This is a genomic window from Halocatena marina (assembly GCF_023276375.1).
In the GTDB taxonomy this organism is placed as follows: domain Archaea; phylum Halobacteriota; class Halobacteria; order Halobacteriales; family Haloarculaceae; genus Halocatena; species Halocatena marina.
On sequence record NZ_JALLPK010000001.1, the window covers coordinates 1 to 114,248 of the forward strand.

Genomic DNA, 114,248 nt, shown 5'->3' on the forward strand with positions numbered 1-114,248 from the left:
TGACTCGATGTCTTTCTTGTTCTCGAAGCCAAGCCGTTCTTCCACTTTCGTTTCGATCGGCAACCCGTGCATGTCGTACCCGGGGCGGTCGGTCACGTCGTAGCCACACATCCGCAGATACCGGACGTACGCGTCTTTCAGCGACTTGTTCCACGTCGTCCCCATGTGCGCTGCGCCCGACGTGTACGGAGGCCCATCCACGAAGAAAAACGACTCTTCGCCCGCTCGATGCTGTTTCGTCTGATCGTAGGCATCGACTGCCTGCCAGTACTCGTGGACACGATCCTCAACTGCGTGAGGATCGTATTGGTCCGCCGTCTCGGCGAACAGCTCCGATGACAGATTCAACTGTGAATCTGGATCAGTGTCCAAATCGTCGTCGATATCGCTCATAGTCGCTCTACTGACCGCCGGGTGTAAAGGCGAATCGGTCAGGCAGTCGAAGCTGTCGGTAACACTGTCGGACGAATACACCGTACTGATCTTCACACCGCCTGAAAACCGGGAACAACAGCAGAACTTGGTAATCTCCCTTTTCAGCTTAATCGCAAGGCCGAGCCTCCTTCCTCAATGAGTGCCGAGTTAACCGATATCCGCGAGCGGCTTCCACAGGCGACGTGGCACCACGTGTGGGCGTTCCGGCGACTGTTCGAGTACGTCGAATACAAGGCTCTGGAATGCGGCGTCCAAGCGAAGCAGGTTGCACCGAATCACACGTCCCAACGCTGTTCGCGGCTGGACTGTGGATTCACCCACGAACGCAACCGCGACGGCGAACACTTCCACTGCCAGAAGTGCGGCTACGAGGTCAATGCAGACTACAACGCGGTCGCCAGATCACATCTGGCGGGCAGCCAGAACGCTCGCGTTCTGGCCACAGCGAAAAATATCGGGCTCCGGTACGCCCGGAAGCGGACACACAGACTCCGTTCCTCGCCCAAGCCGGGGAGCGGAGACGTGCTCACAAATCGAAGATTTGTGGCATGCTACTGAACTCGTTCAGTGAGCACACCAGTAGACGTGCGTGTGAATGGTGGGACGGTGAACGGCGAGAGTCACCGGCAGATTGCGGGGACTGATTGCCGGAAGTCCACATCAAAGCCCCACCCTCAGGGAGCGAGCGGGGGATCCCGCGAGCGAGCAGGGTGAGGTAGTTTACTCGCTTTGTTCTTCGAGCTGTCTCTCGATTCGATGGAGAGACGAAGCAATCTCCCGCAGCCTGTATCGTATTTTGTACAAGAGGTAGATGATTTGAAACACGAAGTACAAAGCGATGGCTGCCAAGCCAAGGGTTGCTTGTAACGGTACGAAATAACTCAAATGAATATTCGCCGTAATGGTGGGGCCAATCATACAACCCTAATTAACGCTATAAAATGTTATTCTTTCCATCTGAATTCATGTTCGAACTGGTGATTCAGCCTCATCGAAGTGCGGCCACGTCATGTGAGAGATCTGTCTCGTCGTAATTCGACAGTACGCCACGCTCGTTCGCCTCGTGCAGTATCTCGGAGAGGGTCACACCAGCGAGTTCGGCCGCTCCGCGCATTCCAATCTCGCCCTTCTGATAGCGCTGGAGGGCGATCCGAATGAGTTCTCCGCGGGCACCACGACGAATGGCTCGTCGAATGCTCTCACTTCGACTACCGTCTTGGACTGTCGTGAGCCGATCGATTAGATCGAGCTCGTCCTCTGTCATTCGGGTCGTAACGTTCTTCATAGCGAACACAATGTCTCATCATCGTATTTCAACACTCGCTCATCCAGTTACCCGAGACAGCACGCAGCCGACAAACTCACAGCACGGTGTCGAGTAGTCAGTTCATGGCCGAGTTCCCCAATCCCGATTCGAAAAACGCGATCGCAGAGTCGTGTACGCGCTGTTCGGCGCTCGTCGAATCGCGCGAGTGCATCTCGTGGGGTGTTGGACCGAACAATGCGGACCTCGTGGTGGTCGGGGAAGCTCCCGGTGCGGGAACCCCCGACGCCGAGCAGTGGCAGGGCGGTAACTGGACTGGGATGGCCTACACGACTCGCCATTCTGGACGGAAGATCCGGGATATGATGGCCGAAATCGGCTATTCTGGGGTGTATTACACGAACGCGGTCAAGTGTTTCCCGAGCGACGGCGCGGGATCGAACCGCGAGCCGACAAGCGAAGAGCGCACGAACTGCCGCTCTCATCTCGTTCGGGAGATCAAACAGATCCGTCCGCAGTGTGTCATTACGACCGGAAAGCACGCAACGCAGGCGTTGCTCGCCGTCGAGGAGAAAACGATCGACGGATTCCTCGACACGATCCTTGAACCGATTACGTGCCCAAAGCTCGCTGTTCCTGTCCTCCCGATTCTCCACCCATCGTACCAAGCGGTGTGGCTCTTCCGATTGGGATTCACTCGTGAATCGTATCTCGACGCGATACGGGATGCAATCGAAGCAGCCGAATCGTCGTGAAAAGCGTAAAAACCGAACGACCATCCAAGGTCACAGTTATACGAGGAGATCTCCGCCATCGACACGAATCACGGTTCCCGTCGTATGCGGATTCGTTATAGCAAATAGGATCGCATCGGCGATGTCATCTGGATTTCCAATCCGCTTTGCTGGCAGGGAATCGGCCAGTGACTGTTGTGTGTCTTCAGTCACTCCGAGCGCATCGATCCGACCGGGACTGACCGCGTTCACCCGGACCGGTCCGATCTCGACCGCGAGATATTTTGTCAGTGTTTCGATAGCCGCGTTCGCCATCCCTTTGGCGAAGAATTGGACCGAGGGTTTCGTCGCGGTGTTTCCCGAAACAAATGTGATCGAGCTCCCCTCACCGAGATGTTTTGCGCTGTACTTTGCGGCGTAGTACGACTCCCAGAACGCCACCGCAAACACGTCACGAAGTGCTTCGGTGTCGGTCTCCACCGGTCCACCTGTCGGGACGTGCTTTGTGGTACAAACCAGGTGATCGAACGCACCGATCTCGTCGAAGAACGCCTCAACCGCCGCCTCGTCCGTGCTGTCGAGGTCGTACGTCTCGATCTGCTCTCGATCGGTGGCAACTGATTCGGTCTCATCATCTGAAACACCCCAATTGGTGCTGGCAGTGTTGTCGGTGTCGCTGCTCTCTCTCTCGTCTCTGGTCGCGTGTTTTTCGTCCTCTGTTCGTTCGTCTCTCGGTTCGATCGACGGCTGTCTGCCCGGTCGTTTCGTGAGGACTGCCTGCCCTCCGTGATCGGCTACCGCCTGTGCAGTAGTAATACCGACCGCAGAATCGCCGATAACAATGATCCGCTCATCTGTCAGCGTGATCTCGGCTGCGGCGTCCATGTCGTCATCTATCGAGCGGGAGGCTACTGGGTATTCTGGTAGCTATCGGATACTAATTGTGTTTTAATTGAACAAATGTGTAATAAAAATTCGGATAAATAAATTATAATGGGTAATTCAGATAGTGTGTGATGGCTCGCTATTCACAGAGAGAAGGATCACTCTCCTTCGGACTGACCGAGAAACCGCGTTGCAGACCGCCAAAAGAGGTCTTCGTACACCTCGTTCGGGAGATCACGTTCGAGGAGGAGCTCTCTTTCTGCTCGGTAGCTGTGCGGAATGTTCGGATAATCAGAGCCGTACATGATCGACCCAGAGAGATCTTCGAACACGGCATTGGAGATCGTCGCCGGGTCGAAATCGATGTACTCACCGATGGCACTCGACATGACAAAACTGGTGTCGAGGAACGCGTTGTCGTGTTCGCGGACGAGATCGATGTACGCCTCGTGCTCGAACGTCCCCATGTGGGCACAGGAGGCACGAATCTCGGGGTATGACGCGAGGAACTGCGCGAACTGATCCACACCGACGTGTGGGTTACCTTCGTATATCGGGGCGGTTCCCGCGTGGAATACGATCGGGCGGTCGTACTCCGCAGCCAGTTCGAACGCGGGATCGAGCCGTGGATCGGTCGGTCCACATTTTTGTACAGGACACTGGAATTTCAGCCCCCGTGCACCAGCTTCGAAAGCGCGTTCGACGACGCTTGCCACGCTATCGTCAGCGTGGACTGTAGCGAACGGGACGGCCATCTCGGAGTTCGTGGATCGATCGAGGACCCACTCGTTGAGATCGTCTGCCATGCCGGGTTTGTGGGCGTATGGAAGCGCGAAGTAGCGCTCGATACCCGCCGTTTCGAGCGTCTCTTCGATCTCATCCTGTACAGTTGGATGCGGGAACCGCCAGCCTGCCTGTTCGGTGAGCGCGCGACGGATCGCCCGCAACAATCTTTCCGGAAGCAAATGGACGTGTGCGTCAGTTACTGAGACGAACGTCGTCATCGTCGATTAGTCGTCCGCGCTACAGACCAACACCGGCCGCTGCGTGCTGAGGATGATGCCCTGTGTGACGCTCCCGAAGATGACCTTTCCCGTTGGCGTACGCTTTTTCCCCGACACGCAGATCCGGTTCGCATCGACCTGCTCTGCTTTTTCGAGGATGGCTGTCGTCGGATCACCAACCGTTTCGTCGAGATCGACAGCGATCCCAGCGTCCGTGAGGATGTCACGCGCCAGCGTCGCAGCTGTGATCTCTTGGACGGACGTTTCGTCGTTTTCAGTGAACACGTGGAGGATCGTTGTGTGGATGTTCGCTGCGCTTTCGGGCTGGTCGGCGATAGTTTCGGCCTGTGCCCGCGCCCGCGCTTCATCTCCATCCACTGTCAGGAGGTACTCGTACATCGTCCGTATATGCGGTGGGCGTGCGGATAGTACTGCCGCCCAAATTGCACAGTTGTCTGTCACGGCAGCTGATCGGGAAAGCTTCTTGCAGTGGGCGGTAGATGAGCCGGTATGAGCGAGGACTGCATTTTCTGTCGTATCGTCGCCGGTGAGATCCCCAGTCGAACAGTTTACGAAGACGACACAGTGTTCGCGTTTCTCGATGCGAACCCACTCGCACCTGGACACACACTCGTCATCCCGAAGGCCCACCACGAACGGCTGAATGATCTTCCCGCAGATCTCGCACACGACGTTCTCGACCGACTCTACCAACTCGTCCCGCAGGTCGAACGCGCGGTCGATGCGGACGGGACGACCGTCGCGTTCAACAATGGTCCCGCCGCAGGGCAGGAAGTCCAACACGTTCACGGCCACATCGTTCCCCGATTCGAAAACGACGGCGGCGGACCGATCCACGCTATCGCTGGCCAACAACCCGATTTGGACGACAACGAACTCGACGAGATCGCAGAACGGATCGCCCAGTCGGAGTAACAGTTCGTCAGTCAGAGGCCAGAATGACGGATGATTCTGCAGACGAGTTTCTCGCCTTGCTCGACGAGCTTCGGATCATGGCAAAGGTCGGTCTCCGGTACGCGGATGATCCGTACGATACGGAGCGATACGAACGGATATTAGAACTAGTCAGTGAGTGGTACGGTCGATCGGTCGATATGCCCACTAGGGAGGTTCGGGATCGATTTGCCGATGAACTCGGATACGTCACGCCGAAAGTAAGCGGTGATGCCGCCATCTTTGACGACGATGGTCGAATTCTCTTGCAGTTGCGCGCGGACGATGAAACGTGGTGTCTTCCGGGTGGATACACCGAACCGAACGAATCGCCGCGCGAAACCGCAGTTCGAGAAACACGCGAAGAGACTGGACTCACTGTCGAGCCGGTCGATCTGATCGGAATTTACACGCGAGCCCCCGGCGAGTACGGCCCGCACGGGCTGGTGGTACACGTCTACCTGTGTGCTGTCAACGGTGGCGACCTCGAAGTGTCTCACGAGGGACGAGACGTTCGTTATTGGCCTATCGACGAGGTGCCCGTCTGGCACAACCACCATCACGCCCAATGCGCCGGGGATGCGCGAGAACTGTGGGACGAGATGGCGAACCGATGAACGTCGTCACAATCGTCGAACCGGTCGGATATACGTCTCCGGCCTCGTAGACAGCGACACGTGAACATGGTTGGGAAAGTTTCTGCAACAGATTTAGAACGGCTGGTCTTTACGAGACTCGGCAGCGCGGATCCGGCGGTGATTCAGGGCCCCGAATACGGTGAAGACACGGCGGCGATTCAGGTGGGCGAGGAGACGCTGGTCGTCAACTCCGACCCGATTTCGCTCGCGGTCGACCGCGTCGGCACGCTGGGTGTGATGGTCGCGTGCAACGACGTTGCGGCGTCTGGCGGCACCCCTCGCTGGCTGACGAACGTCTGCATTCTTCCGGAGGACGGCGAACGGACACTCGATCGGATCACACACCAGATCGACGAGGCCGCGACTGAACTGGGCGTGCAGGTCGTCGGTGGTCACGCAGAGTACTCTGCAGAGCTGTCCCGTCCGCTGCTGTCGATGACGTGTATTGGAACGACAGACCGGTACGTTCCCACCTCGGGAGCTGCTCCCGGTGATCTCATTCTCCTCACTGGTGAGGCCGGAATCGAGGGAACCGCTATTCTGGCCTCAGATTTCCACGAAGAACTCGACGGACAGGTCGAAGAACGCGTTCTCTCGAACGCGACGGACCTCTTCGAGAAAATAAGCATCCTCGATGCGGCGTCGGTTCTCACGTCACACGCGACAGCGATGCACGACCCGACCGAAGGCGGCGTCCTCGCTGGTCTCGTCGAGCTGGCCGTCTCATCGTCCGTCGAATTCGCCGTCGAACGGGGCGCTATTCCTGTTCGGCCAGAAACCAAAACGCTCTGTGCCGCCATGGAAGTCGATCCCCTCAGGATCTTTGGCTCGGGCGCACTCCTCGCTACGATCCCTGAAGCCGAGCGGGAGGCGGCGCTCGCGGCGCTCGCTGACAACGGAATTCCTGCGACCGTTATCGGCCGAGTGAACGCTGCTCCTGACGACGATGGACGCGTCCTTCTCGATGAGGAGACACTCGCTTCTCCCGTCGAAGACGACCTCTACGACCTCTGGGAGTGAGATTCGACGAGACGAGCGGCGCGACGCATATCCGCCGTCGAATTATATATGGTTCAGAAGAGAAATAAATAAATTCAGATATATTTTAGTATGTTGCGAATTGAGTGCGCGCATGCAGAAAAAAGGCGTCATTGTTGGTATTCTCATTGGGATCGTGATTGTGACCGGACCGATGGGAGCGCTGGCGACGATAGATAAACTGAACGGACCAGGGACTCCCGAGGTGACCGTAGAGCGCATCAACAGCACACACGCGGCCGTTTCGTGGACGACAAAGGAGCCGGCGCACGGACATCTGGATACGTATGTTCAGTTTCGGTGCAATGATTCGTGGTATGGAGTCGACCACATCAACGATTCGTCGTTATCGCGTACCCATCTCGTCGTCGCGCCAATTTACGAGCTGAATAGCTCGCAGGTGAACCAGACGATAGCGAATGCTTCCGAGAACGATTCGATCAAACAGTACGAGGGAGAATCGCCCAGCCGGTACGAAGTAGTCGCGTCTGCGTACTTAGATGGATCTGGGGCATACAAGACGATCGTCGAACGGAACCTCAGTCAGGCCTGCCAGTAGCACCTTTGAAAGGACGTTTTTCGTGGGATATTGTCTCGAACAGCTAAAATCGAACGACCCCGAACACGTGGAGAGTAAAATGGAGATAGTGTTTTCACCCCATCACACCTACGGCTGTGCATGACGGTCACTCACGATGACGTTACGTTTGATTGGTTAGGATACGCCACGCTCCGAATCGAGACACCTGATGGATTCGTTGCGTATCTCGACCCCGGACGGTACGGCGTTCTCACCGGGGAGTGGATACCCGACACTGACGATATCGCACATCCTCCCGGGACCGATTACGATCTCAAAGACGGCGACCTCGTCTGCGTGACGCACAACCACCACTACGACGCCGACGGAATCCAGCGTGTTGCACACGAAGACGCGACTGTCGTCATCTACGACGGAGTCGATGCGGGCAGTATCGACCGCGATGTGCTCGCAGTTGATGAACTCCCCCACGATGTGACCCGAATCGAAACCGACGAACAGCTGGATCTAGACAGTGGAAGCGTTCGGGCGGTTCCAGCCTACAACGACCCCGAGGGACCCCACACCAACGCTGATGGATCGCCGTTCCACCCCGAAGGGTTCGGGTGTGGCTATCTTCTCACACTCGACGGACGATCCATCTTCTGGCCGGGAGACAGCGATGTTCTTGATGAATACGAGAATCTTGGCGTTTCGACGTCCACATCCGAATCGACGTCGCTCTCTGTGTTTGTGCCACCGATCGGAGGGAGTTTCACGATGGACCGGCGCGAGGCTGCCGATCTCGCAGCTCGGTTCGACCCGGACCTCGTGCTCCCGATTCACTACAATACGTTCGATGCGCTCGAAACAGATTCGAGTGCGTTCGCCGCAGATGTTGCACGTCGGGGCATCCCCGTCGTGCTGGATGAAGCGTAGCGCTACAACACGCCCATATCAGACAGTCGTTCAGGTAGGTATGTGTCCGTGACGAAATCGAGACCGCGCGATGCGAGCGCCTGCTGCTCTGCCTTTTTCTCGATGTCGAGTTGGCGTTCGATCTGTTCGATCCAGTAATCCGACTGAAAACGTGGATCGTCGAGTTCGCTCTGGAGTGCGTTCACATCGGACTTCGAAAGCGGATCCGTCGGGAGATCGTACTCGACAATATCGGTCGGTTGGATACCGATGAACTGTGCCTGCGGTGTCGCCAGATACTCAGAGAGATGCGCACTCTTAATACTCCCGTAGGCGACCGAGGCGAAGATCCGGTACGACCACGGGTCGCCGTCAGTAAAGACCACTACGGGTAAATCGAGTTCGTCGCGGAGGCGGCGAGTGATTCGTCGCGTCGCACGAGCAGGCTGGCCCTTGAGATGGACGACGATGGTGTTGAACGCTTCGTCGAATCCATTCTCGACGAGCCGATCGCGCATTCCGCCGGTCTCGACACAAAGGACGAAATCGGCGCTGTGATCGAGGAATTCGATCGTATCTGGATTGTTCGGAATCTGATAGCCCCCTGCGCCAACGTCTTCCTGACAGTGAATATCGCGTTCGCCGCGGCGCGTCTGTTCTCGGAGGTGGAGTGGTCCCATCAGCGTCGCACCGGACTCTTCTGGCCGCATATGGAAGTCCTCACGCGTAACGTCCGAGACAATTTCGAGGTCCTCGATGAGCTGGTTCGACTCGTCTTGATCCGAGAATTGGGCCGCATCGAGATCCCACGACTCGCTCAAGTAGTACAACTCACGCAGGGTCGACGAACGATCCTGGTCCAGTTGCTGTGCGAGAAAGTCGATGACGTAGATTGCTTTGAGGAGCTTCTTCGCGCCGGAAACGTTGTTGGCAGAGCGCGTCGAGTGTCGATCACCGTAGACCCACACACCGTGCTCTTCGTCGTATTCGATGTTCGATTTCGTTCGAGTGGGAATCTGCATCGAAGGAACGTCCCCGGAAGCGAACTGGTCGTAGAACTCGGCCGCGAGATCGAGAAGTCGGTCGCGGGCATCAGCGTCGGAATCTGTATTCGTACTCATGATGATTAGGCGTTAAGCGAGAGTTTCTCGGCTTCGATTCCTTCGACAGAAATGTCGAATGAGGCGTCCCCGTTCACGTCGTACAGTAAGGCAGCTTCTTCGCCGCTTCCAACGCTTGGGGCCCACTTGACGAACCACTCTCCATCCATCTCGACGACGGTCGCACCTTCGACGTCACCGGGATCGACGCTCACGATATCGGTTAGGTTGAGGTCTGCAACACGATCACTGTGGTTCGTTACGGCGAGTCGAACACCTCCGTTCTCGACGGTTCGCTCGATGAGGACGTTGTTCATGATCCGTGCAAGTGAGTCTTCGACAGCGAGTGGATCACGGTCGGTCATCTCTGTGAGCTTATCGGCCATCGCCGGGAGGATGTCGGCGATAACGTTCCGTTTGCGCTGGCGTCGTTCGAGTGAGCGGCGCTTTTTGAGATAGCGCTTGAGATCGCGCGCTGCCTCTCGGAGCGCGAGTTCGATCTCGTTTTCGATGGCGGGGACGTTTGCGATGGCGTCTTTCGACTCACTCGTAAACGGAACGTTCGTCGAGGCGACGTGCATCATCACGACGGCAGGCCCGTTCGGCATCCCGGTTCCGCCGGGTTGATCGAGCCCGTAGTTCCGCCAGTTGATCTCTTGGATCACATCGGATGTGGCACAGGCTCCGCGCTGATAGACCAGTGGGACTCGATTAGCAAAGCGGAGCATATCAATTCGGCCGTCGGCGGACAGCTCGCCCCCGTAGGCGATACCTGCCTCGACAATGAATGGGTCACCACCATGGACCTCTGCATCCCGCGTCGCCGCAGCGTAGAAATCGGCGTCGAACTCCTTTCGCAGTCCTTCTTCAACCAGCTCGTTCGTGATCGGAGCGAGACAGTCTGTTGGTGGCGCGAGAATGTCTGTTTCACGCATTGCCTCCAGTAGTTCGCTTGCGATATCTCGATCCGTACTGACTTTGCGCACTGCCGGAGGGTCGTCCGGAACGGTCCGACAGGTCGACCAGATGGCCTCTGTTACGTTGTTCTGTGCCGTCTCTCCGAACGTTTCACCATCACGCTCTTTCGTCTGTTCGGCTGCACGGTTGACGTACTCCGACAGCATCTCTCGCGTGATTCGGTGCCGTTCTACAGTGTCGAGCTTTGTAGTGATACGGCGAGCCATTCCCTCGATCGCCGCCATTCCTTTGCGGCTCGTCGTGGCGTCGTCAATGAGCTGAGCGAGATCAGCCGCACAGTTTTCTGTAATCGTATCCCATACAGCTACGACAGTGTTTTTCTGAACCGTCTTGCCGAACGTCACCCCCGAGTCGGCTTTCATCTGTTCTCCAGTCTCTGCTACGATCTCGATGAGTTCGTGATGGGCGATACGATCACGCTCTGTGACGGCCTCAGCAACCCGTGTTGCAAATGTGGCGGTCGCATCTGCGCTCTTGTTCGCCACCGCATCTGTGACGACTGTCTCGATATCCAGCTCCTCGACGACGAGTGCGCCGTTTGTCTTTTCGGATACACCTTCGCGTCCAGTTTCTTGTTCGCCTTCACGAGCGTGGCGCTGTGCGTGTAGCGGTTGCCACGATAGCTCTCTCCCGAAGTGACGATCTCGGAAGGCATCGGTGACGGAGGCTGCTGTCTTCTGGCCGACCCGCGTGAACTCGGCTTGTAGAAATCCTGAAATTGAGTATGAATCCGTCTCTCCGAGCATTTTGATGAGGGATCCAAGCTCAACGCCGTGTGGGTGGGGCCGGATCTCTTCCGTTTCAGCCGGAAGCTGATCGGTCACTCGCTCGAACTTCAGCTGTTCTCGTGGCTCCTTGAACTCGATGCGAGCGTGGGGGTTGACAACCGCCGTGTGCTTGATGTAATCGTGTAGCTGCTGGCGGGCGCGCATATTCGCTTCCATCTCCAGTTCGATCCGCGTCCCGTGCGGACGCTCCCACGTGGTCGTCGTCTCGACCGAAATCTCCGGTTCGTTCGTGTCTGTATCGATAATGAGTTCGAAGTACTCAGCCGCAGCATCTCGTTCGGTCCGAGACGTGATCATCGCGGGCTTTCCGCTCGTGAGTTGTGAGTAGAGAACAGCAGCCGAAATCCCAATACCCTGCTGTCCGCGCTTCTGTTCACGAACGTGAAACCGAGAGCCGTACAGCAATTTACCGAACACCTTTGGAATTTGCTCTTTCGTGATGCCCGGGCCATTGTCTTCAACGACGAGGCGGTAGTAATCGCCCTCTTCTGTGATTTCGATATAAAGATCTGGAAGAATACCCGCCTCCTCGGTCGCATCGAGCGCGTTGTCTACTGCTTCTTTGACAGCTGTGACCAGTCCCCTGGCACCGCTGTCAAAGCCAAGCATATGCTTGTTTTTCTCGAAAAATTCGGCAATGGAGATAGATCGTTGGCTCTCTGCCAACTCCTCGGCGACGCTCTCACGCCCGCCGAGCTCCGATTGGTACGATGTCATGGTATTCGGCCGTACTGCACCCTCGGTTAAAACTGCCGCGGCACCAGAGTGAAAGTGAAGGTGTGTCACAGTTGTATATCGCAACCGTCCGGTTATGGTCTGCATACAATCATATACTCAAACACATTTTCTCGCGCGCGTGCGAGGGTTTTATGCGTGAAACGCTGTTAGCAGTGGTAAGCAGTTTATGTCGCAGAATTCAGAATACGGGGCAGCCAATATTCAGGTTCTCGAAGGGCTCGAGGCCGTCAGGAAACGCCCCGCGATGTATATCGGGTCGACCGATTCTCGTGGACTCCATCATCTTGTCTACGAAGTCGTCGACAACGCGATCGACGAAGCGCTCGCTGGGTACTGTGACACGATCGAAGTCACAATACACGACGATGGCTCTGTCACCGTTACAGACGACGGTCGGGGCATCCCAGTCGACGAACATCCGGAGTACGAACGTCCGGCACTCGAAGTGATCATGACCGTCCTGCACGCTGGCGGTAAATTCGATAATAAATCCTATCAGGTGTCGGGTGGGCTTCACGGCGTCGGCGTGAGCGTTGTCAATGCACTCTCGAAATGGCTCGAAGTCGAGGTCAAATACGACGGCGGTGTCTGGGAGCATCGCTTCGACCACGGCGAACCCGAGGTAGAGTCCTTTGAGCGGATCCGTGATCTCGAACCGGGCGAAGAAACCGGCTCGGAGATTAGGTTTTGGCCCGATGACGAAATTTTCGAGACCGTTGAGTTCGTCTATTCGACGCTCGAAAACCGACTTCGTGAACTCGCATTTCTCAACCCCGGCGTCGAAATCACCATCCATAGCGAACCGGATGACCGAGAAGAGACGTTCACCTACGAAGGGGGCATTCGTGAGTTCGTCACATACCTCAACGAGACACGAACAGTGCTCCACGAGGATATCATCTACTTTGAAACCGAAGAACAAGATATCCAAGTCGAGGTTGCGATACAGGCGACCGACGGCGTCCAAGGGTCGATCCACGCGTTCGCGAACAACATCAACACCCGAGAGGGAGGTACCCATCTCACTGGCTTCAAAACGGCGCTTACGCGCGTCGTCAACGACTACGCCAATTCGAATGGGCACGTGGACAGCATCGACGGCAACCTCAAAGGTGAAGATATCCGCGAAGGGTTGACTGCGGTCATCTCGGTCAAACACCCCGATCCACAGTTCGAAGGACAGACGAAGACGAAACTCGGCAACAGCGAGGTCAGAGGAATCGTCGAAAGTGCCGTCCACGAGGAGTTCGGGACGTATCTCGAAGAACACCCGAAAACGGCGTCGTCGATCGTCTCCAAAGCGCTTGAAGCGGCAAAGGCGCGCCTCGCCGCGAAAAAGGCAGAGGAGCTCACACGACGGAAAAGCGCGCTCGAAACGACATCTCTCCCGGGCAAACTAGCGGATTGCCAGACGCGTGACCCATCGAAGGCAGAGCTGTTCGTCGTCGAGGGTGATTCCGCAGGTGGAAGCGCAAAACAGGCCCGCAATCCGGAGTTTCAGGCTATCCTCCCCCTGTTCGGGAAGATCCTCAATGCTGAGAAACACCGACTCGATCGTGTTCTCGAAAACGAGAAGATCCGTAGCCTCATTACCGCCATCGGTACCGGGATCGGAGAAGAGTTCGATATTGATGAAGCGCGGTATCAGAAAATCATCATCATGAGTGACGCTGATGTCGATGGAGCGCACATCCGTACGCTCTATCTCACGTTCCTCTATCGTCACATGACGCCGTTGCTCGAAGCAGGATACGTGTACGCTGCCCAACCGCCACTGTACCGAATCCGGTATAACGGTGAGACACACGATGCGATGACTGAGAAAGAGCGCGAGCGGATCATCGAAGACGTTTGTGGTGGTAATCCGGATCAGGTTCAGCGTTTCAAGGGACTCGGCGAGATGAATCCCAAGCAGCTGTGGAAAACGACGATGAATCCCGAGAATCGAATTCTCAAACAGATCACTATCGAGGACGCTGCCGCAGCAGACCGGATGTTCTCCGTGTTGATGGGTGATTCAGTCGGACCGAGAAAGCAGTTCATCAAGGAACATTCGAACGACGCCGAATGGGTCGACATCTGATTCGGTACCGTTCGATCGAGTACACTATACTAACTACATGACGACATTATTCAATCCACATCGATGCGTTTCGACGCCGGACTGGCAGACGACTAGCGGTGATTCTCTCGGTATGGGGGGCCGTGATCGATGAGTTCTGACCTTCCTGACAATCCACCGGTTGCCGATGCAGACCGCGTCAAATCGGTTCGCGTCGAGGAGGAGATGGAACAGAGCTACATCGACTACGCGATGAGCGTCATCGTCGGTCGCGCGCTCCCCGACGTCCGCGACGGTCTCAAACCCGTTCAAAAGCGGATTCTGTACGCAATGCACGAGGCGGGCGTGAGTTCGAACGCGGCCCACCGAAAGTCATCGAACATCGTCGGTGACACGATGGGGAAATATCACCCCCACGGCGATGATTCGATCTATGATGCGCTCGCCCGGATGGCACAGGAGTTCTCGCTGCGGTACCCGCTCGTCGATGGGCAGGGTAACTTCGGCTCGGTCGATGGTGATCCACCGGCAGCAATGCGGTATACAGAAGCCCGGATGAGTTCGCTTGCTGAGGAGTTGCTGACGGACATCGAGCAAGACACCGTCGACTTCGGGTCGAACTACGACGACCGACTCACGGAGCCGGCGGTGCTCCCCGCTGCACTCCCGAATCTTCTGTTAAACGGCTCCTCAGGGATCGCCGTCGGGATGAGCACGAACATCCCGCCCCACAATCTCGGAGAAGTCGTCGACAGCGTCATCCATCTCATCGACAACCCGGACTGTGCGATCGCCGATCTCATGGACTACGTGAAGGGTCCCGACTTCCCGACGGGTGCGAACATCGTCGGTCGAGCCGGGATCTACGACGCGTACACGACAGGTCGCGGGAAGCTCCGGGTCCGCGCCGAAATGGAAATCGAAGAAGACGAAGAACGGATCATCGTCACAGAACTCCCTTATCACGAGAACAAGGCGCGACGCATCGAGCGCATCGCAGACGACGTGAACGAGGGAACCATACAAGGTATCAGAGATCTTCGGGACGAATCCGACCGCGAGGGGATCCGCATCGTCATCGAACTCAAACGTGGTGCGAATCCCGATCTCGTTAAGAATCAGTTGCTGAAACACCATCTCGAACGAACCTTCAGCATCATCACCCTCGCACTCGTGGACGGCCAACCACGAATCCTGAACCTGAAGGAACTGCTTGAGGAGTTCCTCGATCACCGCTGTGAGGTCGTCCGTCGCCGGACCCAACACGAGTTGGACAACGCTCAGGAACGGGCGCACGTTCTCGAAGGGCGACTGTTGGCCCTCGATAACGTCGACAACGTGGTCGAACTGATCCGCGATGCCGATGATCGCTCGGCGGCAAAAGAAGATCTTCAGGACGAGTTCGGTTTCACCGAGCGCCAAGCGAATCACATCGTTCGAATGCAACTCGGGAGCCTCACATCGCTGGAAACGGTGGAGATTGAGGACGAGTACGAGACACTCACCGAAGAGATCGAGCGTCTCCAAACGATTCTCGGTGATCGAAGCGAGCTGCTTGGTGTCATCAAATCAGAGCTACACGAGCTCAAAACACGCTACAACGACGACCGCCGGACGAGTATTATCGAAGACGTCGGAACGGTCACTCACGAGGATCTGATTCCCGAAGAAGAGTCTGTCGTCGTGTTGACCGAATCGAACTACGTGAAACGAATGCCACTGTCAACGTTCGATGCTCAACACCGGGGCGGAAAAGGAATCATCGGAACAGGACTGAAAGACGGCGACCGAGTGAGTGCCGTTTTCCAAGCCAACTCTCACGATTACCTCCTCTGCTTTTCCAACAAGGGGCAGGTCTACCAACTGAAGACCTACAACCTCCCGGAAATGAGTCGGACGGCGCGTGGCAAGTCGGCGGTAAACGTCCTCGAACTCGACGCTGATGAGGACGTTACGGCTATCGTCAATACCGACGAGTTCAACGGCGATGAATCTCTGACGATGGTTACCCGAGGTGGGTACGTCAAACGTACCCCATCGGATGCGTTCAACAACATCCTTTCAACGGGAATCCGAGCAGTCAAACTCGAAGAGGGAGACGAACTCGTCGACGTGACCGTCACTAACGGCACGAAAGACGTGATCATCGGTACCGAATACGGTCGGGCAATTCGGTTCGACGAGAAAGAAGCTCGATCGATGGGTCGGAGCGCACGGGGCGTCAACGGTATCAAACTCTGCGAGGGCGACCGAGTTGCGGGTCTGGTCGCCGTCAGCGATGATGATGAAAGCGCGCTATTGACCGTCACGAGAAATGGCTACGGAAAGCGCACGCCAATCGAAGAGTACCGTTCGCAGTCTCGGTACGGCAAGGGACTCGTCGACATCAAGACGACTGAGCGAAATGGGCCTGTGGTCGCGCTTGAAGCCGTCCGAGAACACGATGATCTCATCTTGATGAGCGAAAATGGACAGATCATGCGAACTCACGCGAGTGAAATATCGTCGCAAGGACGAAACACGATGGGTGTTCGCGTGATGTGCCCGGACGATGACGACTGTGTTGCGAGCGTTGACGTTATTCCTCTTGATTGACGCCAGGGACTGACCTCACGACGTGTCACGGTGTGATATCATACAGTTTGGGTTAGTGTCATAACATAGTCTATTTCAGTGTGCCACTGATCTTAATTTCAGTAGTCGACTCAACGTCTCTCAGTATACGATTACTGTTTATTGACTAAGACTCGACTTCCGCTTGAGCGTTCTTCTTCCCACTCGACGTACTCATGATCTCTCATCATTTCATATGACTGTATCTATATAATTGTAGATGATATATTATGATTAAATTATACATAACTGAATTGTCTTGTGGAATCTCGATTCACGCCTCTGCAAATATTTTTAGAATCAATATAGATAGGAAATATTGAGGGGTGTGAAATAAATTAGTATTGGGTGTATCAATGAAACAGAACCGGCGTTACGTTCATTGCATCTGATCACATAGCTTGATACGGATGAGGCGAGATTATTTCACGCTCGATGTCACCACGGGAGACGAAACGAAGCCCCAAATCACCGTTAGCTTTGACGGGCCAGCGAAGTCGTTTGAGGATCGACTGACTGACGAGGCTGGTATGACGCTCGACACCGAACAATTGGATGTCACGTACCGACTTCACGATGATGCACTGACTGTAGGGGGATCAGGAGTTCTCGCTGTTACAAATCGCATCACCGGAGATTTCGTCCTCGAATGTAACGCTGATGCTGGTATGATTGATCAGCTCGTCAGCGCTGCTCGGGAGAACGATGACAACAATGCCGATGGCCGCTATCAGTTCAGCGTCACGGTCAACGATCACGAGATGCTTTCGTGCGATCGGGACATTTTCCTCGTCTACAACACCGAGGGTGACCTTCTCCGCCAACACAGTCTCATCCCCAGTGGCGTCGAACTATGACGTCCATCTTTTAAGTACGCACAGTACATTCCGTGTGACCGTCCCACTCCCACCAAGTTCCGACTATACTCGAACATACTCATCTGAAGCTTGCAAATACGGCAGTGAACGGTGGTAAGAGGGGCGCTCAGCCACAATTTCGTCGTCAGCGACGATAGTGTGCAGTGATAACTCTCTACTGTGATGGTGGGGTGATCTCTTGCAATGAACGTAAGTATCGGCCATTCTGATAGCCCGTATGGGCCTGTTCGGAACCGCGGGAATCCGGGGCGACGCCCGTAGGAGCGTCACACCAGCATTGGCGCTTGCCGTCGGTCGTGCCATCGGATTGGACGCGGAGGAGGTTGTCGTCGGTCGGGATGGACGTGAAACAGGGACGGCGCTCGCTGGTGCTATCGAGGCAGGGGTAACGAGTGGCGGTGCACGGGTGTTGCGCGCCGAACAACTCCCCACGCCAGCACTCGCGTATGCCTCCCGCGACCGCCACGGCGTGATGCTCACCGCGAGCCACAATCCACCGCAGGACAATGGAATCAAACTGTTTGCCAACGGTGAGGAGTTCGACGCCGAGACCGAAGCGCGGATCGAAGGACGAGTCGAGCGCGGTACGGAACCAGCGCCGTGGGATGATTGGGGGACGACCGAACGCGTCGAGCTGCTCTCTGTCTACCGATCAGCGGTCGTCGAGTACGCCCGTGCATTCGCAGCTGGTGCTGATTCTGCGTCCGATCTCGATGGACTCTCCGTCGTTGTCGACTGTGCCAACGGAATGGCATCGCTTGCAACGCCCCAAGTACTGCGCGAACTCGGCGCACACGTCGTCGCGTTGAATGCGAACGTCGATGGCCACTTCCCCGGTCGGCCAAGCAAACCCACCCCATCGACGCTGTCTGACCTCCGCGCATTCGTCGACGACCACGACGACCCTGTCGTGGGAATCGGACACGACGGCGACGCAGATAGAATCGTTATCGTCGACGGCGATGGGGAGGTCGTCCACGAAGACACCGTGCTTGCTATTCTTGCAGAACACTACGTGCGTGCGAGCGATGAGGACGATCCAGTGGTCGTGACAACGCCGAACGCCTCCGGACGCATCGACGAGCGCGTCAAAGAGGCTGGTGGTCGTGTCGAACGAACTCGTCTTGGCTACCTCCACGACGGTATCAAAACAGTACAGAGTGAGGGCGGGACGGTTGTCTTTGCTGGCGAACCGTGGAAGCATATTCACCCTGCGTTTGGCCCATGGATCGATGGGGTCGCAAGCGCTGCGGTCCTCTCTGTGCTCGTTGCCAATGCCGAAGAGGAACCAGTCGATCCACAGGCCGAAAGCGAACGCGATGGACTCGCTGCTCTTCGCCATCCTGTCACCGAACGACCGTACCGAAAAGAGAGCATCGAATGTCCTGACGAATGCAAGCCGATGGTGCTAAAGCGGGTCCAGGAAGTACTCCCACGACGATTCCCCAACGCAGTGGTCGATACCGAGTACGGCGTCCGTCTCGACTTCGATGACGGATCATGGACACTCATCCGTCCGAGTGGAACGGAGCCATACGTCCGCGTGTACGCAGAAAGTGCGACTGTCGATGAACTAGTTTCAGCAGTCACTGATACCGTAGAACAGGCTGTGACTGATGCTGACGGATGTCTGCGGACGGATGGCCAAGGACCGTCAAAGCGATGATTTTATCATTATAAAGTTGCGAAGGGAACATAGTGTTCCATAGTCATGAACAGACGTACCTTTCTGAAGGCAGTCGGGGTCACGGGAATCGCAGGACTCGCGGGGTGTACTGGTGGTCCGACAGAGGACGGTAACGGTGGTGGAACCAACGGCACCACCGAGGGGACCAGCGGTGAGAATGGGTCGACGAACGTCGCAATGGTGTATGCAACCGGTGGCCTCGGTGACGGGTCGTTCAACGATCAGGCACGTGAGGGTCTGGAGAAGGCAAAGCAGGAACTGAACGTTACATCCGAACATTCGCAACCGGAGGAAGTGTCTGACTTCGGACAGATACAGCGACAGTACGCACAATCGACATCTCCAAACTACGATTTGGTCTCCTGTATCGGTGCTCTTCAACAGGACGCGTTATCGGATAACGCATCGCAGTTCCCAGAACAGAAGTTCTTAATCGTCGATCAGATGGTCGATGCAAAGAATGTCGAAAGCTATCAGTTCCGAGAGGAGGAAGGGTCGTTTCAGGTCGGTCATCTTGCGGGGCTACTCACGACAACGAAGCTCTCGGCAGGGAAGGCTTCGACCAACGACGCAACGACGGTCGGATTCATCGGCGGCGAAAAAATTCCTCTCATCAAGAAGTTCGAAGCTGGCTACAAGGCTGGTGTCAAGCACGCGGGCAAGGATATCAACGTCATCACTAACTACGTGGGGTCGTTCAACGACGTCGCGCGCGGAAAGGAGACAGCATTGAGCCAGTACAACGGGGGTGCAGACATCATATACCACGCGTCGGGGAATACCGGAACCGGCGTCTTCAAAGCTGCAAAGGAGGTCAACCGATACGCCATCGGTGTTGACAGCGACCAATCGAAAACGAAGTCGAGCTACGCTGATTACATCCTCGCAAGTATGGTCAAACACGTCGACATCGCTGTCCACGATTCCATCAAACACGTTGTCGACGGGTCGTTCGAGGGAGGCTCGACGACGACACTCGGTCTGAAACAAGGTGGCGTCGAAACAGTGTACGGTAAGACGCTCGGTTCGGAGATTCCGGACGATGTCAAATCGAAGCTCGATGCATCGAAAAAGAAAATCACTTCAGGATCGATTACCGTCCCGACGAAACCGTCGGACGTATAATTTGGTCAATATTTAATAGCTCGATTATTATGAATCTTCGTCAACGGCCGATCGACAGATGACAACAGCCGTTCATCTCGACAGGATCACGAAACGCTTTCCAGGAGTTATCGCGAACGACGACGTTACCCTGAACGTCGAACGGGGGACCGTCCATGCGCTTCTCGGGGAGAATGGTGCAGGGAAGACGACTCTCATGAACGTTCTCTACGGATTGTACGAACCCTCAGCGGGTCGTATTGTCATTGATGAAACAGAGCGTTCATTCGGCTCTCCACGAGACGCCATCGATGCCGGGATCGGGATGATCCACCAGCATTTCATGCTCGTCGATCCCATGACTATCACGGAAAACGTGACTCTTGGTGCCGAACCACGAAAGTGGGGCGGGCTGGCGATCGATCGTGAGCAGGCACGCCAAGATGTTCTCGATCTCTGTGACCGATTCGGTCTCACGGTCGATCCGGACGACCGGATTGAGGAGGTGAGCGTCGGTGTCCAACAACGCGCAGAAATTCTGAAAGCGCTCTATCGTGGTACCGAGATACTCATCCTCGATGAACCGACGGCGGTGTTGACACCGCAGGAGGTCGATGAACTATTCTCTGTGTTTGATGAACTGACAGAACAGGGAAAGACGATCATTTTTATCACACACAAACTCGGCGAAGCGATGCACGCAGCCGATGAGATCACCGTTCTTCGAGACGGGCAGAACGTCGGTACCGTCGGGGCCGATGAGACCAGCCGCGAGGACCTCGCCGAAATGATGGTCGGTCGGGAGGTGTTGCTGGAGGTCACAGCGCCATCGAACGACCCCGGTGATGTCGTTCTTGCCGTTGATGATCTTACGGTTGACGACGAACGCGGCGTCGAAGCCGTCTCTGACGTTTCATTTTCAGTCCGTGGCGGTGAGGTGTTCGGGATCGCGGGCGTCGATGGGAACGGTCAGGCGGAGTTAATCGAAGCAATTACCGGACTTCGTCATCCCCAGTCCGGAACCGTCGCGTTCGACGGCCAAGAGATCACGCACGAATCACGCCGCGACCGGATTGAACGCGGGATGGCCTATATTCCCGAGGACAGACATGAACGAGGGTTGGTCATGGACTTTGATCTCGTTGCTAACGGACTGCTCGGGAGTCAACACAGCGAACCGTTCGCCAGCGGTGGTCGGATCGACTGGGCACAGACCCGTGAGCACGCGGAGACGATAATCGATGCATACGATGTGCGGCCGCCTGTTCCGGAGGCGGGGGCGACGTCGCTCTCTGGTGGCAACCAGCAGAAGTTTATCGTTGGCCGCGAGTTCGCTCGTGATCCATCGCTCGTCGTTGCGACACATCCAACTCGGGGTGTCGATATCGGCTCGACCGAATTCATCCACGATCAACTGCTTGAACTCCGTTCACAAGGCGTCGCGGTGCTTCTCGTCTCCTCGAAATTGGAGGAGGTACAGGGCCTGTCCGATCGACTGGCGGTGATGTACGGGGGCGAGATCATGGATACTGTCGATCCAGCGACTGTCACCGAAGAGGAGATCGGACTGCTGATGGCGGGCGAACAGCCCGATTCGACCCAGAGTTCTACTGCGGTCACTGCGGATGGTGATGGGAAATGAGCGAACGTGACGGTCAAAACGGTGATGGAAACGAGAACGAGAACGAGAACGAGAGTGAGAGTGAGAGCGAACAAAGTAATCTGGACGAAAATACGAACACGAACGGAGTGAGTGACGAAACGGGATCTGGAGAACGAGGACGGATCCAGAGCGTCCTTGAGCGTCTTGCCCGATCCTCTGCTGTAGAGCGGTTGTCGATTAGTCTCGCTGCGCTCGTTCTCTCGATGCTCGTCGGGACGGTTCTCATTCTCGCTTCGGGACGGATGACAACGTGTACAACAGCAGCCGCGACGTACTTTGGCGTCGGTTTCTGTTACGATCCGGTTATGGTGTACGATCGGCTGTTCTTCGGTGCACTCGGCGATCCGATGAACCCGCTCTTTCGTCCGTTTCAGGGAGAGTTCGCCGCTCCCTTCCGTCGTGGCTGGAGTCCGTTCAACCCGGCGATGGCAATCACGCTCCGTGAGACGACGGTTCTCGTGTTCACCGGATTGTCGGTTGCGCTTGCGTTCCGTGCTGGAGTGTTCAACATCGGAACACAAGGGCAGCTCATTGCCGGTGCACTCGCAAGCGCACTTGGTGTGCTTGCTGTCGTTCCGTTTGTCCCGTCGGGGATCGTCGGAACGTTTGTCCTCGTCCCCATCGGGCTGTTCATCGGCGCGTTGTTCGGTGGATTATACGGTGCAATTCCCGGAATTCTCAAAGCCTACGCCGACGCGAACGAGGTGATTACGACGATTATGCTCAATTTCGTTGCAGCACAGATTGCGTTTTATCTCGTTTCTGTTCATTTCAACAAACCGAATAGCTCGGTCATCGAGACGGCGGATCTCCCCGCGTTTGCACTCATCCCGTCGGTGGTGTTCGATCCGCGAACGAGCTTCTCGCTGATTGCATTCGCTATTGCACTCGTGTTCGCGGTTGGGATCTATTATCTACTGGAACAGACTTCGTTCGGATACGATCTCCGAACGAGCGGTCTGCAACCCGATGCCGCTGAGTACGCTGGTGTCGATACCCGGCGCACGATCGTTAGGAGTCTGACGCTCTCAGGGGCGCTCGGTGGCCTCGGCGGCGCGATGTACGTTCTAATGATTCTCGGGAACTTCCAAGACGGGATTCCAGCGTACGGATTCGATGGTATTACGGTGGCCATTCTCGCTGGTAACAACCCAATTGGGGTGTTGTTTGCCGCGCCGCTGTTCGGCATCATCAAGAGCGGTTCGATCGTTATCGATACCTCGACATCGGTGCCACCGCAGCTCATCGGCGTCCTCCGTGGACTGATCATTCTCTTCGTCGCTATGCCAGAGTTCTTCCGACTGTTCGGCAGGCGGATCTTTTCGATCGATGAACCACGTCCCGCCGCAACCGATGGAGGGCAGATCGATGAGTGATCTGTTGTCGTCGCTTCAAATCGGTTCGGGACGACGACGCATCGCTGGCCTCATCGCTGTCGGAGTAGCTGTTATCGTCGTCGCCGGAATCGTCTTTCCCGATTCCATCGCTGGTATTCTCCTCTCGATCGTCACGAGTAAGAGCGCGCTGAGTTCGACATTACGATTGTCAGTACCGATCGCATTCGCCGCGCTCGGTGGTATCTTCGCCGAAAAGAGCGGTATCATCAATATCGGGATCGAAGGGCACCTGATCATTGCTGCGTTCGTGGCGATCTATGGGACGAACCTCACCGGGAGTATCTGGCTTGGTTTTGTTGCTGGCGTTCTTGCGAGTACACTCCTCGCAGGACTGTTTGCAGTCATCTGTATCGAATTTCGCGCCGATCAGATCATCGCTGGACTCGCCGTCTGGCTCGTCGCACTCGGTCTCGCGCCGTTTCTCTCGACGGTCATCTACGGGAGCGTTAACGTCGATGGTTCGGGGAGTTTTGGGCGGTTCACGATTCCAGTACTGTCCGAAATCCCGTTCTTCGGTGCGCTATTCAGCGCTACGTTCCCGGTGTATCTGTTGTTCATCGCGGTTGCGCTCTCGTGGTACGTCCTCAATCGGACGTCGTTCGGTCGGTGGGTGAACGCGAGCGGTGAGAACCCCGAGGCGCTCGCCACCGTTGGCGTGAGCGTCAGACGGGTTCGCTATGTGAGTGTTCTCCTCTCTGGCGTGCTCGCTGGAATGGGGGGTGCGAGTTTCTCTATCGGTCTCTCTCAGTTCGTCGGCAACGGCCAGACGATGATCGGTGGCCGAGGATTCATCGCTATCGTCGCGTATCTGTTCGGCAACTATAATCCGGTCGGTGCGTTCTTCTCGACGACGCTGTTCGCCGGTCTCCAAGCACTCCAAATCCGACTCCAATCCGTCCCGGGCTATGCTGTTCCCGACTCGCTCATCCAGACGATCCCCTATATTACCGTCATCGTTGTGCTCGCGTTCGTCGGCCGAACCCGAATCCCCAGCGCAGCAGGCGAACATTACGACTCTGGAGAGGACTGATTTGGTGTCTCTATGATTCGGTCATCCACGCGGGGGACACAGACAGGGTATTGTTGAATTGCCAACCACACATCCGACGGCTACTTTACTCAATCGGCCATTTCACAGCAGTATGGACGATTCCCATTCTGATCCCGACTCTGACGATGATGGAGACGAGCACGATCTCATCGAGCAGGCCCGTTCTGCGCTTGCGGCAGCGTACGTTCCGTACTCCGAGTATCGGGTCGGTGCAGCACTCGAAACCACTGATGGGACCGTTTTCACGGGTTGTAACATTGAGGTTGCTAACTACTCGAACTCGTTGCACGCCGAAGAGGTGGCCATCTCTGAGGCAGTCGCGAGCGGCCACCGCGAGTTCGTTCGGATTGCAGTCTCGTCGAGTGCACGCGACGGTGTCACCCCGTGTGGGATGTGTCGACAGACACTTGCTGAATTCTGTGATGACGACCTTCTCGTGCTCTGTGACGACGGCGATCACGTGAATGAATACACGCTTGGCGAGCTACTGCCGGAGACGATTTCACGCGGGATGCTCGAAGCGGCATCCGAGTAACGCGAACGGCTGCTCTGTCGAAGGCAGACAACAGAGTATTTGACCAGCGATGGATAGACGAGACGTATGACTGACGAGACGGAGACAGAGTACCACATCGAAGTCGGACCGAACGACGTTGCCGAAACCGTTCTACTGCCGGGCGACACAGAGCGTGTTGAGAAAATCATCGACACCTGGGACGAGGCCGAAGAGGTGGCGAACCACCGCGAGTACCGTACCGTCACCGGCACGTACGACGACGTACCCATCTCGGTCACGTCGACAGGAATCGGTAGTCCTTCTGCTGCGATTGCCGTCGAGGAACTCGCAGCCGTCGGCTGCGATACGTTCATTCGAGTCGGTTCCTGCGGGGCCATCCAACCGGATATCGAGATCGGTGATCTCGTCATCACGAGCGGTGGTGTGAGATTGGAAGGAACCAGCGCAGCCTACGTTCGAGACTCGTATCCTGCTGTTGCCGACTACGAGGTCGTTACTGCGCTCGTCGCGGCCGCCGAACGACTCGAATACGATTATCACGTCGGATTGACTGCGAGCACCGATAGTTTCTATGCTGGACAGGGACGCGAGGGATTCGGCGGCTATCAATCGCCGGATGGGCAAGCGCTCTACGAGGAGTTGCTGAACGCCAACGTGAAGAACTTCGAGATGGAGGCAAGCGCCATCTGCACGCTCGGAAACGTCTACGGTCTTCGTGCAGGAGCGGTTTGCACGGTCTACGCTAACCGAACGACCGACGAATTCCGCGTTGAAGGCCAATCACGGGCTGCGAAAACGGCTTCCCTCGCAGTTGCGCTCCTTAATCAGATGGACGAAGTCAAACAAAACGCAGGCGCGGATCGCTGGCACGCGGGGCTCAGTATCGATTCTATCTGATCACCACATCGGAATCGTCTGATCAGACGATCCAGCAGCTTCTGTCGAAGAGTGATGGTCGCTACTGTTCGGGATACCTACTGTTGAGGTATCTCGATGAGGAAATCACAACTTATCCACCAAGAAGCTAACCATCATATTTCTATAAATATTTATAATTGTATATAATTGAAAATTATTAAGATATTCACTCGGTGAAAATTTTCACTAGTTAATTACACTTCCTCTGGGACCAATAGTCATACTACTAAGAGGCAACCCATGCAAATGGCCCAATCAATCAACGGCGCATCCACTGTGATATCGACCGTGATAGGTCTTGATATGGGCTGGTGTGTGGTAATTCAGTCTGTCTCTTAGTAATAGGTGAATAAAATGAAACAAGATAAACAAGACGTCCCAGTCAGAGTTGATACACCCGACGCAATTGCCCGCCAGCAGATGGGTTTCGGTGACGCAAGCGAGTACGGAGAACTCAGTGGAGAATACTTTACGCTCGCTGCCGGGACAGATATCACACCGCTCTTAGAGGGTCTTGAGAATGATCTCTGTCAGTGCCCACACTGGGGGTACGTCCTAGAAGGGACGCTCACCGCCAGCTATTCTGATGGAAGCGAAGAAGTGACTGAAACCGGCGATCTCTTCTACTGGCCGCCGGGTCATACGGTCAAAGCGAACGACAACGCTGAGATCATCATGTTCAGCCCGCAGGACGAGCACGCTGCAGTCATCGAACATATGCTGGAAAAAATGAGCGAGAGTGCGTAATGGGATTGTCCACCGCAACACCACCGGATCAGGATCAGAACCAGGAGCTGGTTACGAAGGTTGCGTGTCCTCACTGTGAGCAACTGGTGACCGCCTCGATACCGGATCGGGAAGTCGACCCGACAGTGAGTTCATACGTCGCTGCATTCGGCGACCACAGCATCGTCCACTGTCCAAACGGGCACAAATTTTGGGTATATTATTGCTGAGCTCCGGTGTCTTCTCTCCTGTCGATATTTTTTGTCCAGACGAAGAACTTTATACTGCGTATGAGAAGACATAACATGGATTCCGCGATTCAGGCGATCGAGTTCCTGGCGCGGTCAGAACACCGTGTCATGACGTTGGAAGCCCTCTCCGAAAAACGACACGATCGGCGTGATCTGTGTGCTACAACGGGGGCTTCAGACCCAACGATTGGACGCGTTGTTCGAGATTTCGAGAACCGCTCGTGGATTATGCGCGATGGTCCACACTACGAGCTCACGCCATTGGGCGAGTTTGTGACTGATCGGTTCTTCGAACTGCGCGAGGGAATGGAAACGGGTGAAACACTTCGTGAGGTCTGGCAATGGCTGCCTCAAGAGATGGATGAGTTCACCGTCGAATACTTCGAGGACGCTGTCGTTGCGTATCCCGGTCCGAACTATCCGTATACGCCTGTTGAGCGTGTCACTCACCTCCTTGAATCGACTGAATCCATTCGTGGGCTTGGAACAACGGTCTACAAGTCGGGAAACCTTGAGGTGTTTTGCCGGCGGGTGATCGAGGGGATGGAGATGGAGTATATCTACTCACTTCCAATCCTCAAAGCAATCGTCGACTGGAATCCTGATCTCATAGCCCAAGCCTTCGAGTGTGACAACTGCACCGTCTTTCTGCACGACGCTCTTCCAGACGACAATCGATGTGGACTCAATATTATGGACGACTGTATCGGTATCTGTGGACACGATCCCGAAACTGCCCAACTTGAGGCTGTGATCGACACTGCCACTCCCGAGGCCCGCGAATGGGCCGAAACTGTGTATGAGGAGTGTCGGAAGGAAGCACGACCATTCGAGGCTCAGGAACTGGGTGTTGCTGGTTCAAACTCATGTGAGAGTCCCCTCCGCGTCGAGTCTCAGTAGCTACTATCTGAAGCTGGAGTTGATCGGTGTCGACTAGTTTAGGATGAGTCTAGTCCCGTGCTTTGGCATTTTTCACTTCTTCTGAGCCACTACGACCAGCCGCTCAGAATTCTCATCGTAGTCGTCTTTCTCGAAATTCCCGTAGACATCGACGGTATCGAATCCGACGCTTCGTAGCAGTTCAGACAGCTCGAACGCAGAATACAATCGGTGTGAGACGGTAAACTCTCGAACTTCGCCATCATCGACGATAATCCACCGATTGTCGACCCAGCTCCAATCGTCACTGATCTCGTGTTCTTCGAGCATGTATGCCCCGTCGCGTTCCTCCCACGTTCGCTCCTCAAATATTCTGGCGAGAATCTCCTTACTCGCGAGACTCATGACGAGCGTTCCACCCGGTTTCAGGGATTCGTAAAACTGCAGTGCCGTGCGCTCATCGTCGTCCCGTTGCTCGAAATAGCCGAATGAGGTGTATAGATTGAGTATCGCATCGAATGACTCTGGCCGTTGGAACGTCCGCATGTCCTCGTGAACGAACTCGACTGAAACTTCCTCGTCTCGTGCGCGTTCTTTTGCCTTCGCCAGAAACGGAGCGGTGGCATCGACTCCCGTCACGCAAAAGCCACGCTTTGCGAGTTCGACAGCGTGCCGTCCGATGCCACACGGTACGTCCGCTATCTGCGCATCTGCTGTGAGATCGAGTAACGAAAGCAGTTGTTCGATCTGCTCAGGTGCCTGCTCAATTGTTTCTGGTGGGAAAACAAAGTCCTGCACTGTCTCCCAAAACGCCTCATCTTCGTGCCACACCGGCTGATCCATATTCCATGGTACTCCTCATTTGATATATTGGTGATGATTGTACAGACGTCTCTGTTGGACTAAGACAATTTGAAATATATGAATATTGACAGTGTGTGGGCTGACTCGGCCAGCAATTCACTCAGATGCTAACCTTCTCGAAATCAGAACGCGATTGGTGGACGGATTTTCCGAATGATACAGATAAGACAATAATTTGACCGTTTGAATCTTTATAGTCTCGTCTCTGTTCTTATTTGTATGGATGTGGATACTAATATTGAGAAGGAGCCTGATGGCGGAGGAACCATTGGAATTAATCAGCGAGAACTCTACATCGTCGTCCGAACCGCTGTCAAGGACGCGTTGATGGACGTACTGGGTACTGTCTTGCTCCTCGGATTTGCGCTTCTATTCGTATCAATTGGTGCCCAACGTCTTTTTGATGCGTCGTCCACCGGTGGATCCGCTCTTGGCGGTAGTATCGTCATTCTTGGCTTTGTACTAGCTGGAGCAGCGCTCGATCTGATCCCATCGATCCGTGCATTAACCCAGTGATCTAGTAATCAGTATTTTTGACCCCTCAAAGTCGGTCATCATCGATCGGATCACGAAGAAATAACATCAAACGGCAACGCCGCCAGACGCGGTGCCGACTGTGCGTATATATCCGCGTCGGAGGGTACGTTTGCAGGATTCGAATTAGCTCACTCGAAGGGAGTCACTATCGCGGCTCGTTCACATATCGGGCCACGCTTTCGCGGCGCGGCCGAGTCCGGTGATACTGTTGATCCAGCGAGTAGCAATGACTTTCTTCAGCGTTTCAGCCGCTCGGCCACCGAACGTGTCCATGGGCACACCAACAACGTTGTGCGCGACAGCTGCATCTCCAATGGAGATCAGCGTTCCTTTGTCTTCGTAGGTCCACGACGTGAGCGGTTGGTTGCGCATCGACCGTCGAATGTTCTCTCCGATGACTTCGGCTGCTTGCCACGCTGCTTGTGCGGTCGGTGGCGCGGGATCGCCGCCGGTCTGATCAATGAGTGCCGTATCGCCGAGAGCGAACACCCGATCGTCGCTCGTTTGGAACGTCGAGGAAGCGTGGAGCCGGTGGCTCCGGTCATCTTTCCCGAGATCGATATCTTCTGTACAGTCTTGGCCGGTGATCCCGCCAGTCCAGATCAGTATGTCGTAATCAAGTTCCGTGTCATCGCCGATGTACACGGTATCCTCGTCAACGGAGGTGATGAACTCGCCCGTCATGATCTCGATGCCACGCTCATTAAGCATCTTCGTGAGCTTGCCTTGTACCTCGGGGTCTCCCGGTGGGAAGACGTTATCCAACCCTTCGACGAGGTGGATGTCGAGTGGTGCGCGGTACTGTTTGCGGAACTCAGCGATCTCTCCCGCACTCTGGATTCCCGAAAGTCCGGCCCCACCGACAACAATCTTTGCGGGGTCAGTACGAGAGGCTTCCCTTGCAGCTGATTTAATCTCGTCGTGGATCGACAGCGCGTCGTCAAGGTTCTTCAGCGTGTACGAGTGCTCTTTTAGCCCATCGATACCGAAAAACGCAGTCCGTGACCCGATGGCGACAACACAGTAATCGTAGTCGACTGACTGACCATCCTCAAGGTGAACCGTCCGCTCATCACAGTCGAGACCAGTCACTGTTCCTTGCACGAACCGCGTACTTGGCTTCTTAATCTCGTTAACTGGAATCGAGACCTTCTCGCTGACCTCCGGGTTGCGGATACAGCGATGTACTTCGTGCAATACGAGATGGTGATCGACGTTCGAGATCCACGTAATATCCGCCCGATTGCCAACCTCTTGCTCCAAACTCTTGATAGCACCCGCACCGCCATACCCAGAGCCGAGGATGACAACGTTCTCTGTCATGTAACGAGATCCGATTTCCTGCGATACAAAGGCTTTGGAACGCCTTTCTGCGTTCATCCTGTGAACATGGCACTCACTGATGGCCTAAGTCCCTTGAACAGAGCCGACGACTCCAGTATGAACGCTGATTGGTGCAGAAAAATTGTGGGAGGGATATCAATAGAACTCCCCGGACCGATCGATCAGTGCCATCGATTGGCGTTTCGAGATGATGACCGATCCCAAAGCGCGAGAGACGGTCGTTGTCGTTAGCTCAGTGGTCTAGTGGTCTGGAGCCTCAACTGGCGCTTCCATCATCGTTGTCGAGATGATGAGTACGTTGTCTGTCTCGTCTTTGCCGTCTACGACGCCTTCGATTTGGAGTTTCGATCGAGGAGTCGGTCCAACGATGATTTCGTCACCGTCGTGGAAGTTTTTGATCGAGCCGTGAAGACGAACCTCTGCTCGACACAGATCTGGATGGTGGACGCTCGTGAGATCGATTTCCTGCACGTTTGCGTCCTCGATGTGTTCGCCGTTGTGCGTCAGTGGTACGTTCGCTGGTTCGTCAAGGTCCTGAACGCCAAGGGCTTCGTAGGCGTTAGCGGTCGGTTTATAGCCACCTTTTGGTCCGGGAACGCCTTCGACGAGTTGAAGCGCTTTGAGGCTCTGCATTTGATTTCGGATTGTTCCCGGATTTCGGTCGACGCCGTTGGCGATGTCTTCGCCTTTTACGGCCCGTTCACTCTGACTGTACAGGTTAATCAGCTCTCGAAGGATGTCCTTCTGACTGGTCGTGAGCTCGATTGACGACATGCTGGATCCTTTGATACGGCCTCTGATAAGTCTCGCGGTGAGCTTTCTCCATTCTCTGTGTGCGTGCGCGATCGATTTGCGTTGTACTCAATATTGACGAATTCGAATAAAATCATAGACAGTACGAACAGTTCAGGCCATGGATATTACGACAATGAAGGGGGATTGAAACAATGGTCCGGTTCGATTGATACCGGTATACCTCGGATACGATACGAAACGTTTGAACCACGAAGGGACAACGCGTTCTCTTGACCGGTGGTGCAGGATTCATCGGATCGAATCGGCGTACAGCGAAACACCATTCGATGGCTGCGTCCACGACAGGCTCGCTGACAGCACGACGATGATCGAAGCAATCGGCTGAAAGCCACAGATCAGCTTCGACGAGGGTATTCAGCGAGTCTGTAAACCGTACGTGAGTTACCAACGACGCATGGAGAGCAAAAAGAGAGCAGACTAGGAAATAGAGAGATCGAGTTTGCTATAGTACCACCGGGGATAGCGTGAGCCATGCCACGATCGATTCGTGTTATTGGTGTTCCGATGGATCTCGGAGCAGACCGACGAGGAGTTGACATGGGGCCGTCAGCCATTCGGTATGCAGGACTGGCTGATGCGTTCGATGCGCTTGATTACGGTGCCACCGACATTGGTGATCTGGACGTTGTTCACCCCGAACTCGGTGACCCAGACAGTATTGAACCGTCGACAGGGCGAGCGAAATACCTCGCCGAAGTGCGCGAGCTGTGTGTTCAGTTAGAAGAGACCGTTGCCGAGACACTCGCTGATGGCACATTTCCGCTCGTGCTTGGCGGCGATCATTCGATCGCCATCGGTTCTGTTCGCGGGAGTGCGCGCGACGGTGACATTGGCGTCGTGTGGTTCGACGCTCACGGTGATTTCAACACCCCAGCGACGACTCCGAGTGGGAATGTTCACGGGATGCCCCTCGCTGCTCTCCTCGGTCGCGGAGCGTTCTCCGACGTTGACTGGACAACTGCGCCAATCAATCCAGAAAACATCGCACTCGTCGGGGTTCGAAGCCTCGATGCAAGCGAACGCAAAGCACTGCGCGACAGCGACGTCACGGTGTTCACCATGAGCGATATCGACGAACGGGGTGCGACTGCCGTCACCGAGGAAGCACTGTCCATCGCAAACGCTGCCGATGGCGTCCACGTTAGCCTTGATCTCGACTGGCTCGATCCACAGGAAGCCCCCGGCGTCGGTACCCCTGTCCGTGGTGGTGTCACCTACCGCGAGGCCCACGCCGCTATGGAGGTCATCGCGGACGCGAATCTCCGCTCGCTCGAACTCGTCGAAGTGAATCCCATCCTCGATCAACACAACCAGACCGCAGAACTCGCGGTCGAACTCACCGCAAGCGCGCTCGGAAAACGGATTCTGTGACTATCGTCCTACTGCGATGTCGTTCTCGTTGAGTTGCGCTTGTCGTCTGATTCTGTCTGATTCATGGCGTTAGTTCGTTTGCGAGCCGTATCGACCCACGATGGTCGTGGGATAGTCGCTGAATGAATATCGTTGTACGAAGTGGAGAGATGTATCCGCTGTGTCGTCACGTTCGGCCCCGAGAGTGTCGTATTCATGTGGTGTTCGTGAACGAGCCCATTTGAATCGACGAGAAGCCATTGGGTTGCGTTATTCTGGTTGTCGGATGATGAAACGGCGTACTCCGAAGAAACCGGCCCCTCGATCCGGTAGTAGGTCGAGCCGTTTCGATCGTGGGGGGTCACTTGTGCTTCGACATCAGTGAGCGTGTTTTCGATCATCCATCCCCTGCTCCACTGGAACGAATCGACGGGACTTGGCGGGTTCGCCCGATAAGTCGTCGTATTGTTGGCGAATATCTGCCGCTGATACCAGTGATCAGCCGTGTACCATTGTTCGTACGTGACCATTCTCGTTTCACTATCGTCCCTGAACGACGGTGAAAAATTGGTGCGAGAGTATATTTTGAACTGAGGTGAAGAGACGCTCTCAACGATTGTTTCACTCGAAATCCATTCTCTCACGGTACCGTTGGGATAGCGATACGTTCGATTCGTTTGAATCGTGAACGTCGTCGAGTTGAGCGCGCGGGCGTGGGCGTGTGCCAACGTGCTCGCATCAACCCCGACGGGAAACACGCCCGGTGCAAGCTGTCCGCTCGAGGTCTCTATTGTCGAATCGGTCGGTACGTCCGCCGGAGTAATCGTTGAATTGTCCGATGATCCAGCGGGGAGACCGTTACAGCCAGCGAGAACGACTGCGAGGAGTACCACGAAGCGGAGGGCCAATCGAGACATCTTTCCGATTATGAACGGACTGGATATTTAATCGTTCATATTTCCTGTTTGATGAATTGTTCAGAGACGTGAATCCGCACACTCATCACAGTTCACCCGTATGATCGGTCATGAGCCGTCGGGACGTGCGCGAGACCTACGATCGTATCGCGGAACACTTCGCTCAGACCCGGGCGTACGCGTGGCCCGATGTCGAACAGTTCATCGAGAGTGAATCTGATCGGTCGGTCGCGCTCGATCTCGGCTGTGGGAACGGGCGTCACGCCCAACTGCTCGCAGAACGAGCCGAAACAGTCGTCTGTGCCGATTTGAGTCGACATGTGCTCGAAGAAGCCCGTGATCGCACCGAACGTCAGGCTGCTCTGGTGCAAGCCGATGCGGCCGAACTCCCCATTCGATCGGAGCGCGTCGATCTCGCGGTCTACATCGCAACGATTCATCACCTTCCATCGCGCGCGTTACGGAGACAGAGCCTCGACGAACTCAGCCGCGTGCTTACACCGACCGGTCGAGCCCTCGTGAGCGCGTGGAGCACCGAACACCGCACGTTCGATGCGACAGACGGATTCGACACGACAGTCGACTGGACGCTCCCCGACGGCGAAATCGTCGAACGATTCTACCACATCTACGATCCAGACGAGTTCGAGGCAGACGTTCGTGACAGCGCACTCACTGTCGAAGAGGTGTTCGTCAGCGAAGGGAACTGCTATGCCGTCGTCGAAACGAACAACCAGTAGGAAGCCAACGCACTGGCTGGTCTGACGACTGTCGATGATCATACTTATTAGTGGCCGCCTCCTCAGTCGCAGACACAGCCAGCGTGAATCGATCTACGCGTTGATGGACTCACGATTCACGACTCGAAACGCGTGGATGCGATGAAAGCGTTGCCGGAAAGCACCGGTGGTCTAGCGGCAGGACATGGGCCTTCCAAGCCCATAGCCCGGGTTCAACTCCCGGTCGGTGCATACCCATACACCTTCTCCGCACACATTCAGTTTTAGTAATATAGACAGACGGAGCGTACGTACTGTACAAAGACGATTCGTCAGTCGTCGGCCACACTCGGTTGTACTTCTGGGGCCGGTTCGACGTGATACATCGCTACGAACGTGAGCGTGGCGACCACGATGAATCCCGCCGCGGTGAGAAACGCGACAGAAACGCTCGTCGCGTCCCAGATGACGCCGACGGTAACCGGACCGAGAACTTGCCCGATTTTCCACGCAATTGAACGCAGAGAGAGGCTCCCGGCGACTGCATCGAAGTGCTCGCCTTCCTCGACGAACAGCGCCATGCTGGCTGGGAGCCGGATACTATCGGCGATTCCGCAGATACCGTATGCCACGAAGAGAACGAAAAACGCCGGCACGAGGGTGATGCTGGAGGTGCCTTCCGGAAGTGCGAACGGGACGAGTGCAGCCGGGGCAATTGAAACGGGATCGGCAATGAGGTCAGCGTAGCCAGCAAGCGGAATCATCGCCGTCCCGAGCGCGTAGATGAGCGCCCCGCTAATGACGAAGTAGTGTTTGTGCCCAACCCGATCCGTGTAGCCGCCAACGATCCCCTGCGTCAGTGCCTTCGTGAGTTTTCCACCAGCGAGAATACCGCCAACGAGGACTGGTGCCATTCCAAACGCCGTCCGGGCGTAGATCGGGACGAAAATGATGATCGCCATCTTTCCGAACGAGAGGCCGAGGCGAAAGACGACGAGTGCGCGGATTGCCGACCGGTCGAGAAGTTTCCGAAACGTCTCTAAGCCGGTTGCCTGTTCGGGGTCTTTCTTCCCTCCGGGGTTATCGCGGATGAACAAGAACGCCCCAACGGTAGCGAGGAGCGTGATTGCGGTCAGGACGGCGTAGGTCTCCTGAAAGCCATATACCGTGAGGAGCATCCCACCGATGACATCGCCCGCAAGCGAGGAGAACGCCCCTACCTGATTGTACGTCCCGAGCCACTGCCCTCGCTCATCATCCGGAGAGACGCTTCCGACGACTGCCGATCCAGTAATCCAGAGGATGCTCGCACCGAATCCCTGAAAAACGCGTATAAGGAGGACATCTGCGACTGATCCGACCTGCCCGTAGCCAATGAACACGAGGACATTGATTAACAACCCGACGACGAGCACCCGTTTTGCGTTGTGGGTGTCTATGTATCGCCCAAGTGGAAGAACGATGACGAGCTGTGCGATCGCGATCGACGTCCCAAACAATCCCTCAACGCTGCTCGTCGTACCGAACTGATCGGCGTACAGCGCGAGTGCGATGAGGATCGTTGAGTACGCCTGCGCACGGGCGAACGCAGTTCCCGATAACGCGAGGAACTCACGATTTCTGAGCAGTGATAGTGAGCCGCGAGACACAACACACGAAATTTCGATAGAGATCCCTTTAAACCCGTCAATTCCGGAAAGAATGGAGGTGACCATCAAATGAATGCGATCGACGCACAGCCCGTCCTTGCCACCATTTTATGTCATAGCTTTCCTGTATCATCCGCGTGCTCGAGATGTATCTCAGTTTTTATCTTTATCGGTTGTCACGTGGATGAACGCGCATATTCACTCGTCCTGGGTCGAGCAGCACGGATGGTGATGGATCGATGGATTCGGTTACGCGATCGAGTTTGGCACGCTGTGTAAGCGTCGCGAGTGCGAGTTTCAGTTCAGTCATCGCAAACCGCATCCCAATGCAGTGGCGCGGTCCACCGCCGAACGGGAGATATGCGTATTCAGGACGACTGGTGGTCTCTGTCCAGCGCTCGGGAGTGAACGAATTGGGATCGTCCCACCAGCGTGGATCTCGTTGGACATCGTACGTTGCAAGCTGCAGCGTCGCATCGGAAGAGATTCGATACCCACCGAGTGTGGTTTGCTGGCGCGGCTGACGATAAATGATGTAAACAGGAGGATAGAGCCTGAGCGTCTCTTTGATGACGTGTTCGGTATAGTCGAGCGAGTCAAGGTCGGTGGCTGTCGGACGGGAGCTACCGCATACCGCGTTCAGTTCCCGTTCGAGGCGCCTCCGAGTAGCCGGGTGATCCGAGAGCAGCCAGAGCGCGTACGTGAGTGCGAGTGCTGTCGTCTCGTGACCGGCGAATAAGAAGGTGACGAGCTGATCTCGTACCATCGACTTGTCCATCGCATCCCCAAAATCGGTATCCAACAGTACTGCCAAAAGGTCGTCGTGCGCATCAGGCCTATCGTCTCGTTCAGCAATCAACGTCTCGATAAGCTCGTCTAGATCAGCCATCGCGCGATCGAATCGTCGCTCGGTTGGCGTCCGTGGTGCCCACTCCGGGATCAGTGTCATTGCTCCGGTAATGTCCACTCGATCTGCGATAGCATCGACAGCGTTTCGAACGACGGTACCGCGGCGGTGTCCATCGAGATCGATATTGAACACAGTGGACGCAAGAATTGAGAGCGTGAGTTTCGAGCACGCTTTTCGAAGGTCGATCGTACCTTCCTTCTCCCACGAGTCCGCGGTGGCTGCGGTTTCAGCCACGATTGTATCTGCGTACGTTCGGATGCGGTTGGGGGTGAACACAGGTTGGAGGCCAGAGCGCTGGCGCTGCCACTGCTCTCCTTCGGCGAACGCGATACCGTTTGAGGCGAACACGTCCCCAAACTCCATTTCGATCTGTCCCTTCCAGAAGACATCGTTGCGCGAAACCAGAACCGACTCGATCAGTTCCGGATCGTAGACGACGACAAACGTTCTCCCAATCGCGTTGTACGCGACAACATCACCGTATTCGTGAAGTGATGCTGAAAATTCTAAACCGTCTCGAAGAAAGGCAATCGTATTACCGACCACCGGAAGGACCTTCGGGCCGGGCGGGTGCGTGCCATTCGATCGGTCACTCGCTTTTCTCTCCTCACAACGCCTCCCGTCCCCTTCATCGGTCCACTCCGTCGTGCAGTCTGTCGTATCGTTCATCAATCGTGCATTGACGATGATAGCCCGTCGGTATTGCCGCGAAACACTGAACTTTTTTAAGTAAAAACAGTCGTACTGTGCGATCGATCGACCTCGTTCTGGGACTTCCCGAATCGATGCAACTGCCCGTGCCAGCGTCCGTATCGACAGCTGCGGTGGTACGCGAGGAGCTGCTTTCGTGGCAGATTCACGAGGAAACCGATGTAGTTTGCTTTCTGTCGCTCGTTATCGGTGAAATGGATCCCATCCAGACGGCGGTCGACGATCTCGACGTTGTCCATCGGTCCGACTTCACTGTCGTCGATGACGATACGTTCTACATCTACGCCGAGATGGATGTTCGCGCGGTCGACCGGAGGCTCTGGTCTGCTATCGATCGTCGTGCAATCCTCGTCCCTCCTATCGTTTACACAGACGATGGAACGCTTCAGCTAACGATCCTTGGTGACGAGGAGGCACTCAGTCGGACTATGAATCGCGTTCCAGACGAGATCACGGTGAATGTCACGCGTGTCGGCGAACATCGCCACTCGATTGCATCGCTTGCAGGTCGACTCACTCATCGTCAGTTCGAGGCTCTAACAGTTGCGCGTGATCTTGGCTATTATGAAGTACCGCGCAAGACTGCCCTCAGTGACGTTGCATCGGAGCTCGACTGCTCAGAAAGTGCCGCCTCGACACTGCTCCGGAAAGGAGAGCGAACGCTCGTAAACGCTGCTCTGGGCAACTGATAGTCCCACAATGCCATCAGGTCACACTCACAGTCACCAAACGAAGTGGACGAGTATCCACGCGAATCCGATCGCCACGCCGGCTCCAGTGAGATTCCCAACGGCATTGAGCACTGCGTGGGTTCGATCATCTGACTCCCAGAGACGTATCGTCTCGTACGAAAACGAGGAAAACGTCGTGAACGACCCACACGCGCCGGTTCCGAGGAGCAACAACAGTTGCTCGCTCGCACTGGTCAATGTGAGGATCGCCAGCACGAAGCTCCCGACGACGTTCACGATGAGCGTTCCAGCAGGAAATCTCTCGGTATCGATCCATTCACTGACGGCATACCGCAAGAGTGCACCGAGTGCACCGCCAGTTCCCACGATGTGTGCGGGTTCGATCGTCGTCACGCTACTGCACCTCAACTATCCGTGCGAATTCTCGTCCGAGGAGGACAGCACCGAATCCGAGGGCGTAGTTAGCGAGGACGTTGGCGAGCATCAAAATCGGTGCAGAAACGAGTGCTGTCTGGAGTGCGAACGTGCTGTATGTGGTAAACGAAGAGAGAAATCCTGTCGCGGCGACCCAGTGCGTCTTGCTCGATAGGAGCCCGCTGTACATCGCTTCGTACAGAATGAATCCGAGCACGAAACTACCGACTGCGTTGGCAACGAGCGTTCCCGGTGGCCCCGGTAGTAACCCCGCGACGAAATATCGCAAATTCGATCCCGCGAATCCACCAATTCCGACGAGTACAACGGGTTCCAGCCGAATCAAAAAATGCTCATCTGACATGTATGGAGAGAACCATCAATAGATGTCTTCGGAGATTGGACGAGACAGTCTCTGTCACTCGTATGAGTCGTCTAGCTTACGTATTGATATGTGCACTGAAATCAATCGACGACGTACGCAGTACGCTCTTGACAGTTCGCATTCGGAATTTCTGTTGAATAATACTGACCATGCCGTAGCAAGCTCCCCGGTGGCTTGTGACTGTCTCCGAATATTCGAGCATCGAGCTTCGAGCTGTAGGTTATTTCACCACAGACTGCAGTTACAGTTCGATACGTTCGAGAAGCGCGTCTTCGCGGGTATTCATGGCGATAATTCGAATGTATTCTTCGATACGTGATTCATTAAGCTTCGCTTTCAGGAGCTCGTCTACCTGATAGACGCCAGCAGCGTCGGTCATCGTGATCTCGACGAGGACAGGATACTCGTCTCCTTCGAGGAGCGCCACTTGTGCGATAGCTTGACTCGAAAGGGTATCGATGCCACGGCCGCCCTGATTATAGGGCATACGCGATCGGCCACGTTCCATGTCAAGCGCATCGGCGACTCGCAAGACGCCTGCTTCGACGGTGAGCGGTTGTTCTTCGGTATGGTGACAGAGGATCGCGTGCAGAATTTCGCCTTTCATTCGGACGAGTTCAGGGATTTCGTAAAACTCACCCAACACACGATCGAGAATATCGGCAGCAAGCGGGATGGAGTAGTATGGATGTCTATCGCGGTGGACGACGTGTCCGATGTCGTGGAGCACAGCAGCGAGCGCGATGATAACCGCTTCGTCGGCCTCGTCGAGATCATGCTGTCTCGCGCCGTTGAACTCGACGCCGCCCGCTTTCAGGAGATCGTACAGACAGAGCGCACGATTGCGGACGATGCTGATATGCTTTTTTCCGTGGTCGTTGTATCCCTTTCGAGTGACTGGGTTGACGTTCTGCGCTTCGAGGTAGGCCGATATCTCTTCGTCGTCGTCGACGTAATCGAGTATCGCGTTCACTCGTTTATCGGGGAACGAGTGGTCCGCGTCCGGGTCGTACGTACGGCCACCGTTGTCCCGCAGGTCGGCTTCCATACTCCGTCTGCGGTCGCCAGCGCGAAAAAAATTCGTTTTCACCAACTGATATCTAGTGATCGAAGTGTCTTCGATCAGTGACTTAAGCCGCCTGTGCAGCCTCTGCGACTTCGTCGTAGTCGGGTTCGACACCAGGGTCGTCGCTGACCCACTTGTAGGTGACCTCACCGTCTGTATCGATTACGAAGACAGACCGCTTGGCCACGTTGTATACGCCGAGCTGTTCGAAGTCCATCGAAACGTCGTATTGGTCGATTAGCTCGCTGTTCGAGTCACTGACGAGATCGAAGTTTAGACCGAGTTCGTCTCGGAAGGCGTTCTGTGCAAACGGCGAGTCAACGCTTACCCCGTATACGCGCACGCCAGCGTCGGTGAATTCATCGAGCCGGTCGTCGAAGGCGGACATCTCGTGGGAACAAACGCTCGTGAACGCCCCAGGGAAAAACGCGAGAACGACAGGTCCGTCTTCGAGTGCGTCAGAGAGGGTAAACGAGTCGACATCTCCGTTTGCGAGCGGTGCAGTGAAATCAGGTGCAGTGTCGCCAGAGTCAGGCATCGCGCTTGGCTACAGGTGATGGAGGTAAATATCTCTAGCAGATCTACTTGGCGCGCAACCGGAAACCCAACTCCGCCGAGCAAAAGGCCTATAGTCTGGAGTTCATAACCCTCTGGTAGAGATGCCAACCAGCTTCGTACCCCTGTTCCCGGGCCTCCCCGGTGGGCCGGAAATGATCGTTATCCTGCTCATTGTGGTCCTGCTGTTCGGAGCAAACAAGCTTCCGAAACTGGCACGCTCCAGCGGGCAAGCCATGGGAGAGTTCAAGAAAGGACGTGAAGAAATCGAGGAGGAACTCAGCGAGATTCGAGATGATTCGGTCGGTGACAGCGGCGATTCGTTCGAACAGAGCGAGTTCGAGCAGAATCAGCCCCAGCATTCACAGGGCCAAAACCAACCGCCGAATCAGAACCAGCCGCCAAATCAAAATCAAAACCAAAACCAGGGACGTCGTCCACAGAACGAACCCCAACGATCTCAGAATCAGCGCCAGCAATCGGGTGGCAATGATTGGGGTTCCCCCGCGACGAGTAGAGAACGCGACCGACGATAGCGTATTACGCTGCGCGGTGAACTAATCGTCCTTGGCTACAAAGTGTGCCCACCGAGACGGGGTGCTCTCGCTTTCGATAAATGATGAACAGACTACACTTATCGTCAACAGGGTGCACGTCTATTCGTAACCGTTTTTCTTCTCCCAGCGAATTTCTTGCCGGGGCGTGTGGCCTAGTGGACAGGGCGAGAGGTTCCTAACCTCTAGATCGCGGGTTCGAATCCCGTCACGCCCGCTTTCGCTATCGTCGTTAATTTTCATAATATATCGACAAATGACGAACATAATTTCGTCAAAAACTTATAGTAGACGAACCATTCGACCGTCATGGTTGGTGTCGGCATCGACGCGATCGAAATTCATACTGGTAAGTTGTGTCTTGATCTTGGAGAAACGTTTGCTCCAGAGATGGGTGATGACCCGGATAAGTATCGGAAGGGTCTCGGATTGTATACGAGTTCATTCCCGGACTCGTACGAAGACATCGTTACGATGGGAGCAAACGCGGCCCATCGATTGATGAAACGAACGGGCCGCACGCCGGCCGATATCGGGCGGATTGATGTTGCAACAGAAAGCGCATTCGACAATTCAAAGCCAGTCTCGACGTATATTGCAGGCTGCTTAGAGCAAGTTTTCGAGACGACGTTCCACCACGCTAACAAAGGTGAGCGGAAGTTCGCCTGCATTGCAGGAACACAGAGCCTCGATGATGCGTACAACTGGATTCGTGCGGGTCGTCACCGTGGTCGGTCGGCGCTCGTCATCGCAACGGACACGGCTCTCTATGCTCGTGGTGACGCGGGAGAAGCGACACAAGGTGCTGGAGCCGTGGCGATGCTCATCAGTGAAGACCCATCGCTCGTCGAACTGAGCCCTGAACAGGGATACGGAAGCGCTGACGAAACGGATTTCTTGAAGCCGAATCAGCAGTTCCCGAGTGTGGACGGAAAACGCAGCGTGCAGGTGTATCTCTCCCGAATGCGGGAAGCGCTTCAGGATTATGAGTCTGTCGCGGGTGACACTCACCCGGACGATTTCGCCTTTATCCCCTTCCACACCCCGTTCCCGGGGATGGTCAGGAAAGCCGGGCTGTTGGGATACCGGCACGTGATTCGTGACACCGGTGTCGAAGAGGAACTCGCCGCCGAGATTGGCCGTCAGCCCCGGCCAGAGGCGTTCGATGACGACCAAACGTATCTGGACGCTGTGAGCGAATACACAGACGCGCTGAAGGAGACAACGCGCTATCAGGAGTGGTACGAACAAGTAATCGAACCGACGCTCAATATATCGCGATACGTCGGCAACTGGTACACTGGATCGGTTCACGTCGCGCGTGCAAGCGCACTCAAACACGCACTCGAACAGGACCGCGAGCTGACCGGAGACCGTCTGCTTGTTGCATCATACGGAAGTGGCGCACAGGCGGAGATCCACACGGAAACCGTTCAGGATGGGTGGAAGGAGGAAATCGCTGCGTTCGACATCGATGAACATCTCGATGCACGCCACGACATCACCTTCGAAGAGTACGAGCGTATTCACGACATCCACAATCACGACATCAAATCCGAGGATGTCGAAGAGTTCACGACACCGTCAGATGAGTTTGTCTTCGACGGCTGGGGTCGGATGGGAGAGCGAAAGTACAAATTCGTCTAATTGTAAAATTAAAGTCATATAAGCAGATTAGCCCTCCAATGATAGGATGGGTCAGCGAATCGTAGCGGTAGTTCAGAGACCGTGATTCACGGCCAACTTCCAGCCTGCTCGAACGCGCTTGCGACACGTTCGATAGCGACGACGTAAGCAGCGGTTCGGAAGGTTGGAAGATCTCTGTCCTCGTATGCAGAGACGAGGCTGTCGAACGCTTCAGTGATGACTCGTTCAAGTTCGTTGTTGACACGCTCTTCGGTCCAGTAGAAGCGCTGGCGGTTTTGTACCCACTCGAAGTATGAGACAGTAACGCCACCAGCGTTGGTGAGAATATCCGGAAGGACCACGACGTCTCGCTCCGAGAGGAGATCGTCCGCATCGGGGGTGATCGGACCGTTCGCTGCCTCTGCGATCACATCTGCTTGCACGTCGAGGGCGATCTCGGCGTCGATCGCGTTTTCGAGCGCCGCAGGCACGAGGAGATCGACATCGAGCGTCAGTAGCTCCTCGTTCGTGATCTCTTCGGTTGCTCCCTCGTAATCCGTGACTGATCCGGTCTTGTATTTACGGTCCTTAGCTGCGTCTGCATCGATCCCATCCGGATTGTAGATGGCACCACTGGAATCAGACACGGCGACGATAGTCGCGCCGAGTTCGTCCTGCAGGAGTTGGGCGGCAATCGATCCCGCGTTGCCGTACCCCTGCACGGCGACGGTTGCTCCGTTCATCTCTCGATCCAGATACGAAAACGCCTCACGGGCCGTGAGCATTGTCGAACGACCAGTCGCCTCGACACGTCCTGCACTACCACCGCTATCGAGGGCTTTCCCGGTAATAACGCCCGGTTCGGTCGTGTTTTCGAGCGTCTCGTACGTGTTTTTGATCCAGTTCATCTCTCGCTGGCCGGTGTTCACGTCCGGTGCCGGTATGTCGCGGTCTTCACCGATGAAAGGACGGAGTTCCTTTGCAAACGAACGCGTGATACGCTCTAACTCCGCTGTGGAATACTCCTGTGGATCGATGACGATTCCACCTTTCCCACCGCCGTACGGAATGTCTACGACCGCACATTTGTAAACCATCCATCCCGAGAGTGCTTTCACTTCGTCCCGGGATACGTTCGGGTGATAGCGGATACCACCCTTGTACGGTCCTCGATCACCATTGAACTGCGATCGAAATGCCTTGAACACTTCTAGCCGACCGTCGTCCATCTCGACTGTCAGGTTCGCCTCTAGAACGCGCTCAGGATGCTTCAGACGCTCAAAAACCCCGTTGGGAACGTCCATGTCATCCATGTACGCCGACGCGAGGTCTAATTGCTCTTGGAGACTCGAAAAGGGATTCGCCTCTGCAGGCATATTCTCACGTGGGTAAGTCAGATGTTAAGCGTGTCGGAGGTCACAAACTCTGGTACCAATAGTTACATGATTTAGCGAACGTTAACATGGTAATGCACAACATCCTTGGTACACTATATCATAATATTATTCACCAGTGATTTACTCGTAGTCGATGCGTTCGAGGATGTTCTTTGCGCGAGAAATAAGCGGCGCATCGATCATTTCATCATCGACACGAAAGACACCGCCATCGTGTTCGTCACGTGCAGCGAGTACTCGCCGCGCCCACTCGATCTGCTCGTCAGTCGGCGTGAACGCGTCGTTTATCACCGGAACCTGTTCCGGATGGATCGCCATCTTCCCATCGTAGCCGAGATCACGGGCGAAGGCGGTCTCATCAGCGAGTCGATCGGTGTCTCCGATATCAGTAAAGACAGTATCGATAGCGTCCACACCGGCTGCACTCGCCGCGAGAACGACGTGCTCGCGGGCGTAGAGGACTTCTGTTCCGTCCTCCGTTCGATTCGCACCGATGTCTGCCGAGAGATCTTCTGCGCCGAACGCGATCGCAGTCGTTGCGGAGGCAGCGGCGATCTCTTCGGCGTGGAGCACGCCAGCAGCAGTCTCACAGAGCGCGAGTACAGGAACATCAACATCTCGTTCTGTGAGAAGCGCCGAGAAGTCGTTCACGTCCGCAGCGGATTCGGTCTTCGGGAGCATTGTGCTGTCGAGACGGGCCGAGTCGTCAGCGAGAAACGCGAGATCATCGTGTCCAGCCACGCGCACACAAACCTCACAGTCTGGATCGAACGCTGGATCGGTCAGTACCTCGGCAACTGCTTCCCGGCCAGCCTGTTTATTCGTCGGCGCAACGGCGTCTTCGAGATCGAACACCACAACGTCAGCGCCCGTTCGAGGTGCCTTCCGCATGAGTGTTGGCTGATCACCCGGAGAGAACAGCACGCTTCGTCGCGGTCGCGGTCGTGATCGAGGTTGCGATGACGTTCCTGCCATGATACCGCTATATCGTGGGAGTGTCTTGAATCCCGCCGGGAAGATATCGAGAAGAGTGGACTCTGGCGATTCGAAAGACGCGAGCTCGTGCACGCGATCTACAAACGAGAGCGTGCGTGTACTGTTGGACGAGTAGACGTCCGAAAATACACCATCCGGAGGGACGGTGTGGAAATGATAGCAGCGCGGTATACGAGTGCCCGATCGCTCAGTGTTTAGTGCTCGCCTTGGAACGATCGTATATGGACGAGCGAATCCACGAGCATGCTCGTATTCTGGTCGAGTGGAGCGCCTGCATCGAATCTGGTGACAACGTTGTGATGGTCGTCGATGAGGGCGCCCACGAGCTCGCGGTTGCAGTTGCCGACCGACTGGGCGAACGGAATGCGAATCTCCTAACGCTGTACGCATCAGGAGAGATCAAGCGTGCGTACCTGCGAGGACACCGCGGGACCGAGTTCGAAACCGATCCAGACCACGAGCGAGCGCTGTACGAGAACGCAGATAGTGTGCTGTCGCTGCGCGGCGGACGTAACGCGAGCGCAACAGCGGACGTTTCAGGCGAGACCCGACAAGCATACAGCACGGCCATGCAGGACATTCGAGAGGCGCGACTCACAACAGACTGGGTTTCGACGATCCATCCCACGAGGGCGCTCGCCCAGCAGGCCGGAATGGCCTTCGAGGAGTATCAGGACTTTGTCTACGATGCGATCATTAGAGACTGGGAGTCTCTCGCAGTCGAGATGCAGCGACTGAAGGAACTCCTCGATGCGGGAAGTGAGGTTCGAATCAGGAAGACAGCAACGACGAACGCAGAACCTGAGACGGATATTACCATGGCTATCGAGGACCGTACCGCTGTGAACAGCGCTGCCTCCGTACGATATGATTCTCACAATCTTCCATCGGGAGAGGTGTTCACCGCACCAACAGACACCGACGGAACGGTGCTGTTCGACGTGCCGATGACGTATCAGGGAAAGCGCCTGCGAAATGTCTGCCTCACGTTCGAGAACGGGTCAGTTGTCGAGTACTCTGCGGACACAAACGAAGACGTGCTGGAAGATATCCTCACGACTGACGACGGGGCAAAACGACTCGGTGAGCTCGGCATCGGTATGAATCGCGGCATCGATCGATTTACGGACAATATCCTCTTCGACGAAAAAATGGGTAATACCATCCATCTGGCGGTTGGTCGTGCCTATCAGTCCTGTCTTCCAGCGGATGAATCAGGGAATCAGAGTGCTGTCCACGTCGATCTGATCACAGACATGAGTGAAGATGCTACTGTCGAAATCGATGGGGAAGTGGTACAACGAAACGGCGCATTCCGGTGGGAAGATGGATTCGAGGCATCTCGTGGTTCGTGAGTTCCCCACGATACATTCGAGGCCTATTCGAGATTGATATTCGCTGACGAATCGTCGCGCTCGAATGTGATTTCGAGAATACTGTTGTTGAACGTGGCTTTGGCGGAGTGTTCGTCGACGTGGACAGGGAGGCGGAGTTGCTCTTCGTACTCTCGGTGGTCGGTTGCCGCACTGATCGTGAGCGATTTTCCATCGCACTTGATGTCAATGGCACTCTTTTCGACCCCAGGAAGGTCTGCAACGACGAATACACGATCGTCGTCTTGTTGAGTGGTGATATGAACATCGTTCCCAAAGCCGGAGTCACCACTCTGTACCCGCATCTCGAAGTTGTCTCCCATCATCTCGTCCATCATCCGACTGAGTTCACTGAATATGTCGTCGAACGGATCCCGGTCATCCCGGTCGCGCGAGCCCATGAGTTAAACTCATGCTCTATTTGATCAAAAGCCTTCTGAAGGCGTCATCACGAACACAATTATTGATTGTTATATATGTATGTTGACGAACCAGTAGACATTCTGAACGATTTGGGCGGTGAACAGGGCTTATTTCCGATCGATGGGGGAGACGGTTTCAGTACGTTTTTGACTGCCGACCGATTCACAGCAGATATGGCCGAGTTTCAGGTTGATGTCGCCGATCCAGAGGACGGCATGACCCATCAGTTCGAAATCGAAGGACAGTCAGCGAATCGATTCATCGGGCGCGAGATTGGTGATGAAGTCGCAGTTGATTCGCTCGGGCTTGACGGATATTCTGTCGAGGTCACAGGCGGATCAGACAACGCCGGACGTCCGATGCGTCCGGACGTTGCTGGGTCGAGTTTGAAGTCCGTTCTGCTCACGGGCGGTGTCGGATTCAAGCCGACGAATGATGGTGAGCGAAAGCGTGTAACGGTGCGCGGTCGAGAGATCGGTTCCGAGACCCGCCAGATCAACGCGAAGGTCGTCGGACGGGGCAGTCAGTCGATTTCTGAACTGCTCGAGCAGGACTAAGATAGCTGTGGCCGACCGCATCCCTCACGATCATCCGACGGTCGAATCTGTCCGCGCGACGCTCGATCGTGTGGGTCGGATGGACCAGCCGAAGCTCGTCCTTCCCAACGATCCGGAGCTATTTCCCGAAACAATCGTCCACTTCGTTTTGGACGGGCAACAGTACCACGCTCGTATCAATCGGAAGTACCACGACACACCAGAGATCCGTAGCGTGCGCGATAACGCCAGACTCGCCCGAGCGGGTGAAGGCGAAGGTGAAGACACAAGTGTAAACCGCCTTCACGAGTGGTTCGAGACGAACGATCTCGAATTTGGCCGGTCCGTCCACGTCGACGTCGTCGAACCGAACCATCTCTATGGGGTTCGATTACCGGGAGAACGAGCGGTGTACACCGATATCCCGAAACCAAACAGCTCTCTCTCCGATATCGCGAACAATCTCGAATAGAATCGACACGAATTGTACTGTATCGAATCAGATCAAACCAAATCAAAGTAGATTTGATCGGTTTGATCGGATTGAGTAGGGCGACTTTTCTGTTCTCGGCAGGTACGTTTCGTATGGATTCACAACGCCGGGAATTCCTTTCGTGTGAGCGCCCTGAGGACGTGCTCATCTATTTGAGTGAGTCATCGGTCTCGAATCTCGATTCCCTCGCAGATCACGGCGAACCCGTAAGCGATGGTCTTGTGCTCGTGCTCGCTGGTGATCGTGGTCGTAGCGTCTTCGAGCGTGCGGTTGGGGTCCAGCCGATGACGTTTGCGGGAGCAGCGATGGACACGGAGGGGACGATTTCGACAGACTGCACTAGTGGTGACTGTCCGAGCAAGCATCCTGATGAACCTGATTCGGAACATCAGGTCCGTTTTCTCCTCGCGTTTGCTGAAGAGCAGAATGATGAAGTTGGTGGGATCTACGGTGATGGTGACGTTATCCACGCGTACGCTGCCTGTACCTGCAACACAACGTATTCAGATCGGTGGGTACTCGATGAGTAATCACTGTCACCGTCATCATTATCGTCCAGCGAAGCGCTCCTCACTCCGGGGTTTCGGCTGGTAGTGATCGGAACGAGTCGAGGATAACCTGTTTTGTGGTCGCGCCTCGAGTTGTCCAGTGGTGGGCGTAATCGAGCATGTCATCGTAGATGTTCGGTTTGCATCCCGATGCTTTCGGATGACCGCCGCCACCGACTCCTGCGGCGACTTCGTGACACCGCTTGAATGTCTCTGTTCCACGGATGCTTGCGCTTCCACTCGGTTTGACGATGACAGCAGCGTCGGCTCCCTTTTCGCGCAGCATTTCTGCGACTTCGTTTTGCGAGCATCGGCCGTATGTGAACCCGACAGTGATTTCCCTACTTTCGTCGGTCGTGGTGGAGTTGTCTTCTGCTGCTTCGGTCTCTGTTGCAGTCCGTATCTCGATATCTCGCATTTCGGCGCGCTCGACAGCTTGCTCGATGAGCCGCTGCTTTTCGATCCGTCGTTCTTTGATGTACGACTGTACGGGTTCGGGGAGATCAGCGCCGTGTACACGGACGGTCGCAACGTATGTTTCGGGGGCGACCCAGTTGGCGAAGTCAGCGAGATCGCCGCTCCGTGAATCGTCACGTATCCAGAGGTCGTGATCGCGCGTTACTGCTGCGAGCTCTTCGAATCGCGGATCGAATGGGTGATCGAGACCCCGCAGTGCAACATCGGTCGAGCATTCCTCATCGGAATCACCGACAATGAGTTCGACATCAGCCTCGCGCACCCGGCGTTCGTACTCTTTGCCCCACTGGTGGTGATCGAACCAGTAGACATCCGAGGCGTGCGCAACGAGATCTGGGAGCGGTTCGATGTCACTGTCGCGGTCCGGACAGAGATCACAGAGATAGACGGTGACGCCTTCGGGGGCGTACTCGGTCACTCGTTGTTGGGCGTCAGTGAGGCTGTGTGGCTTGGCGGGTACGAGTGCAACGTCCCCATCTGGGATGTCGATTGTCTCGGTGGGGTCGATCGCTGGTGGAGCGATGTCGTCGTGTGCCTCGCGGATGAGCGCGGCGCACCCAAGCCCGTCGGCATCGCTGTCAGCGATAACGACCGTTTCAGCTCGTGCGAGAGCGCTTACCTGCTCTGGACTCGGTCCAGAATCACCGTCGTCGGGGATGAAAAATCCCGTGCCTGGGAGGATCGACTTTCGCGCAAGCGGAAGCCGGTCGTCGTCAATGAGCGACTCGTTCATACGAACGTCTGGAGGTGCGGCTCAAAGAAGGTCTTGGTTGCTACCCGTCGACTGCTCCGTCGGGGTCACGGCTCGTACTGAGCCGATACACCGTAAAAACAGGGCTTGAACGCGGATATGCGAGACTCCACAACGCTGCCAATATGAAACTTGTCCGCTTTCACGGTTCTGTGACGATCGCGGCGACATCGGTTCGCAACCAGAACAGGTGACTATAATCTGAGCGCCATCTCAAGCTCGAAGCTTTCTGTCTTGCTCGACTCGAATCCGACCTTTCGATACAGCGCTCGCGCGGCGGTGTTCCAGCGCTCGACGGTGAGCCAAACCAGTTCGACGCCCCGACGCTGACCGGCACCGAGAAGCGCGGTAATGAGTTTCGTCCCAATCCCCGATTCTTGATATTCGTCCAACACGAAAATAGCGAGCTCGTATTCGTCTTCACCGTCTGAAACGAGCATCGCGTGACCAACAAGCCGGTCGTTCGTTTGAGCAGTGACATTGACAGTATCGTCGGTCAAGATACTGTCGAGCCAGTCGCGGATTTGGACTTCGTTCGTCGGGGGAATGCCCTGTGCTCGGTCCTGTGGATCGAACGCGAGATACATCTCGACGAAGGTATCGACATCGTCGTCAGTGTACTCGCTGACCTCGATAGTACGACCAGAACGATCTTCAAACGTTTTTGGTGGTGGCTCGAACGACCCGGCTGGTTCAGAGGGGTACACGCGTGTCATCGTACCAGTGTCACCGTCATTGGTGCGTTCAGGAGGACGAACTCTGCAACATCATTTAGTTGTATCTTTCCGAGTGGACTCGTTTTTCCACCGTCGATGATGATCTGATCGAAGTTTTTGCGTTCGGCGAAATCGACGAGCTGACTCCCTGCGTGCCCCGTGAGCGAACGCACCTTGGCATCGGACGAGAGCTCAGAGAGACATCCACGAACGTCCTGTTCGAGACGATCGATTGGAGGACCATCCTCGTATTCGACGACAGCGACAGTGAGATCGTTCTCAGTTGCTTTGGCACGCTTGTCCGCCGCTTCAAGTACTGCGAGTGCTCTGTCGCTCCGATCGACCCCAACAAGTAGTTTCATAGATAGCGGTCGATCGCCCAAACCAAAAGCCTCTCGGCGATACTCTTTTTCACCGCCGAAACACAGTGGGGATATGGCCGACGATTCCGTAGGCGGGGGCTTCTCGTCCACTCCCCCTGAAACCGAGGAAATCGACGAAGAGGAGCACCAAACCCCCGAATCAACGACCAACCAAACCACGTTCGATAGCGATACTGATGATGACGTAGATGGTGATGACGTTGGTAACGCTATGGATGATGACATCGATAGCGACGTGGATGATAATGATGTTGACGGTAATACCGGTCGTTCATCTGATCAGGATGAGGGCGATGAGTCGTCTGGGGAGCATTCGGCGTCGACGAGTGACGTTCCGGACGACGTCCGCCAGTACGACCGGTTCAAGAAAATCGATGGGACTCGTTACGAGCGGGCCAATCAGTTCTTACGTGATCGTACGTACATCACGGCCCGTGAGTGGGCACTCGCACGGTTGTGTGCTGATTTCCGTACTGAGACTGGTGTCGAAATGACGAAAATCGGGAACAACCTCCCAGACCTCGTTCCGTTCATGGAGGATACCTACTCTCCACAGGCTGTCAATCAGGCCAGAGCGGCGTTCGAGGAAAAGATCCGCACAGCGGGGGCAACGTTCCTCTACGGCGCGATGTGTGACTTCTTCACCGCCGAAGAGCTCGATGACATTATGTACGAATCGACCGAGGTTGCGAAGTTCTTATTGGAGATTGAGGGTGTCGACATCTCGGTCGAAACTGAACTCGAAGCTGAAGAGCGCGTATCGAATGTGATGCGTGAAGTACGCAAAGCAAGCGCTGAGCTTCGTGAGGAAGAACTCGAAGAGCAGAACGATTCGTAAAAATCACGTCGCGCTTTCAGTTTGAACCGGGATGTTCCGGGAAGAATGAAACAGGGTCGTCGTGACTGATCGTGATCGCACGCTCGTTCGAAAGGGTCCGTATGATTGTATCGAGCTGATTCGTCTGCTCGACTTGTTTGCGGAGTTCGATTGTGTTCTCACTGCTGTAATAGAGTGGGTAACAGACAGCAATTTCGTTGTCACTATCGAAGATGACCGCGAGAGCGAAGATGAATCCGTCCTGTTCGGCACGATATATCTCGGTATCGTTGAGCGTGGCATTGGAGATAGCCGCCTCTAGCTGGTCGAATTCGTCATCAGGAACGAGCACGTCGAAGCCATACTGTTCTTCATCGAGTACTGCTACATCGCCCGGGTGGAGTTCGACGACATCCCAGCCAGCCTCACGGTACTCGGCTGCCGTTATCTCCATATCCTCTATAACTTCCTCCCAGTAGCCGACTACCTGCTGGAACGGATTCGAATCCATACCCCGCTCTCACTTCCCGAGACAAATATGAGTTATCTTCCCAATCACAATATTCCTATGAGTTATTAGGTGGAAGGATCATAAACCGGAGGACGCGGTGACGACAACAGCCAACGAAGCATACGAAACCATCTTTCAGCGGTGATGGGGAACTACAAATCGACTGCACTATGTCTGTTTGAGGATACCGAGATGTGAATACACTGTACTCTGTTCGCACTAACAGTCTTGCAATACTGCGGCCGAAGAAGCAGATTTTGAGTGAATCATGCTTGCATTTATCTGATCCGATTGGGGTAGCGTGAATTAATTACATATATGAATTTTTTCCTAAAGGGATTTATTGCCGCATCTCCAATAAAGGAGTATGGGTATTCGATCAAACGTCCTACGGGCTGCTGTGGTGGTGATAATCGTCCTTGTAACGCTCGGAACGGTGGGTGTCGTTGCGGGAGATGGGACGGAACATTCAAGTACGGATTCGGAGGTCAAGCAGATCGGCTCACAAGAGATCGAGATCTCCGATGTACACGTGACTGTGAGTGATGTGCATCTCAGCGGCTCCGATCTCCCGTCTGTCCACATCGAAGAACGGACGTACACGGTTCATGACGCTTCGATGGTGATCGACGGTCTCACGATCACGCATAACGGACAAACGTACGAGGTTTGCTCAATATCGATCGTCATGGACGATGTCTCTGTGACGGTTGAGGATGTGCACGTCGACTAAACGCTGGCTGTTATTACGTCAGCCACCTTCTGAACCCAAGGAATTAAATAACTTGAAGTGACAGTTAGCCACAGAGCTGACTGATGACCCTTTCATTCTGCTACTGAGTTGATTGCCAGCCACATCCGCGTGTGGGGTTGTCAGCTTGGACTGTTGTCGTATTGGTACTTAGTCATCGATTAGTGAGACCTATGTCACGATCAACATTCATCAACTGCGACCGCCTCGATCTCAAGCCAGCCGAGGAAGACGATATTGAATTTCTTCAAGACGGGGTGAATCATCCAAAGATACGCCGATACATCAGCGTGTTCAGAACGCCGTACAACGAAGAACAGTACCGAGAGGAGCTCTGGTCGAAAGAGAACGACGACCCGTCGCTTCTTGTCATCCCCAACGAAGGCGAATTTGCTGGAGAACCAGTCGGGACAGTAGCGCTGTCTCCTATTATCGAACGAGACGGCTATGCGAACTTCGGTGTTTGGTTCCATCCGAAGGCGTGGGGTAAGGGATACGCTCTCGAAGCGAGCGCCTACCTCATCGAATACGGATTTCAGGACCTCCGGCTACATCGAATGTCGGCAGTCACGATGGCACCGAACGAGGCCTCTAAACGGCTTTGTGAACGGCTCGGATTCGTTCACGAAGGAACTGCCCGCGAATCCCAGTACGCCACCGGAACGTACGTTGACGTCGAGCGATACGGATTATTGATCGACGAATGGGACGGTCCCAGTGAGGTGCTCGGAATAGAATCGTAGTGTAAAGCGGCTTCAACGGCCGACAGTCTCTGAATGTTTTGAGTGGTCTGCGTGGCTTTCGAATCGAAACGCTCGGTGAACTTGCTGTTGGATAACGTGAAGAGGGGTTTTGTCGATGGCTGTCTTAAATTGTGTTGTGCTCGCCGAGAAATTCAGTCAGCGTCGGTTGCTCGTCGGTTTTTCAGGCAAGTGTCATGCGGGACTTCGCAGTAGAGGAGGCTGATGAACCAGTGTCTATTCATGTTGATCTCGATCTCGTTGCACTCGTCGCAGCCATTGTTGGACTCGGTGTCATAGCTCAGTTTCTCGCCACGAAGTATCGTGTTCCCAGCGTGCTGTTTCTTATCGTTGCGGGCGTCGCTATTGGTCCCGAAGGACTCGGTATCATCACGACCGACACGTTCGGTGGAACGCTCTCGACCATCGTCGGAGTGAGCGTCGCTATCATCATTTTCGATGGAACGTTTCGATTCGAATTTGAGTCTGTCCGCAACGCTCCACGGGCCGTCGGATGGCTGATTACAATCGGCGCAGCGCTGACGTTTTTCGGGACCGCCCTGACAGTTCGGTTCCTGTTGGGGTCGGATTGGGACATTGCCTTTCTCGTCGCTGCATTACTGATCGCAACCGGTCCAACGGTTATTACACCGATTTTCGCGGTCGTGTCTGTCCGCGAGGAAATTGCAACAACCCTCGAAATGGAAGGGATTGTCAATGACGTCACTGCATCGATTCTCGCTATTGTCCTATTCAAAGCGATGACTGTTCAGGAACTCTCACCAGAAGGATTTATTTTCCTGTTCGTAGAACGCCTCGGACTTGGAATTATCATTGGCCTCGTGGTCGCGAGCGTTATCTGGTATTTCCTTACACATGTCAAACTCCCGGCTCAGGAAGCGCCACAGACAGCTCGGTTATTCACGCTGGCAGGAGCGATCGTCGCGTTCGCAATCGCGGATTCAGTGTTTTCGGAAGCAGGTATTGTGGCTGCAGCTATTGCGGGATTCGCTCTCGGGAACCTCAATCTCCCTCATCAAGAGAGTATTGGACAATTCAAGCAAGACGTGACGCTGCTCGTTCTCTCGTTCGTTTTCATTACACTCGCAGCGTTGCTCGAATTCTCGGAACTCCTCGCGCTCGGCGTCGCTGGACTCGCGGTCGTTGCGGTTTTGATGTTTCTCCTCCGTCCGCTGGTCGTCTTCCTCTCGACAACCAGTGGCGAGTTCTCCATCCGTGAACGGCTGTTCATCAGTTTCGTCAGTCCTCGCGGGATTATTCCTGCGTCGGTCGCTACTCTGTTTGCTATCCGACTCCAAACGGGTCCTCCCCCGACGGATTCGTCAGGTGCTGATATCTTGCTCGGCACCGTCTTTCTCGTTATTCTGGTGACGGTTGTTGTTGAGGCCGGCTTTGCGAGACAAATAGCCGCCGCACTCGGGGTCACTCAAACGGAGGAGTGATAGTGTACTCTGTTTTCGAGTGTGTCGGATGCGTCCATGGTGGGGCGAGTATCGTATGGATCAATCTACGGTGAAATGACATAGAAAGCGTATCGAGGAGACATTTTTGATGGGAATATCTCTGATAGAGGTGCCAACAACGGGGTAATCACCATACATATCCCTGCGCTTTTCCGCTGGCCATCTTTCGGTTCAGTATCCTCACCCAATCGTATGGCAATCAGGAAAGGTCACGGCGTAGGCATCGACTGTCCATATCAAATAATCGTCGTGTATTGAGAGCTGTGCTGAATACATAGTGTGAGTCAGTCACGACGCGAGGAACGCGTGGTAATAATGAGAACGTCATGTATCGTGGATATTATGAGAGGTCTGGCAATTGTTCGACGCGTGCATTCCAGAAGGCTTCGTCTTCATACTCTGGATACGTCGCTCGGTATCCCAAAAGACGACCGATCGGACTGAATACCGTTGCCAGCACGTTCTGTACGACTGGTGGTGGCGACGTGAAGACCGTATCGTCACCCATCTCGTCTGCCATCACCATCGCTTGTAAGAACGAGGGCCGGCCCGACTCTGTGAGTTTTCCGTCGTGTGCGAGGCCAAACAGCAGGGCGATAACATCTCCCAACCGACCCGCTGGACGGGCCTCGATGATGCAGGACGCGTACGACTCTGACTCGTTTCGGAACGCGTGTGGTGTCCCTGTCTCTACGGTCACGCTCTCGCCAGCAGTGAGTGTCCGAGATTCGCCCGGCAGTTGGATGACGAACTCGCCTTCGACGACTTCGAACGTCTCATCGTAGTTCGGGTGGACGTGTTCTGCTGGCCCGTCTGCCCCAGGTGGGAAAATTCCCAGTCCCCGTGTGTATGCACCGTCGGTTTCCTCTGGAGTCACGAGACCCGCTCCGTACTCGCCTAACTGTGGATTCGAGAACAGCGGCGTGGTCGCCGTTGCCAGCAACTCCACTGTTGGGCTGTCTTTCGGGAAGGTCAATCCATCGTCGATCGGCTCTCCGTCCACGAGCGTGCGTCCAAAGGTTACTGTCTCTGCCGTAGAATTCATCTCCAATTTGGTCGTAGAACCCATACGAATTGGTGTGTGATATTTGATAATAAACGTTTGGAGAACTCTTCTTCTTCGACTCCGTAGCCCAACTGTGCATTGTTCAGGCGTTCGGTGCAGGTGAGCAGGATCTTCATGAGACAGTCAAGCTACTCCGACCGGAACTCAAGAAGTGCGATGAACAGAACGAGGAGGTCCTGTATACTGGTGCTGCGAAGACGCTTATCGAGTATCAACAGAAGCTCAGCTATACTGCCCTGTACTCACGTCGTCACCGAAGTTCTCTGGCATAAAAGTCTCCGTCTTGGGAAGGATACATGAACGAGATGTCGCGTCTGTCTTGATCTATTCAAATAATTATTTCAGCTCATCGGGTGTCTCAGCCACGGTATAATTAAGTTCCACGCTGATATAAGTTACAGATAATGACAGAGCGTCGGATTTCATACCACGATCTCGAAGACGGTATTGCAACATTAAAGGTGTTTGAAGATAGTAATTTTCAGGGATATTTACACTGGAATGTGGAAGAACTACCAGACGAGGCAGAACCCGGAGATCAATACCGACCGGAATTCGAGGACGGTGAACTCGTCGCACTACAGTATGACAAAGAACTCACAGACCAGAAATGGGAGGATTTTGAAGAGTCGCGTGAGTGGCTCGAAGAGATGAGAGATAAGTAGGGATGGCCGGTGAGCCGTTGGCTAATGGACGACGAGAGATCTACACACTGAATGTCGGGCAGGCAGACGCACATGCAATTATCACTGAAGACGGGACGCTCAATCTGATCGATGCCGATACAACAGACGTCGGCGATGAACTCGATACCATCGTAGACAGACGGACAACGCCCGAGACGGAGACAGGAAAAATCCCGGTCGAAACGTTTGCTGTTACGCATCTTCATTACGACCATTCAGATGGTATTGAGACATTGTATGATCACGGCTATGAGATACAGCACGTCATCGAGCCTGACGAAAAGCGGTATGCAATACGTGATCGAGAGACCGGAAAACCACCCAGAGGCGTGAAAGCGACTGTCAACGATGCATATGCTCGTGGGTTGAAAAAACACGATATTGAGAGCATTACACAGGTCTCAGAAGGCGAATCCCTCTCACCGGGCTGGGTCGGTCAGGTCGTTGCTCCACCCAATGACCCGGGAGAACTCGAATTCACCAGCCCTGCAACCGGACGGAAGAATACACTCAAAGCGACTGGAGCCAACGCAAACAGCCTCGCCTTCAAAACGGAGGGTGAGCAGTCGGTGTTGTTTATGGGCGATGTCGAGGACACCGGCGGACTCAACGGCGAAAGTCAGGTGATGCACCAGCACGACAGCGAGGAAAGCGATGTGAATCTCGATGCTGATATTCTCGTGCTCGCCCACCACGGCTCGAACAACGCGACTAGTGGTGAGTTTCTCGATCGAGTCGATCCAGATATAACCGTAATTTCGAGTGGTCTACACAATAAGCACACGAGCGAGAACCAGCACGACGCCCATCCCCACGATGCGACTCTCAAGCGACTGCACGACCAAGAGATCGATGTCTACTGGACGCCGGGTCACGGAACACTCCGGACCGACCTAGACACAGAGGCGACCCGGCCAAAACCAACGACCGATCTCGAAACGACGAGCGCCGCTGATGTGGCCGCGCTGAAGTACTACTGCCGAGAACACGACGTCTCGCCGGAACAGATCGTGGCACTCACCCCAGACCACTTGCCTGAAGAAACGCCCGCGTGGGTAGCCGACGCCGCACCGATGATGGTCGAGTCGACCGAGGAGGTCGTGGACGAAGCGATTGCGAACGGCGAATCCGTTGAGGATCTCCGACAGACGCTCGATCCAACGCCAGACGCGCACGATCAGCTCAAGAAGAGCGTACAAGCCGATCGAGACGAACACGTGACGACCAGAGCAGACGTGAACCGGAACCGGGAGGCGTTTTTCAGCGCCAAACGGGCAGAAGATGCCTACAAGCGGCTCCCACTGCACACGCGGCTCCGGGCGAACCTTCCAAACCGATTCGGGGGGATCGAGCACCCGCTAGCAGACGTTCCTTCACCCGACGAGGTCGATGGGCCCCGCAAGGTCGAGGAGGTCCCACGAGCCGTTCAACATTCCCCCGCAGCCAAAAAACGTGACAAGAGAGGAATCGTCATCGACAAACAGCTCTTAGCGGCCGAAGACGCCGCTGACGAGGCCGTGGACACCGCCGAAACGAGTGAAACGTTGTGTCACCGCCTCCGAGACACCCCTGGCGCACACCAAGACTTCCTCTATGCGATCGACACTCCCGACGCACATACCAAGCACAAACCCGAAGAAGATCTCTCCGAATCACTGGAACAGACGAACCAGCGAGAACGAACGCAGAAACGAGATGTCTCACTGGGACTCTGATGTGTAGCGTCGATGGGGAGATCGTCCGCTTGTCAGAGAAGCATCGTCGATGGTTGCACGACACAAGACACCGACGGCTCGTTGCGTTATGTCTATATTAGAATACAATCCTTATTCTCCAGATTTGAACTTCTGGCGAGCGGTGCTCGCGGGAACGGGACAGCTCACCTTCGGTCGAGTACAGAGACTACTCAAATACAACGTCGCGTAAAACTCGAATGCCGCCTCCCGGATTTGAACCGGGGACAGCTCGATCTTCAGTCGAGTGCTCTCCCAGTCTGAGCTAAGGCGGCTCATTCAGAGCAACGACGAGCACTTGAAAAAGGGTTTCGAAATTGTCGGGCCAGATCGGCAGACGAAGATGGATTGAACTCGATCGAATCAGGAATGAAACAAAAATAATGGGTCCGGGCGGAGTCGAACCACCGATCTCGTCCTTGTAAGGGACGCGTCATAAACCACTAGACCACGGACCCGTATCCCTACACACATTCTCGATCCGAATAACACTTTTCGTTCGCCACGCGGCTGAAATGCCCTGCCCTACCGTACCTTTTTCCTCGCTCAACGGAGCATCGAACACGCGAGTCATCCTCCAGCAACGCCTCCCGGTCCGGGACATCTTAGTTGGTCCTCATCCAAGAAGGAGGTGAATGGTCTCTCGACGCGTCACGAGCGCCATTGGAGTGGTGCTCGTCGGGATGCTCATCGTGCTTGTACTCGTCGCAACTGGGTTTGTTGCGGTACCAGCTCCTGCTGAGGACAAGTACGAGCGCACCAGCGTAACGATTTACGACGAAAATGAGACGCAACTCGGTCACGTTGACGCTCGAATCGCCGACACCCAGTGGAAGCGCTATACAGGACTGAGCAACACCACACAGCTGCCAAAAAACGAAGGCATGCTGTTTACGTACGACGCGCCCGGGGACCACACCTACGTCATGCGCGGAATGGACTTCGGAATCGATATCGTTTACATCGGGGCAGACGGGCGTATCACGAAAATACACCACGCACCCGAACCACCCGAGGACGCGGATGGAAATGAGTACCAATATCCCGGCCACGGACAGTACGTGCTGGAAGTGAATCACAACTGGACAACAAGACACGGTATCGAAGCGGGTGACCGGGTCGTCATCGAGGGGCAACACTGATGGGCGACGCGAACAGCCTCGCACAACTGGATGGCTGGCATTCAGAAGGATACGCCGCCCGCGTTCACTACGAAGGCGAGAACGAACGCTATAGCATCGAATTCTACGAGGCGAGAGAGTCCATTCTCTACTGGAAAGTCAACGAGGGCAACGCCGCTGTTCCCGTTCCACGGGAGGCAGTCCCCGACCCACTGCGCGAGCGAATTCGACGAGATCTCGCACAAGTCGGTATCAATCCCGAGAACGAGACACGATTGCTGTAGCACGCGTTAGTGTGAAGACTTCATTCCTCACACGACCAGGCGAGATTCCTTCGAAATCTACAGCGAGAACTTAGTCTGAACAAGTACTATCGCTCAAAAACAAAACGTACAGATCATGCTCTCGTGGTGAGGACTCTGTGGAATACGAAACACAGACTCTCCGTATACGGCCCGAATTTCCCTGCTTAGCCTATCGAGTGCTACTAGTTCACAATCCTTACCAAGTCTTTTGCTGGATGCACTTGTCGATGCAACAATGGACTATTCCGCCGACGAAGACGACCCGTTCGAGGAGCAACGGGAAAAGGCTGAGAATCCGATGCGACGGCTGTTCTTGGAGTACGGGAGCCGGAACAAACCCGCGTTCGTTGGTGGACTCGTTTCCAGCATTGTCGCTCGGGTGCTTGATCTGCTTCCGCCTCTGTTACTCGGGCTCGCGGTCGATTCTATCTTCTCTAATAAAAAGGCGTTCGGACTCTGGATCGTGCCACACGAGTGGTTACCGACGACGAAGTCCGACCAACTCGTGCTACTGACGAGCATTATCGCCGTCGCATTCTTCGGCGGGGCGGCTTTCCACTGGATGCGCAACTGGGGATGGAACTCGTTTGCCCAACACATCCAACACGATCTCCGCACGGACACCTACGACAAAATGCAGCGGCTGAACATGGATTTCTTCGCCGATAAACAGACCGGTGAGCTGATGTCCGTCCTCTCGAACGACGTGAATCGTCTCGAGAATTTTCTCAACGACGGGATGAACTCCATGTTCAGACTACTGGTGATGGTCGTCGGAATCGCAGTCATCCTGTTTTCTAAAAATTGGCAACTCGCGCTCATCGCGCTGTTGCCCGTGCCACTCATCGCTCTGTTCACCTACAAGTTCGTCCAAACGATCCAACCAAAGTACGCAGCAGTTCGTTCCTCAGTCGGTCGGGTCAACTCTCGACTGGAAAATAATTTAGGAGGAATTCAGGTCATCAAAACCTCGCATACCGAAGGGTACGAATCCGACCGCGTCGATGGCGTCTCACAAACGTATCTCGACGCGAACTGGGACGCCATCGAGACGCGTATCAAGTTTTTCCCTGGTCTCCGCGTAATTGCCGGAATTGGATTTGTTCTCACGTTCGTGGTCGGCGGATTCTGGGTGTTCACATACCAAGCGACAGGTGCTGCCCCCGGTCCGTTCACCGGTGAACTCACCGCCGGTGACTTCGTCATATTCATCCTCTTTACCCAACGGTTCATCTGGCCGATGGCACAGTTCGGTCAGATAATCAACATGTACCAGCGCGCGTACGCGTCGGCTGCACGCATCTTCGGATTGATGGACGAACCGAACCAGATTCAGGAAGCGCAGGCTGCAGACGAGTTAGTCGTGACTGAAGACCGCGTCGAGTACGACGACGTGACGTTCGGGTACGACGAGGAGGAGATCATCACGGACGTCTCGTTCACCGTCGAGGGTGGCGAGACGGTTGCGCTCGTCGGACCAACGGGTGCCGGTAAATCGACCGTGCTGAAACTTCTACTCCGGATGTACGACGTTGATGCTGGTGCGATCCGAATCGATGGGCAAGATATCCGTGATGTGACCATCGAGAGTCTTCGTCAACGCATTGGATACGTCAGTCAGGACACGTTCCTGTTCTACGGATCGGTCCGCGAGAACATTTCGTATGGAACGTTCGACGCGAGCGACGAAGAGATCACTGAGGCCGCCAAAGCCGCAGAGGCACACGATTTCATCATGAACCTTCCGGACGGCTACGACACGATGGTCGGTGAACGCGGTGTCAAGCTGTCGGGCGGACAGCGCCAGCGGCTCTCCATCGCGCGGGCGGTTCTCAAAGACCCCGCTATTCTCGTACTCGATGAAGCGACCAGCGATGTCGACACCGAAACCGAGATGCTCATCCAGCGCAGTCTCGACCGGCTCACCGCCGACCGGACGACGTTCGCCATCGCGCATCGCCTCTCGACGATCAAAGACGCCGATCAGATCATTGTCCTCGAAGGTGGCTCCATCGTTGAGCATGGCCCACACGAGGAACTCATCGAAAATGATGGGCTTTATGCGCATCTTTGGGGCGTTCAGGCGGGTGAGATCGACGAACTGCCACAGGAATTCATCGATCGAGCAGCCAACCGACAGGCCCGCACTGGCGCAGACGACTAATTCACGCTCGATTCACCGGTTGGGGTGCTCACTCGGTTGGAAAAATGAACGCACCGATGATTCAAGACGCTGAGATCCGTTTGCCGGATATGCACCTCTCGGAGATCCCGTGGACCGATGTCGCTGCCGAAACAGAATCCGACATGGAGACGGATATGGCGCTTCTTCCCGTTGGATCGACGGAACAACACGGACCGCACGCGCCGCTCGGGACAGACGCACTCATTGCGTCGGGAATCGCCGCTGTCGGTGCAGACCGCTACGACGGCGATGTGGTCGTTGGGCCGACGATTCCGGTCGGGGTCGCAGAAGAACATCGTCAGTTCACTGGGACACTGTGGGTAACCGAAGAAACGTTCCGTCGGTACGTCCGTGAGACCATCCAGAGTCTCACACACCACGGTTTCAACCGCGTCGTGGTCGTCAACGGTCATGGTGGAAATGTTGCTGCCCTTCGTGAGTGTTGTGCGACGATCACTCGTCACGACGCTGCCTTTGTGGCGCCATTTACGTGGTTCAACGCAGTTTCAGACGAGATGGGACACGGCGGAGCGCTCGAAACAGCGCTCGTTCGTCACCTCCACCCGGATCTTATTCGTGAAGACAGAGTTGAGGATGCCAGTGCCGGTGCTGTTGACCGATGGGGAGTCTGGCAGTCGGGGACGAATCTCGCGTACGACTCTGCCGAGTTCACCGAAAATGGCGTTGTCGGCGATCCGTCCGAAGGAGACGCTGCATACGGTGAAGAGCTGCTTGAGGAAATTACGACGGCTCTCGTCGATCTGTTAGAAACCGTTGCTGCGCGCAATCTTACCCAGCCAGAGCACCGGTGAGTGCTGTATAAAACGCACAACGGAAGGGTCTGCGCTCACGCTCCTGCTGTGATCGCACGCACAATAAGTGGACGAGAATGTCGAGTGATGAACGCAACCGACAGAGGAATCTCGACTGTCTATAAATTGCTCTTTTCGAAGACGTGTCTTCAACCCAACTCTTTGACGTATTCGTATCCACGAGTATCGATCCGATCATCGTAGAACCCACCAGTTCGTCTGTACCCCGTGGTATCAGTATTCACACGACAGTACCGTGGTTCACTTCACGGCACGTTACAGTCGATGCTACTCCTCTGTGTCCTCCTCGTCCTCGTCCTTTTGTTCGATCGAGTCGAGCATACCTCGGAGCTCTGGAACTGTGCTTGCGAGATCGCCCACTTGTTCGTGAGCGGTTGAGATATCGTCCATGATCTCTTCGAGTTCTTCGATCTTTTCTCGCAGATCGTCGGCGTCTTCGAAGGCGTCCGCTCGTTCGCCCATCGTATACCACTTTTTGGCGTCTCGGAGGTGTTCTGCGGCATCGCCTGTATCGAGCACGGAATGGAGGGAATTGAGGACTCCGAGGGTGTTTTCAGCCTCGGCGGTCCAGATATCATCGGCTTCCGGGAGTGCTTCTCGGGCCGTTTCGAGGCTCGACTCTACGTCGGTGCGGATCTCGTTCGCTGCCTCTCCAAAGAGTTCGTCGTCATCGAGGGCCGTCTGGCTCATGGCGTGTGATTCTTCGTCATGGGGTATAAATACCCGCCCAAAACTGAAAGTGAAATCTGCACCGCGCGTCGGTCGAACCTCCTCATTCGCACGTGACACACCCAACTGTGCTCATCTCAGATCCTCCCCGTTCACTACCACTACTCACCGACGATATCGACGACGCGCATGAGAGGGTAGCCGTCTTCCATCGCCATCTCGGCATGGACAATGCAGTCTTCGTACTCGATCCGCATGACAACATCCATGTACTCTCCTGTGAGTTCGGTGTACCCCCGTGTTGTTTCGAGCTCGTCGGTGTGGATATCGACTGAAACTTCCTCACAGTACGGCTGGTTCTCGATTGTCTCCTCAATAGCAGTTTCGAGACTCGCGGCACTCTTCGGACTGACTGGAGCACCGGCGAACTGATGATACAGTGCACCGAATTTCACTCCTGCTTCGAAACAGGCCGTTTCGCGGTCTGTCGGGTCCATATCTGTGATATCACGTTCCCGCAATTAAATGCCGCCCGATTCGGCTCAATCCTAGACCATGTCGAACCGTATCTCGCAACGGGTTTACGGCTCAAGCCCCAACTATCAGATATGGATTACGAATCGAGCCTCGATAGAGCCATGGATGCAGTGCCAGATATCCAATCGGACGGCAAGCGTCTCGAAGTGCCGGATGCCACGGCACAGAAAGACGGTGCATTCACACGCTTAACGAATCTTGAGGATATTGCTGATACTATCTCCCGAACCCCGGACCATCTCCACCGATTTATCCAGCGTGATCTCGGAACGAACGGAAAGCTCACAGACGGTGTCGGGCGGTACAACGGGACGTTCTCCGGTACGGATTTCGATGCGGCCACCGATGCGTACGTCGAAGCGTACGTCCTCTGTGCGGAGTGTGGACTGCCCGATACTCGACTCGTGACTGAAGACGGAACACCGATGCTCAGGTGTGATGCTTGTGGTGCGTTCCGTCCCGTCTCAAAGCGCCGCCGCGGCACCCAACAGACCAAACAGCGTGATGCGATCGAAGAGGGTCAAACCTACACGCTCGAAATCGTCAGTACGGGCCGCAAGGGCGACGGTGTTGCCGAACGGGGTGGATATACGGTTTTCGTCCCCGGTGCGGCGGAGGGCGACGTCGTTGAGGCATACATCGAAAACGTCTCTGGCTCGCTGGCGTTTGCTCGGCTCGTGACAAACTAATCCAACGCAGTGCTCTCTTCCGTTCGCTGTTCTTGCTATCTTCAGCGGATATCTTCTGTGCGAACTCTCACCTCAGTAGATACATCTAGATGATCTTGTGCGTTCTCCTACTGCGTTTGACATCATCATACGACCCAAATGGTCTGGAGCTTTGTCCAAACCGCACGATTATTACTCCCCTCGCTCTTTTCGACTCGTGAATGGTCACGTCGGTGCTGCTCACAGGTGCCGCAGGTCGCGTTGGAAGCGCTATCCTCGGCGGACTCGGTCAAGACTATGATTGGCGGTTGATAGATCGCGAGCCACCGACAGGTAAAGACAACCATCAGTCTGATCACGAGTACGTTGTCGCCGATATCACCGACAAGGATGCCATCCGCGAGGCGATGGAAGACGTCGATGTCGTCATTCACCTCGCTGGTGATCCACGTCCTGAGGCAGGATGGGATAGTGTCATCACGAACAACATCGACGGGACTCACACTGTTTTCGAGGCAGCCATCGATGCTGGGGTTGAGAAGGTTATCTTTGCGTCCTCGAATCACGTTGTTGGCCACTACGAAACCGAGCGCAAGCCCGATATATACCGCACGAGCAGCGATTTCCAACTCGATGGAACAGAACTCCCTCGGCCATCGAATCGATACGGCATTAGCAAAGCCACCGGTGAGATCATCGGACGGTTCTTCCACGATGAGTACGATATCGGCGTTGTCTGTCTCCGCATCGGCAATCTCACAAAGGATCATCCACCAATCGATTACGAGCGCGGGCAGGCAATGTGGCTCTCTTATCGGGACTGTGCCCACTTGTTCGACTGTTGTATTACCTCCGATGTCGATTACGAAATCATCTACGGCATCTCGGACAACGACCGAAAGTACTACTCGATCGACCGTGCTCACGAGGTGCTTGGCTACGATCCGCAGGACAACTCCGCTGATTACACCGATTGAATCACTTTGCTGAGTGTTGCTATCCACTGATCGAACAGCACGACACTCGGTAGCGCTCTTTGTGTGAAACAATCCATTTCGTGCTCGGTCGTTTTGCGACCGTTTGAGAAGCTGCCCTGATTGGTTCGCCGAGTGACGCTGTCAAGCTGATTCGGGTGGCTCATCCTGAAACGCGATGACGGCATCGCGGAACGTATCAGGAATACGGGTCGGTGTTCCGGTATCATCGACTGCAACGTGGGTCACGTGACCTTCGACGAGCACAGTGTCGTCCATCGAGCGCCTCGCCTGATAGTCGAACGTTATGCTGGAGTGGCCGATTGATTCAACGCGGAGTGAATTGACGATCACATTTTCGAAGAACGCTGGTGAGCGATAATCGAGATCGACGTGTGCGACGTGAATATCCCACTCGTTCTCGATCAGCGTTGTGTAGTCATAGCCAATCTCCCGCAGAAATGCGGACGTTGCTTCGTCTTGGTAGGTGACGTACTCGCCGTAGAACACGACACCTTGCTGGTCAGTCTCGGCGAATCGAACGCGATTCTCATACACCTCGTGCATTGACAACAGATCAGCGTGCCGCGGTCTTTAACGCAGCTAAAAATATTGTGACAGTGCCTCGAACTAGTTGTCCGAATCCGTTTCGAATAGTCCCTCGACATCTGATTCTTTGTGATTGCGGCGTCCAATGTGTTCTGATAACCGTTGGCGAACAATTCCACGCTCTCCACGCACGAAGTCGATTAGCAACGTGACGAACGGGCTTGTTACCTTTTCTGCTGCGAGATCGGCTGTCGCGTACTCGATTGCTCGTTCGATCTGATCCTCATTGTAGTCGTATTCTGCTGCGAGGACGCGTGCGGCGATCGCCACCGACTCGAATGGGAGTTCATCGACGATGACCGGCTCACCGTCCAGTACTATCCGGATCGGTCGTCGACGCTCGATGACCTCTGGATCACGACCGAGAACGACGAGATAATCACGAATGGATTCGAGTGCAACGCCGTGACGGGCCGCACCGAGATCGGCTAGATATCTGTGCGCACTCGTTGCGAGTCCTGTGGTGCCCGCCCAGTTTCGTTGATCAGCATGGTAGACGGCAGCGGTGAACTGAATCAAGCCCTGTAGAAGATCACGATCGGGCCCGTCGTCCATCTCAAGCCACAGTTCTTCCCACGCATCGTGTGCAGCGTGGTACTCACCGGCGTTGTAGATTGCAGCGCCCGCTCGGAGATGTGCGGCCAGATCCATCTCCGCTGTCTCTCTCCCAGTCTTGTCCATATGATCTGTTCTTCCCGAGTGGTCAAAACGCCGGCGGCAACCGTACTGTGGACCCGTAGTCAGCAGTGTTATCCCTTCTGTCCACACACTGTTGATCATGCCTCTGGAGTTCTATGAGGACCTTTCGATTGGTGATACGCGAGAGTTCGGTGGATATACGGTCGAAAAAGAGGAACTCGTTTCGTTCGCCGAGCAGTACGATCCGCAACCGTTCCACGTAGACGAAGACGCTGCAGAGCAGTCGATGTTCGGTGGACTCATTGCCAGTGGCTGGCACACCGCTGCGGTCACGATGCGTATGCTCGTCGAAAATGTCATCCGCGATTCGAGTGCAACAGGTGCAATCGGAGTCGATGATCTGCGTTGGAGACAGCCCGTCCGTCCCGATGATACGCTCTCTGTGAAGACCGAAGTGGTAGATAAAGAACCGTGGGACGATAATCTCGGACTCGTTCACTCCCGCACCACCGTCTACAATCAGGACGAGACTGAGGTCATGTCTATGATTGGATTAGTGCTCTATCAAATGCGAGACAGCAGTTCTGCACCCGAAAACTGAGTAGGGAATGTTCAGCGGCTCTAAAGCGCAATCGTGTAGTTCGGCGACCATCGGTAACAATTATTGATGTCTGTTTGAACTGTTTTGGAACATACCCGGCAAACTAAAGAGGGATGGTCGAAAAAGGAAACTGAGGGCCCTTAGCTTAGCCTGGTCAAAGCGATCCGCTCATAACGGATTGATCGCTGGTTCAAATCCGGCAGGGCCCATGAAAACAGCGGTCAAAGTGACCGGACATCAACTGTATACCCACGACAGAACTCACGGTGCAGTCGAGACGAAACGCGAACGACAACAAAAATACAAAAACACTCAATCGTACGAGCGCTCGTATTCGATTGCAATCAGTTGCCTACGCCCGAACATATCGGGTTCGCGGCTGATTGTCATCGACAAAGTAGACGGCTATTTTGACTCGGCCGTCAACGATGTGCTCATACGGTATGAGTCCAAAACGAGACCGAATGAGCCGACGACGAGGTCCACGAGGACGGGGACGCGAACGAAGGCGTGAAAGCACGAATGACCGCAGTCAGCGAGTATTGCAGGTTGCACTCATCGCTGCAGGCATCCTCTTTCTCCTGGTTGGAGCTATCATCACCGCCGGAGGAGGGGGAGCACTAGATCTATTTGGCGCATCCCAATCAGATGAGACTAACAGCGACACTGATGAGCCTGCAACGAGCGGAAACCAGCAATCATCAACGTCGGAACCGACTTCGTCGGAGACTGACACACCGACGCCGACAGCGACGCCGACCACGACGCCAACGGCAACACCAACAACGACCACGACAGCGACGCCAACGGCAACACCAACAACAACGGCGACGCCAACATCGACAGCGACGAGGACAGCAGCATCCGGTGGTCTGCGGATCACAGAAAAGACCGATGAGAACGGAAACGGCTACGTTTCCGACTTCAATCTTGAGGTCAACGCGGACACCAGTTCCGCGAACAAACCGTACTTCATTGTCAAGATCAATGGCGAGGTGTACGGCTATTCCAATGAACTCAGGAACACTGCCAATGGTGTCTTCACGATCACTCTCGACGGATCGAAGTTCGAAAAGTATGGTCGCGGACCGCTTCAAGTGTCCGTCGAACTCGCAGAAAAGGATACGGATGGAACAATCAACTCGTGGACTACGACCGTGAACTACGAGCCGGAGTAAGCATATCACATCACAATGAATGAGAAATAATTCCACGACCGTGTCACCTCACTCATTTGATTGTTCGATTCATCCGATCATTTAATTCCCTCGTCCTCGGCCTCCGTCGAAATCCCGAGTTACATTCTACATTAAACCAGCGAAGAAGACTAAGAAATATAAACAATTGTTGATTTGTGTTGATTTGGTATCGATGCTATTGGACGCGACGGTAGCGCTATATACATCCAATACTAACACGGTAAATAAGGATGTTCGACCGGATTCGAGAGGACATAGAGACCGCATTTGCGAGAGACCCGGCAGCCAAGAGCGTTCCCGAGGTTCTCCTCTGCTATCCTGGGCTGCACGCGATCTGGCTCTACCGTATTGCGCACGCTCTTTGGGAAGAGGACTTCTTGCTCGCCGGACGATTCCTCTCACACGTGGCGCGATTTCTCACCGGCGTCGAGATCCACCCTGGTGCCGAGATCGGCGACCGATTTTTCATCGATCACGGTGCTGGCGTCGTGATCGGTGAAACAGCAGAGATCGGCGACGACGTAATGTTATATCATGGTGTCACGCTGGGTGGTGATTCTATCGAACCAGAGAAACGCCATCCGACGCTCAAAGACGACGTGACTATCGGCGCGAATGCGACGCTTCTCGGACCGATCACGATCGGGCGGAAATCAAGTGTCGGATCTGGATCGGTCGTCCTCGAATCCGTTCCCCCGAACTGCACCGTCGTCGGTGTCCCCGCAGAACTCGTCGGCGATTGTGGAACAGACTACCTCGCAGAAGTGAGAGAGGATTTCGGGGAGTAACACTGGCTGATTGTCGGACGGTCTGAGATTATATCCAAACCAAATCCTGCTCTGAGGCAGTTCAGCGCTCTTGATGTGTTATGACCGTTTCTCTCTCTGGGTTGATTGTCACGAGACGTCCTATCGGAAGCGGTGCGATGGGTGTTGTGTGTCCCCAGTCGAGACCGAGAACAACAGGGGCATCGGGATTGTATCGTTCGACTTGTTCGGTGATCGCTTTACGAACACGCTCTCGGTAGGCTTCTCGCGTTTCGAGCGGTGGTTCTTCGAGGAAACTCCGTCCAGGGATACGGCCAACCAGCACGGCTGCAAAGCGCTCGAGCAGTCCCCGTTCACCGAGGCACATGAGCGTTGCTGCGACGTCCACTGGGCTCGGGAGATTTTCTGCAGTTTCGATGGCGAGCACCGCACCGTCGAGCTCGTCCGGTGAAGGGAGATACCGATCGGTTGCGCAGTGCCACTCCACGATGGTTCGGTTGCCACCCCAGAGACGGCCTGTGACGGACCGATCGCTACCTTCCCACCGCCATCCGGGGTTCGATTCGTACGCTGGAGTAAAATCGAGTGCCGCTGGATCGTCCCAATCTGCCGGCTCGTCCGTCCATTCTGGTGCCGGTTCGAACGCGCCAATGACATCCTCGAAGAACGCCCGTCGACAGTAACGCTCCGTGTACGCTGGCAGTTCGCCGGGAACAGCGAGCTCGTTCATCAACTGCGCACCGTTGTACGAGACAATCCCACAGTTCCAGAGGACGAGCGAGAGATTTGAGTTGTCACTCATTCCGTAGAATCGTGTTGGGTGTTCACAGAAGACTGTTGAGTCGAGATAGTCGAGTACTTGTAGCTGATCCCATCCACCGATCGTTGCGAAGATCCCCGTTATCTCGGGATCTTCGAATGCCGAGTGAATGTCCACAGCACGCGCTCGTGGATTGTCGGCGAGAAACGCATCGCTCTGGCGAGCCGTCGGATACACGATGGGGTTGAGGTCGAACACCGTTCGGAGCCGATCGAGAGCGAGTTCAAGAACGTGAGGTGCATTCCGTGCTCCGCCACTCGATGGTGCGATAACTGCGACACTATCACCAGGCGTCATGGCAGGAGGTGTGCAGAACGACATAGCTACGGTTAGGAGTCACTATGTTGAGAAAAGCGTTGTCGACGAGAGAAGCATCATAACGTATATCATGATCGCTCGTTCTGTTTGTGTTATTCCTCGCTCAGTGAGGTTGTAGATGTAGACCGCGGTGTGGATTGTGCGTTATCGCGTCGACAGTTCTCTATTTCGCGCCGCCCCCTGAATCAGCGTCTCTGCGATATTGCCACCATATTCTGACGTTCGTCGCACGCTGTCGAGGAGGAGACCAAGTAGATACCGATCGGGAATTTCGCTGTCGTACAGCCGTCGGTCGAGTTGGTCGAGGTCATCCCCCAAGTTATCGCGGTCATCGAGTGCTCGATAGGCCATCTCGATGTCCGTTCCGCCAAGAAGAACGCTCGATGCGTCTTTGACTGTGGCGCGCGCCTCGCGCGCAACGGCACCGATCTCCTCCATGATCGACTGTGGTGGATCATCGAGTCGAGATGAGATGGTCGCTATCTTCTCTGCGTGATCTGCAACACGTTCGAGCTGTCGTGCAATCGTATAGTAATCAGCAATCGTCGGACGGTCAATACCGAGTTGATCGATCTCCTGAAGGTCGGACAACGCCCGTTGATAGTGGCGACTCACCATACCGAACAGTCGATCGACTTCGTCGTCACGCTCACAGACGCGGGCAGCGAGCTCTTCATCATCCTCAATCACGGCGGTCACGGCCCGTTCGTGCATCGCAAGCGTGATGCGCTGAAGCTGGATCACCGTCTGGCGAATGGAGACATCGTTGGTGTTGAGCAAACTCTGGAGCGTGATCACATCATCTGATTCCGAGACGATTTCGAGACCAACGAGACCGCTCGCTGCCATCGTGACTGCGTTGCGCTGTGACACCTCGAACCCACCAACCGCGGTGAGCGTGAACGAGTCAAAACCCGCAGCGTAGAACGCTCGGACGGTACGAGAGATATCGTCCTCGTCGAGATGATCGACGCTGACGCGAGACTCGCGCTTGCCGTTTTGCGTGGGACTCGGACGCACCAACAGCGAGCCGTCGCTGTGCGGGTAGAGATACATCCGTGCTCCCGATTCGAGACCATGCTCTTTTGCCCACTGTTTTGGCAGCGACACCGTAAACGTCGATCCACCCGTCAGCTGAATTTTGCGTGTTTCCATTATTGGGAGTTGTATTCTGCACGTCGGATCACAGAGGGATCGCCACTCTGGTGTCCGTGCTGCTTTTGAGTGTTGTTCTGTCTCACAGTTAGCCGAATTTACCGGTGATGTAGTCTTCGACACGCTGGCTTTCGGGATTCTCGAAGATCTTTTGGGTACTATCAAATTCGACGAGCTCTCCCCCCGTGAGGAAGACGGCGGTCTTATCGGAGATGCGAGCGGCTTGCTGCATGTTGTGAGTGACAATCACCACAGTGTACTCTTCGGCTAAATTGTCGATTAGGTCCTCGATCTTCGAGGTCGCAACGGGATCGAGCGCACTCGCGGGCTCATCCATCAAGAGCACCTCGGGATCTGGGGCAATAGCGCGAGCAATACAGAGACGCTGTTGTTGTCCACCGGAAAGCTCGAGTCCGGATTCGTCCAATCGATCGGAGACTTCATCCCACAGCGCCGCACGTTTGAGTGACTGCTCGACGATCTTATCGTAGTCGCCGTTTTTGTCCTGTATCTCCAAACCGTACGCGACATTGTCGTAGATGCTTTTCGGAAACGGATTTGGTTTCTGAAAGACCATCCCGACACGTCGGCGCAATGCGACGGGATCGATGTTGTCATCGTATACGTTCACTCCCTGAAGATGGAGCTGTCCTTCGATTCGGCAGGTATCGATGAGATCGTTCATTCGGTTAATACACCGAAGAAACGTCGATTTGCCACAACCGGATGGCCCGATCATCGCTGTGACACGATGTTTGGGAATCTCCATCGTGATGTCGTTGAGCGCCTGATCGTCGTCGTACCAAACGTTGATGTTCTCCGTCCGGATGATTGGTGTGGCTTGCATGGTTGCCCCTGCGTCATCGACACCGTCTCTGACATCTGTCTCGATCAACCTCTCGTCGTTCGCGTCACCCGTATTCGATACGAGCTCTTGTTCTAATTCTTCGTTAGTCATCTTTTAATTTTCTCTCTGGTATCTATTTCGAAGGAGAATTGCGATAGAATTCATCGCCAGAAGAACGGCGACGAGCACGACTACTCCGGCGGGAACAGCCTTTTGATAGAACGGTTCACTGGCGAAATAGCTCGCCCACGCGTACACTTGGAGCGGCATTGCGCTCACCTTCGAGGATAGTTCGGTCGGGAGGCTGAACACGACGTTCGGTGCGCCGATCATGATCAACGGCGCGGTTTCACCAATGGCTCTCCCGAGTGCGAGGATCGTTCCCGTGAGGATGCCGGGAAACGCACGCGGCAGCACGACGTTCCGAACGGTTTGTCCGCGGGTTGCGCCCATTCCGTAGGATGCTTGGCGCATCTCGTTGGGAACCGACCGGATCGCTTCTCGCGCCGAAATGATGATGATCGGGAGAATCAGAAGCGATAGAGTCGCCCCACCGATCAGCACTGTCCCTGGTGGCTGGCCGAGATAGGTGACGAAGATACCGAGTCCAAGCAGTCCATAAACGACTGATGGCACGCCTGCGAGATTAGAGATATTGACATCGATAATGCGGGTGAAACGGTTGTCGGGGGCGTACTCTTCGAGGTAGATGGCAGCACCGACTCCGAGCGGGAACGAGAGCACGACGACGGTGACCATCAGCAGGATCGATCCGCCAATCGCCTGGTACAGTCCTGCGTCTTCTGCTGTGCCGCTGTGCGGGCTGGTGAGGAACTGCCAGTCGACCCACGATTGTGGTCCGGCAAAGCCCGCGAATTCGACGACGAACGCACCGAGCAGCACGCCACCGAAGATTACAGCCGTCAGCAAGAGTCCGATTCGATCCTGTGGGCGAGTGATTGCAGAACCGACGACGTACGCACCGATCGGGACGACCGCCACTGACGCTAACACCGTCGCTGGAAGCGGATCGATTCCGATCTGTGGACCGATGAATGCCGCCACGATGACCGCTCCAAGCGCAAGCCCTCCAGCAACCAGTTTCGTACGCTCCTCTCCAATCTGAACAGCGTATCGTTCGACGATTACAGCGACTGCAAGGCCAAGCGTCAGTGTGATCATCAGCCAGTCGGTGAAGACGAGCGGAAACTCCTGAACGAATGTAGCAATGCTCGGAATTACTTGTGAGATACCGAGTTCAGAGCCGACCGGACCGGGAAGACCGAACAGTGAGAAATAAAACAGGCCTGCCGTCATCCCGAGTCGAGTGAGGAATGGCACACGTCGGTCGAACCGTTCAATGCCGATGACGAGCGCAGTGGGGACAGCGATCGCAATACTGTAGGCAAACCACATCAGCGGTGGGACGATATCGATGAAAATCATCGCAAATCCGCTGGCGAACATGAGCGCAACAACAAACAGTCCGACGACGGTCGCACCGAACTTGAACGCGTCCACGTTCCGCCAGTAAAGATAGCTCCCGACGATTATCGTCGGGAGAACGAACGTCACAAAGAATGTAAGAAGCCAACCGGAATCGGCTGTCGTCGGTTGAATCGCGTCGTTTAGGACGTAGATGAGTAGAATTGTCAGTACAACGAGACCGAATAGCGTCGCGGCAAGTAGCACGTACCGGAAAATGGTACCGACCGTCCGACTGACGTGACCGAACCCGTCTGCGTACCCGGAGTCGACGTCAGTGTCCGTGTTGGTGTCCATCGACATCTCAGTACTCCTCCCTGTAGTGTCGTGCGATGAGATCGCTGACGATGTTCATTGTGAGTGTAATGACAAACAACGTGAGACCGATTGCGAAGAGACTCCGATACGCCAAACCACCACCAGTCGTATCTCCCGTCAGTAAGCTCACCATTGCGGCTGTCATCGGTAGCGCTCCTTCGAGATAAGACGCCGGATCAAGCGGATTGAGATAGTTCGCCTGCGCGCCCGCGGCGATGGTCACGGCCATCGTCTCGCCGATCGCACGAGAGAGTGCAAGAATAAAGGATGAGAAGATTCCAGAGAGTGCGGCTGGTACGACGATTCCCGTCGAGACGTCGAATTTCGTCGCGCCCATTCCGTAGCCAGCCTGCCGGAGTTCGTCAGGAACCGCCGACATCGCATCCTCACTGATCGAAGCGACCATCGGGATGATCATGATACCGACAACGATGCTTGCTGATAGCAGATTGAACGTACCGATGTCGGGGAAGACGATCTCTAGTGCGGGTGTGATGTAGATGACCGCAAAGAATCCGTAGACGACCGTCGGAATGCCAGCGAGAACCTCAAGAGCAGGTTTCAGTACTGCCCGCAACTGCGGGCGTGCGTATTCACTCAAGTAGATTGCTGTCGCCACACCGAGTGGCATTGCGATGGCTGCCGAGCCGATCGTTATCATCAGCGTTGCCGAGACGAGGGTAAGCACGCCGAACTGTTCGTTGTTAATTATCCATTCCTTTCCTGTGAGAAAATCGACAATTGAGGCGGTCGGTCCTTCGACGCCCAGTAGTGGGGCCGTTAGTTCGAAAAACTTCGCCGCCTCGGTAACGAGGAGGACGATAATACTGAGCGTCGTCAGAATCGACAGTGATGCACAGAGAAAGAAAAACGACCGCATTAGGAGCTCAGAAGCGGAATTTTCCGTGTTCCTCGTCAGATCTGTCTGTATATCGCTTCCATTCATGTCAAATCACGGTCGTTCCGCTTGGTTTTGAAATAACTAACCATTCTACGTTTCCGACTGGCTCAACCCTGTTTGGCTTCGCTGATGGCTGATTCGAGCTTTTTCATCTGCTCTTCCTGCTGGCTGCTGTCGAGGGGAACGTATCCAACCTCGTCGGCAACGATCTTCTTGTTAGTCGCGTTCTCGATCCAGAACTTAGCGAATTCGGCGACGTGCTCCTCCGCCAGCGACTCCTTCGATGGGTAGGTGAACAGCGGACGGGAAAGTGGCGTGTACTTGCCGGATTTTGCTGTTTCAAGTGACGGATCGACACAGCCGTTGCCGTCGTCGATACCCAGTGCTTTCACCGCGTCTTTGTTCTCGCTGTAGTACGCGAATCCGAGGTACCCAATTGCGTTCTTCGAGCCTTTCACGCCCTGGATGATCTGGCGGTCTTGCTCGGTCGCTGAGTAGTCCTGACGGTGACCGGGACCTTCTTCGCCGAGAATTGCCTCGATGAAGTAGTCGTACGTACCTGATGCGTCGGTTGGGCCGTACAGTTCGAGGTCTTCATCAGGCCAATCGGAGTTGATATCCTTCCAGGTCTTTGGCTTGGTTTCGGCCGACCAGATCTTTTTGAGCTGCTCGACAGTGAGGCAGTCGACCCAATTGGCTTCTTTGTTAACGACGACAGTCAGCGCGTCCGTTGCAACGTTTAGCTCAACTGGATTGACGTTGTTGCCTTGGCAGTTCGACGTCTCTTCTTCCTTGATCGGTCGAGAAGCGTTGTTGAAATCGGTCCGTCCTGGACAAAAGTGATTCTCGAAGCCACCACCGGATCCAGTTGACTGGATGTTGATCTTGACCTGCGAGTGCTCCTTTTTGAACCGCTCGCCCATCGCAGTCGCGAGTGGGAATACGGTCGAACTTCCAGCGATGTCGATCGTACCCGACAGCTGGCCGCTACTTCCGCCTTCAGTGGTGCTTTCTCCACTACCGCTATCCATGTCGTCGGTGGAGTCTCCGCTGCCTTTTGTTTCAGTGCTATTACTACCGCTGTTATCATTATTAAGACAGCCTGCAACGAGAACAGTTCCGGCAGCTCCGGATGCAAGTAGAAACTCTCTTCTCGATGGGGTGTCGTGGATGTCAGGTACGCCTGTCATCAATTATGATCATTACAACGATGGTAAAGTAGCTATATATGTCTGATATGTCTATCAATATTTAGCTACGTACAGATAATTTCGATGGAGAGTACAATGTATTAGTACATACTACATATAGAGCGTATGTACGGCTCAGTAGCGGTATGGATTGAACTATCTGTGGCTTGCGCGAAAATCGAGCGTGTGACTGTCTAACGAAATAGATGTCGTTGGGTATCTTCTTGGGTTCGTATGGTGAATCACAGCCTCGAACAGGTCCAGTGGTCCGTCATCGAATACATTCTCTGGGCGCTTCTTTCAGTGTGCTCCCTCAGAGCACTTGTTGGTCGTCAGCACAGATTTCAGAGCCACTTCCATATGGAGCCATCAGCGTAACCAAACAAGATCAGTCAGTAATCAGTAGTCAGTAGTGAAGCACACTGTAGGGTGCTGTGTCTGTATTGTGATCTATTCCTATATAATGTGATTGAGAATCAGTCAGACAGAGACTATCAGCCGTTGAACCAGAGTGGCTCGGGTGTCTCCATTCGTCCCTACTTGTCTCACCCTATCCTCTATCGGTCCATTTGAGCAGTAGTAGCGTTGCTTCGAAGAGGACCACCATCGAGCCGGCAACGATGATCGGGGCCATTCCGGTCGGGTCGGGGTTGGTGACGAAGGCAAGGCCAAGGAAGCCACCCCAGAAGTACAGTCGGCGGTCGGTGAGCCATTCTCTGCTTGTGACACCCATCATAACGCCGAGCATAATGAACAGCGGTATTTGGAAGATGAGCGCGAAAAAGCCCATCAGGAGGAGCATCAATCCGAAGGTGTCTGATAGTCCGAATGCGATTTCGGCGGCTCCCTGTGAATAGCCGAGGAAATAGATGAAGATGAGTGGGAGGACGACCAGAAAGGCGAACGCGACACCGAGTCCTGCGAGTATGAGGCTCGTCGGAATTGCTGCAATGTAGTAGCGTCGCTCTCGTGGGTAAAGCCCTGGCCGCATGAACAGATACGTTTCATAGACAAACACTGGGAGCGCGATAACGAATCCAGCGAGCGTTGCGACCTTCAAGCGCGCAAGCACGAGCGCGAGCGGACGATACACTCGTGGACGAACGACGCCTGCACTTGCTGTATCGAGAATCGAATACCAGATGAAGTTGATGAGCCGATCGGCAAACGGGAAGGCAATGGCACTCACAATAGCCATCACCACGACGACGACCAGCACCCGACGGACCATCTCTTCGATGTGGTCGCTGAGGGGCATTTCTTGATCCTCAGTCGGCCCGCTCGGGACGAGTGCATCGTCATTACTCGTCGGTTTTGGCACGTCAGTTTCGGTCTTCTTCGGCGTGAGTGTGCCCCCGTCGGATTTTGTCGGGGTGTGTGCCTCATTCGATCTATACGATCCTCCCGCTCCCGAAGCTGAGGTCGCCGATTTGTCGGAGTTCGAATGATCAGTTGAAGCTCCCGCGGTCGTCGGCGCTGGATCGGGTGCAGGTTCAGGCTCGGACTGAGAGCTCTCCTGTTTGTTGGTGTCCGTCTTCGAATCAGACGACGGATCTTGTTTCCATGGAACGTCGGATCCAGGTCCCCATTGAGTCTCGTTTTTCGAACTCTGCTTACTCGAAGACGGTTCGTTCGTTGTCTTCGAACTGCTCGATCCAGTGGACCGATTTCGTCGACTGGACGGTTTGTTAGAGCTACTTGATCCAGTGGATCGATTTTTGTGACTGGACGGTTTGTTAGAGCTACTTGATCCAGTGGATCGATTTTTGTGACTGGACGGTTTGTTAGAGCTGCTCGATCCAGTGGACCGATTTTTGTGACTGGATGGTTTGTTAGAGCTGCTCGATCCAGTGGACCGATTTTTGTGACTGGATGGTTTGTTAGAGCTGCTCGATCCAGTGGACCGATTTTTGTGACTGGATGGTTTGTTAGAGCCACTTGATCCAGTGGACCGATTTCGTCGACTGGACGGTTTATTTGAGCTGCTCGATCCAGTGGACCGATTTTTGTGACTGGATGGTTTGTTAGAGCCACTTGATCCAGTGGACCGATTTCGTCGACTGGACGGTTTATTTGAGCTACTCGTTCCAGTGGATCGATTTTTGTGACTGGATGGTTTGTTAGAGCCACTTGATCCAGTGGACCGATTTCGTCGACTGGACGGTTTATTTGAGCTACTCGTTCCAGTGGATCGGTCACGCCGACTGGACGGTTTATTTGAGCTACTTGATCCAGTGGATCGATTTTTGTGACTGGACGGTTTATCGGAGCTGCTCGATCCAGTGGATCGGTCACGCCGACTGGATGGTTTGTTAGAGCTACTTGATCCAGTGGATCGGTCACGCCGACTGGATGGTTTGTTAGAGCTGCTCGATCCAGTGGACCGATTTCGTCGACTGGACGGTTTATCGGAGCTGCTCGATCCGGTCGATCGGTCACGACGACTAGATGGTTTGTTTGAACCAGTTGAGTCAGCAGTGCTTTCTCTGGAAGTGCCCGAATTTGGAGTATGTCCCCGTTTGCTTGAGCGGTTGCGGTCGGTCCGTCTGTTTGTCCCTTGGGTGCTTCGATTCTTCGGATCTGGATTGCCACGGGGACCGCCGCTCACACCATTTTCTTCATCCTCTTCGGAAAAGACGAAATCTTCCTCGGACTCATCGGGGAAAACGAAATCACCATCTTCGGAATCTTCTTCGTCAGATGGGGTCTGCCACGACTCATCCGAGTCCGGTGGCTGACCATACGGCCTGCGTCCGTCGTCTTCACCCATTACGGTACTCTCATATCCCATCGATTGTAAGCCTTCTCACCCGATACCACAACGACAATTCACTTTTCTTTGGTTGATGGTCTTCCTCTGCTTATTCACATTACAATTATTGAATATCGATGGATAACAGCGCTTGCTGGCTGTATTCCGGCCAATTTGATCCATCTGTTAGGTGGCATAACGATTGATAGATACTGTGTTGCGGATGGATTAGTCAGATTTCAATTTGTTTATAGATAGATATAAACAAACTCACGGACGGTGAAACCTTGCGATCTATCCGAATTAGCAACTCATATGGTCAGTTAATAATATCAGAAATAGTTGGCACCCATGTTAGTTTAACGAAATGTTCAGCAAGTGTTTACCGCTCACGATGTATCGTCGTAGACTGCTATAGAGAACGTCGGTACGAGTGAATCCATATCGGAATCGTCCATAGATATCAACAGAGTGGTCTTGGATCCAGACCCATCTCATCAAGCGTCTGGGCGTACTCCTCGTAGGCTGTTTCGATGATACTGATGGCTGCGGCCTCGGCTTGGTGTTTTTCCGTATCTGTTTCACAAACGGTTTCGAGTAGCATTGCACCGTCCATCACGGCTGCATCAGTCTCTGCACGAATGGTACGGAACAGATCCGCCGTCGATTCGTCTGCCTCGTTGATGAAGAAGTTGATTGTCTGGAGGAGCGTACGCGAACTCACTAATGGCCGTCCCACCATGCCCGCCGCGACGCGCTCTTGTGTCGTTTCGAGCGCGCGAAGCTCCCGATGTACAGCGTCGGCTTCTGGATCTGGGTGGTTGTTCAAATACTCCGACTCCTCGCTATCAATGTTTTTGAGTCGAGTGATGATCCGTTCTGCGTGATCATCTTCCTGTGATGCGGTCCGCTCGAACGCCGCACGCGCGTTCTCGTCTGATTCATCGACAACCCACGCTTCGAACGTCGCTTTTGCACGCTGTTCGACCAGTATTGCTTCTTTAAGCACGCGAGTGGTTTCGAGTTCGGCATCCGTCGTGGCGATGAGTGCTTTCTCGCTCCCGAGGCGCTCGAGTTCCGTTGCACACGCCGAATTTACCTGCTCTACGAACGCATCGGCATCCATACTCCATCAAATACCTCTGAAAAGAAATACGCCACGGTGGTTATAGGAGTCGCATTGCGTACTCTGTAACATGGATCAAGAAAAACCTGACTCGGACTCTGACGCTGCTTCTTCGTCTGATTCGGGGTCTCTTGTTGGATCGATCACCGCCGAGGAACTTCGGCAATGGCTCGATACTGATGAGCCAACGTTGCTCGATATTCGCAATCGTGATGAGGTCGAAGCGTGGCGAATCGAGGGCGCGGATCGAACCGAAATCCCCTATATGCGGTTTCTCAGTGCCTCAGTGACTAATTCTGTCGAGGAGCTTGCTGCTGACATCGATCAGCCAGTCGTAGTCGTCTGTCCACGTGGAGAAGAAAGTGCATCTGTCGTCGAGATGCTGCATCAAGTAGGGATTGAAGCCGTGAACCTCACTGGTGGAATGCACAGTTGGGCACAACTCTACGAGGGATTCACACTCGACACAGAGCCAGTCCTGATCCAGTACGACCGGCCGTCAAGTGGCTGTCTATCGTATCTCCTCGTGAGCGACGGTGAAGCAGCCGTTATCGACCCACTACGAGCGTTCGTCGATCGGTATCGAGCCGACGCTGCTGAACATGGTGGAACTCTCGTCTCTGCTATTGATACACACCTCCACGCTGACCACATCAGCGGGCTCTCCCTGCTGGCCGAACAGAGCGAAAGCGTCGAACCGATCGTCTCCACGAAAACAGCGATGCGGGGCGTCGAGCGTGTATCGACAGTTGATGCTGGAGAACCCATCACCGTCGGAACAACGTCTATCGAACCAATCGCCGCACCGGGTCACACGAGCGGGATGACCGCGTTGTACGTGGCAGATCTTGATCTGCTTTTAACTGGTGATGGGCTTTTCATCGAACACGTCCCACGTCCCGATCTCGAAGCCGATGCTGCTGACGTTCGGGACGCTGCACGCACACTCTACCGGACGCTCACCGATCGGTTCGCGCGATTCGACGACGAAACACGCATTGTGCCGGGCCACTACGATCCTTCGAACACAGAACGACCACACATCGCCCGTCTCGGTGACGTCCGTGACCTCTCTGTCTTTGATATGACCGAAGCAGCGTTCGTTGACAGCGTTCTCAATGACATGCCGCCCCGGCCGAACAACTACGAACGGATCATTGACATCAACTGCGGGACAGAAGTAGCCGAGGATGAAGCCTTCGAACTCGAACTCGGGCCAAACAACTGCGCCGCTGGATCGACGAGTAACTGATGAGCGACATCGAGTGGATGCGAACGCGAATTTCTGCGTATCTTCTGAACGACCATCCCAGACTCATTCAGACAGTATTGACGTGTGCAGACGCGACTGCTGCATCTCGTCCCGACGGATTCTCAGTTGCTGATGGTCCTGCAGACCTACTTTGTGAACAGCTTGAGCGATCAAATGTCATCAAACAACTCCCCAGCGTTCTCGCGGGCGCAGTCAACCAGCTGAATAGCTCCCTCACGACCGAGCCGGTCGCAGCACCACCGTACGTCGTAGTAACGAACGTCGGTCCCGTTATGCGTGCGACAGTCGACAATCGGCGGCTCGTCATTACTATCGAGGCTTTTCACATCGAACGAAACTCCCATCGATACGTTCGTACGACGAATGTTCCAGAAGAAGCCCTCACCATCGAACTCCCCGAACAGCCGTGAACCTCGTGAGTGGTTTTTCCGTGATTCTGGACCAATCTAGTCCCAGAAACCGACACGACTCGTTAGTTTCATTGCCCTACATGAGCTACGGCGAAGGGAGATAATCGATGGATGTCTTCGATGCTACAGTTACTGCTGGGATATCTTGGGATGGGGGGAAATCGGGAGCGAGAATGGAAACAGCACTGATTCAAGCGATCCTTCGCCGGGTCGGTGGGCGACAGTTCAGACGTGCGATGTCTGTTCCTCTCGATGTTTGTCTCGATTCTCCAGACCAGATCTCGGGGAACGTGGACGCTCGTATCCATAACACCCGATTCTGTCTCCACAGTACGTCCGATGCGTCTTCGATCTCTGACCTGAGATCAGATGGATCTAGAAGTGTTGAACCGCCGTCGAACGATGCGACCATTCGACGCAGAGGCTGTCTGTGAGCGCTCCGATCATCTCCGTTGTCAGTCTTCTCGTTGCGCTCTTTCTCGTGTTCCTCAACGGGTTGTTCGTGGCAGCGGAGTTCGCATTCGTGCGCGTTCGCCCAAACCAGATACGAGCACGTGTCGAGGAGGGTAAACCCTCCGCGACGGTGGTCAAGGAAGCTGTCGATAACCTCGATGACTACCTCGCAGTCTGTCAGCTCGGAATCACTATTTCCTCACTTGGACTTGGGTGGATCGGCGGGCCGGCCGTGGCAGCACTCATCAGCCCAGTGTTGGAACCGACGTTAGCTTCGGAAAGCGTCCATATCGTTGCTGTTGCGATCGGCTTTTCGCTTATCACGTTCTTGCACGTGACTTTCGGCGAACTCGCTCCGAAGACGTTCTCCATTCAGGACGCCGAAACGATTTCGTTCCTCGTCGCGCCACCGATGAAGTTCTTCTACTATCTCTTCATGCCGGGTGTGATTTTCTTCAACGGCACTGCCAACGCCTTCACGCGAATGCTTGGTTATCCACCAGCGTCCGAGACGGAAGAAACACACACCGAGGAGGATATTCGGGCGCTCATCGCGCGGTCGCGCGAGCAGGGAATGGTCGAAGCAGACGAAGAGGAGATGATCGAGGGCGTCTTCGAACTAAACGATACCTCTGCCCGGGAAATCATGACTCCTCGACCGGACGTAGAGACCTTCTCCGCAGATATGCCGTTGGAGACGCTCCTCGCGGAGACTGCTGAGCAGAATCACACGTGCTATCCGGTTCTGAACCGGGACGACGGCGAGCAAGTTCTCGGCTCTGTTCACGTTGAAGATATGCTGCGGGCCGCTGTTGCAGACGAAGGAGCGCCGATTACAGCCCGTGATCTCCTTCGCGATGTTCTCACAGTCCCAGAGAACCGACATATCGACGATCTCTTGGCTGATCTTCAAGAACGAGAGGTTCAGATGGCTATGGTGTTCGATGAGTGGGGATCATTCGAGGGAATCGTGACTGTCGAAGACATTCTCGAGAAGATCGTCGGCGAAATCAGAGACGAATTTGACACCGAAGAGGAGGAGCCATCGATCGATAGCCGCGATACCGGTGGTTACACCATCGATGGGCGCGTCCCGATCCAACGCCTCAACACAACTCTCGATGCTGACTTCGAGAGCAAGAGTTTCGAAACGACAGGAGGATTGGTCCTCGATCAGTTAGGACGCGCACCCGAACCCGATGACAGGGTTGAACTAGACGGCTACGTTTTGCACGTCGATAAGGTGGATGGCACCCGCATCTCGACCGTGATCGCAGAAGAAACCAAAATCAACGAACAGAACGAACAATAGACGGAGCCCTCCGAGTAGTTTCTGGATTCCGACAGTCCGATTTTCTCGGTAAGTTCACACCGCGCTTTTCATTCTATTATGCAGGGTTCCATTTTCCTTATGGCAATTCAGACCGTTCACATATCTGTGACTCTTGTATGAGATTAGATGATAAGACAGTCTTCATCACTGGAGCAGGCGGTGGAATCGGTAGCGAGACCGCACGAAAATGTGCTGAGATGGGTGCACGCGTCATCGTGACGGACATAGATAGCGCTGCAGCTGAGCGGACTGTAGAATCACTCGACGAAGCAGAGAACGACGCCGTTTATCACACGCTCGATGTAACTAATGTCGATCAGTTCCACGATCTTGTGACAGCGACAGCCAACGAGTACGGTCTCGATGTGCTTGTGAACAACGCTGGCATCGGTCATCCCTCGGCGAAGATCGAAGAGATTGACGAAGACGTTCGTGATCTGGTGGTCTCCGTCAACATCAACGGCGTCTGGAACGGATGCCACGCGGCTTTACCGATAATGAAATCGCAAGGCTACGGTTCGATTGTCAACGTCGCATCACTTGCAGGCGTGATCGGACTCCCATCACAGGCGGTCTATTCGCTTACGAAGGGTGCAGTGATCAATTTCACGCGCGCTGTGGCTGCCGAAAGTGGTCCAAGCGGTGTGCGTATCAACGCAGTTTGTCCAGGCTTCATCGACGCTGGAATTGGCAAACAGTTTTTCGAAACACACGATGACCCAGCTGCGGCACGCAAGCGCATGGAAGCGCAGTATCCATTGAAACGGCTTGGGAACCCTGATGAGGTCGCAGCAGCGATCTGCTTTTTAGCGAGCGACGAAGCATCGTACATCACCGGCCACGATCTCATCATCGACGGTGGCTATTCGATTTCGTAGCTGTGGCCACGTGCGTCCTATCAGACGAGCAGCGATAGCCCAGCAACAACGCGAAACTCGATAGAGGAGACGTACTCAGATTCAGATTCAGATTCAGATGCGGGTGCGGGTATTACTCTCGTCGTCCGTCGTGGCCCGGGTAGTCGCGTTCGAATCGTTCTTCCAGTTCTCGCTGGCTAATCTCGATAATGACCGGTCGGCCGTGTGGGCAGGCGTATGGGTTCTCACAGTCATCGAGCGTGCGGAGGAGATCGATGATCGATCCTTCAGTCAGTGACGTGTTCCCCGTGATTGAAGGGTAGCAAGCAAGATCCGAGAGGAGGTCATCAGCCGCTGCCTCGACTGTGCTCGCGCTGTCGCCGGTGACGAACGCCGTTAAGAGATCGCGGACGAGCGTCGGTCCGACAGACCCTGCGAGCAGACCGGGGACAGTCCGAACCTCAGCGACCCGCTCCTCAACGAGTGATGCGTGAAATCCGAGTTGGGCAAGCGCGTCCACGTACTCCTCGAAGAGGGTCGCCTCTCGTGCTGTGAGTTCGAGGCGTACTGGCTCTGCGAGTGCCTGTGCGGTCGTTTCCTCTGCAAACTCTCGCTTCAATCGCTCGTAATTGACTCGTTCGTCGGCCGCGTGCTGGTCGATGAGCACCAGTCCGTCGTCTGTCTCTGCGATGAGATACGTGTCGTGAATCTGGCCAAGTACGCGCAATGATGGGAGACGATCGAACTCCGATGTCGGTTCCGGTGCATCGTCGCCCAGTCGCGTCTGGGTCGTCGAACGACGAAATCGACGCTCCTGCTCAAAGCTGTCACTGTCCTCGGTAGAGCCACTCTCAATACTGGTACTGATGTGGGGATCACTCTCGGTACTGGTCCTGCTCTCCGTTGATTGTGCTTGTTGGTTTGTTCTGACGTCCGTGCTCGTACCCGTTGCCTCTGTTCTTTCAGCTTCTCCTGACTCGTTTCCTTCCTGCTCGGTCACCGGCGCGTTCTGCCCGGCGCTTTGTCTACTCGGTTCGATCTCGGACGGCTCGGTCTCAGACGGTACGGTTTCAGTCTCGGATACTGTCGGTGCACTTTCTTGGCTCCGTTTGGGATCTGATTCGTTCTCGTCCGTTCTCTTCTCCCTCCCACCTTTCTCGTCTCTGTCGGTTGATTCTCCCGTGGTGCTGTCAGACGATTGCTCTCGATCCAGATCCTCATCTGTCGATTCCTGACCTGGTTCGAGTTCGGTCTGTTTGGGTGCTGATCGTCCGCGTGGTGCACTCGAACGAATTAATCCAGCGTCCAGCAGCGCATTTTCGACCGCGTATCGAACTTGCTCTCTCGCTTTGGTTTCGTCTGCAAAGCGCACCTCTAGCTTTCTGGGATGGACGTTCACGTCGACCTGTTCCGGATCGAGATCCAGCACAACGACAGCGAACGGATATCGATCCGGCGCGAGTTGCGATCCGTACGCCTCGATAATCGCCTCGCGCACTGCTCGCGCTGTGACGTACCGTCCGTTGACAAATGCCGTGCAGTACTCACGGCTTGCGCGGTTCGTCTCTGGATGACTCACCAGCCCCTCGATCTCAGTGAGTGGTCCATCGGGAAGGTCATCATCGGAGAGATCGATCATCGCGCTCGCCACCTCGCGGCCGTAGACGGCCATCACTGTTCCTTGCAGATCTCCCCGTCCGCTCGTCGAAAAGCGCTCCCGTCCGTCGTGTTCGAGGGTGAACGACACGCCGGGATTCGAAAGCGCATAGCCAGTCACGACGCGCTGGATGTGATCGAATTCGGTGCTCTCTTGCTTCAGATATTTGCGCCGCGCAGGAACGTTGTAGAAGAGGTCCGTCACCTCGACGGTCGTTCCCTCAGGACAGCCCGCTGGACCAACGTGTGTCCGTTCGCCGCCTTCGATACGAACTTCGGTGCCTCGGGTCCCATCACGTGGCTTTGTCGTTACTGTCACCCGCGACACCGCGCTGATTGCGTGTAGCGCCTCGCCTCGAAATCCGAGCGTCCGGACACCTGCTTCGAGATCGTTGATGTCGTCGATCTTGCTGGTCGTATGCTTCTCGACCGCCCGTTTTGCGTCCGCTTCCGTCATTCCGGTGCCGTCATCGCTCACCTGAATTCGCTCTGTTCCCCCTGCTTCGACAGCGACTGTCACGCGTGATGCGTCTGCATCGAGACTGTTCTCGATGAGTTCCTTGACCGCAGACGCAGGACGTTCGACCACCTCCCCAGCAGCGATGCGCTCGATCGTCCGATCATCGAGTTCGTGAATGCGCTCGTCCTGTTCGTCACTCATCGATCATCCGCCTCCTCAAATTCCGTCCTTCGATTCGTGTACCCCACGGCGAGTGTGAGAGCGTGTTCGACTCACGAGCGAACGTCGACAGCCTCCTCACACAGTCACCAGTAGCCATTGGACGCATACACGGGGGAAGGACGTATCAATCCAATGCTGACCGGGATGAGCATGATCTCTGAGCTCAAAAAACGAAACGGACATCACGCGATCGCTACTCTGACGTTATTTGGCTTCGTTGTCCCCATTGCTGTCAACGGACGTCAGGCTACTCCTCTAACTGCTCTTGCCACTGCTTCACTTTTCCCATCAAGTCGACGGGCGATTCTTCGTTTACGTTTACACCCTCTAACGCCTCCAGCACCGCCTTTTTGTCCGGGTCCAACGACGCATCGTCGCCACCGTCTGCGCTTGTCCGGCGGAACTGTCCCGACCCGAGGTCGAAGACGACCTGTTGTGTATCATCGCCCGTGCTCTCACCACCGCGCACGTTAATGGCCTTGTCCTCACGGAGCCGCCTGAGGACGGTCCGAGCACGATCCACAACCGGCTCTGGTACGCTCGCCAATTCGGCGACGTGGACTCCGTACGACCGATCAGCAGGGCCGTCGTCGATCGTCCAGAGGAACGTCACATCCCCATCTCGGTCCTCGGCGGCCATGTGGACGTTGTGAACGCCCGGAAGTCGATCCGCGAGATCGGTCAGCTCGTGATAGTGTGTGGCGAACAGCGTTTTCGATTTGATCTGGTTGTGAAGATACTCCGTTGCGGCCCACGCGATGGATATCCCATCGTAGGTCGCGGTGCCACGGCCGACCTCGTCGAGAATGACGAGTGAGTCCTCTGTCGCTGAATGGAGGATGTTCGATAGCTCTTGCATTTCGACCATGAACGTCGAACGGCCCTGCGCGAGTTCATCGAGCGCACCGACGCGAGTGTAGATTCCGTCGACGAGACCGATTGTCGCGCTGTGTGCGGGGATAAAGCTCCCGATCTGGGCGAGAAGGACGATCAACGCTGTCTGTCGCATATACGTTGATTTCCCGCTCATGTTCGGTCCCGTCACGACGAGAAAGCGCCAATCCTCGGTCATCGACAGATCGTTCGGGACGAACTCGGTCTGTGTTTCCACGACGGGATGGCGGCCGGTTTCGATATCGATCGGACCGGGGGCTGTGAGTGTCGGCTGCGTCCAGTCGTGGCGCACGGCGTGGACAGCGAGACCCATCAGCGTATCGAGCTCTGCGAGTGCCCGTCCCACGTCCTGTAGCAGGCTCGCCTGTTCGGCTGCCTGTGTTCGCAGTTCTTCGAAGAGTTCGTACTCCAACTCACCGCGTTGCTCTTCGAGGCGGAGGATGTCGCGTTCGTGTTCGCGGAGGTCGTCGGTGACGTACCGCTGGGAGTTTTTGAGCGTCTTGATTCCCTCGTACTCCTCTGGAACGTTCGCTGTCTCCGATTTTGGCACCTGAATGTAGTAGCCGTCGGTCTTGTTGCGATCGACCGTGAGTCGTCCGATGTTGTGACGGTTCTGTTCGCGTTCTGCGAGTGTCTCGATCCATTCAGTGGCTCCCTCGTGTTCCTCGATGAGTGCATCGAGTTCGTCGTCGAACCCTTTCCGGATCAGTCCCCCTTGGGTGAGCGTCTGCGGTGGGTCTTCGGCGAGTGCGTCTTCGAGCGCAGTGTGGAGATCTGCTGCTGCCGTGCGGTCCGGGCGCGTAATGATGTCTGAAAGCGGCGACCCAGCCAGCCGATTTGTCCGTTCGATGCGCTCGCCTACTTGTGGCAACAGTGCGAGCGTGTCCCGCATTCGGAGGAGATCATGTGCGTCCGCGCTTCCCGAGACTGATCGACTGGCGAGTCGTTCGAGATCAGAGACGTTTCCGAGCAACTCGCGCAGTTCCTCGCGGACCATTGCGGTCTCACAGAGCGCAGCAATACACGCCTGACGGCGTTCAAGCTCGCCACGAGATCGTCGCGGTCGGGTGAGCCACTCCTTCAGGAGTCTCCCACCGGCGCTTGTCACTGTGTGGTCGATCGTCTCGAACAGTGATTTCCCGGACCCAGTCATCGTCTCGGCCAGCTCGAGATTTCGTTGCGTCGTCGCATCCAACTCGACGTGGTCGTCCGCCTGATAGCGCTGTAGCCGCGTCACGGCCGCGAGTGCGCCCATCCCTGTCTCTTCGATGTACGATAGCGAAGCCCCAGCCGCCCGGATTGCCGCTTCGTTTTCGAGACCGACGCTCGCTTCGATCTCCCCGAACTGCTCGCGCACGGTGTGTCGCGCCCGTCCGGGTTCGAAGGCAGCTGTTGCGTGCAGTGTGCTGTTCGTTTCGACACGCTCGTGCAGTCGTTCGAGGAGACGGTCGTTTCCACGGACGTCGGGTCCCGGGAGAACCTCTGTCGGGGTGAACCGATAGCACTCGGTGAGCACACTATCCTCTTCGGAGACCGTTGTAACGTGGAACTGACCGGTCGTGATATCGACGAACGCGAGACCGTATTCGTCCTCATCTGTCCGTCCTTCAGAGCCTCCTTCGACGATGGCCGCGAGATACTGTGCGTCTTCTGTCGTCGTTTCGAGTAGCGTCCCCGGAGTTACGACCCGCGTTATCGAGCGCTCATGGCCGTTCTCGGTTTCGTGTTGGTCCGCAACAGCGACCCGGTAGCCGCGCTCGACCAGTCCACTCACGTAGGGCGTGAGATCGTCCACCGGAACACCTGCCATCTTGTACGTCTTCCCACCGCTCGACCGTTCTGAAACCTTCAAATCGAGTTCCTGACCGACCGTCACCGCGTCCTCGTGAAAGAATTCGTAGAAATCACCCATCTGCATCGCCAGCAAGTCGGCTTCTGACTCGCGTTTCAACGCGAGATACTCGCCGACGATTCCCTCCGCAGTCATACCATTTCTGTGGCGCGGCATCGAGTAAAACACTACGGGTTCGAGATCATTCTCGATTCTATTCCACATATTACGGAATGAATTCTATTGTTGTTGGTTCACAGAAAGCATATGCTGCAGCAGTAAGTGTATTTTTCATGGGAAATCCAATTGGGATTATAATCGTCCTTTTCGGATTGATTGGGACGATTTGGCCATACAAGTTAGCTCGTTTCAACGAACAGATGGACTCAATCGGGAGCAGGCGGCGGTTCTCAGATGTCGAACCAGCTGGGTGGAACGTTGCGCTAACACGAGTTGTCGGTGTCGTAATGGTGATTATTGGAGTGATACTATTAGCAGGAGGATGAGATCCCGGACCAATCTCATTCCTGATCTCACGTTCTCATCGTGTGATCTGGTCTCTGAGTCTGTCCCACGAATTTTTAATCGAAGAGGAGACCACCCGGTCTATGCGAAGCATAGCAGTGCTCGGGGCAGTCGGTGGGGCTGGTACGACTCGAACGTGTCTCGAATTCGGCTCAATACTAGCCCGCGACGGTCGATCGGTTGCGATTTTAGACGCGGCGTACGCAACCCAAGGACTTTCTGATCACGTCCGTGGTCGCATCACGTGCGATATGACTGCTCTTGTACTCAACGATTCTCCACTCGAATCTGGACTTGTTGACTTCGATCTTTCCGATCGTTCGGGACGGCTCGCTTGTTGTCCCGCCCACGCACCGTTCGAACGACTCGCGCGAGCGAAAACGCCCGAAGCAGCCCAGCGTTTCGAGGAGCGGATTGAGGAGGCGGTGCGTTCGTTCGATCACGTTCTCGTCGATACCCCGCCGGTTGCGGCGAATCAGGCCATCGCGGCGGTAACGAGCGTCGAGCGGGTTGCACTGGTCGCGCCAGCGGATCAACGCGGTTCCGATGGAATTTCCCGTCTCTGTGATCGACTGACCGATATCGGTATCTCGACGTTCTGGACAATTCGAACGAATGCGACGGAGGAGACGTTGGATGCAGATGGTATCCTTCCGACGCCCGACGTGACGGACCCGAACTCCGTTCCCACCACGATCCGGGGAGGCGGGCAATTTACGACTGCAGTTGCTGATGCTGTCGAGACGGTGCTCGATACCGACCTCGGTGTTGAACTCCAGACCGGTGGTCTTTTTTCTTGAGTTTCGACTCGGAATGAGTCTGAAAACTTCGAGTATTGGGTTAGAACAACTCGCTCGTGTCGCTCATCGTCTCTGCGAGCGCATCACGCTTTGAAACAGTCGGGCTCGAATCGAGCGCGAACACAGATTCGAGTGCCTCGCGCGCCCCCGGTATCGGGTCGTGCGTCTCGACGAACGCTGCGAGCGCGAACTCCGTCTCTCCCACATTCGAGAGGGAAAGTGCCTCGGTCCGCGTACACTCGGCATTCAACCACTCGCGGACGATCGTCCGATCCATTGGTGTGGTTGCTGCGATCGGTTCACCGAGTAGGTGCAGCGTTTTTGCACCCGTGATTGGAGCAAGACCTGCTGTGCGGGAACTCTGCCCGACGCTTGCTCCGTCAGCATACGCCTCGATGAGCGTCGTTGCCTCCTCGACGCGACACGGAAGTTCGTCTGCAAACGCTGCCAATCGGTCGGTGAGTGAATCATTGGTCGCATCAACTGCTGCAATGGATCGCTTGCACTGTTCTGTCGTCACCTCCACTCCAGCGGCAATGTCAGATAATCCCACTCTATCAATGTTGGATCATATTAACTTAAAGATTTGTTTTTAGTTAGTTCATTTTCGACCACTCGAACCGGAAGATACCGGTCACCGGTAGGCTCTATCCATCGATTCAGTCGCTTCGACCGTTGTCGTGGTTGTTTTTAAAGGGTGAGCCGGACCCAGTTTGACATGTGATGAGCTCCACAGTTCAGTGCTGTCCTGAATGCGATGGTCGAGTGCGAGTAGACGGAACGGAAAACATATGTGAGCGATGTGGACTGATTCTCGGTGAGAATCCGATCGATCACGGTCCAGAGTGGCGGTCGTTCGACGACGACGACACGAATCCGGCTCGGACGGGGGCTCCACTGACTCGTTCGCGTCACGATCGAGGGTTGTCGACAGAGATCGGTTATTCGACGCGATTAAAGGGTCGAAAGCGCCGACGGATCGCACGAATGCGCCGCCAACACAGCCGTGCACAGATATCGACGAAAGCAGAACGCAATCAAGTGTACGCGTTCACTGAGATCCGGCGGCTCACGAGTACCCTCCAGCTCCCAGAGTCAATTCGTGATCGTGCATGCGTCCTCTTCGAATCCGCACAGAAAGCTGACCTGCTCCGTGGTCGCTCTCTTGAAGGGTTCGCGGCGGCTGCCATCTACGCTACCTGCCGGACGGATTCGATGTCACGGACGCTCGGTGAAATTGTGGGTGTTGCCCGTGCTTCCGAAGCAGAATTGAAAACGGCCTACGACGCACTCAACCGCGAACTCGGGTTATCCACCGGCCCGATCGATCCGAGCGAATATCTCGCGCGCTTTGCGTGTGAACTTGAGCTATCTCCTTCTGTCGAGCGGCGTGCACGCGAACTGACCGCGATGGCCCACGACCGTGGGTTCGTGTCTGGACGGAATCCGAGTGGTGTCGCCGCTGCCTGTCTGTACACTGCTGCAGACGAGGCCGGTCACGATATCACCCAGTGTGAAACTGCTGATGTAGCGGGAGTGACACCTGTAACGCTTCGGTCGACATACCACGATCTCATCAACGACTGAACTCTGCGTGCGTCTGTGCGCAACTATACGAGCGGTTCACAGCCAACGAGTGCACGGATGACTCTGTTCTGTCCTCTCCTCCCTGATTGAAGACTCGAATGTGTAACATTGTATACCGTTTCAGAGGAGAATCGCCGGTGCGTCCATCCATTCAGCTGCTGCCTGAGCGCTCACGAACCGCTCGCACTCGAGTACGACTGGGGCTTCGAGCACTCCCAGTTGAGCCATTGCGAGCGCCGCCGTCACAGGATTATCGTCGTCGTCATCGTGGTCGTTGAATCCAAATCTAATCGCGCCCGGAACCGTTTCGATCGTCCGCTCGAACTCATCCTCAAGCTGCACAACAAGGTGTTCGCGGGCGGCTCTGGCGACGTTCGCCGCCCGATCTTCGAGCGCGAGCCGTTCATCTCGAATGTCGTTGAGCCGTCGCTGACGTTCTCGCTTCTGTTCGAGTGCGTGTTCGGCTGCTGCGCGTTCTGTTTCAAGTTCGCTCAGTTCACGAATCGCGCGTTCGAGCGCAGCGAGCGCCTCCTGTGCGGGTTCACTCTCTGTCCCCGTTTCGCGGAGGGCCTCTACTTGTCCGTGCAGCCGGGCGACGTACTCTCGCTGTTGTTCGATTTCGTCTTGTGTGGCGGCCAATCGCTTGCGTGCCGGGATCGTGTCCACTGTCGCTGTCGGAAGAGCGCTGATCTGGTTCAATATGCGTTCTTGCTCGTCGTCCTGTGGCGCAGACCAGCCACGAGATCGAGCAACCGCTGCAAGCGCCGTTCGTAGACGAAGATTCATCCCAGCCGTAATCCATCCAACGTGCTCGTGGAGTACTCCCGGACGAGCGCACTCGACGGTGACCTCAATTCTATCCTCTCTCTTACTTTCACGTTTGCCTTCGTCTCTAATTGCTTGCACTATTTGTTCAGCGACGAGCGAGGTGTTCGAGAGATCGATCGCCCGGCCACACCAGACGCGTCCGTTCGATTCGATTCTCACAGCTCTCTCTTTGCCATTGTCTTTACATCTGGAAGATCTGTTCCTGCAGCGAACGCAGAGTATGGCGTACAGGCGTGCTCTCGCGTTTCATAGGCCTGTACCGCCTCTCGGACGTGTTCTGGCACTTCGATGAATTCGTTGAGTGGTCTCGTTACCTCGATCTGTACGTCTTCTGGATGCTTTTCTCGGAGACGAAGCGCGAGAAAGGCCTCAAGTTCGGTTGCTTCGAGTAGCGCCGACCGACCAAACGATCGAACGACACACTCCTCGTGTGAGCGCCTGACGTTCCGCAGGCTGCCCCGCGCCGACGCCGAATACGTGACGACCAAAAGCATACCATTGCTGGCGCAACTTGATATTTAATTCTATTTGATTGATCAGGGATATTCAGTACCGGCCTGCCCATGCCGTCAATAATAAGTCAGTCAACACGTTCGACGTCGAATCGCTTGGTGTCGTCTGAAATAAGCTCCTGGATCTGTTTGCGTGCATCCTGCACTGACTCTGCGACGACGACTAAGCCATCGACAGCCGGTGGGCCACTCGCCTCATAGGTCTGCTGCTCTTCGAATTCTGTCGCATAGGAGCGAAGGATCGCTCGAACACGCACTTCCATCGTCACAAGATCGATTTCGCCCGCTTCGAACTCGGATAATGCTTCCTCGACGTTCCTGAGTGCTGATATACGATCCATCTATACGGTTCGGAGATTGCCAGTGTTCGGCTCGTAGACATCTCCCTGTCGCCGTAGTTTCTCGATTTCGTGTTCGGCCTTCGAACGTTCCATCCCCACCGTTTCCGCATAATCGAGTATTTCTTCGATTGGTGCACCGTCGTCGTACTCTTGCTCGATTTCGGAGATGATTCCCTTGATGTTGCGGATGCGATCGCGCTGGCTCTTCGACGTTCCGGTCTCGATGACATCAGCATCGAATTCGCCGGTTTCGGGATCCATCCCAATGTCTTCGAGCGACGCAGTCACGACTTCGAGGATACGATCGACATCTTCTTTCTCGACGGTATCAGACAGCCGTACCCGGGCGCTTGCCTCCGCTAAGCGAACCAACGCTTCGAGCTTGCGGGCCGTCACTGGCACCGGCGCGTCACCGTCTGTGCCCTGTGAGCGCAGATCCACGTAGAAATCCTCGATTGAGGTTTTTGCTTCCTCAGTCATCATTGGGAAACAACTCCGTTTCGCGTAGGCGATGTATTTACGCAACAGATCAGCGTCGATCGACGGCTCTACGTCCTCGGTGACACTGTCTACCTCTTCCTGTGAAACGTTCGACGTGCTGGTCTCAGTCCGGTGGGTGTGAAGCTCCCCCGCGTAGTTCGTGTTGACGATGTGTTCGGCGAGTTCCTTGTCCTTCTCCGGGTTGGGCTTGTCAGTCACTGTGAAAATGATGTCGAATCGGGAGATGAGCGCCGGTTCGAGATCGATCTGTTCTGGGATTGATTCGTACTCATCGAACCGACCGTATTTCGGGTTGGCTGCACCGAGCAGCGAACATCTCGATTTGAGGGTTGCGTTAATTCCTGCCTTGCTGATGCTGATCTCCTGCTGTTCGAGTGCTTCGTGCATCGCCGACCGGTCTTCGGAGTTGTGCACGATCATCCCGTTGGCAACGAAGTTGTGTGTCCCTTCGACAGTGAGGTCGTAGACTGATTCGTACGCGTGATCGTCGATACTTCGCGTTCGTTCGACTTTCCTGTACGAGACGTCTTTTCCGCTGTAATCACGACGTTCGAGCGGTGCGTGCAAGACGTTCAGCTTTGTGCCACCATCTGTGACTGGATTCGGGACGGCAACGAGGTCGTTACGAGCGAGATCCGCAGCGGGTTTCTCAGTCCGTTCGTCGTTTTTGAGAACGAAAAACGGGTGATCGGCCGTTGTCGTGAGCGATTCTCCCGATTCGAGTGTGATCTCGTGCAGTTGCGTTGGAGCGTCGTACTCGTGGACCGCCTCGATAGAGCGACGGACAATTCGACCGTCGTCATCCATCGTCCACACCTCTTTGTTCATGCCGCGTATCGTCCGTCCGTTTTCGTAGTGAGACGCTTCTTTTCCCTCGGATGCAGCGTCGCATGCGAGTTCACGGATCGGAACCGTTCCCTGCCCTGTCAGAACGAGCGTATCGCCGGTCACACACCGCATTTTATCGAGCTCGTCGACTGCGGCGACGCCCTGATCGGCGAGCACGAGTGCCCCCGCCTCAAGCGACCACTGCTGGCCCTCGCTGAAGTCGTCTCGAACCGCAGCAGCGGTAATCCCTGCTGCAGACGAACCTTTTCCTGCTGTGTACACCGAACGCGGCGCGATGTTTCTGACGTACTGTAAGAGCTGAGAGTTGTGCGAAACAACATCATTCGAGAGATACGTGTGCGTTCCCGCAACTTCGAGGTCGTACACCCACTCCTCGTCCGGCTCGGTGATTGTAATTGCTTCAATGCGATCAGAGACAACCGCTGGTGCAGCGTGTGATACAGACGTCTCTGCACTCTTTGTGTCTGTGCCCCCGTCGGTCGCCGTCGCAGTCGTGGAGTGTATCGAGATCCGCTGCTCTTGATCCAGACTCTGACTTTGAGTCTGATTTTGATTTTGTTCCCGATATCCATCGGCAACTGCGATTGGATCGCCAACAGCGAGTGACTCGGCTCGTACTGGCGTAAATTGACCATCTGAATCCACGAACAGTGGGTGTGAGGGTGTCACTTCGAGCTCGTATCCGCGCGCTGTCTCGATGTGGTACATCTGCTCCGGTGCTGTGCGCTTCCAAACTTTGGTCGCTCGTTTCTGTGTTAATGTTCCGTCGCTATCGAGCGATGGCAGCCAAAACTCACAGGATTGATAGACGCCGTCGTCGATCGGTTCTGGGTCATCGAGGCGTGATTCGACCAGCTCACGGATCGGTGCTTGTGATCCGTCGGCGAGCCGGACGCTGGTCTCTCCCGAGACACACTTTCCTGTCCCCGGGTCACCGATCAAGAGGATATGCATATCTCCCCGGATGCGCGAACCGTCCGGAAGGTTCTTTGTAACGCCAGAGAACAACTGGAGGATGATGGCCAACTTCTCGTCGTCGTAACCGTAGATCGACGGGGCCATCGAGGCAACCATCTGATCGTAGATGTCGTTTTCATCCGACAATGAGATGATTCGCTTTTTGTCCTCCTCGGTGATCGTCATGTCCTCGAACCGGTCGTCTTCGATCTCGACCGTAATCCCTTCCATGTAGATATCAAACATGGTCGATTTTTCCCCGTGGGATTCCTGTTGGTCGAGGTGTAACACGCCCGTCACTCGAACGGTGTCGCCTGCAGTAACCTCGCCAGTGATGTCATCTTCGATATGGATGTCGATATTTTGTGGACGTTCACCCCCGCGCAGTCCTTCTGGACTCTCCTGAACGCGGATCTTTTGTGCATCGATGAATTCAGATTGGTCAAAATTGATGCGGAACGGACCCTGTCGCTCACAGCCCTGACATTCGTGTGGTTGGTGAAAGTCACCGCCCGTTTGTGGAATACGCGTTAGCGACCCACAACGCTGGCATTCGAAAGCTGCCTCCTGAATCTTCGGACGGACGTCCGTCGCTTTTCGGATGATTCCCCGGAGGCTCACCAGCTGGCCGCAGTGATGTGCGCGAATCTCTCGTATTTCGGTCGTTTCCGGAAGATCGTACGTACGAACGTGAGCCTGCCCGAGACTCACGTCCACCGGGAGATCATACAACCGTAACGCTTCCTCTGCGTACTCGCGGAACTGCTCGGGTTGCGTGCGAAGATCCTCGGCGAGCGATTGGTCGTAGCGATAGAGATCGTTCCAAGAGACGTAGAGCGAGCGCTTATCGTTGGGATACTTGCGTGCGAGTTCACCAATCTCGTTGCGGTAGTAGGTGCGGTAGAACTCCTCGAAGCTATCGATGATTTCGGTGTTCTCCGCGCGAGCCATCGCATCCTCGTTGTGCATCTCCGGATAAGTACCTTCGCACAGCCGAGTGGAAGTGAATGTGATAGACTATCAAGCGATCCCGTTGGATCACGAGAGCTGACTCGATTCACAGCGAGGGTCTCACTGCCAGATGGCCTGTAATCTATTTACTTTAACAAGTGTTTCTCTCAGTATAGATGGTCGATCTTCTCCTTTGTAGTGAATCGTCGTCGTAGGGGTCGGATCCCCCGTTGTAACAAGATGATCACACGATCCCGATCAGCTGCAACAGTGAGGCGAGAAGATCGCCGTAGGTGAGTGCGGTTAGTAGCCCGAAAAACACCACGACGAGAAACGGAATACCGGGAGAGACCCACACCGACTCGGTCTCGCTGGAACTGAGCAGCTCCAACCCAGCGCGCAACTGCGCAGGTGTGGATCCGTACGCATCGCCGTCGATATCCGCAAAAAAGGCAGCCACCCCCCACGCGTCGGACGCAGCCGCATCGATCTCCCGGTCGTCGATTCGCTGTCGATCGGCTCGCCGAGTCTCGCTATACAGCTGACTACTGATCAGTCGCTCGTCGTACTCAGCTACTGAGCCGTCGCCGGGATCGTTCGGTGTCGTCGGAATACTCGTTGGATCACGGTGTGTGGCCGGTGACTGACGCACTGCCTCCAGCGTCGATCCTCGCCAGCGCAGATACATTCGAACTGCATCGATATCGAGTCCGTCGCTGTCACTGTCCTGTGTTCCATCTTTCTGGAGGAGTTGTCCATGCACGTTCGCCACTCTGTCGACGGAGACCGGCCATCCGACGAACATCGTCGGTTGACACCGACCGTTGATAGCGTTCCGGCCAGCGAGCACGAGTGGAATGGCAGCCGAAATGAGTGCTGTATTCGTGAGGATCGTGAGCGAGAACACGCCAACTGCGGATGGTTCGAGCGGGATTGCGGTCCATCGAACGTACACCTCGGGATACGTCGGAAAAACCACCGCGAGCGTCACGATTGCCTTTGCATCCGCACCGCCAAAGCCACCCAGTCGCCAGACAGCGTATCCCAACGGGGCAACCACTCCGAGGCTCACTCCGACGCGAAGAAAAAACAGCGACTGAATCTCTGGTGACGAGAGAGCGATAACCGACCGGCCGTCCAGCGTTAGGGTGATGAGACCAACGGCGACGAGTGGAACCCAGACACAGTTCGGTACCCGTCGGGTTCGAACATCCTGATAGGCAGCCCACGCGAAAACGGGAACGGTAACGAACCTGAGTAAATCGGGAATCGAGACGAACACACCGCACGTGGGCGCGGTATCTGATTTAAGATTTAATCCAAAAACTGTTCTAGCTGGTGTCGTCGTCGTGCGGCGTCCCACTGGGGCTGGGTACTTCCTTGCCGCCCCACTCGATCGATGACCAACAACGGATCAGCACCCGCTCGTTCAACACGTTCGAGCAAATGTTCAATTTCGGAGCGATTGAGCGCAAGTGACTTCAGAAGACCGAGGACGAGCGCCATCGGTACCGCCGCCTCACCCGTCGGGAACGACTCACTGATTCGCTCGAACGCTGGATCAGACGCAGCATCCAACTCGGGTTGGTTCGTCGGATGCAACGAGAGACACTGAGTACAGATCGCAAGCGTTCGCTGTGAATCGGGAGCGTACTCTCGTAGTTCGGTGGGAACGAAGAATGGAACGAGTGGCGAATCACAGTCTGGACAGGTCATACGCCCGATTAGTGAAGCAGCGTGAAAACGGTATCAAATCTCAGTCGGCAGCGGGTGCTTTCTCGCGTTCGGGCTCCTCACTTCCGGATTCGGATGATTCACGCGCCTCGGCTTCCTTCTCTTCAGCCTCCTTCTTGTTTTTGATCTTTTTCAGTCTGAAGATCTCTTCGCGCTCTTGTTCTTCGAGCTTTTGTTCGATGTACTCTTCACTCTCGTAGAGGTCCGGAAGAAGCTTGAACTCAAGTGCGTTGACCCGTCGCTTGGTCGTTTCGATCTCTTCGAGCATCTTCTTCATCGCCGTTTCGACCTCTGCAGCGAGAATAATCTGTGCGAGGAGATCCTCGTAGGCTTCTGCGGCCTCGTCGATGCGAGCACTCGTACCGACGACACCGTAGCCGCGCTCATCGAGTGATTTCTTCACCTTCGAGGATTCGATCTGTGGAACGACCACACCCATGATGTTTTTCGACTGGGTCGTGATCTCGGGATGTTCTTTCAACGCAGCGGCCGCACCGCGCACCGCGATATCGCCGTCCATCGCGCGCGCCATATTGATTTTGCGCTGGGCGCTCTCGTAGGCCGTATCGAGATCTGAACGCACGTCTTGGGCCTGATCGAGAATGTCCATGAACTCCATGATAAGCCCATCGCGTTTCTTTTCGAGCGTGTCGTGCCCGCGCTCGGAGAGTTTGATGCGCTCCTCGATCGCCATGAGGTTCTTCCGGGTCGGCTTGACGTCCGTGGCCATGTTATTCAAAAATTACCCATGGAGGCTCTTACGTGTTGTCGTTGGTCGTGATTGAGCGTCTAAGCACAACACTCCGTACTTATATTACTGGAGAAATCACAACGAGACTCACTACGAAAACCGCGTCGCTCTCTCCGTGTCTTCGTCGATCGGAACAACCGAATGACTGTGAGTGTCACCCGTGCTTGTTATTATCATAAATCAGTTGGGGTTTAATACGGTTGACTGTCTGCGAGAGGGTATGCCGGGACCAACGTTCTGCGACGGTGATATCGTAGAACTTCGGACGATCGAGGAAGAGGACATCGAGTTTCTACAGCAGCTCATTAACGATTCGCGCGTCCGAACCTCCCTTGCCGCTGTCGAGCCGAAAAACCGAGAGCAAGAGCGAGATTGGGTTGGCTCGCTCGGAGATGATGACAGCGTTCATCTCCTCATTTGTGCCGATGGCGAACGGGTCGGGTGTATCAGTCTCAAGCCCCCAAACGAGATCTGGGGCGTGGTCGAGGTTGGCTACATGATTGCGCCCGAACAGTGGGGGAATGGGTACGCGACGGATGCACTGGCAACACTGTGTGGCTACGCATTCAACGAGCGACGACTCAACAAGGTCTACGCCCACTGTTTTACGACGAACCCCGCATCGAGGCGGGTTCTAGAAAAGGTTGGCTTCGAGGAGGAAGGTCTCCTCCGCGAGGAAGCTTTCATTGACGGTGACCACGTCGATGTTCATCGCTACGGGCTTCTGGCTAATGAGTGGCAGAATGCGTGATTACTGTTCGAATATAGTGGTCTATGTCGCTCGAAGCTCTCCAGACACACACCGTCGAAATCGTGCGCTGTGTCAGCACGCCTGCGTTCGATGATCGTTGCGCGCACATTTTTCACCGCTGGGCGTCCGGATGCGTGTATGGTACTCGACGTACTGTCTGAGGAGGACGAACCGCGCGCCATCGACACCCACGCTCACCAGCCGACAAGCGAATTCTTAGAAGACGCTGGCGGGGAGATAATGCGCGACGCCGCCAAAAAATTCGGAACCGATCTCGAAACGTGGGACTATGAGGCGATGATCGAGGAGTATCACGAAGTGGGCGTTGGTCGCGCCATTCTCCTCGGCTGGGACGCAGAGACGAACACCGGAAATCCGCCCGTTCCAAACGACTACGTTGCCGAGGTGCGCGATGCACACCCCGACTTTTTCGTCGCATTCGGCGGTGTCGATCCACTCAAGGATACTGCAATCGAGGAAGCAGAGCGTTGTATCGAGGATCTCGATCTTTCCGGATTCAAGTTCCAGCAGATCGCGCAGGGATTCGACCCGAGCGATCCCGAACACGAAGCGCTCTTTAGCACCATCGAGGAGCTCGGTGTCCCTGTTGTTTTCCACGGCGGAAGCTCGACGCTCGGCGCGGGAGCGCCCGGTGGTCGTGGTCTCCAACTGAAGTACGGCGACCCGATGCTCGTCGATGATCTTGCTGCGCGTCATCCGGATCTCGACATTCTCCTCGCACACCCCGCGTTCCCGTGGGAAAAAGAGCAACTCGCCATCTGCCAACAGAAGGGCAACGTCTACATGGATCTCTCGGGCTGGCTCCCAAAATACATCGACGAACAGGTGCTCCAGTACGCGGGATCAATCCTGAAGGACAAAGTGATGTTCGGAACAGACTACCCGATGATCCACCCGGATCGCTGGCTCCAGCAGTTCGAAACCCACACAGATTACTCGAAAGAAGTCCAGCGAAAACTCCTCTGGGAGAACGCCGAAGCGTTCCTTGGACTATAACGTCGAACTACATCTCGATAGATTCAGCATAACGACGAGATGCTTTCCAAGTGGCGCTCTGTTTCACGTGGAGCTACTGGATCATCAATCTCTGAAAGATGGCTCGAACTGCACTGGTAACGCTTCGATTATGTCGTCACCCGTTCGTGACCGTCACCGTGACTGCTTCGGGCATGTATGCATTATTGCCGTATCCTTTCCTGTTCCACGGATACTTCCCGTTCTGGATCTGGCGGAGATTCTCATCGGGCTTCGAAATCGTCGCCGGTTGGCTCCGACCGTTTTCGTCGGTCGCTCGCGAGACGAGCGTATACTCACCTGGTGTGACATCCCACTCGTATCTGAACATCCGCCACGCGGTCGGTCCGGGATGCGGTCCCGCGAATTCGGCCTCCGAGAACGTCTTGCCGCCGTCGGTTGAGACTTCAACTTGCTTCACCTCATCTTCGCCCGCCCACGCAACACCGAGAACATCGATCGTTCCCTCTGAATTCGGACTGACTGTGGCCCCATCGATCGGCGAGGTAACGAAGGATTTCGTTAGCATCTCGTACATGTAGGGGTGTTTGACCTGATCGGAGGTCATCTGTGCCTCAGTGTCAAAGGTGTCGATCGTCTTGTACTGTTTCGCTTCGGAGTCTTGCGCCGGAAGGATCCGGTAGGAGTACTGTTGCCAGTGGGTGTAGAGGCGCTGATCTCCCTCTTCCCACTTTTCACCATACAGCATCGTATCCATCACGTGCATCCGGTTGACCCATTTGACGCTGTTGCAGCCGTACCAACCGGGTACGATGAGCCGAACCGGAAAGCCGTGCTCTGCGGTGAGTGGCTCGCCGTTACGCTCGTACGCAAGAATCGTGTCTTTTCTGACCTTTGACAGCGGAATCGAGCGTGCGAACACGTCCTCTCCCTCGGGTGCATCGGCACCCATCACGGCGAGATATCCGTCGCTCTCTACTCCAAATTGGTCGAGCACCTCGCTTACGGGCGTTCCTCGATAGAACGCAGTTCCCATGGCACCGAACGTCCACTGACTGCCAGCGACCTGTGGCTCGAAGTAGCCGCGACCATTGCCGGCGCACTGCATCGTGTGCGCGACGGTCTCCGTCGAGAAATCAGATTTGAGTGACGCGATCGAAAGATCCGTTTGCTCCTGAATCTTCCCGGTCAACGAGATGGTGTGCTCGCTCTCAGTGAGCTTCGGCGAGTCGTAATGACTCCTGATGTAACTATCCTCGACACTGGTCTTGAACTCCGTATATTTGTCCGTGCGTTCCGTTTCGCCGTTCGGAGGACTCCCTGAGAAAATTTTCAATCCCGAATATTTCTCCTTCAACGAATCAGCGTCGTAGGTATGATATCCCGGTCGCTGTCCGCTTTCTGTCCCCGTTTGTGTCTGTGTCTGCGTGCCGTCCGTTGGATTGCCTCCTTCAAGTTGGCTGCATCCGGCGAGCACGCTCGCTCCGACAGCCATACCGGCAGCTGCGAGGTATCGACGCCGACTCACGTACCTCTCGCGCTTGGTCTGCTCATTGGATGTTGTCTCATTCGTCTCGGCCTGAGTGGTGTCTGTCGTAGTGGCCGATTCTCTCTCACTCGCTTCAATATCGTTCATTGTCATGTTTAGAATCTCCGTTTTGTTACTCGCTCTCTGAGGTGGAGTCACTCGGAGACCATCACGGTTCCAACCATGCCTGATGTTGCGTGTGGAGTACAGACGTACGTGTATTCTCCAGCAGTCTCGAACGTATGCTCGTACGTCTCTCCTTTTTCAACTAATTGGTATTTTTTGTGACCTTTGTAGGATGCGAAGGGTTTGGCACCATCTGGAATCTCGATTTTGGGGTCGTCCTTCGGTTTTGCACTCACGTTGTGCCCGGTGCTCTCGAACGTCCACGTCACCGTCTCTCCAACTGAAATTTCGACCGTCTCTGGAGTGAATACGAAATCTCCCCCTGGTCCAGCCGCTACCTCCGTTGAACCACTCTCACTCTTGCTCTTTTCACTCCCCGGCGACGATCCAGTACAGCCACTAATCACACACGCGCCAAGTACGCCAGTCTGCATCAGAACATCTCTCCGAGAGATCATACTATGATATCCACATTGACCGTTCAACGAGACCGGATACCAAACCGCACATACCAGAAATATTCTCCTACTTCCACCGTGCTGTCGGCCGATCAACAACTATTGATGGAATTACAATATCCCGTCGATAAACGTCCCTGATCGAATCAGTTGTGTGACTGTTTCGATTTCCTCACGAAGTGGGCGGTCTTCTCTGAGTGGCGGTACGTGATCGCGGATGCGTTCGTACGCCCGAGCAGTCCCAACTCCCGGTGAGAGATCGCTATCGACGAATTCGAGCGCCTGTGCGCCACAGAGCAGTTCGACAGCGACCGTTCTGGTCGTGTTTTCAACGACCCGTCGGGCGTTGAACGCAGACTGTGCGCTCATGCTGACATGGTCTTCTTGTCCGCCGCTGACGGGTGTGTTGTCGATCGACGCCGGTCCAAGAGATCGGTTTTCGTTCACCAGCGACGCGGCGGTGTACTGTGCAATCATGTATCCCGATCGGAGTCCACTCTGCTCGGTGAGAAACGGCGGTAGATGCGCTTCCTGAACGTTTGGGTTGAGTAACCGATCGACGCGGCGTTCACAGATCGCCGCCAAATCCGTTAGCGCGGTCGTGGCGTAATCGAGTCGCAGTCCAAGCGGTTCGCCGTGAAAGTTACCGCCGGAAATGACGCCAACGTCGTCGGTTCCGCTCGCGCGATCGTCCGTCTCTGCTGCTGAGAAAATGAGGGGATTATCCGTGGCGCTGTTGAGTTCCACTTCGATCGCCTCCCGTAGATGAGACACTGCATCACGGACCGCCCCATGAACTTGTGGGAGACAGCGGATCGAGTACGCATCCTGAACCCGATCGCAGTTCCGGTGTGACTCGACGATCTCTGATTGTTCGGTCACGTTCCGCACATTTTCTGCACTAATCGACTGCCCGCGGTGTGGACGCACGCGCTGGATCGCGGGATCACACGATGCGGTTGTTCCCATCGTCACTTCCGTGGTGAGTGCACCGGCAACGTCAGCGGCCTGCAACGCTTGTTCGGCATCCACAAGCGTGAGTGCAGCGAGGCCGACTGTGAGTTGCGTACCGTTGATGAGTGCGAGGCCCTCTTTCGCCGCGAGTGAGAGCGGTTCGAGACCCGCCGCACGAAGTGCCGTTTCACCGGAACGTCGTTCCCCATCGACGATCGCCTCTCCTTCGCCGATGAGGACGAGTGACATGTGCGCGAGTGGCGCGAGATCACCGCTGGCACCGAGGCTCCCGCGAGAGGTCACGATAGGATGAATCCCCTCGTTCAACATCGTCTCGATGTGGGTGACGACCCGCTCGCGCACACCGGAGTAGCCTTTCACGAGCGCGTTAAGCCGCGTCAGCATCAGCGCACGAACCTCCGCTCGTCTCAGCTCCCGACCAGCACCAGCAGCGTGGCTCCGAATCAGGTTCGTCTGCAATCGTTCGAGGTCATCCTCGGGAATTCGTTCGGTGACGAGCTGACCGAATCCAGTGTTCAGTCCGTACACCGGCTCCTCGCTCTCGACGACGCGCTCAACACGGGCGCGTGAGGAACGCACTGCTTCGAGGGTCGCTTCGGGAACAGTTACTGACTCGTTTTTGCGTGCGACGGCAACAACGTCCGCCGGTGTTAGTGACTCACCGTCGAGTTCAATGGTCATAGACTATCTCTCCTCCTTTCATGACGGCTTCGACGTTGTTGACACCGAACGTGTATGGGATGTGGACGTGGCTTGGAGCATCGATGAGACTGAGGTCGGCTGGCGCTCCCTGCTCAAGCGTTCCTGTATCACGATCGAGTGCGCGCGCTCCGCCGTGGGTCGCGGCCACGATGGCTTCTGCGGGTGTCATCTCCATTCCAATACACCCCAGAGCGACGGCAAACTGCATACTTGGTGAGTGACAGTTTGGATTGAAGTCAGAGGCAAGCGCGACGGAGACGCCCTGTTCGAGAAATGCACGAGCGTCGGCGTATTCCGCGCCCAGCGAGAACGCCGTTCCAGGAAGCAACACAGGAGCGACGCCTGCTTCATCGAGTGCGTTGATGTCCGAGGAGTCGGCGTGGAGCAGGTGATCTGCGCTCATCGCTTCGAGTTCGGCAGCGAGCTGTGCACCCCCGAAATGAACGAACTCCTCGGCGTGGACCTTCGGTTGTAGTCCGTGCTCCGTGCCAGCTTCGAGAATTTGGCGTGACTGTTCGACGCTGAAAACGTCCGCTTCACAGAAGACATCACAGAACTCCGCGACGTCTTGGTCGACAACGGCTGGCAGTTGCTCGTCGATGACGATTTCGGTGTATTCGTCGCTGTCGTACGCTGGTGGTACTGCGTGTGCCCCCATGAACGTCGGAACCACGTCGACCGAATGCTCCTTGTCGGCGCGATCGAGGATGGACAGCATCCGGAGTTCTGTCTCTGTATCTAATCCGTAGCCGGATTTCACTTCCACCGTAGTCGTACCGTGAGCGAGCATCACGTCTAAGTACCCGAGCAACCGATCGAGTAGCTCTTGATCCGTCGCTTCGCGGGTGGCCCGGACCGTTCGAAGGATGCCACCACCCTCCGCGAGAATCTCCTGATAGGTCGCCCCGCTGAGTTTCGCCTCGAACTCATCGGAGCGATCTCCCGCAAACAGCGCATGCGTGTGTGAATCGACGAATCCCGGAATAATTGCTTTCTCGCTCGCGTCAATGGCGTGCGCTGCGTTCTCCGGTGGATACTCGCGCGTCACAGCATCGTTCGGGCCGACCGCAGCGATCGTCCCATCGACGACTGCGATGGCCCCGTCTTCGTGCTGCTTGAGCCTTGAGCGATCCTCCGCTGGTCCGACCACGATCTCGTTAGCGTCGTGGATGACCGTGTCGATCATGATTCAACCCCCATCCATGCGTTCAGAACGTGAGCGATAGCGCGCGCTCCTGCCATAGCAGTTCGGCCGTTGATATCCAGCGATGGCGCGCATTCGACGACTTCGAATCCAGCGACGCGATCGTCGCGAGCTACTTCTCGAAGCATTCGATAGAGTTCACGAGTCGTGAGTCCGCCCGGTGTCGGCGCGCTCACACCCGGTGCGGCTGGTGCATCCAGCACGTCGAGATCGAGACTGACGTAGATCCGATCCACGTCTGCCATCGCATCGAGTGTTGCTTGGATAGCAGCAGACGGGTTTGTGGCATCTTCGGCCGTGATGATGGTTCCCCGTTCCTCGACGTACGCTGCGTAAGCGGTCGAGTTTTCGAAATGGCGCGCCCCAACCACGGCGAACGCGTCGAGTCCGTCCTCGAACAGTTGACGATAGGGCGTGCCGCTCGATGGCTCGCCCGCACGACAATCGAGGTGAGCGTCGAAGCTCACGACCCCGACCGTATCAGACGCGAGCAACGGACGGACGTTCGAGTATGTCATCGAGTTGTCGCCTCCAAGAAACACCGGGCGAGCATCGAGCTCGTGGACCTCACGTGCGATCGACGCTGCCGTGTCCTGTCTCGCAGCAACGTCTGCCTCCTCGGAAAAGCCAACGTCACCAAGATCACCAATGGAATCGACGGGGCCGCCCGTGAAGTGGTGCGTCTTCGTTCGGGCTAGTTCCGAACGCAGTTGTGACGGTCCCTTGCGCGCTCCCTTCCGCCCGATTACAGCTCGGTCAGTCGGTTCACCGAGCAAGACGGCAGCGTCGTCGTTCGCTTCGGCGAATGTTGTCGGTTCGACGACATCTCCGAACTGCTCGTCGTTCGGATCGTTCGACGGGCCATGCCAGCTGAATTGTGTTGATTCAATCATTCTCGGTTTTGTTGTTGCATCGGGACGTGGACGTTCGATCGGGTCGCTTCTTTGAGCGCTGTCTCGTAGCCCGCATCAGCGTGTCGGATGATGCCCATCCCGGGATCGGTCGTGAACACACGCTTTGCGGTCTCGCGCGCGCGATCAGTCCCATCGAGCACAACGTGGTTGTTGGCGTGTACCGCGTTCCCGATGCCAACACCGCCACCGTCGTGAACGCTGACGATGTCTGCGCCTGCAGCGCAGTTGAGCAGCGCGTTCAGGATCGGCCAGTCAGCGATCGCGTCGCTCCCATCTCTCATCGCTTCAGTTTCGCGGTGCGGGCTGGCGACGCTGCCAGCGTCGAGGTGATCGCGCGTAACGACGATCGGGGCGTCGATCTCTCCTTTGGCGACGAGTTCGTTGATACAAAGCGCAAACTGCGCGCGCTCGGTGAGTCCTTCATCGTCGGTCTGGTACCCGAGCCAACAAACGCGGCTCGGAAGCCCCTGAAACGACACCTGATCCTGTGCGAGTGTGATCCATCGGTGGAGGTGCTCTTTTTCTGGAAAGAGCTCGAGGACTGCCTCGTCCGTTGTATGAATGTCTTCTGGATTCCCCGAAAGTGCGACCCATCGGAACGGTCCCTTACCTTGACAGAACAACGGACGGATGTACGCCGGTACGAACCCAGGAAAGTCGAACGGGTTGCGATCGTCTGATTTGGAAGCCTTCCGTCGGTGTTCGTTCACCTGTCCACGGATGTTGTTTCCGTACTCGAAAGCAATCGCACCCTTCTCTTGCAGCCCAAGGATGGCATCGACGTGCCGTTCCATCGTGTCCAACGAGTGCTCGACGTACTGCTCTGGATTCTCGTTGCGGAGCGCGTCGGCCTCCGCAACCGTGTAGCCGCTCGGATAATATCCTTCAAGTTCGTCGTGGGCGCTCGTCTGGTCAGTGACAACATCCGGAATGAAATCTCGATCGAGCATCGCTTCGAGCATGTCTGCGGCGTTCGTGTGAACGCCGACGCTGTACGGCTCGCCCGACTCTGCAGCCTCTTTCACTCGCTCGAGGGCCTCGTCGAGATTCTCGGTTTTATCCATGCAGTAGCCGGTCTCGATCCGCCGGTCGATCCGGCTCTCGTCCACTTCAGCAGCAATACAGACACCGTTGTTCATCGTCACCGCGAGCGGCTGTGCGCCCCCCATTCCGCCGAGTCCACCCGTTACGACGATTCGTCCACGGAGATCTCCCTGATACTGCTGTCGAGCGAGCTCAGCGAGCGTTTCGTACGTGCCCTGAATGATCCCTTGCGTTCCGATGTACGCCCACGATCCAGCGGTCATCTGGCCGTACATGATCAGTCCCTTCGCTTCGAGTTCGTGGAACTGCTCCCAGTTATCCCACTTCCCGACGAGATTCGAATTCGCAATCAGCACTCGTGGAGCCTGCTCGTGCGTTCGAAACCGTCCGACAGGCTTCCCCGACTGCACTAGCAGCGTCTCATCGTTCTCCAATTGTCGGAGTTCCTCCACGATCGCGTCGTATGCGTCCCAGCTCCGAGCAGCGCGTCCGGTCCCCCCATAGACAACGAGATCCTCCGGGCGCTCGGCCACCTCTGGATCGAGGTTGTTGTTCAACAGCCGGAAGGCGGCCTCCTGTCTCCAGCCCTTGCATTCGAGGTCTGTTCCCGTTGGTGAGCCTCGAAACGCCTGCCACTGTTCGCTCGGCGTCTCTCGGGTTGTCTGTCTGTCCATGTCCCGACTGTACGCCGCCCAGATACACGAGTGAGGAACCTCCTCATGGCGGGTGTTTTTTATGTACTGATGCTTGTATCGAGCAAACGACTGATTAGCTCGTTTCAGAGCACTCGGGACACAGTCCAGCCCACTCAGACTGATTCGCGGGCCCGACGACGCCATCGATCGAGAGATTCGTCCACCCTTCAGATCTTGCCACGTGTTCATCAGCGTACGATTCTGTCGTTCCACACCGAGAGCAGACGATAAAGGAACTCATGTGCGAGTACAAAACAGCCGTCTCGTATTTGTGATCGCCGGTCCGAGCGCGTCGTTTATCAGTCGATGGCGTCGAGAGAGCATATGAGCACGGTCGAACAGTTGGACCGAACAGATCGGGCGATCATCAACGCGTTTCAGGGTGGATTTCCGGTCGTCGAGCATCCGTTCGAGCCAGCAGCAACAGCACTTCAGAATCGATCGATTGATCTCACGGCTGATGAACTCCTCTCGCGGATCAAGACACTCGATGATGAGGGTGTACTCACGCGGTTTGGAGCGCTCGTCAACGCAGAAGAGATCGGTGGGACGGCCACACTCGTTGCGATGCACGCACCTGAGGATCGGTTCGACGAGATCACAGAGCAAGTAAACGCGCACCGAGAGGTGGCACACAACTACGAGCGAGAGCACCCACATCTGAACATGTGGTTCGTCGTGTCGGTGGCCGATTCCGACCGCGTCGAACAGGTGCTCGATGCCATCGAATCAGAGACCGGCCAGCAGACGTACAACATGCCGAAACAGCGCGAGTTCCGCGTTGAGGCGAAGTTCTTCCTCGACGGTCCGATTAATGACGGCGACATCGACTGTTCCGGACTGGGACCCGGCCCCGACGTGACACCGTCCGATCGGACGACGATCACGCCTGACGAACGCGAACTGGTACTCACAATTCAGGACGGCTTTCCACTCACTCCAACGCCGTATCTCGACATCGCTGAGAGCATTGGTCAGTCACGAGAGTGGGTGCTCGAAACGATCGCTCGGTTCGATCGTGAGGGAAAAATTCGACGCGTAGGCGTGATTCCGAATCACTACGCGCTCGGTTACACGGAAAACGGAATGACAGTCTGGAACGTTCCAGATGAGCTTGTCAGTGAGGTCGGACCAGCAATCGCCTCGCTCGGATATGTCACCCACTGCTATCAGCGTCCGCGCCACGAAGGCGTATGGCCGTACAATTTCTTTGCGATGACCCACGGACGCAGCGAGAGCGAGAGCCAAGCGCGCATCGAGCGTGTTCACGAACGAATGGGCGAGTTCTGGGACGTCGGCGACGCCGATTGGGACACGCTGTTCTCAACTCAGGTGTTGAAGAAAACAGGTATCCGACTCGACGAGCGGATGGAAACGAATACACAGACGCCGTGATTCCACTGCTGCACGATTTCGCTGGTGCCCGCGTGCTCGTCTTTGGTGGAGGAGCCGTCGGTGCGCGCCGATCTCGGACGTTCGCCCACGAAGCCGAGGTGTTCGTCATCAGTCCCACGTTCGCTGACGCGTCGTTCGGAACGGCAGAGCGCATCCGTGCGGCGCCCACTGCCAACGACGTTGGTGGCTGGATCGACCGGATCGAACCGGCGCTCGTGGTCGCCACAACGGACGACGAGGAACTGAACGACGCTATCGCCGCCGCTGCCCAAGACCGCGCTGTGCTCGTGAACCGCGCAGATCGAGCGGGCGAACGGGACGTGGGAAGCGTTGCCGTCCCCGCTATGGTGCGTGCGGATCCAATCGTCGTCGGCATCGCTACTGGAAGCCCGGCGCTGAGTCGCGTTCTCCGAGAACGCATTGAGCAGGAGATCGAGGGAGCAGATGAACTAGCCCGGATCACAGGAGCACTCCGTGCAACGTTGCAAGACAGTCACCCACCCGAAGAACGACGGGCTGCCGTACGCGCAGTCGTCCGATCCGAACGCGTTTGGAAGGCTTTAGGTGAAGGCAGTGCAAAAACGGATCAAGTAGTGAGAGAAGTCATTACTGCTGAATTGGGTGATACGGAATGACGGTCGGATATGGCATCATCAGTGGGTTTAGCGTAGCTCACGGTCACGCAGACCTCGATACGATCGAACTTGCCTGTACGACACGTGATACGTCCGTCGTCGAGTCGCTTCTCGAACACGCGTCTGTCACCGAAGCCGTTTGCCTCCAAACGTGCAACCGCTCGGAGGCGTACGTCGTTACTGAATCGCCCAAAGACGGGCACGATGCACTCTCATCAGTCGTGCGTGATGTTCCATCTGATGCTGTCCGCGAACTCGGGCACGAAGAATCGCTTCGGCATCTCATGCGCGTCTCTTGCGGGCTCGAATCGATCGTGCTCGGCGAGGATCAGATCCTCGGACAGCTCCGCGAAGCGTATCTGAGCGCTCGATCGATGGACGCTATCGGACCGATGCTCGAAGAAGCGCTTACGAAGGCGCTTCACGTCGGTGAACGGGCCAGAACTGAGACAGAGATCAACGAAGGCGTCGTATCGCTGGGAAGCGCCGCGGTCCGACTCGCCGCACGCGATATCGATCTCGACGACGCTTCGGCACTCGTCGTCGGTGCGGGCGAAATGGGAACGATCGCCGCCAGTTCGTTGGCAGCCGAGGCCGACCAACTCGTCATCGCAAACCGGACCATTCCACACGCAGAACACATCGCAGGAACGATCGATGGCGCTGAGGCCATCGGACTCGAGGCATTGCCGTCGGCGCTTGCCGAAAGCGATGTTGTTGTGAGCGCAACAGGGAGCGATTCGACGGTTATCGACAGTTCGATGCTCGAAGAAGCTAGCACAACGCTCCTCATCGATATCGCCCAGCCGCGCGATATCGCTTCTGATGTAGATTCTATTCCGAGCATTACCCGCCACGATCTCGCTTCCCTCGAATCGATCACTGACGAGACGACCGCCAATCGGCGCGCTGCTGCCGAAGAGGTTGAGGCGATGATCGACGAGGAAACCGAACGGCTCCTCACCCAATATAAGAGAAAGCGTGCTGACGAGGTCATCGCTGTCATGTACGAGGCTGCAGAAAGTGTGAAACAACGAGAACTGTCGACTGCTTTCTCGCAACTTGAAGCGACCGGCGAACTCTCCCCTGAACAACAGGAAATCGTTGGATCACTTGCTGACGCGATCGTTGGTCAACTACTCTCTGCCCCAACGAAGAGCCTCCGCGATGCCGCAGAACGAGACGACTGGTCTACAATCAATACTGCACTACAACTGTTCAATCCCAGATTCGACGAACGTGACCAGACGCAATCTCAGTCCCAGTTCCCGTCGCTATCACGACCGCAGCGCGCACACAGTCAGGAGTCTGGGACACAGAAGCAAGAACTAGTAGACCAGCAGGGCGACGACTGATCTGCTTTGCTCTATCGCTGCTCGTACTGTTCTCGATCTTGTTTTTCACTTGGTCTGTTCGTCGTTCGGGCAACGTAGACCGCAGCGAGTAGGAGGCCCGCCATGAGAAAGTCGACTCCGTGTTCGATGAGGTGGTGTGTTTCGAGATCGATGAGTCCTGTCAGCATCAACCCACCGAGCGTAACTCGTAATCCGAGCATGCCGATCGCCAGCGTCACCAGCAAGTACGACCACGAGCGACGGCGAATCAAGGCGGCGACGGCAAGCGCTAGTATACTGAGAGATGCCAGACCAGAAAGCACGAGAACAAGCACCAACGAGTGATCAGTGCTGACGCCGGTTACCACCTCGTGTAGTAGTGTAGGTACGCTCATTCGGTTACTGTCCGATGTTGATGGATTCGTCTGGAACAGACGAAAGGATTCTGGTGAACGAATCGAACGTCTTCTTGTCGTTGAGACTGCTACTCGATCTGTTCTTCGTACTCTTTGGCCGTGAGCAGCGTTTCGATATTGTCGGTGTCGATGTCTTCGAGTTCGAGCATCCACCCATCACCGTACGGATCGTCGTTGACGAGTTCGGGTGCATCGAACAGTTCCTCGTTCACCGCGCTGACTGTTCCCGAAAGCGGGGCGTACAGATCCGAGACGGCCTTGATGGATTCGACAACACCGAATTCTTTCTGTTGTGTCAGTGTTTCTCCCGTGTCGGGAACCTCGACGAATACGATATCCCCGAGCTCATCCTGTGCGAACTCTGAGATACCGATACGTGCAGTTTCGTCGTCGGTGTCGATACGTGCCCATTCGTGCGTTTCTAGGTATCGGAGATCGTCTGGAGTGTCGAAGCTCATTATTCTATGGAATGTTCGAAGGGTGGGTTCGTGATGTATGCTGCTTTTTCTCGTCCGCGGATGTCGATCCAAACGTCTGTCTCCGGATCGGCATACTCAGCGGGAACGTATCCGAGTGCGATCGGCCTTTCGAGCGTCGGACT

113 protein-coding genes, 5 tRNA genes and 2 pseudogenes (1 of these 120 running past the window's edge) are annotated in these 114,248 nt (G+C 55.4%); 61 read left to right on the plus strand and 59 right to left on the minus strand.

What is annotated here, in order from left to right; genetic code table 11:
- The coding region (locus tag MW898_RS00005; RefSeq protein ID WP_248903407.1) for a class I tRNA ligase family protein at positions 1–393 on the minus strand (393 nt) is incomplete at its 3' end.
- A gap of 186 nt (positions 394–579) precedes the next feature.
- Here MW898_RS00005 and MW898_RS00010 point away from each other — a divergent pair.
- Positions 580–1,074: pseudogene (locus MW898_RS00010) on the plus strand (zinc ribbon domain-containing protein); the annotation flags it as partial.
- Between the two features lie 349 nt (positions 1,075–1,423).
- Here MW898_RS00010 and MW898_RS00020 read toward each other — a convergent pair.
- Complete coding sequence (locus MW898_RS00020; protein ID WP_248903411.1) at positions 1,424–1,699, minus strand: UPF0175 family protein; 276 nt, start codon at positions 1,697–1,699, stop codon at positions 1,424–1,426.
- A gap of 125 nt (positions 1,700–1,824) precedes the next feature.
- Here MW898_RS00020 and MW898_RS00025 point away from each other — a divergent pair, with 125 nt between their 5' ends.
- Positions 1,825–2,454 (plus strand): uracil-DNA glycosylase, encoded by a 630-nt coding sequence (locus MW898_RS00025; protein WP_248903413.1) that lies wholly within the window; start codon positions 1,825–1,827, stop codon positions 2,452–2,454.
- 36 nt (positions 2,455–2,490) lie between these two features.
- Here the strand turns inward: MW898_RS00025 and MW898_RS00030 are convergent, their stop codons facing one another.
- From MW898_RS00030 to MW898_RS00040, 3 genes are all read right to left on the minus strand, one after another.
- On the minus strand, positions 2,491–3,318 hold the full coding sequence (locus MW898_RS00030; RefSeq protein ID WP_248903415.1) for an SDR family oxidoreductase: 828 nt from the start codon (positions 3,316–3,318) through the stop codon (positions 2,491–2,493).
- Between the two features lie 158 nt (positions 3,319–3,476).
- Positions 3,477–4,322: an amidohydrolase family protein gene (locus tag MW898_RS00035; RefSeq protein WP_248903416.1), complete on the minus strand. Its 846-nt coding sequence runs from the start codon at positions 4,320–4,322 to the stop codon at positions 3,477–3,479.
- A gap of 6 nt (positions 4,323–4,328) precedes the next feature.
- Entirely contained in the window at positions 4,329–4,721 is a 393-nt protein-coding gene (locus MW898_RS00040) for a universal stress protein (protein WP_248903418.1), read from the minus strand.
- Between the two features lie 111 nt (positions 4,722–4,832).
- Here MW898_RS00040 and MW898_RS00045 point away from each other — a divergent pair, with 111 nt between their 5' ends.
- The 5 genes from MW898_RS00045 to MW898_RS00065 all read left to right on the plus strand — a co-directional run bounded on the left by MW898_RS00045 (position 4,833) and on the right by MW898_RS00065 (position 8,411).
- Positions 4,833–5,258, plus strand: a complete 426-nt coding sequence (locus MW898_RS00045) for an HIT family protein (protein WP_248903420.1) — start codon at positions 4,833–4,835, stop codon at positions 5,256–5,258.
- A gap of 23 nt (positions 5,259–5,281) precedes the next feature.
- Positions 5,282–5,893, plus strand: coding sequence for an NUDIX hydrolase N-terminal domain-containing protein (locus tag MW898_RS00050; protein ID WP_248903422.1), 612 nt, complete (start codon positions 5,282–5,284; stop codon positions 5,891–5,893).
- Positions 5,894–5,959: 66 nt separating this feature from the next.
- Positions 5,960–6,934, plus strand: coding sequence for an AIR synthase family protein (locus MW898_RS00055; protein ID WP_248903424.1), 975 nt, complete (start codon positions 5,960–5,962; stop codon positions 6,932–6,934).
- Positions 6,935–7,046: 112 nt separating this feature from the next.
- Positions 7,047–7,511 (plus strand): hypothetical protein, encoded by a 465-nt coding sequence (locus MW898_RS00060; RefSeq protein WP_248903426.1) that lies wholly within the window; start codon positions 7,047–7,049, stop codon positions 7,509–7,511.
- A gap of 120 nt (positions 7,512–7,631) precedes the next feature.
- The gene (locus tag MW898_RS00065) at positions 7,632–8,411 is read left to right on the plus strand and encodes an MBL fold metallo-hydrolase (RefSeq protein ID WP_248903427.1); all 780 of its coding nucleotides are present in this window, start codon (positions 7,632–7,634) and stop codon (positions 8,409–8,411) included.
- A 2-nt stretch (positions 8,412–8,413) separates the two neighbouring features.
- Here MW898_RS00065 and MW898_RS00070 read toward each other — a convergent pair whose 3' ends face one another.
- Together MW898_RS00070 and MW898_RS00075 are read right to left on the minus strand one after the other, a co-directional pair.
- A complete protein-coding gene (locus tag MW898_RS00070) occupies positions 8,414–9,511 on the minus strand; it encodes a DNA topoisomerase IV subunit A (RefSeq protein WP_277999743.1) in 1,098 nt (365 codons plus the stop codon).
- A 5-nt stretch (positions 9,512–9,516) separates the two neighbouring features.
- Positions 9,517–11,973: a DNA topoisomerase VI subunit B gene (locus MW898_RS00075; protein WP_248903429.1), complete on the minus strand. Its 2,457-nt coding sequence runs from the start codon at positions 11,971–11,973 to the stop codon at positions 9,517–9,519.
- Between the two features lie 187 nt (positions 11,974–12,160).
- On the opposite strand from MW898_RS00075, the gene gyrB reads away from it, so the two are divergent.
- The 13 genes from gyrB (at position 12,161) to MW898_RS00140 (ending at position 27,761) form a co-directional block, all read left to right on the plus strand.
- A complete protein-coding gene (gene gyrB, locus MW898_RS00080) occupies positions 12,161–14,077 on the plus strand; it encodes a DNA topoisomerase (ATP-hydrolyzing) subunit B (RefSeq protein ID WP_248903431.1) in 1,917 nt (638 codons plus the stop codon).
- Positions 14,078–14,206: 129 nt separating this feature from the next.
- Complete coding sequence (gyrA, locus tag MW898_RS00085) at positions 14,207–16,651, plus strand: DNA gyrase subunit A (protein ID WP_248903433.1); 2,445 nt, start codon at positions 14,207–14,209, stop codon at positions 16,649–16,651.
- Between the two features lie 428 nt (positions 16,652–17,079).
- Positions 17,080–17,526: a DUF5793 family protein gene (locus tag MW898_RS00090; protein WP_248903435.1), complete on the plus strand. Its 447-nt coding sequence runs from the start codon at positions 17,080–17,082 to the stop codon at positions 17,524–17,526.
- Between the two features lie 238 nt (positions 17,527–17,764).
- Positions 17,765–19,213, plus strand: a complete 1,449-nt coding sequence (locus MW898_RS00095; protein WP_248903437.1) for a phosphopentomutase/phosphoglucosamine mutase — start codon at positions 17,765–17,767, stop codon at positions 19,211–19,213.
- Between the two features lie 45 nt (positions 19,214–19,258).
- Positions 19,259–20,359 (plus strand): BMP family lipoprotein, encoded by a 1,101-nt coding sequence (locus MW898_RS00100; RefSeq protein ID WP_248903438.1) that lies wholly within the window; start codon positions 19,259–19,261, stop codon positions 20,357–20,359.
- A 58-nt stretch (positions 20,360–20,417) separates the two neighbouring features.
- Positions 20,418–21,980 (plus strand): ABC transporter ATP-binding protein, encoded by a 1,563-nt coding sequence (locus tag MW898_RS00105; protein ID WP_248903440.1) that lies wholly within the window; start codon positions 20,418–20,420, stop codon positions 21,978–21,980.
- Entirely contained in the window at positions 21,977–23,377 is a 1,401-nt protein-coding gene (locus tag MW898_RS00110) for an ABC transporter permease (RefSeq protein ID WP_248903442.1), read from the plus strand. Before MW898_RS00105 ends, MW898_RS00110 begins: the two co-directional genes overlap by 4 nt.
- The gene (locus MW898_RS00115) at positions 23,370–24,428 is read left to right on the plus strand and encodes an ABC transporter permease (RefSeq protein WP_248903444.1); all 1,059 of its coding nucleotides are present in this window, start codon (positions 23,370–23,372) and stop codon (positions 24,426–24,428) included. The genes MW898_RS00110 and MW898_RS00115 overlap by 8 nt, the downstream gene beginning before the upstream one ends.
- Before the next feature lie 112 nt (positions 24,429–24,540).
- Positions 24,541–24,984: a cytidine deaminase gene (gene cdd / locus MW898_RS00120; protein ID WP_248903446.1), complete on the plus strand. Its 444-nt coding sequence runs from the start codon at positions 24,541–24,543 to the stop codon at positions 24,982–24,984.
- A 66-nt stretch (positions 24,985–25,050) separates the two neighbouring features.
- Positions 25,051–25,863: a nucleoside phosphorylase gene (locus MW898_RS00125; RefSeq protein ID WP_248903448.1), complete on the plus strand. Its 813-nt coding sequence runs from the start codon at positions 25,051–25,053 to the stop codon at positions 25,861–25,863.
- Between the two features lie 375 nt (positions 25,864–26,238).
- The gene (locus tag MW898_RS00130; protein ID WP_248903450.1) at positions 26,239–26,631 is read left to right on the plus strand and encodes a cupin domain-containing protein; all 393 of its coding nucleotides are present in this window, start codon (positions 26,239–26,241) and stop codon (positions 26,629–26,631) included.
- Entirely contained in the window at positions 26,631–26,840 is a 210-nt protein-coding gene (locus MW898_RS00135; RefSeq protein ID WP_248903452.1) for a hypothetical protein, read from the plus strand. Before MW898_RS00130 ends, MW898_RS00135 begins: the two co-directional genes overlap by 1 nt.
- A 75-nt stretch (positions 26,841–26,915) precedes the next feature.
- Positions 26,916–27,761, plus strand: a complete 846-nt coding sequence (locus MW898_RS00140; RefSeq protein ID WP_248903454.1) for a helix-turn-helix transcriptional regulator — start codon at positions 26,916–26,918, stop codon at positions 27,759–27,761.
- A gap of 72 nt (positions 27,762–27,833) precedes the next feature.
- Here the strand turns inward: MW898_RS00140 and MW898_RS00145 are convergent, their stop codons facing one another.
- Entirely contained in the window at positions 27,834–28,583 is a 750-nt protein-coding gene (locus tag MW898_RS00145; RefSeq protein WP_248903456.1) for an SAM-dependent methyltransferase, read from the minus strand.
- 240 nt (positions 28,584–28,823) lie between these two features.
- Between MW898_RS00145 and MW898_RS00150 the strand changes: the two genes are divergently transcribed.
- Entirely contained in the window at positions 28,824–29,120 is a 297-nt protein-coding gene (locus MW898_RS00150) for a hypothetical protein (protein ID WP_248903458.1), read from the plus strand.
- Between the two features lie 180 nt (positions 29,121–29,300).
- Here the strand turns inward: MW898_RS00150 and MW898_RS00155 are convergent, their stop codons facing one another.
- Positions 29,301–30,464 (minus strand): NAD(P)/FAD-dependent oxidoreductase, encoded by a 1,164-nt coding sequence (locus tag MW898_RS00155; protein ID WP_248903460.1) that lies wholly within the window; start codon positions 30,462–30,464, stop codon positions 29,301–29,303.
- 261 nt (positions 30,465–30,725) lie between these two features.
- Positions 30,726–31,259 carry an HTH domain-containing protein gene (locus tag MW898_RS00160; RefSeq protein WP_248903462.1) on the minus strand — a complete coding sequence of 178 codons (534 nt, stop codon included), beginning with the start codon at positions 31,257–31,259 and terminating at the stop codon, positions 30,726–30,728.
- 513 nt (positions 31,260–31,772) lie between these two features.
- Between MW898_RS00160 and rocF the strand changes: the two genes are divergently transcribed.
- Positions 31,773–32,672: an arginase gene (gene rocF / locus MW898_RS00165; protein ID WP_248903464.1), complete on the plus strand. Its 900-nt coding sequence runs from the start codon at positions 31,773–31,775 to the stop codon at positions 32,670–32,672.
- Between the two features lie 8 nt (positions 32,673–32,680).
- On the opposite strand, the gene MW898_RS00170 is transcribed toward rocF, so the two are convergent.
- Positions 32,681–33,568 carry a DUF7537 family lipoprotein gene (locus MW898_RS00170; protein ID WP_248903467.1) on the minus strand — a complete coding sequence of 296 codons (888 nt, stop codon included), beginning with the start codon at positions 33,566–33,568 and terminating at the stop codon, positions 32,681–32,683.
- A gap of 110 nt (positions 33,569–33,678) precedes the next feature.
- Between MW898_RS00170 and MW898_RS00175 the strand changes: the two genes are divergently transcribed.
- A complete protein-coding gene (locus MW898_RS00175) occupies positions 33,679–34,308 on the plus strand; it encodes a class I SAM-dependent methyltransferase (protein ID WP_248903468.1) in 630 nt (209 codons plus the stop codon).
- 160 nt (positions 34,309–34,468) lie between these two features.
- A tRNA-Gly gene (locus MW898_RS00180) sits at positions 34,469–34,539 on the plus strand.
- An 80-nt stretch (positions 34,540–34,619) separates the two neighbouring features.
- Here the strand turns inward: MW898_RS00180 and MW898_RS00185 are convergent.
- Positions 34,620–36,002, minus strand: a complete 1,383-nt coding sequence (locus MW898_RS00185) for an MFS transporter (protein ID WP_248903470.1) — start codon at positions 36,000–36,002, stop codon at positions 34,620–34,622.
- A gap of 100 nt (positions 36,003–36,102) precedes the next feature.
- Entirely contained in the window at positions 36,103–37,515 is a 1,413-nt protein-coding gene (locus tag MW898_RS00190; RefSeq protein WP_248903471.1) for a cytochrome P450, read from the minus strand.
- A 77-nt stretch (positions 37,516–37,592) separates the two neighbouring features.
- Between MW898_RS00190 and MW898_RS25920 the strand changes: the two genes are divergently transcribed.
- The gene (locus MW898_RS25920; protein WP_248903473.1) at positions 37,593–38,246 is read left to right on the plus strand and encodes a helix-turn-helix domain-containing protein; all 654 of its coding nucleotides are present in this window, start codon (positions 37,593–37,595) and stop codon (positions 38,244–38,246) included.
- A gap of 33 nt (positions 38,247–38,279) precedes the next feature.
- On the opposite strand, the gene crcB is transcribed toward MW898_RS25920, so the two are convergent.
- The 4 genes from crcB to MW898_RS00215 form a co-directional block, all read right to left on the minus strand.
- Positions 38,280–38,642 carry a fluoride efflux transporter CrcB gene (gene crcB, locus MW898_RS00200; RefSeq protein WP_248903474.1) on the minus strand — a complete coding sequence of 121 codons (363 nt, stop codon included), beginning with the start codon at positions 38,640–38,642 and terminating at the stop codon, positions 38,280–38,282.
- Position 38,643: 1 nt separating this feature from the next.
- On the minus strand, positions 38,644–39,027 hold the full coding sequence (locus tag MW898_RS00205) for a fluoride efflux transporter FluC (protein ID WP_248903475.1): 384 nt from the start codon (positions 39,025–39,027) through the stop codon (positions 38,644–38,646).
- Positions 39,028–39,289: 262 nt separating this feature from the next.
- Complete coding sequence (locus tag MW898_RS00210; protein ID WP_248903476.1) at positions 39,290–40,096, minus strand: HD domain-containing protein; 807 nt, start codon at positions 40,094–40,096, stop codon at positions 39,290–39,292.
- An 82-nt stretch (positions 40,097–40,178) separates the two neighbouring features.
- On the minus strand, positions 40,179–40,652 hold the full coding sequence (locus MW898_RS00215) for a redoxin domain-containing protein (RefSeq protein ID WP_248903477.1): 474 nt from the start codon (positions 40,650–40,652) through the stop codon (positions 40,179–40,181).
- A gap of 121 nt (positions 40,653–40,773) precedes the next feature.
- On the opposite strand from MW898_RS00215, the pseudogene tatA reads away from it, so the two are divergent.
- The 3 genes and pseudogenes from tatA to hmgB all read left to right on the plus strand — a co-directional run.
- A pseudogene (gene tatA, locus MW898_RS26155) lies at positions 40,774–40,963 on the plus strand (twin-arginine translocase TatA/TatE family subunit); the annotation flags it as partial.
- A 404-nt stretch (positions 40,964–41,367) separates the two neighbouring features.
- Positions 41,368–41,440 (plus strand) — tRNA-Arg (locus tag MW898_RS00225).
- 92 nt (positions 41,441–41,532) lie between these two features.
- The gene (hmgB, locus tag MW898_RS00230; RefSeq protein ID WP_248903478.1) at positions 41,533–42,870 is read left to right on the plus strand and encodes a hydroxymethylglutaryl-CoA synthase; all 1,338 of its coding nucleotides are present in this window, start codon (positions 41,533–41,535) and stop codon (positions 42,868–42,870) included.
- A gap of 86 nt (positions 42,871–42,956) precedes the next feature.
- Here hmgB and MW898_RS00235 read toward each other — a convergent pair whose 3' ends face one another.
- The gene (locus tag MW898_RS00235) at positions 42,957–44,225 is read right to left on the minus strand and encodes a Glu/Leu/Phe/Val family dehydrogenase (RefSeq protein ID WP_248903479.1); all 1,269 of its coding nucleotides are present in this window, start codon (positions 44,223–44,225) and stop codon (positions 42,957–42,959) included.
- Positions 44,226–44,366: 141 nt separating this feature from the next.
- Positions 44,367–45,221 (minus strand): HpcH/HpaI aldolase/citrate lyase family protein, encoded by an 855-nt coding sequence (locus MW898_RS00240; protein ID WP_248903480.1) that lies wholly within the window; start codon positions 45,219–45,221, stop codon positions 44,367–44,369.
- Positions 45,222–45,463: 242 nt separating this feature from the next.
- Between MW898_RS00240 and MW898_RS00245 the strand changes: the two genes are divergently transcribed.
- Positions 45,464–46,597: an aminopeptidase gene (locus tag MW898_RS00245; RefSeq protein ID WP_248903482.1), complete on the plus strand. Its 1,134-nt coding sequence runs from the start codon at positions 45,464–45,466 to the stop codon at positions 46,595–46,597.
- A 23-nt stretch (positions 46,598–46,620) separates the two neighbouring features.
- On the opposite strand, the gene MW898_RS00250 is transcribed toward MW898_RS00245, so the two are convergent.
- Entirely contained in the window at positions 46,621–47,016 is a 396-nt protein-coding gene (locus MW898_RS00250) for an Hsp20/alpha crystallin family protein (protein WP_248903484.1), read from the minus strand.
- 195 nt (positions 47,017–47,211) lie between these two features.
- Between MW898_RS00250 and MW898_RS00255 the strand changes: the two genes are divergently transcribed.
- The 3 genes from MW898_RS00255 to MW898_RS00265 all read left to right on the plus strand — a co-directional run bounded on the left by MW898_RS00255 (position 47,212) and on the right by MW898_RS00265 (position 48,597).
- Entirely contained in the window at positions 47,212–47,595 is a 384-nt protein-coding gene (locus tag MW898_RS00255) for a 30S ribosomal protein S6e (RefSeq protein WP_248909674.1), read from the plus strand.
- Positions 47,596–47,602: 7 nt separating this feature from the next.
- Positions 47,603–48,046: a DUF7112 family protein gene (locus MW898_RS00260; protein ID WP_248903486.1), complete on the plus strand. Its 444-nt coding sequence runs from the start codon at positions 47,603–47,605 to the stop codon at positions 48,044–48,046.
- 113 nt (positions 48,047–48,159) lie between these two features.
- Entirely contained in the window at positions 48,160–48,597 is a 438-nt protein-coding gene (locus MW898_RS00265) for a DUF5807 family protein (protein ID WP_248903488.1), read from the plus strand.
- 40 nt (positions 48,598–48,637) lie between these two features.
- Here the strand turns inward: MW898_RS00265 and MW898_RS00270 are convergent, their stop codons facing one another.
- From MW898_RS00270 to MW898_RS00280, 3 genes are all read right to left on the minus strand, one after another.
- On the minus strand, positions 48,638–49,825 hold the full coding sequence (locus MW898_RS00270; RefSeq protein WP_248903490.1) for a DHH family phosphoesterase: 1,188 nt from the start codon (positions 49,823–49,825) through the stop codon (positions 48,638–48,640).
- A 212-nt stretch (positions 49,826–50,037) separates the two neighbouring features.
- Entirely contained in the window at positions 50,038–50,559 is a 522-nt protein-coding gene (locus tag MW898_RS00275) for a GNAT family N-acetyltransferase (protein WP_248903492.1), read from the minus strand.
- Positions 50,556–50,921 carry a universal stress protein gene (locus tag MW898_RS00280; protein WP_248903494.1) on the minus strand — a complete coding sequence of 122 codons (366 nt, stop codon included), beginning with the start codon at positions 50,919–50,921 and terminating at the stop codon, positions 50,556–50,558. Before MW898_RS00280 ends, MW898_RS00275 begins: the two co-directional genes overlap by 4 nt.
- 232 nt (positions 50,922–51,153) lie before the next feature.
- On the opposite strand from MW898_RS00280, the gene MW898_RS00285 reads away from it, so the two are divergent.
- Complete coding sequence (locus MW898_RS00285; RefSeq protein WP_368409184.1) at positions 51,154–51,780, plus strand: DUF5806 family protein; 627 nt, start codon at positions 51,154–51,156, stop codon at positions 51,778–51,780.
- Positions 51,781–51,796: 16 nt separating this feature from the next.
- Here the strand turns inward: MW898_RS00285 and MW898_RS00290 are convergent, their stop codons facing one another.
- Positions 51,797–52,270: a DUF7529 family protein gene (locus MW898_RS00290; RefSeq protein WP_248903498.1), complete on the minus strand. Its 474-nt coding sequence runs from the start codon at positions 52,268–52,270 to the stop codon at positions 51,797–51,799.
- Positions 52,271–52,637: 367 nt separating this feature from the next.
- Here MW898_RS00290 and MW898_RS00295 point away from each other — a divergent pair, with 367 nt between their 5' ends.
- The 3 genes from MW898_RS00295 to MW898_RS00305 all read left to right on the plus strand — a co-directional run bounded on the left by MW898_RS00295 (position 52,638) and on the right by MW898_RS00305 (position 55,224).
- Positions 52,638–53,003, plus strand: coding sequence for a hypothetical protein (locus MW898_RS00295; protein WP_248903499.1), 366 nt, complete (start codon positions 52,638–52,640; stop codon positions 53,001–53,003).
- Positions 53,004–53,194: 191 nt separating this feature from the next.
- Positions 53,195–53,764: a GNAT family N-acetyltransferase gene (locus tag MW898_RS00300; RefSeq protein ID WP_248903501.1), complete on the plus strand. Its 570-nt coding sequence runs from the start codon at positions 53,195–53,197 to the stop codon at positions 53,762–53,764.
- A gap of 194 nt (positions 53,765–53,958) precedes the next feature.
- Positions 53,959–55,224 (plus strand): cation:proton antiporter, encoded by a 1,266-nt coding sequence (locus tag MW898_RS00305; protein WP_248903503.1) that lies wholly within the window; start codon positions 53,959–53,961, stop codon positions 55,222–55,224.
- 361 nt (positions 55,225–55,585) lie between these two features.
- Here MW898_RS00305 and MW898_RS00310 read toward each other — a convergent pair whose 3' ends face one another.
- The gene (locus MW898_RS00310) at positions 55,586–56,314 is read right to left on the minus strand and encodes a cupin domain-containing protein (RefSeq protein WP_248903505.1); all 729 of its coding nucleotides are present in this window, start codon (positions 56,312–56,314) and stop codon (positions 55,586–55,588) included.
- A 401-nt stretch (positions 56,315–56,715) separates the two neighbouring features.
- Here MW898_RS00310 and MW898_RS00315 point away from each other — a divergent pair, with 401 nt between their 5' ends.
- Together MW898_RS00315 and MW898_RS00320 are read left to right on the plus strand one after the other, a co-directional pair.
- Complete coding sequence (locus tag MW898_RS00315) at positions 56,716–56,976, plus strand: hypothetical protein (protein WP_248903507.1); 261 nt, start codon at positions 56,716–56,718, stop codon at positions 56,974–56,976.
- A 2-nt stretch (positions 56,977–56,978) separates the two neighbouring features.
- A complete protein-coding gene (locus MW898_RS00320) occupies positions 56,979–58,712 on the plus strand; it encodes a ComEC/Rec2 family competence protein (RefSeq protein ID WP_248903509.1) in 1,734 nt (577 codons plus the stop codon).
- 219 nt (positions 58,713–58,931) lie between these two features.
- On the opposite strand, the gene MW898_RS00325 is transcribed toward MW898_RS00320, so the two are convergent.
- A tRNA-Phe gene (locus tag MW898_RS00325) sits at positions 58,932–59,005 on the minus strand.
- 109 nt (positions 59,006–59,114) lie between these two features.
- Positions 59,115–59,188: transfer RNA gene (locus MW898_RS00330), tRNA-Val, on the minus strand.
- A 177-nt stretch (positions 59,189–59,365) separates the two neighbouring features.
- Here MW898_RS00330 and MW898_RS00335 point away from each other — a divergent pair.
- The 4 genes from MW898_RS00335 to MW898_RS00350 all read left to right on the plus strand — a co-directional run bounded on the left by MW898_RS00335 (position 59,366) and on the right by MW898_RS00350 (position 63,153).
- Complete coding sequence (locus tag MW898_RS00335; protein WP_248903510.1) at positions 59,366–59,872, plus strand: DUF192 domain-containing protein; 507 nt, start codon at positions 59,366–59,368, stop codon at positions 59,870–59,872.
- Complete coding sequence (locus tag MW898_RS00340; RefSeq protein WP_248903512.1) at positions 59,872–60,135, plus strand: DUF7538 family protein; 264 nt, start codon at positions 59,872–59,874, stop codon at positions 60,133–60,135. The genes MW898_RS00335 and MW898_RS00340 overlap by 1 nt, the downstream gene beginning before the upstream one ends.
- A 256-nt stretch (positions 60,136–60,391) precedes the next feature.
- Complete coding sequence (locus MW898_RS00345; RefSeq protein WP_248903514.1) at positions 60,392–62,320, plus strand: ABC transporter ATP-binding protein; 1,929 nt, start codon at positions 60,392–60,394, stop codon at positions 62,318–62,320.
- Positions 62,321–62,409: 89 nt separating this feature from the next.
- The gene (locus tag MW898_RS00350; RefSeq protein WP_248903516.1) at positions 62,410–63,153 is read left to right on the plus strand and encodes a creatininase family protein; all 744 of its coding nucleotides are present in this window, start codon (positions 62,410–62,412) and stop codon (positions 63,151–63,153) included.
- A 288-nt stretch (positions 63,154–63,441) separates the two neighbouring features.
- Here the strand turns inward: MW898_RS00350 and MW898_RS00355 are convergent, their stop codons facing one another.
- Both MW898_RS00355 and MW898_RS00360 read right to left on the minus strand, forming a co-directional pair.
- Positions 63,442–63,864, minus strand: a complete 423-nt coding sequence (locus tag MW898_RS00355; protein ID WP_248903517.1) for a DUF5790 family protein — start codon at positions 63,862–63,864, stop codon at positions 63,442–63,444.
- Between the two features lie 140 nt (positions 63,865–64,004).
- Complete coding sequence (locus MW898_RS00360; RefSeq protein ID WP_248903519.1) at positions 64,005–64,340, minus strand: dihydroneopterin aldolase family protein; 336 nt, start codon at positions 64,338–64,340, stop codon at positions 64,005–64,007.
- A 111-nt stretch (positions 64,341–64,451) separates the two neighbouring features.
- On the opposite strand from MW898_RS00360, the gene MW898_RS00365 reads away from it, so the two are divergent.
- Positions 64,452–65,069: a translation initiation factor IF-2 subunit beta gene (locus MW898_RS00365; RefSeq protein ID WP_248903521.1), complete on the plus strand. Its 618-nt coding sequence runs from the start codon at positions 64,452–64,454 to the stop codon at positions 65,067–65,069.
- A gap of 200 nt (positions 65,070–65,269) precedes the next feature.
- Positions 65,270–66,025 (plus strand): NAD-dependent glucose-6-phosphate dehydrogenase Azf, encoded by a 756-nt coding sequence (gene azf, locus MW898_RS00370; protein WP_248903522.1) that lies wholly within the window; start codon positions 65,270–65,272, stop codon positions 66,023–66,025.
- A 141-nt stretch (positions 66,026–66,166) separates the two neighbouring features.
- On the opposite strand, the gene MW898_RS00375 is transcribed toward azf, so the two are convergent.
- Positions 66,167–66,589 (minus strand): acyl-CoA thioesterase, encoded by a 423-nt coding sequence (locus MW898_RS00375; protein WP_248903524.1) that lies wholly within the window; start codon positions 66,587–66,589, stop codon positions 66,167–66,169.
- A 63-nt stretch (positions 66,590–66,652) separates the two neighbouring features.
- The gene (locus MW898_RS00380; RefSeq protein ID WP_248903526.1) at positions 66,653–67,312 is read right to left on the minus strand and encodes a DUF309 domain-containing protein; all 660 of its coding nucleotides are present in this window, start codon (positions 67,310–67,312) and stop codon (positions 66,653–66,655) included.
- Positions 67,313–67,409: 97 nt separating this feature from the next.
- On the opposite strand from MW898_RS00380, the gene MW898_RS00385 reads away from it, so the two are divergent.
- The 4 genes from MW898_RS00385 (at position 67,410) to cysE (ending at position 69,858) form a co-directional block, all read left to right on the plus strand.
- On the plus strand, positions 67,410–67,871 hold the full coding sequence (locus MW898_RS00385; RefSeq protein ID WP_248903528.1) for a MaoC family dehydratase: 462 nt from the start codon (positions 67,410–67,412) through the stop codon (positions 67,869–67,871).
- A gap of 134 nt (positions 67,872–68,005) precedes the next feature.
- Positions 68,006–68,080: transfer RNA gene (locus MW898_RS00390), tRNA-Ile, on the plus strand.
- Positions 68,081–68,335: 255 nt separating this feature from the next.
- A complete protein-coding gene (locus MW898_RS00395) occupies positions 68,336–69,049 on the plus strand; it encodes a hypothetical protein (RefSeq protein ID WP_248903530.1) in 714 nt (237 codons plus the stop codon).
- 251 nt (positions 69,050–69,300) lie between these two features.
- On the plus strand, positions 69,301–69,858 hold the full coding sequence (gene cysE, locus MW898_RS00400) for a serine O-acetyltransferase (protein WP_248903532.1): 558 nt from the start codon (positions 69,301–69,303) through the stop codon (positions 69,856–69,858).
- Positions 69,859–69,919: 61 nt separating this feature from the next.
- On the opposite strand, the gene MW898_RS00405 is transcribed toward cysE, so the two are convergent.
- The 7 genes from MW898_RS00405 to tatC form a co-directional block, all read right to left on the minus strand.
- Positions 69,920–70,978: a S66 family peptidase gene (locus MW898_RS00405; protein ID WP_248903534.1), complete on the minus strand. Its 1,059-nt coding sequence runs from the start codon at positions 70,976–70,978 to the stop codon at positions 69,920–69,922.
- A gap of 141 nt (positions 70,979–71,119) precedes the next feature.
- A complete protein-coding gene (locus MW898_RS00410; protein ID WP_248903536.1) occupies positions 71,120–72,130 on the minus strand; it encodes a phosphate uptake regulator PhoU in 1,011 nt (336 codons plus the stop codon).
- Positions 72,131–72,218: 88 nt separating this feature from the next.
- Entirely contained in the window at positions 72,219–73,088 is an 870-nt protein-coding gene (pstB, locus tag MW898_RS00415; RefSeq protein WP_248903538.1) for a phosphate ABC transporter ATP-binding protein PstB, read from the minus strand.
- A 3-nt stretch (positions 73,089–73,091) separates the two neighbouring features.
- Positions 73,092–74,765 carry a phosphate ABC transporter permease PstA gene (gene pstA / locus MW898_RS00420; protein ID WP_248903540.1) on the minus strand — a complete coding sequence of 558 codons (1,674 nt, stop codon included), beginning with the start codon at positions 74,763–74,765 and terminating at the stop codon, positions 73,092–73,094.
- Between the two features lies 1 nt (position 74,766).
- Complete coding sequence (gene pstC, locus MW898_RS00425) at positions 74,767–75,726, minus strand: phosphate ABC transporter permease subunit PstC (protein ID WP_248903542.1); 960 nt, start codon at positions 75,724–75,726, stop codon at positions 74,767–74,769.
- Between the two features lie 62 nt (positions 75,727–75,788).
- The gene (locus MW898_RS00430; RefSeq protein WP_248903544.1) at positions 75,789–76,871 is read right to left on the minus strand and encodes a PstS family phosphate ABC transporter substrate-binding protein; all 1,083 of its coding nucleotides are present in this window, start codon (positions 76,869–76,871) and stop codon (positions 75,789–75,791) included.
- Between the two features lie 550 nt (positions 76,872–77,421).
- Positions 77,422–78,192 (minus strand): twin-arginine translocase subunit TatC, encoded by a 771-nt coding sequence (gene tatC, locus MW898_RS00435; RefSeq protein ID WP_309242222.1) that lies wholly within the window; start codon positions 78,190–78,192, stop codon positions 77,422–77,424.
- 1,236 nt (positions 78,193–79,428) lie between these two features.
- Between tatC and MW898_RS00440 the strand changes: the two genes are divergently transcribed.
- Positions 79,429–79,671, plus strand: a complete 243-nt coding sequence (locus MW898_RS00440; RefSeq protein ID WP_248903546.1) for a hypothetical protein — start codon at positions 79,429–79,431, stop codon at positions 79,669–79,671.
- A 415-nt stretch (positions 79,672–80,086) separates the two neighbouring features.
- On the opposite strand, the gene MW898_RS00445 is transcribed toward MW898_RS00440, so the two are convergent.
- Complete coding sequence (locus MW898_RS00445; protein ID WP_248903557.1) at positions 80,087–80,749, minus strand: rubrerythrin family protein; 663 nt, start codon at positions 80,747–80,749, stop codon at positions 80,087–80,089.
- 70 nt (positions 80,750–80,819) lie between these two features.
- Here MW898_RS00445 and MW898_RS00450 point away from each other — a divergent pair, with 70 nt between their 5' ends.
- The 4 genes from MW898_RS00450 to MW898_RS00465 all read left to right on the plus strand — a co-directional run bounded on the left by MW898_RS00450 (position 80,820) and on the right by MW898_RS00465 (position 85,096).
- Positions 80,820–82,001 (plus strand): MBL fold metallo-hydrolase, encoded by a 1,182-nt coding sequence (locus MW898_RS00450; protein WP_248903559.1) that lies wholly within the window; start codon positions 80,820–80,822, stop codon positions 81,999–82,001.
- Positions 82,001–82,432, plus strand: coding sequence for a DUF7988 family protein (locus tag MW898_RS00455; protein WP_248903561.1), 432 nt, complete (start codon positions 82,001–82,003; stop codon positions 82,430–82,432). Before MW898_RS00450 ends, MW898_RS00455 begins: the two co-directional genes overlap by 1 nt.
- 430 nt (positions 82,433–82,862) lie before the next feature.
- A complete protein-coding gene (locus MW898_RS00460) occupies positions 82,863–84,197 on the plus strand; it encodes a hemolysin family protein (protein WP_248903563.1) in 1,335 nt (444 codons plus the stop codon).
- A 137-nt stretch (positions 84,198–84,334) separates the two neighbouring features.
- Positions 84,335–85,096: an SDR family NAD(P)-dependent oxidoreductase gene (locus MW898_RS00465; RefSeq protein ID WP_248903565.1), complete on the plus strand. Its 762-nt coding sequence runs from the start codon at positions 84,335–84,337 to the stop codon at positions 85,094–85,096.
- A 112-nt stretch (positions 85,097–85,208) separates the two neighbouring features.
- On the opposite strand, the gene mutL is transcribed toward MW898_RS00465, so the two are convergent.
- The gene (gene mutL, locus MW898_RS00470) at positions 85,209–87,392 is read right to left on the minus strand and encodes a DNA mismatch repair endonuclease MutL (RefSeq protein ID WP_248903567.1); all 2,184 of its coding nucleotides are present in this window, start codon (positions 87,390–87,392) and stop codon (positions 85,209–85,211) included.
- Between the two features lie 268 nt (positions 87,393–87,660).
- A complete protein-coding gene (gene mutS, locus MW898_RS00475; protein WP_248903569.1) occupies positions 87,661–90,294 on the minus strand; it encodes a DNA mismatch repair protein MutS in 2,634 nt (877 codons plus the stop codon).
- 137 nt (positions 90,295–90,431) lie between these two features.
- On the opposite strand from mutS, the gene MW898_RS00480 reads away from it, so the two are divergent.
- On the plus strand, positions 90,432–90,644 hold the full coding sequence (locus MW898_RS00480; protein WP_248903571.1) for a DUF6199 family natural product biosynthesis protein: 213 nt from the start codon (positions 90,432–90,434) through the stop codon (positions 90,642–90,644).
- A gap of 102 nt (positions 90,645–90,746) precedes the next feature.
- The gene (locus MW898_RS00485) at positions 90,747–91,463 is read left to right on the plus strand and encodes an AAA family ATPase (RefSeq protein ID WP_248903573.1); all 717 of its coding nucleotides are present in this window, start codon (positions 90,747–90,749) and stop codon (positions 91,461–91,463) included.
- A gap of 40 nt (positions 91,464–91,503) precedes the next feature.
- Here the strand turns inward: MW898_RS00485 and MW898_RS00490 are convergent, their stop codons facing one another.
- Entirely contained in the window at positions 91,504–92,016 is a 513-nt protein-coding gene (locus MW898_RS00490; RefSeq protein ID WP_248903576.1) for a DUF7858 family protein, read from the minus strand.
- Between the two features lie 170 nt (positions 92,017–92,186).
- Here MW898_RS00490 and MW898_RS00495 point away from each other — a divergent pair, with 170 nt between their 5' ends.
- On the plus strand, positions 92,187–93,050 hold the full coding sequence (locus tag MW898_RS00495) for a transcription initiation factor IIB (RefSeq protein WP_248903577.1): 864 nt from the start codon (positions 92,187–92,189) through the stop codon (positions 93,048–93,050).
- Positions 93,051–93,170: 120 nt separating this feature from the next.
- Here the strand turns inward: MW898_RS00495 and MW898_RS00500 are convergent, their stop codons facing one another.
- The 7 genes from MW898_RS00500 to MW898_RS00530 form a co-directional block, all read right to left on the minus strand.
- Complete coding sequence (locus MW898_RS00500) at positions 93,171–94,037, minus strand: DUF7856 family protein (protein WP_248903579.1); 867 nt, start codon at positions 94,035–94,037, stop codon at positions 93,171–93,173.
- Positions 94,034–94,372, minus strand: a complete 339-nt coding sequence (locus tag MW898_RS00505) for a DUF7855 family protein (protein WP_248903581.1) — start codon at positions 94,370–94,372, stop codon at positions 94,034–94,036. Before MW898_RS00505 ends, MW898_RS00500 begins: the two co-directional genes overlap by 4 nt.
- 86 nt (positions 94,373–94,458) lie before the next feature.
- Positions 94,459–94,731, minus strand: coding sequence for a DUF7854 family protein (locus MW898_RS00510; RefSeq protein ID WP_248903583.1), 273 nt, complete (start codon positions 94,729–94,731; stop codon positions 94,459–94,461).
- Complete coding sequence (locus MW898_RS00515) at positions 94,732–97,989, minus strand: cell division protein (protein ID WP_248909677.1); 3,258 nt, start codon at positions 97,987–97,989, stop codon at positions 94,732–94,734.
- 244 nt (positions 97,990–98,233) lie between these two features.
- Entirely contained in the window at positions 98,234–99,271 is a 1,038-nt protein-coding gene (locus tag MW898_RS25930) for an A24 family peptidase (RefSeq protein WP_248903585.1), read from the minus strand.
- A 32-nt stretch (positions 99,272–99,303) separates the two neighbouring features.
- Positions 99,304–99,705, minus strand: a complete 402-nt coding sequence (locus MW898_RS00525) for a DUF6276 family protein (protein WP_248903588.1) — start codon at positions 99,703–99,705, stop codon at positions 99,304–99,306.
- Between the two features lie 40 nt (positions 99,706–99,745).
- Complete coding sequence (locus MW898_RS00530; protein WP_248903590.1) at positions 99,746–100,453, minus strand: V-type ATP synthase subunit D; 708 nt, start codon at positions 100,451–100,453, stop codon at positions 99,746–99,748.
- Between the two features lie 241 nt (positions 100,454–100,694).
- Here MW898_RS00530 and MW898_RS00535 point away from each other — a divergent pair, with 241 nt between their 5' ends.
- The gene (locus MW898_RS00535) at positions 100,695–101,225 is read left to right on the plus strand and encodes a GNAT family N-acetyltransferase (protein ID WP_248903593.1); all 531 of its coding nucleotides are present in this window, start codon (positions 100,695–100,697) and stop codon (positions 101,223–101,225) included.
- A 138-nt stretch (positions 101,226–101,363) separates the two neighbouring features.
- Positions 101,364–102,242, plus strand: a complete 879-nt coding sequence (locus MW898_RS00540; protein WP_248903594.1) for an amidohydrolase family protein — start codon at positions 101,364–101,366, stop codon at positions 102,240–102,242.
- A gap of 136 nt (positions 102,243–102,378) precedes the next feature.
- Here MW898_RS00540 and MW898_RS00545 read toward each other — a convergent pair whose 3' ends face one another.
- The 7 genes from MW898_RS00545 to MW898_RS00575 all read right to left on the minus strand — a co-directional run bounded on the left by MW898_RS00545 (position 102,379) and on the right by MW898_RS00575 (position 110,108).
- A complete protein-coding gene (locus MW898_RS00545; RefSeq protein WP_248903596.1) occupies positions 102,379–103,863 on the minus strand; it encodes a sulfite oxidase in 1,485 nt (494 codons plus the stop codon).
- 41 nt (positions 103,864–103,904) lie between these two features.
- On the minus strand, positions 103,905–104,309 hold the full coding sequence (locus tag MW898_RS00550; RefSeq protein ID WP_248903598.1) for a plastocyanin/azurin family copper-binding protein: 405 nt from the start codon (positions 104,307–104,309) through the stop codon (positions 103,905–103,907).
- A 135-nt stretch (positions 104,310–104,444) separates the two neighbouring features.
- Positions 104,445–105,989, minus strand: coding sequence for a histidine ammonia-lyase (gene hutH, locus MW898_RS00555; RefSeq protein ID WP_248903600.1), 1,545 nt, complete (start codon positions 105,987–105,989; stop codon positions 104,445–104,447).
- Positions 105,979–107,196, minus strand: coding sequence for an imidazolonepropionase (gene hutI / locus MW898_RS00560; protein WP_248903602.1), 1,218 nt, complete (start codon positions 107,194–107,196; stop codon positions 105,979–105,981). The genes hutH and hutI overlap by 11 nt, the downstream gene beginning before the upstream one ends.
- Positions 107,193–108,107: a formimidoylglutamase gene (hutG, locus tag MW898_RS00565; RefSeq protein ID WP_248903604.1), complete on the minus strand. Its 915-nt coding sequence runs from the start codon at positions 108,105–108,107 to the stop codon at positions 107,193–107,195. The genes hutI and hutG overlap by 4 nt, the downstream gene beginning before the upstream one ends.
- Positions 108,104–109,846, minus strand: a complete 1,743-nt coding sequence (hutU, locus tag MW898_RS00570; RefSeq protein WP_248903606.1) for a urocanate hydratase — start codon at positions 109,844–109,846, stop codon at positions 108,104–108,106. The genes hutG and hutU overlap by 4 nt, the downstream gene beginning before the upstream one ends.
- 94 nt (positions 109,847–109,940) lie before the next feature.
- The gene (locus MW898_RS00575) at positions 109,941–110,108 is read right to left on the minus strand and encodes a hypothetical protein (RefSeq protein ID WP_248903607.1); all 168 of its coding nucleotides are present in this window, start codon (positions 110,106–110,108) and stop codon (positions 109,941–109,943) included.
- Positions 110,109–110,191: 83 nt separating this feature from the next.
- Here MW898_RS00575 and ahbB point away from each other — a divergent pair, with 83 nt between their 5' ends.
- From ahbB to hemA, 3 genes are read left to right on the plus strand one after another with little or no spacing between them, the layout of a single operon-like run.
- Positions 110,192–111,262, plus strand: a complete 1,071-nt coding sequence (gene ahbB, locus MW898_RS00580; RefSeq protein ID WP_248903608.1) for a siroheme decarboxylase subunit beta — start codon at positions 110,192–110,194, stop codon at positions 111,260–111,262.
- Positions 111,259–111,897, plus strand: a complete 639-nt coding sequence (locus MW898_RS00585) for a precorrin-2 dehydrogenase/sirohydrochlorin ferrochelatase family protein (protein ID WP_248903610.1) — start codon at positions 111,259–111,261, stop codon at positions 111,895–111,897. The genes ahbB and MW898_RS00585 overlap by 4 nt, the downstream gene beginning before the upstream one ends.
- Positions 111,894–113,252: a glutamyl-tRNA reductase gene (gene hemA, locus MW898_RS00590; RefSeq protein ID WP_248903612.1), complete on the plus strand. Its 1,359-nt coding sequence runs from the start codon at positions 111,894–111,896 to the stop codon at positions 113,250–113,252. Before MW898_RS00585 ends, hemA begins: the two co-directional genes overlap by 4 nt.
- Positions 113,253–113,263: 11 nt before the next feature.
- Here the strand turns inward: hemA and MW898_RS00595 are convergent, their stop codons facing one another.
- From MW898_RS00595 to gcvT, 3 genes are all read right to left on the minus strand, one after another.
- Positions 113,264–113,626 carry a DUF7471 family protein gene (locus MW898_RS00595; RefSeq protein ID WP_248903614.1) on the minus strand — a complete coding sequence of 121 codons (363 nt, stop codon included), beginning with the start codon at positions 113,624–113,626 and terminating at the stop codon, positions 113,264–113,266.
- 89 nt (positions 113,627–113,715) lie between these two features.
- A complete protein-coding gene (gene gcvH / locus MW898_RS00600; protein ID WP_248903616.1) occupies positions 113,716–114,105 on the minus strand; it encodes a glycine cleavage system protein GcvH in 390 nt (129 codons plus the stop codon).
- Positions 114,105–114,248, minus strand: partial view of a glycine cleavage system aminomethyltransferase GcvT gene (gene gcvT, locus MW898_RS00605; protein WP_248903618.1) — the final stretch only. The gene runs 933 nt beyond the window's last position; 144 of the gene's 1,077 nt are visible here — the last part of the coding sequence; its start codon lies beyond the right edge, outside the window — the gene reads right to left on this strand; its stop codon occupies positions 114,105–114,107. The genes gcvH and gcvT overlap by 1 nt, the downstream gene beginning before the upstream one ends.

What these genes read in the sequence shown, in the direction of transcription:
- MW898_RS00020 (WP_248903411.1), bottom strand. Translation starts at nt 1,699, where the DNA reads ATGACAGAGGACGAGCTCGATCTAATCGATCGGCTCACGACAGTCCAA.
- MW898_RS00025 (WP_248903413.1), top strand. Translation starts at nt 1,825, where the DNA reads ATGGCCGAGTTCCCCAATCCCGATTCGAAAAACGCGATCGCAGAGTCG.
- MW898_RS00030 (WP_248903415.1), bottom strand. Translation starts at nt 3,318, where the DNA reads ATGGACGCCGCAGCCGAGATCACGCTGACAGATGAGCGGATCATTGTT.
- MW898_RS00035 (WP_248903416.1), bottom strand. Translation starts at nt 4,322, where the DNA reads ATGACGACGTTCGTCTCAGTAACTGACGCACACGTCCATTTGCTTCCG.
- MW898_RS00040 (WP_248903418.1), bottom strand. Translation starts at nt 4,721, where the DNA reads ATGTACGAGTACCTCCTGACAGTGGATGGAGATGAAGCGCGGGCGCGG.
- MW898_RS00045 (WP_248903420.1), top strand. Translation starts at nt 4,833, where the DNA reads ATGAGCGAGGACTGCATTTTCTGTCGTATCGTCGCCGGTGAGATCCCC.
- MW898_RS00050 (WP_248903422.1), top strand. Translation starts at nt 5,282, where the DNA reads ATGACGGATGATTCTGCAGACGAGTTTCTCGCCTTGCTCGACGAGCTT.
- MW898_RS00055 (WP_248903424.1), top strand. Translation starts at nt 5,960, where the DNA reads ATGGTTGGGAAAGTTTCTGCAACAGATTTAGAACGGCTGGTCTTTACG.
- MW898_RS00060 (WP_248903426.1), top strand. Translation starts at nt 7,047, where the DNA reads ATGCAGAAAAAAGGCGTCATTGTTGGTATTCTCATTGGGATCGTGATT.
- MW898_RS00065 (WP_248903427.1), top strand. Translation starts at nt 7,632, where the DNA reads ATGACGGTCACTCACGATGACGTTACGTTTGATTGGTTAGGATACGCC.
- MW898_RS00070 (WP_277999743.1), bottom strand. Translation starts at nt 9,511, where the DNA reads ATGAGTACGAATACAGATTCCGACGCTGATGCCCGCGACCGACTTCTC.
- MW898_RS00075 (WP_248903429.1), bottom strand. Translation starts at nt 11,973, where the DNA reads ATGACATCGTACCAATCGGAGCTCGGCGGGCGTGAGAGCGTCGCCGAG.
- gyrB (WP_248903431.1), top strand. Translation starts at nt 12,161, where the DNA reads ATGTCGCAGAATTCAGAATACGGGGCAGCCAATATTCAGGTTCTCGAA.
- gyrA (WP_248903433.1), top strand. Translation starts at nt 14,207, where the DNA reads ATGAGTTCTGACCTTCCTGACAATCCACCGGTTGCCGATGCAGACCGC.
- MW898_RS00090 (WP_248903435.1), top strand. Translation starts at nt 17,080, where the DNA reads ATGAGGCGAGATTATTTCACGCTCGATGTCACCACGGGAGACGAAACG.
- MW898_RS00095 (WP_248903437.1), top strand. Translation starts at nt 17,765, where the DNA reads ATGGGCCTGTTCGGAACCGCGGGAATCCGGGGCGACGCCCGTAGGAGC.
- MW898_RS00100 (WP_248903438.1), top strand. Translation starts at nt 19,259, where the DNA reads ATGAACAGACGTACCTTTCTGAAGGCAGTCGGGGTCACGGGAATCGCA.
- MW898_RS00105 (WP_248903440.1), top strand. Translation starts at nt 20,418, where the DNA reads ATGACAACAGCCGTTCATCTCGACAGGATCACGAAACGCTTTCCAGGA.
- MW898_RS00110 (WP_248903442.1), top strand. Translation starts at nt 21,977, where the DNA reads ATGAGCGAACGTGACGGTCAAAACGGTGATGGAAACGAGAACGAGAAC.
- MW898_RS00115 (WP_248903444.1), top strand. Translation starts at nt 23,370, where the DNA reads ATGAGTGATCTGTTGTCGTCGCTTCAAATCGGTTCGGGACGACGACGC.
- cdd (WP_248903446.1), top strand. Translation starts at nt 24,541, where the DNA reads ATGGACGATTCCCATTCTGATCCCGACTCTGACGATGATGGAGACGAG.
- MW898_RS00125 (WP_248903448.1), top strand. Translation starts at nt 25,051, where the DNA reads ATGACTGACGAGACGGAGACAGAGTACCACATCGAAGTCGGACCGAAC.
- MW898_RS00130 (WP_248903450.1), top strand. Translation starts at nt 26,239, where the DNA reads ATGAAACAAGATAAACAAGACGTCCCAGTCAGAGTTGATACACCCGAC.
- MW898_RS00135 (WP_248903452.1), top strand. Translation starts at nt 26,631, where the DNA reads ATGGGATTGTCCACCGCAACACCACCGGATCAGGATCAGAACCAGGAG.
- MW898_RS00140 (WP_248903454.1), top strand. Translation starts at nt 26,916, where the DNA reads ATGGATTCCGCGATTCAGGCGATCGAGTTCCTGGCGCGGTCAGAACAC.
- MW898_RS00145 (WP_248903456.1), bottom strand. Translation starts at nt 28,583, where the DNA reads ATGGATCAGCCGGTGTGGCACGAAGATGAGGCGTTTTGGGAGACAGTG.
- MW898_RS00150 (WP_248903458.1), top strand. Translation starts at nt 28,824, where the DNA reads ATGGATGTGGATACTAATATTGAGAAGGAGCCTGATGGCGGAGGAACC.
- MW898_RS00155 (WP_248903460.1), bottom strand. Translation starts at nt 30,464, where the DNA reads ATGACAGAGAACGTTGTCATCCTCGGCTCTGGGTATGGCGGTGCGGGT.
- MW898_RS00160 (WP_248903462.1), bottom strand. Translation starts at nt 31,259, where the DNA reads ATGTCGTCAATCGAGCTCACGACCAGTCAGAAGGACATCCTTCGAGAG.
- rocF (WP_248903464.1), top strand. Translation starts at nt 31,773, where the DNA reads ATGCCACGATCGATTCGTGTTATTGGTGTTCCGATGGATCTCGGAGCA.
- MW898_RS00170 (WP_248903467.1), bottom strand. Translation starts at nt 33,568, where the DNA reads ATGTCTCGATTGGCCCTCCGCTTCGTGGTACTCCTCGCAGTCGTTCTC.
- MW898_RS00175 (WP_248903468.1), top strand. Translation starts at nt 33,679, where the DNA reads ATGAGCCGTCGGGACGTGCGCGAGACCTACGATCGTATCGCGGAACAC.
- MW898_RS00185 (WP_248903470.1), bottom strand. Translation starts at nt 36,002, where the DNA reads ATGGTCACCTCCATTCTTTCCGGAATTGACGGGTTTAAAGGGATCTCT.
- MW898_RS00190 (WP_248903471.1), bottom strand. Translation starts at nt 37,515, where the DNA reads ATGAACGATACGACAGACTGCACGACGGAGTGGACCGATGAAGGGGAC.
- MW898_RS00205 (WP_248903475.1), bottom strand. Translation starts at nt 39,027, where the DNA reads ATGTCAGATGAGCATTTTTTGATTCGGCTGGAACCCGTTGTACTCGTC.
- MW898_RS00210 (WP_248903476.1), bottom strand. Translation starts at nt 40,096, where the DNA reads ATGGAAGCCGACCTGCGGGACAACGGTGGCCGTACGTACGACCCGGAC.
- MW898_RS00215 (WP_248903477.1), bottom strand. Translation starts at nt 40,652, where the DNA reads ATGCCTGACTCTGGCGACACTGCACCTGATTTCACTGCACCGCTCGCA.
- hmgB (WP_248903478.1), top strand. Translation starts at nt 41,533, where the DNA reads ATGGTTGGTGTCGGCATCGACGCGATCGAAATTCATACTGGTAAGTTG.
- MW898_RS00235 (WP_248903479.1), bottom strand. Translation starts at nt 44,225, where the DNA reads ATGCCTGCAGAGGCGAATCCCTTTTCGAGTCTCCAAGAGCAATTAGAC.
- MW898_RS00240 (WP_248903480.1), bottom strand. Translation starts at nt 45,221, where the DNA reads ATGGCAGGAACGTCATCGCAACCTCGATCACGACCGCGACCGCGACGA.
- MW898_RS00245 (WP_248903482.1), top strand. Translation starts at nt 45,464, where the DNA reads ATGGACGAGCGAATCCACGAGCATGCTCGTATTCTGGTCGAGTGGAGC.
- MW898_RS00250 (WP_248903484.1), bottom strand. Translation starts at nt 47,016, where the DNA reads ATGGGCTCGCGCGACCGGGATGACCGGGATCCGTTCGACGACATATTC.
- MW898_RS00255 (WP_248909674.1), top strand. Translation starts at nt 47,212, where the DNA reads ATGGCCGAGTTTCAGGTTGATGTCGCCGATCCAGAGGACGGCATGACC.
- MW898_RS00265 (WP_248903488.1), top strand. Translation starts at nt 48,160, where the DNA reads ATGGATTCACAACGCCGGGAATTCCTTTCGTGTGAGCGCCCTGAGGAC.
- MW898_RS00270 (WP_248903490.1), bottom strand. Translation starts at nt 49,825, where the DNA reads ATGAACGAGTCGCTCATTGACGACGACCGGCTTCCGCTTGCGCGAAAG.
- MW898_RS00275 (WP_248903492.1), bottom strand. Translation starts at nt 50,559, where the DNA reads ATGACACGCGTGTACCCCTCTGAACCAGCCGGGTCGTTCGAGCCACCA.
- MW898_RS00280 (WP_248903494.1), bottom strand. Translation starts at nt 50,921, where the DNA reads ATGAAACTACTTGTTGGGGTCGATCGGAGCGACAGAGCACTCGCAGTA.
- MW898_RS00285 (WP_368409184.1), top strand. Translation starts at nt 51,154, where the DNA reads ATGGATGATGACATCGATAGCGACGTGGATGATAATGATGTTGACGGT.
- MW898_RS00290 (WP_248903498.1), bottom strand. Translation starts at nt 52,270, where the DNA reads ATGGATTCGAATCCGTTCCAGCAGGTAGTCGGCTACTGGGAGGAAGTT.
- MW898_RS00295 (WP_248903499.1), top strand. Translation starts at nt 52,638, where the DNA reads ATGGGTATTCGATCAAACGTCCTACGGGCTGCTGTGGTGGTGATAATC.
- MW898_RS00300 (WP_248903501.1), top strand. Translation starts at nt 53,195, where the DNA reads ATGTCACGATCAACATTCATCAACTGCGACCGCCTCGATCTCAAGCCA.
- MW898_RS00305 (WP_248903503.1), top strand. Translation starts at nt 53,959, where the DNA reads ATGCGGGACTTCGCAGTAGAGGAGGCTGATGAACCAGTGTCTATTCAT.
- MW898_RS00310 (WP_248903505.1), bottom strand. Translation starts at nt 56,314, where the DNA reads ATGGGTTCTACGACCAAATTGGAGATGAATTCTACGGCAGAGACAGTA.
- MW898_RS00315 (WP_248903507.1), top strand. Translation starts at nt 56,716, where the DNA reads ATGACAGAGCGTCGGATTTCATACCACGATCTCGAAGACGGTATTGCA.
- MW898_RS00320 (WP_248903509.1), top strand. Translation starts at nt 56,979, where the DNA reads ATGGCCGGTGAGCCGTTGGCTAATGGACGACGAGAGATCTACACACTG.
- MW898_RS00335 (WP_248903510.1), top strand. Translation starts at nt 59,366, where the DNA reads ATGGTCTCTCGACGCGTCACGAGCGCCATTGGAGTGGTGCTCGTCGGG.
- MW898_RS00340 (WP_248903512.1), top strand. Translation starts at nt 59,872, where the DNA reads ATGGGCGACGCGAACAGCCTCGCACAACTGGATGGCTGGCATTCAGAA.
- MW898_RS00345 (WP_248903514.1), top strand. Translation starts at nt 60,392, where the DNA reads ATGGACTATTCCGCCGACGAAGACGACCCGTTCGAGGAGCAACGGGAA.
- MW898_RS00350 (WP_248903516.1), top strand. Translation starts at nt 62,410, where the DNA reads ATGCACCTCTCGGAGATCCCGTGGACCGATGTCGCTGCCGAAACAGAA.
- MW898_RS00355 (WP_248903517.1), bottom strand. Translation starts at nt 63,864, where the DNA reads ATGAGCCAGACGGCCCTCGATGACGACGAACTCTTTGGAGAGGCAGCG.
- MW898_RS00360 (WP_248903519.1), bottom strand. Translation starts at nt 64,340, where the DNA reads ATGGACCCGACAGACCGCGAAACGGCCTGTTTCGAAGCAGGAGTGAAA.
- MW898_RS00365 (WP_248903521.1), top strand. Translation starts at nt 64,452, where the DNA reads ATGGATTACGAATCGAGCCTCGATAGAGCCATGGATGCAGTGCCAGAT.
- azf (WP_248903522.1), top strand. Translation starts at nt 65,270, where the DNA reads ATGGTCACGTCGGTGCTGCTCACAGGTGCCGCAGGTCGCGTTGGAAGC.
- MW898_RS00375 (WP_248903524.1), bottom strand. Translation starts at nt 66,589, where the DNA reads ATGCACGAGGTGTATGAGAATCGCGTTCGATTCGCCGAGACTGACCAG.
- MW898_RS00380 (WP_248903526.1), bottom strand. Translation starts at nt 67,312, where the DNA reads ATGGACAAGACTGGGAGAGAGACAGCGGAGATGGATCTGGCCGCACAT.
- MW898_RS00385 (WP_248903528.1), top strand. Translation starts at nt 67,410, where the DNA reads ATGCCTCTGGAGTTCTATGAGGACCTTTCGATTGGTGATACGCGAGAG.
- MW898_RS00395 (WP_248903530.1), top strand. Translation starts at nt 68,336, where the DNA reads ATGAGCCGACGACGAGGTCCACGAGGACGGGGACGCGAACGAAGGCGT.
- cysE (WP_248903532.1), top strand. Translation starts at nt 69,301, where the DNA reads ATGTTCGACCGGATTCGAGAGGACATAGAGACCGCATTTGCGAGAGAC.
- MW898_RS00405 (WP_248903534.1), bottom strand. Translation starts at nt 70,978, where the DNA reads ATGTCGTTCTGCACACCTCCTGCCATGACGCCTGGTGATAGTGTCGCA.
- MW898_RS00410 (WP_248903536.1), bottom strand. Translation starts at nt 72,130, where the DNA reads ATGGAAACACGCAAAATTCAGCTGACGGGTGGATCGACGTTTACGGTG.
- pstB (WP_248903538.1), bottom strand. Translation starts at nt 73,088, where the DNA reads ATGACTAACGAAGAATTAGAACAAGAGCTCGTATCGAATACGGGTGAC.
- pstA (WP_248903540.1), bottom strand. Translation starts at nt 74,765, where the DNA reads ATGTCGATGGACACCAACACGGACACTGACGTCGACTCCGGGTACGCA.
- pstC (WP_248903542.1), bottom strand. Translation starts at nt 75,726, where the DNA reads ATGAATGGAAGCGATATACAGACAGATCTGACGAGGAACACGGAAAAT.
- MW898_RS00430 (WP_248903544.1), bottom strand. Translation starts at nt 76,871, where the DNA reads ATGACAGGCGTACCTGACATCCACGACACCCCATCGAGAAGAGAGTTT.
- MW898_RS00445 (WP_248903557.1), bottom strand. Translation starts at nt 80,749, where the DNA reads ATGGATGCCGATGCGTTCGTAGAGCAGGTAAATTCGGCGTGTGCAACG.
- MW898_RS00450 (WP_248903559.1), top strand. Translation starts at nt 80,820, where the DNA reads ATGGATCAAGAAAAACCTGACTCGGACTCTGACGCTGCTTCTTCGTCT.
- MW898_RS00455 (WP_248903561.1), top strand. Translation starts at nt 82,001, where the DNA reads ATGAGCGACATCGAGTGGATGCGAACGCGAATTTCTGCGTATCTTCTG.
- MW898_RS00465 (WP_248903565.1), top strand. Translation starts at nt 84,335, where the DNA reads ATGAGATTAGATGATAAGACAGTCTTCATCACTGGAGCAGGCGGTGGA.
- mutL (WP_248903567.1), bottom strand. Translation starts at nt 87,392, where the DNA reads ATGAGTGACGAACAGGACGAGCGCATTCACGAACTCGATGATCGGACG.
- mutS (WP_248903569.1), bottom strand. Translation starts at nt 90,294, where the DNA reads ATGACTGCGGAGGGAATCGTCGGCGAGTATCTCGCGTTGAAACGCGAG.
- MW898_RS00480 (WP_248903571.1), top strand. Translation starts at nt 90,432, where the DNA reads ATGGGAAATCCAATTGGGATTATAATCGTCCTTTTCGGATTGATTGGG.
- MW898_RS00485 (WP_248903573.1), top strand. Translation starts at nt 90,747, where the DNA reads ATGCGAAGCATAGCAGTGCTCGGGGCAGTCGGTGGGGCTGGTACGACT.
- MW898_RS00495 (WP_248903577.1), top strand. Translation starts at nt 92,187, where the DNA reads ATGAGCTCCACAGTTCAGTGCTGTCCTGAATGCGATGGTCGAGTGCGA.
- MW898_RS00505 (WP_248903581.1), bottom strand. Translation starts at nt 94,372, where the DNA reads ATGCTTTTGGTCGTCACGTATTCGGCGTCGGCGCGGGGCAGCCTGCGG.
- MW898_RS00510 (WP_248903583.1), bottom strand. Translation starts at nt 94,731, where the DNA reads ATGGATCGTATATCAGCACTCAGGAACGTCGAGGAAGCATTATCCGAG.
- MW898_RS00515 (WP_248909677.1), bottom strand. Translation starts at nt 97,989, where the DNA reads ATGGCTCGCGCGGAGAACACCGAAATCATCGATAGCTTCGAGGAGTTC.
- MW898_RS00525 (WP_248903588.1), bottom strand. Translation starts at nt 99,705, where the DNA reads ATGACCTGTCCAGACTGTGATTCGCCACTCGTTCCATTCTTCGTTCCC.
- MW898_RS00530 (WP_248903590.1), bottom strand. Translation starts at nt 100,453, where the DNA reads ATGGCCACGGACGTCAAGCCGACCCGGAAGAACCTCATGGCGATCGAG.
- MW898_RS00535 (WP_248903593.1), top strand. Translation starts at nt 100,695, where the DNA reads ATGCCGGGACCAACGTTCTGCGACGGTGATATCGTAGAACTTCGGACG.
- MW898_RS00540 (WP_248903594.1), top strand. Translation starts at nt 101,364, where the DNA reads ATGGTACTCGACGTACTGTCTGAGGAGGACGAACCGCGCGCCATCGAC.
- MW898_RS00545 (WP_248903596.1), bottom strand. Translation starts at nt 103,863, where the DNA reads ATGACAATGAACGATATTGAAGCGAGTGAGAGAGAATCGGCCACTACG.
- MW898_RS00550 (WP_248903598.1), bottom strand. Translation starts at nt 104,309, where the DNA reads ATGCAGACTGGCGTACTTGGCGCGTGTGTGATTAGTGGCTGTACTGGA.
- hutH (WP_248903600.1), bottom strand. Translation starts at nt 105,989, where the DNA reads ATGACCATTGAACTCGACGGTGAGTCACTAACACCGGCGGACGTTGTT.
- hutI (WP_248903602.1), bottom strand. Translation starts at nt 107,196, where the DNA reads ATGATCGACACGGTCATCCACGACGCTAACGAGATCGTGGTCGGACCA.
- hutG (WP_248903604.1), bottom strand. Translation starts at nt 108,107, where the DNA reads ATGATTGAATCAACACAATTCAGCTGGCATGGCCCGTCGAACGATCCG.
- hutU (WP_248903606.1), bottom strand. Translation starts at nt 109,846, where the DNA reads ATGGACAGACAGACAACCCGAGAGACGCCGAGCGAACAGTGGCAGGCG.
- MW898_RS00575 (WP_248903607.1), bottom strand. Translation starts at nt 110,108, where the DNA reads ATGAGTTCCTTTATCGTCTGCTCTCGGTGTGGAACGACAGAATCGTAC.
- ahbB (WP_248903608.1), top strand. Translation starts at nt 110,192, where the DNA reads ATGAGCACGGTCGAACAGTTGGACCGAACAGATCGGGCGATCATCAAC.
- hemA (WP_248903612.1), top strand. Translation starts at nt 111,894, where the DNA reads ATGACGGTCGGATATGGCATCATCAGTGGGTTTAGCGTAGCTCACGGT.
- MW898_RS00595 (WP_248903614.1), bottom strand. Translation starts at nt 113,626, where the DNA reads ATGAGCGTACCTACACTACTACACGAGGTGGTAACCGGCGTCAGCACT.
- gcvH (WP_248903616.1), bottom strand. Translation starts at nt 114,105, where the DNA reads ATGAGCTTCGACACTCCAGACGATCTCCGATACCTAGAAACGCACGAA.